The sequence below is a fragment of the Maribellus sp. YY47 genome (genome assembly GCF_023111095.1).
In the GTDB taxonomy this organism is placed as follows: Bacteria; Bacteroidota; Bacteroidia; order Bacteroidales; family Prolixibacteraceae; genus Draconibacterium.
Genome location: NZ_JALGYW010000018.1, coordinates 1 through 90613 on the forward strand (window position 1 = coordinate 1; position 90613 = coordinate 90613).

The 90613-nt window shown below is 41.7% G+C and carries 76 protein-coding genes and 2 tRNA genes; 32 read left to right on the forward strand and 46 right to left on the reverse strand.

The genetic code is table 11. From position 1 onward, the window contains the following. The first annotated feature begins 128 nt into the window (after window positions 1-128). Window positions 129-842: a hypothetical protein gene (locus MR764_RS14825; protein WP_247980221.1), complete on the forward strand. Its 714-nt coding sequence runs from the start codon at window positions 129-131 to the stop codon at window positions 840-842. 194 nt (window positions 843-1036) lie between these two features. Here MR764_RS14825 and MR764_RS14830 read toward each other — a convergent pair. Continuing rightward, window positions 1037-1111, reverse strand: a tRNA-Pro gene (locus MR764_RS14830). Between the two features lie 12 nt (window positions 1112-1123). Beyond that, window positions 1124-1210, reverse strand: a tRNA-Ser gene (locus MR764_RS14835). 424 nt (window positions 1211-1634) lie between these two features. On the opposite strand from MR764_RS14835, the gene folE reads away from it, so the two are divergent. The 5 genes from folE to MR764_RS14860 all read left to right on the forward strand — a co-directional run bounded on the left by folE (window position 1635) and on the right by MR764_RS14860 (window position 7126). Beyond that, the gene (gene folE, locus MR764_RS14840; protein ID WP_247980222.1) at window positions 1635-2357 is read left to right on the forward strand and encodes a GTP cyclohydrolase I FolE; all 723 of its coding nucleotides are present in this window, start codon (window positions 1635-1637) and stop codon (window positions 2355-2357) included. Between the two features lie 168 nt (window positions 2358-2525). Next, the gene (gene glyA / locus MR764_RS14845; RefSeq protein ID WP_247980223.1) at window positions 2526-3806 is read left to right on the forward strand and encodes a serine hydroxymethyltransferase; all 1281 of its coding nucleotides are present in this window, start codon (window positions 2526-2528) and stop codon (window positions 3804-3806) included. 125 nt (window positions 3807-3931) lie between these two features. Then, window positions 3932-4678 carry a hypothetical protein gene (locus MR764_RS14850; RefSeq protein ID WP_247980224.1) on the forward strand — a complete coding sequence of 249 codons (747 nt, stop codon included), beginning with the start codon at window positions 3932-3934 and terminating at the stop codon, window positions 4676-4678. Window positions 4679-5040: 362 nt separating this feature from the next. Beyond that, the gene (locus MR764_RS14855; protein ID WP_247980225.1) at window positions 5041-5628 is read left to right on the forward strand and encodes a sigma-70 family RNA polymerase sigma factor; all 588 of its coding nucleotides are present in this window, start codon (window positions 5041-5043) and stop codon (window positions 5626-5628) included. Then, window positions 5618-7126, forward strand: a complete 1509-nt coding sequence (locus tag MR764_RS14860) for a hypothetical protein (protein ID WP_247980226.1) — start codon at window positions 5618-5620, stop codon at window positions 7124-7126. The genes MR764_RS14855 and MR764_RS14860 overlap by 11 nt, the downstream gene beginning before the upstream one ends. A gap of 122 nt (window positions 7127-7248) precedes the next feature. On the opposite strand, the gene MR764_RS14865 is transcribed toward MR764_RS14860, so the two are convergent. After that, window positions 7249-10122 (reverse strand): CHAT domain-containing tetratricopeptide repeat protein, encoded by a 2874-nt coding sequence (locus MR764_RS14865; RefSeq protein WP_247980227.1) that lies wholly within the window; start codon window positions 10120-10122, stop codon window positions 7249-7251. A 135-nt stretch (window positions 10123-10257) separates the two neighbouring features. Between MR764_RS14865 and MR764_RS14870 the strand changes: the two genes are divergently transcribed. After that, on the forward strand, window positions 10258-10410 hold the full coding sequence (locus tag MR764_RS14870; protein ID WP_247980228.1) for a hypothetical protein: 153 nt from the start codon (window positions 10258-10260) through the stop codon (window positions 10408-10410). Between the two features lie 184 nt (window positions 10411-10594). On the opposite strand, the gene MR764_RS14875 is transcribed toward MR764_RS14870, so the two are convergent. The 6 genes from MR764_RS14875 to guaA form a co-directional block, all read right to left on the reverse strand. Further along, window positions 10595-11731, reverse strand: coding sequence for a THUMP domain-containing protein (locus MR764_RS14875; protein WP_247980229.1), 1137 nt, complete (start codon window positions 11729-11731; stop codon window positions 10595-10597). A 13-nt stretch (window positions 11732-11744) separates the two neighbouring features. Then, window positions 11745-12671: a serine O-acetyltransferase EpsC gene (gene epsC / locus MR764_RS14880; protein WP_247980230.1), complete on the reverse strand. Its 927-nt coding sequence runs from the start codon at window positions 12669-12671 to the stop codon at window positions 11745-11747. An 85-nt stretch (window positions 12672-12756) separates the two neighbouring features. Beyond that, window positions 12757-13281: an ATP-binding protein gene (locus MR764_RS14885; protein WP_247980231.1), complete on the reverse strand. Its 525-nt coding sequence runs from the start codon at window positions 13279-13281 to the stop codon at window positions 12757-12759. Continuing rightward, window positions 13265-13876, reverse strand: a complete 612-nt coding sequence (gene pnuC, locus MR764_RS14890) for a nicotinamide riboside transporter PnuC (protein WP_247980232.1) — start codon at window positions 13874-13876, stop codon at window positions 13265-13267. Before pnuC ends, MR764_RS14885 begins: the two co-directional genes overlap by 17 nt. Before the next feature lie 2 nt (window positions 13877-13878). Next, the gene (locus MR764_RS14895) at window positions 13879-15507 is read right to left on the reverse strand and encodes a S41 family peptidase (protein ID WP_247980233.1); all 1629 of its coding nucleotides are present in this window, start codon (window positions 15505-15507) and stop codon (window positions 13879-13881) included. A gap of 72 nt (window positions 15508-15579) precedes the next feature. Continuing rightward, window positions 15580-17109: a glutamine-hydrolyzing GMP synthase gene (gene guaA / locus MR764_RS14900; protein ID WP_247980234.1), complete on the reverse strand. Its 1530-nt coding sequence runs from the start codon at window positions 17107-17109 to the stop codon at window positions 15580-15582. 208 nt (window positions 17110-17317) lie between these two features. Here guaA and MR764_RS14905 point away from each other — a divergent pair, with 208 nt between their 5' ends. After that, window positions 17318-19813, forward strand: coding sequence for a LysM peptidoglycan-binding domain-containing protein (locus MR764_RS14905; RefSeq protein ID WP_247980235.1), 2496 nt, complete (start codon window positions 17318-17320; stop codon window positions 19811-19813). A 149-nt stretch (window positions 19814-19962) separates the two neighbouring features. Here MR764_RS14905 and MR764_RS14910 read toward each other — a convergent pair whose 3' ends face one another. The 6 genes from MR764_RS14910 to MR764_RS14935 all read right to left on the reverse strand — a co-directional run bounded on the left by MR764_RS14910 (window position 19963) and on the right by MR764_RS14935 (window position 25046). Then, a complete protein-coding gene (locus tag MR764_RS14910) occupies window positions 19963-20967 on the reverse strand; it encodes a YeeE/YedE thiosulfate transporter family protein (protein WP_247980236.1) in 1005 nt (334 codons plus the stop codon). 172 nt (window positions 20968-21139) lie between these two features. After that, window positions 21140-21649 (reverse strand): GNAT family N-acetyltransferase, encoded by a 510-nt coding sequence (locus MR764_RS14915; RefSeq protein WP_247980237.1) that lies wholly within the window; start codon window positions 21647-21649, stop codon window positions 21140-21142. A 53-nt stretch (window positions 21650-21702) separates the two neighbouring features. After that, a complete protein-coding gene (locus MR764_RS14920; protein ID WP_247980238.1) occupies window positions 21703-22197 on the reverse strand; it encodes a hypothetical protein in 495 nt (164 codons plus the stop codon). A 113-nt stretch (window positions 22198-22310) separates the two neighbouring features. After that, window positions 22311-22928: a hypothetical protein gene (locus tag MR764_RS14925; RefSeq protein WP_247980239.1), complete on the reverse strand. Its 618-nt coding sequence runs from the start codon at window positions 22926-22928 to the stop codon at window positions 22311-22313. Window positions 22929-23105: 177 nt separating this feature from the next. Beyond that, window positions 23106-23990 (reverse strand): carbon-nitrogen hydrolase, encoded by an 885-nt coding sequence (locus MR764_RS14930; RefSeq protein ID WP_247980240.1) that lies wholly within the window; start codon window positions 23988-23990, stop codon window positions 23106-23108. 6 nt (window positions 23991-23996) lie between these two features. Beyond that, window positions 23997-25046 carry an agmatine deiminase family protein gene (locus MR764_RS14935; protein WP_247980241.1) on the reverse strand — a complete coding sequence of 350 codons (1050 nt, stop codon included), beginning with the start codon at window positions 25044-25046 and terminating at the stop codon, window positions 23997-23999. A gap of 223 nt (window positions 25047-25269) precedes the next feature. Between MR764_RS14935 and MR764_RS14940 the strand changes: the two genes are divergently transcribed. Next, a complete protein-coding gene (locus MR764_RS14940) occupies window positions 25270-25548 on the forward strand; it encodes a hypothetical protein (RefSeq protein WP_247980242.1) in 279 nt (92 codons plus the stop codon). Window positions 25549-25585: 37 nt separating this feature from the next. On the opposite strand, the gene MR764_RS14945 is transcribed toward MR764_RS14940, so the two are convergent. The 6 genes from MR764_RS14945 to MR764_RS14970 all read right to left on the reverse strand — a co-directional run bounded on the left by MR764_RS14945 (window position 25586) and on the right by MR764_RS14970 (window position 32447). Continuing rightward, window positions 25586-26155: a GNAT family N-acetyltransferase gene (locus MR764_RS14945; RefSeq protein ID WP_247980243.1), complete on the reverse strand. Its 570-nt coding sequence runs from the start codon at window positions 26153-26155 to the stop codon at window positions 25586-25588. 57 nt (window positions 26156-26212) lie between these two features. Next, on the reverse strand, window positions 26213-27436 hold the full coding sequence (rocD, locus tag MR764_RS14950; protein WP_247980244.1) for an ornithine--oxo-acid transaminase: 1224 nt from the start codon (window positions 27434-27436) through the stop codon (window positions 26213-26215). 130 nt (window positions 27437-27566) lie between these two features. Then, window positions 27567-29627, reverse strand: coding sequence for a BatA domain-containing protein (locus tag MR764_RS14955; RefSeq protein ID WP_247980245.1), 2061 nt, complete (start codon window positions 29625-29627; stop codon window positions 27567-27569). A 52-nt stretch (window positions 29628-29679) separates the two neighbouring features. Next, window positions 29680-30660, reverse strand: a complete 981-nt coding sequence (locus MR764_RS14960) for an isoaspartyl peptidase/L-asparaginase (RefSeq protein WP_247980246.1) — start codon at window positions 30658-30660, stop codon at window positions 29680-29682. 613 nt (window positions 30661-31273) lie between these two features. Further along, window positions 31274-31804, reverse strand: coding sequence for a nuclear transport factor 2 family protein (locus tag MR764_RS14965; protein ID WP_247980247.1), 531 nt, complete (start codon window positions 31802-31804; stop codon window positions 31274-31276). A gap of 130 nt (window positions 31805-31934) precedes the next feature. After that, complete coding sequence (locus MR764_RS14970) at window positions 31935-32447, reverse strand: hypothetical protein (protein ID WP_247980248.1); 513 nt, start codon at window positions 32445-32447, stop codon at window positions 31935-31937. A gap of 132 nt (window positions 32448-32579) precedes the next feature. On the opposite strand from MR764_RS14970, the gene MR764_RS14975 reads away from it, so the two are divergent. Then, window positions 32580-33152 (forward strand): porin family protein, encoded by a 573-nt coding sequence (locus MR764_RS14975; protein WP_247980249.1) that lies wholly within the window; start codon window positions 32580-32582, stop codon window positions 33150-33152. 46 nt (window positions 33153-33198) lie between these two features. Here MR764_RS14975 and MR764_RS14980 read toward each other — a convergent pair whose 3' ends face one another. The 5 genes from MR764_RS14980 to MR764_RS15000 all read right to left on the reverse strand — a co-directional run bounded on the left by MR764_RS14980 (window position 33199) and on the right by MR764_RS15000 (window position 40029). Further along, window positions 33199-33486 (reverse strand): transporter suffix domain-containing protein, encoded by a 288-nt coding sequence (locus MR764_RS14980; RefSeq protein ID WP_247980250.1) that lies wholly within the window; start codon window positions 33484-33486, stop codon window positions 33199-33201. An 11-nt stretch (window positions 33487-33497) separates the two neighbouring features. Next, window positions 33498-34130, reverse strand: a complete 633-nt coding sequence (locus MR764_RS14985) for a WbqC family protein (RefSeq protein ID WP_247980251.1) — start codon at window positions 34128-34130, stop codon at window positions 33498-33500. A gap of 41 nt (window positions 34131-34171) precedes the next feature. Continuing rightward, window positions 34172-34771 carry a hypothetical protein gene (locus MR764_RS14990; protein ID WP_247980252.1) on the reverse strand — a complete coding sequence of 200 codons (600 nt, stop codon included), beginning with the start codon at window positions 34769-34771 and terminating at the stop codon, window positions 34172-34174. A gap of 154 nt (window positions 34772-34925) precedes the next feature. Continuing rightward, window positions 34926-36380 (reverse strand): CotH kinase family protein, encoded by a 1455-nt coding sequence (locus MR764_RS14995; RefSeq protein ID WP_247980253.1) that lies wholly within the window; start codon window positions 36378-36380, stop codon window positions 34926-34928. A 175-nt stretch (window positions 36381-36555) separates the two neighbouring features. Then, window positions 36556-40029, reverse strand: coding sequence for a discoidin domain-containing protein (locus MR764_RS15000; RefSeq protein WP_247980254.1), 3474 nt, complete (start codon window positions 40027-40029; stop codon window positions 36556-36558). Between the two features lie 548 nt (window positions 40030-40577). Here MR764_RS15000 and MR764_RS15005 point away from each other — a divergent pair. Next, window positions 40578-40772 (forward strand): hypothetical protein, encoded by a 195-nt coding sequence (locus MR764_RS15005; RefSeq protein WP_247980255.1) that lies wholly within the window; start codon window positions 40578-40580, stop codon window positions 40770-40772. On the opposite strand, the gene MR764_RS15010 is transcribed toward MR764_RS15005, so the two are convergent. From MR764_RS15010 to dapB, 9 genes are all read right to left on the reverse strand, one after another. Continuing rightward, window positions 40751-42337, reverse strand: coding sequence for a DUF4998 domain-containing protein (locus tag MR764_RS15010; protein WP_247980256.1), 1587 nt, complete (start codon window positions 42335-42337; stop codon window positions 40751-40753). The two genes, MR764_RS15005 and MR764_RS15010, sit on opposite strands and share 22 nt — an antisense overlap. A gap of 12 nt (window positions 42338-42349) precedes the next feature. After that, window positions 42350-43543, reverse strand: coding sequence for a DUF4959 domain-containing protein (locus MR764_RS15015; protein ID WP_247980257.1), 1194 nt, complete (start codon window positions 43541-43543; stop codon window positions 42350-42352). 26 nt (window positions 43544-43569) lie between these two features. Beyond that, the gene (locus MR764_RS15020) at window positions 43570-45450 is read right to left on the reverse strand and encodes a RagB/SusD family nutrient uptake outer membrane protein (protein ID WP_247980258.1); all 1881 of its coding nucleotides are present in this window, start codon (window positions 45448-45450) and stop codon (window positions 43570-43572) included. 26 nt (window positions 45451-45476) lie between these two features. Continuing rightward, complete coding sequence (locus MR764_RS15025) at window positions 45477-48953, reverse strand: TonB-dependent receptor (RefSeq protein ID WP_247980259.1); 3477 nt, start codon at window positions 48951-48953, stop codon at window positions 45477-45479. Between the two features lie 89 nt (window positions 48954-49042). Further along, window positions 49043-50200 carry a FecR family protein gene (locus tag MR764_RS15030; protein WP_247980260.1) on the reverse strand — a complete coding sequence of 386 codons (1158 nt, stop codon included), beginning with the start codon at window positions 50198-50200 and terminating at the stop codon, window positions 49043-49045. A 66-nt stretch (window positions 50201-50266) separates the two neighbouring features. Next, window positions 50267-50800, reverse strand: coding sequence for an RNA polymerase sigma-70 factor (locus MR764_RS15035; protein WP_348773085.1), 534 nt, complete (start codon window positions 50798-50800; stop codon window positions 50267-50269). A 109-nt stretch (window positions 50801-50909) separates the two neighbouring features. Beyond that, window positions 50910-51263: a LapA family protein gene (locus MR764_RS15040; protein ID WP_247980262.1), complete on the reverse strand. Its 354-nt coding sequence runs from the start codon at window positions 51261-51263 to the stop codon at window positions 50910-50912. 98 nt (window positions 51264-51361) lie between these two features. Next, window positions 51362-52702, reverse strand: coding sequence for a signal peptidase I (lepB, locus tag MR764_RS15045; protein ID WP_247980263.1), 1341 nt, complete (start codon window positions 52700-52702; stop codon window positions 51362-51364). A gap of 11 nt (window positions 52703-52713) precedes the next feature. Continuing rightward, window positions 52714-53430, reverse strand: coding sequence for a 4-hydroxy-tetrahydrodipicolinate reductase (dapB, locus tag MR764_RS15050; RefSeq protein ID WP_247980264.1), 717 nt, complete (start codon window positions 53428-53430; stop codon window positions 52714-52716). 192 nt (window positions 53431-53622) lie between these two features. Here dapB and MR764_RS15055 point away from each other — a divergent pair, with 192 nt between their 5' ends. The 3 genes from MR764_RS15055 (at window position 53623) to argS (ending at window position 59384) form a co-directional block, all read left to right on the forward strand. Next, window positions 53623-54456 carry an HAD family hydrolase gene (locus MR764_RS15055; RefSeq protein WP_247980265.1) on the forward strand — a complete coding sequence of 278 codons (834 nt, stop codon included), beginning with the start codon at window positions 53623-53625 and terminating at the stop codon, window positions 54454-54456. A 57-nt stretch (window positions 54457-54513) separates the two neighbouring features. Continuing rightward, window positions 54514-57315: an insulinase family protein gene (locus MR764_RS15060; RefSeq protein ID WP_247980266.1), complete on the forward strand. Its 2802-nt coding sequence runs from the start codon at window positions 54514-54516 to the stop codon at window positions 57313-57315. A 278-nt stretch (window positions 57316-57593) separates the two neighbouring features. Then, on the forward strand, window positions 57594-59384 hold the full coding sequence (gene argS / locus MR764_RS15065; RefSeq protein ID WP_247980267.1) for an arginine--tRNA ligase: 1791 nt from the start codon (window positions 57594-57596) through the stop codon (window positions 59382-59384). Window positions 59385-59579: 195 nt separating this feature from the next. On the opposite strand, the gene MR764_RS15070 is transcribed toward argS, so the two are convergent. Next, window positions 59580-60605 (reverse strand): LacI family DNA-binding transcriptional regulator, encoded by a 1026-nt coding sequence (locus MR764_RS15070; RefSeq protein ID WP_247980268.1) that lies wholly within the window; start codon window positions 60603-60605, stop codon window positions 59580-59582. Between the two features lie 172 nt (window positions 60606-60777). Between MR764_RS15070 and kduI the strand changes: the two genes are divergently transcribed. The 5 genes from kduI (at window position 60778) to MR764_RS15095 (ending at window position 65590) form a co-directional block, all read left to right on the forward strand. Then, entirely contained in the window at window positions 60778-61620 is an 843-nt protein-coding gene (gene kduI, locus MR764_RS15075; protein ID WP_247980269.1) for a 5-dehydro-4-deoxy-D-glucuronate isomerase, read from the forward strand. Between the two features lie 61 nt (window positions 61621-61681). Next, window positions 61682-62479, forward strand: a complete 798-nt coding sequence (locus tag MR764_RS15080; protein WP_247980270.1) for a gluconate 5-dehydrogenase — start codon at window positions 61682-61684, stop codon at window positions 62477-62479. 165 nt (window positions 62480-62644) lie between these two features. Then, on the forward strand, window positions 62645-63982 hold the full coding sequence (gene ffh, locus MR764_RS15085) for a signal recognition particle protein (RefSeq protein ID WP_247980271.1): 1338 nt from the start codon (window positions 62645-62647) through the stop codon (window positions 63980-63982). Between the two features lie 55 nt (window positions 63983-64037). Next, window positions 64038-64913: a bifunctional methylenetetrahydrofolate dehydrogenase/methenyltetrahydrofolate cyclohydrolase FolD gene (gene folD, locus MR764_RS15090; RefSeq protein WP_247980272.1), complete on the forward strand. Its 876-nt coding sequence runs from the start codon at window positions 64038-64040 to the stop codon at window positions 64911-64913. Between the two features lie 281 nt (window positions 64914-65194). Beyond that, a complete protein-coding gene (locus MR764_RS15095) occupies window positions 65195-65590 on the forward strand; it encodes a DUF3276 family protein (protein WP_247980273.1) in 396 nt (131 codons plus the stop codon). A gap of 17 nt (window positions 65591-65607) precedes the next feature. On the opposite strand, the gene MR764_RS15100 is transcribed toward MR764_RS15095, so the two are convergent. Further along, window positions 65608-67494, reverse strand: a complete 1887-nt coding sequence (locus MR764_RS15100; protein WP_247980274.1) for an ABC-F family ATP-binding cassette domain-containing protein — start codon at window positions 67492-67494, stop codon at window positions 65608-65610. Between the two features lie 8 nt (window positions 67495-67502). Then, window positions 67503-68765, reverse strand: coding sequence for a serine hydrolase domain-containing protein (locus MR764_RS15105; RefSeq protein WP_247980275.1), 1263 nt, complete (start codon window positions 68763-68765; stop codon window positions 67503-67505). A gap of 295 nt (window positions 68766-69060) precedes the next feature. Between MR764_RS15105 and nth the strand changes: the two genes are divergently transcribed. Then, window positions 69061-69708 carry an endonuclease III gene (nth, locus tag MR764_RS15110; protein ID WP_247980276.1) on the forward strand — a complete coding sequence of 216 codons (648 nt, stop codon included), beginning with the start codon at window positions 69061-69063 and terminating at the stop codon, window positions 69706-69708. A gap of 81 nt (window positions 69709-69789) precedes the next feature. Here the strand turns inward: nth and araA are convergent, their stop codons facing one another. The 4 genes from araA to MR764_RS15130 all read right to left on the reverse strand — a co-directional run bounded on the left by araA (window position 69790) and on the right by MR764_RS15130 (window position 73628). Then, window positions 69790-71295, reverse strand: coding sequence for an L-arabinose isomerase (araA, locus tag MR764_RS15115; RefSeq protein WP_247980277.1), 1506 nt, complete (start codon window positions 71293-71295; stop codon window positions 69790-69792). Window positions 71296-71408: 113 nt separating this feature from the next. Next, window positions 71409-72833, reverse strand: a complete 1425-nt coding sequence (locus MR764_RS15120; RefSeq protein WP_247980278.1) for a pyridoxal-dependent decarboxylase — start codon at window positions 72831-72833, stop codon at window positions 71409-71411. A gap of 103 nt (window positions 72834-72936) precedes the next feature. Next, window positions 72937-73209 carry an acylphosphatase gene (locus MR764_RS15125; protein ID WP_247980279.1) on the reverse strand — a complete coding sequence of 91 codons (273 nt, stop codon included), beginning with the start codon at window positions 73207-73209 and terminating at the stop codon, window positions 72937-72939. Window positions 73210-73268: 59 nt separating this feature from the next. Next, window positions 73269-73628 (reverse strand): hypothetical protein, encoded by a 360-nt coding sequence (locus MR764_RS15130; RefSeq protein ID WP_247980280.1) that lies wholly within the window; start codon window positions 73626-73628, stop codon window positions 73269-73271. 161 nt (window positions 73629-73789) lie between these two features. Between MR764_RS15130 and MR764_RS15135 the strand changes: the two genes are divergently transcribed. The 3 genes from MR764_RS15135 (at window position 73790) to MR764_RS15145 (ending at window position 75726) form a co-directional block, all read left to right on the forward strand. Beyond that, window positions 73790-74038: a hypothetical protein gene (locus tag MR764_RS15135; RefSeq protein ID WP_247980281.1), complete on the forward strand. Its 249-nt coding sequence runs from the start codon at window positions 73790-73792 to the stop codon at window positions 74036-74038. Between the two features lie 201 nt (window positions 74039-74239). Further along, a complete protein-coding gene (locus MR764_RS15140; RefSeq protein WP_247980282.1) occupies window positions 74240-74851 on the forward strand; it encodes a hypothetical protein in 612 nt (203 codons plus the stop codon). Beyond that, window positions 74848-75726: a hypothetical protein gene (locus MR764_RS15145; protein WP_247980283.1), complete on the forward strand. Its 879-nt coding sequence runs from the start codon at window positions 74848-74850 to the stop codon at window positions 75724-75726. Before MR764_RS15140 ends, MR764_RS15145 begins: the two co-directional genes overlap by 4 nt. A gap of 208 nt (window positions 75727-75934) precedes the next feature. On the opposite strand, the gene MR764_RS15150 is transcribed toward MR764_RS15145, so the two are convergent. Together MR764_RS15150 and MR764_RS15155 are read right to left on the reverse strand one after the other, a co-directional pair. Next, window positions 75935-76660: a nucleotidyltransferase family protein gene (locus MR764_RS15150; protein ID WP_247980284.1), complete on the reverse strand. Its 726-nt coding sequence runs from the start codon at window positions 76658-76660 to the stop codon at window positions 75935-75937. A gap of 11 nt (window positions 76661-76671) precedes the next feature. Continuing rightward, window positions 76672-77115 (reverse strand): DUF4293 domain-containing protein, encoded by a 444-nt coding sequence (locus tag MR764_RS15155; RefSeq protein WP_247980285.1) that lies wholly within the window; start codon window positions 77113-77115, stop codon window positions 76672-76674. Window positions 77116-77295: 180 nt separating this feature from the next. Here MR764_RS15155 and MR764_RS15160 point away from each other — a divergent pair, with 180 nt between their 5' ends. The 6 genes from MR764_RS15160 (at window position 77296) to MR764_RS15185 (ending at window position 84801) form a co-directional block, all read left to right on the forward strand. After that, window positions 77296-80028, forward strand: coding sequence for a 2-oxoglutarate dehydrogenase E1 component (locus tag MR764_RS15160; RefSeq protein ID WP_247980286.1), 2733 nt, complete (start codon window positions 77296-77298; stop codon window positions 80026-80028). Window positions 80029-80159: 131 nt separating this feature from the next. After that, a complete protein-coding gene (odhB, locus tag MR764_RS15165; protein WP_247980287.1) occupies window positions 80160-81461 on the forward strand; it encodes a 2-oxoglutarate dehydrogenase complex dihydrolipoyllysine-residue succinyltransferase in 1302 nt (433 codons plus the stop codon). Window positions 81462-81693: 232 nt separating this feature from the next. After that, window positions 81694-81945 carry a hypothetical protein gene (locus MR764_RS15170; RefSeq protein WP_247980288.1) on the forward strand — a complete coding sequence of 84 codons (252 nt, stop codon included), beginning with the start codon at window positions 81694-81696 and terminating at the stop codon, window positions 81943-81945. A 77-nt stretch (window positions 81946-82022) separates the two neighbouring features. After that, complete coding sequence (locus MR764_RS15175) at window positions 82023-82964, forward strand: hypothetical protein (RefSeq protein ID WP_247980289.1); 942 nt, start codon at window positions 82023-82025, stop codon at window positions 82962-82964. 224 nt (window positions 82965-83188) lie between these two features. Beyond that, complete coding sequence (locus MR764_RS15180; RefSeq protein ID WP_247980290.1) at window positions 83189-84412, forward strand: transaldolase family protein; 1224 nt, start codon at window positions 83189-83191, stop codon at window positions 84410-84412. 50 nt (window positions 84413-84462) lie between these two features. Further along, a complete protein-coding gene (locus MR764_RS15185) occupies window positions 84463-84801 on the forward strand; it encodes a cupin domain-containing protein (RefSeq protein ID WP_247980291.1) in 339 nt (112 codons plus the stop codon). Window positions 84802-85001: 200 nt separating this feature from the next. Here MR764_RS15185 and MR764_RS15190 read toward each other — a convergent pair whose 3' ends face one another. After that, window positions 85002-85808, reverse strand: a complete 807-nt coding sequence (locus tag MR764_RS15190; protein ID WP_247980292.1) for a phosphatase PAP2 family protein — start codon at window positions 85806-85808, stop codon at window positions 85002-85004. Window positions 85809-85929: 121 nt separating this feature from the next. Between MR764_RS15190 and MR764_RS15195 the strand changes: the two genes are divergently transcribed. The 3 genes from MR764_RS15195 to ilvC all read left to right on the forward strand — a co-directional run bounded on the left by MR764_RS15195 (window position 85930) and on the right by ilvC (window position 89298). Then, the gene (locus MR764_RS15195; protein WP_247980293.1) at window positions 85930-86601 is read left to right on the forward strand and encodes an outer membrane beta-barrel protein; all 672 of its coding nucleotides are present in this window, start codon (window positions 85930-85932) and stop codon (window positions 86599-86601) included. Between the two features lie 6 nt (window positions 86602-86607). Next, complete coding sequence (locus MR764_RS15200) at window positions 86608-87489, forward strand: AraC family transcriptional regulator (RefSeq protein WP_247980294.1); 882 nt, start codon at window positions 86608-86610, stop codon at window positions 87487-87489. Between the two features lie 333 nt (window positions 87490-87822). Then, the gene (gene ilvC / locus MR764_RS15205; RefSeq protein ID WP_247980295.1) at window positions 87823-89298 is read left to right on the forward strand and encodes a ketol-acid reductoisomerase; all 1476 of its coding nucleotides are present in this window, start codon (window positions 87823-87825) and stop codon (window positions 89296-89298) included. Between the two features lie 270 nt (window positions 89299-89568). On the opposite strand, the gene MR764_RS15210 is transcribed toward ilvC, so the two are convergent. Then, on the reverse strand, window positions 89569-90613 hold a 1045-nt coding region (locus MR764_RS15210), incomplete at its 5' end, for a T9SS type A sorting domain-containing protein (RefSeq protein WP_247980296.1).

Here is a 90613-nt window from a genome sequence, read left to right on the forward strand (position 1 = left end):
TCTCAGTGACAACTTGCAATTTAAAGGACATCGAATAGTCCTTCTGTGTACGCTTAACGTACTGTGAATGATTGATTTCTTTCATAACGCTACTTTTTGTGTAACGCTATTTCAGGACGAGACAAAATATGAATAGAAAAGTAGTAGTAATAATAATGACTTTTTTAATTGTTGCTTTAGTAGGCTGTAATAGCATAAAAGTTGTAAGGGAAAAAACAGAGTGGTGTGATTTGTGGTGGGGAAACGAAGCAGATATTACGAAGCCCCGGGTGCTGTTTATCGGAAACTCTATTTCCAGAGCTTATTTTCCTTATGCATCAGAAATATTGCATGATTTTGCTAACTGCGATCGTTATAGTTCTTCGCGAAGTATTACTGATCCTGCACTTTTGGAAGAGACCAAAATTGCGATGGCGAAATATGACCATGCTGTCATTGTTTTCAATAATGGCCTTCACGGCTGGCATCTTTCAGGTTCTGAATACGAAGACGGGTTACGTAAATATGTTAAGTTTTTAAAGTCTAGGAAAGCAAAAAATTGTAAGTTAATTTATGCACTTATAACACCTGTGTCGTCAGGAGAAGCTGGTGTTAAACTAGACCCGGGAAAGAATGGAATAGTGCTGGAGCGAAACCAGATTGCCGAAACGATTATGAAAGAAAACAACATCGATGTTATCGATTTATATGGGCTAATGGAGCCAGAGTTGGAGAAATATAGTATTGAAAAAGGAGATTTGCATTATAACAGTGATGGTTACAAACGAATTGCCAATGCCCTTTTCCTATTAATTGTTTTGCAAAGTTGCGCTGAGATAAAATATCTATCATCATGCCTTTAGATGTGATTTGATTTTCCATGATTATAAATTTTGAATTCATGGATAACTACTTGCAATGGAATACGATAGTTGCAATGGGAGGAGTATTTTTTATTTGCAAAAGAAGATCAAAAAATAATTCATTTTGTATGCAAAATATATGCAAATAAAAAAGAGTCACAAGAAATAAACCTTGTAACTCTTTGATTTTCAAGTCGGGATACCAGGATTCGAACCTGGGACCCCCTGCTCCCAAAGCAGGTGCGCTAACCGGACTGCGCTACATCCCGAATTATTTATCGCGGAGAGAGGGGGATTCGAACCCCCGGTACGGTTACCCGTACGGCAGTTTAGCAAACTGCTGGTTTCAGCCACTCACCCATCTCTCCAGAATAGGATTAACGTTGCTAAATTTCATCTCGCCTCTCAGCGAATTCATTTTAACTTTATCACAATTTCAAAAAACGCGTTGTTTTTTCGTGCGTGCAAAAGTAGAAATTGTTTTAATATTGGCAAAGCTTTTACCTAAAAAAACGAAACTTTTTTTCGTGGCAGTTTCTCCTAATTCTATAGGTAATTCATAAATGATTTTATATCAATTATTAGCACTCAAAATGCATAGAATCGTTAATCTATTTGTTTTTTATCTGTTTTATTTTCTTCTGTACGAATTCTCCGACAAAGCGGATCTTTAAAATGGTGGAGTAGTATTAGTAATAGTTTGTTTATATATCGGCAATTAAGTTTAAACAAAATACTAATAGGTGTGTTATTGTTCTTGTTGAAAACAGAAAACAAATAAATAAGTGCGCAATGAAAATTGATATTCAAAATAAAAAGCTGAATGGAGTCAACGGATCTCATTCGAACGGACATTCAAATCATCATGATAATGGTTATGATGTGATAGGAGATAATCATGTCGGGACTTCGATTGATACACCAATGAGAGCTGATGCTTTTGAGCGTTCGGATGAAGAGAAAATGGTCATAATTGAAGATCGTTTCAGAGAAATAATGGAAGTAATGGGGTTGGACCTTACGGATGATAGTTTGCGTGGCACTCCACACCGCGTGGCGAAAATGTTCGTTAAAGAAGTATTTTACGGACTCAATCCGGAAAATAAGCCCAAAATTTCGGTTTTTGAAAACAAATTCAAGTATGGTGAAATGTTGGTTGAGAAGAATATTAATATGAATTCAACTTGCGAACACCATTTTTTGCCGATTGTTGGTAAAGCCCATGTCGCCTATATATCAAATGGAGAAGTGATCGGTTTAAGCAAGATCAACCGGATTGTTGATTATTATGCTCGTCGTCCACAGGTACAGGAGCGACTTACGGTTCAGATCGCTAACGAATTGAAGAAAGTATTAAAGACCGATGATGTGGCGATTGTAATTGATGCCAAACACATGTGTGTATCTTCCCGTGGAATTCAGGATGAAAGCAGCAGCACGGTAACGGCAGAATATTCAGGTCGGTTTAAAGAACGTTCGACACGCGAAGAATTTCTGAAATACATCGGCTTATAATTCTTTTGCAACGCTGGAAAATCGAATTCAAAACGATTCTGAAAATTGTCTGTTTGGGGTATTGTAGATTAATTGTTTAAAAATTATATCCATTTTCTCAGATCAGCCAATTAACGACTGCTTTTATTTATATTACCTTTGTGCTTTAAAAATTTAAGATTCAAGGAAATGAAGAGAGACACTTTGGTATTTGACATTATAAAGAAGGAGCACGAGCGCCAGTTGAGCGGTATTGAGTTGATCGCTTCTGAAAACTTTGTAAGCGAGCAGGTTCTCGAAGCCATGGGCTCGGTAATGACCAACAAATATGCAGAAGGATATCCGGGTAAAAGGTATTATGGAGGTTGTCAGTTTGTAGACCAAACTGAACAATTGGCTATCGATCGCATCAAAGAAATTTACGGTGCAGAATGGGCCAATGTACAACCACACTCCGGAGCTCAGGCTAATGCTGCTGTTTTAAGTGTGATTTTGAATCCGGGTGATTCTTTTCTGGGGCTGGACCTTTCTCACGGAGGTCACCTTTCTCACGGATCACCGGTAAACTCGTCGGGTATACTTTATAACCCGATTGCCTACAAAGTAAAAGAGGATACCGGTTTGGTGGATTACGATGAAATGGAAGCGCTGGCTATCGAGCACAAACCCAAATTGATCATCGGAGGTGCCTCGGCATACAGTCGTGAATGGGATTACAAACGCATGCGCGAGATTGCCGATAAAGTGGGGGCTTTGTTTATGGTAGATATGGCACATCCCGCCGGGTTAATTGCTGCCGGCTTGCTCGACAATCCTTTAAAATATGCACATGTTGTTACTTCAACAACTCATAAAACATTGCGTGGTCCGCGTGGTGGAATTATATTAATTGGAAAAGATTTCGAAAATCCATGGGGTATTACCACAAAAAAAGGTGAAGTTCGTACTATGTCTTCATTGCTTGATTCTGCGGTTTTCCCCGGACAGCAAGGTGGTCCGCTGGAGCATGTAATTGCAGCCAAAGCAGTGGCTTTTGGTGAAGCTCTCCAACCGGAATATAAAGAATATCAGACTCAGGTAAAAAAGAATGCCGCTGTTATGGCGCAGGCTTTTGTAGATTTAGGCTACAAAGTTATTTCGGGAGGTACTGACAACCATTCAATGTTGATTGACTTACGGACCAAGTATCCTCAAATCACAGGAAAAATGGTAGAGAATACTATCGTTAACGCAGAAATTACTGTGAACAAAAACATGGTTCCTTTCGATAGTCGTTCACCTTTCCTGACTTCAGGTTTGCGCGTTGGTACACCTGCCATTACAACGCGTGGTGTTAAAGAGGATTTAATGCCCGTGATTGTTCAGTTAATCGATGATGCAATTGCCCACATCGAAGACGAAAAAATGATCAAGTCAATTGGTGAAAAGGTTCACCTTCTAATGAAAGATTATCCGTTGTTCGCATACTAGGATTGATTATTTGAAGTTTATAAGATATGTATATGCCCCGGGAGGTTTCCCGGGGTTTTTATTTATCAATAACTGAAGAACGCTAAACGGAGTTTTTATAAAACTTAATTTTATACTTTTGTCGGGTGCAAAAATTAGGCGAAATATATCGGAAGAATGTGTACGGAGTGATGGGAACTCTTGTTTTTCATATCCTCCTGTTTACAGCTTTTCTATTGGCCGATATCGACAAGAAGGGGAATATTAAGGAAGAAGTTATTTTGATTGAGTTTCCGGATAATATTCCTGAACCGGAAATCACGGAAGAAGAGGAACCCGAACAACAGGAACCCGAACAACAGGAAGTTTCGCCCCGGACAGTAAATAATCAGACAAACATTGCTTCCAATCGCTCTGCGCGGGAAAATATCACAACCTCAAAAGACGAATTCTTCGATAATGAATATTTGAAGGAAGTGGAAGCCGCCAAACAACTGTCATCGAGTGTGAGTAACAATCTTTCAAAAGATGTTGTTGATTTGAGCGAAATAAAGATGCCGGTTGAGACGACAGAAGGTATGGACAAAGATTCGATAAAGAATGTGATCTATGCCGGTGAAAGCAACATTACGTATTACCTGGAGAACAGATATCATGTAAGTTTACCTGTTCCTGTTTATCTGGCGCAGGGTGGAGGAACTGTTATCGTTGACATAAAAGTTAATCGCCAGGGCACTGTGGTGGATGCAGTTGCGAGAAAGAATAACTCGATTCGGGATCAACAAATATTCCTTTATGCACAGGAGGCAGCATCGCGCACTATTTTTAACGCCGATGACAGTGCTCCATCCATCCAGAAAGGGACGATTCAATACACTTTCGTTGCCCAGTAATTTTCATGTTAATAAATTAAGTCTTTAACATGATTTAACACGTTTCCTTTGTTGGAAAAGCACATCCGCTTTATCTTTGTGTCACGTTTATTTTCATAAGTTTAGGTTTAGTTAGGTTAGTTAGTTTAATGAGAAAAGGATGGGTTGTTGAACCCGTCCTTTTTGTTTTTATACCCCCTTGAACATATTTTCAGCACTTTCTCTACTTTTTTTAAGATAATTTTTATCTTTATCTTTTATTGTAATTCCTTGTTTATTAGCTTAATTGATGTTTTTGTATGGGCTGATCGATAAAGTTGTGAATAGAATAGTTATAAATAAAGGGTTACCTTTTACACAATAAACGAATAATATAATAGAACATGATAAACTATACGGATGCGCAAATCCTGAAAGGAATCTTAAGGCATGATAATTTAATTTTACAGTACATCTATAAGCAGTACTATTATAAAGTAAATTATTTCATTAAGAAGAACCAGGGTAGTGAAGATGATGCCAGTGACATTTTTCAGGAAGCCATTATCGTGATTTACAGAAAATTAAAGGAAAATGATTTAATTTTCGAAAAGAGTTCTTTTCAAGGCTATTTATTTTCGGTTTGCAGATTTCTATGGTTGAAGCAACTAGAAAAACGACGGATTGAGAAAGAGAAACTAAATGATTCGTTACCCTACCAGGAAGATATTTACGATGATAATCTGGTAGAATTGGTAGATAAAAACGAAAAGTACGGTTTATATCAGAAGCATTTTAAAACCCTTAGTTCTGATTGCCAGAAGTTGCTGCAACTATTTTTCGAAAAAGTCTCACTTAAAGAAATTGCAAGTATTATGGGATTTAAAACGGAGAAATATGCAAAAACCCGAAAGTTCAAGTGTAAAGAGCTGCTTATAAGAAGAATTAAGCAAGATACAGAATTTAAAAAAATACTTGAAGATGACACCTAAAACAGAATTAATTGGACGCATTGAAGACTATTGTTTAGACTTAATGGACGCGCAGCAAAAAATTGAATTCGAAAAAGAACTGGAATTCGCTCAAGAGCTGAAAGAAGAAGTAGAACTTCATAAAAATCTACAAGCCGCAGTGCTGGAAATGGACGTGTTAAACCTCAAAGGCAAACTCCAGGAAATTCAGGAGGAAGCAAAGTCAGAGAATCATAAAAACGGTTCATTCGCGTTACTCGAGGATTTAGAAGAAATTCATGAGCTGACAGATGAATTGACGTTTGAAGAGCTGATTGACAGCTTCGAAGCGTTACCTAAAGTTCATGTTTATCAACATGGAAAGACAAGTAACGAGAATATTCATCATTTCTACAAAGAACAGAGTGAAAACAGCGTTGAGGTCAACGGTTTCGATGAAGAATTGAACGGTTTTGACTTTGAAGATATGGAAGGGCTGGAGGAAGCTATTCTGGAGGCCGATATAATGAACTTCAGGGAAACCCTTCAGCAGGTTGCGAAATCAGTTGAACCACAATATTCTGCCGAAGAAATAGATGAATATTTAAACGGAGAAATGGGAGACGACATTCTGGCTGAGTTTGAAGCTGAAATGAAGCAAAATAAGCAATTACGTGACGAAGTAAATCTGCACATGGAATTGGAAGCTGCACTTGGAGAATTTGATGTAATGCAGCTAAGAAACGAAATGAGCAATATCATGGAAGCAGAAACTTCCTGGAATGTAAGTGAAAGCACAATTGAAGACTTTATCGACGGAATTCTGGAAGAAGACCTGTTGGAAGAGTTTGGTGCTGAATTAAAAGAAAATACTGATCTGATGGCTGAAGTTGCCCTGCGGGAGAATATCAATGCAGCCATAGGAGAGAAAGATATTATATCGTTACGAGATCGATTGACAGATGCACGCCGAGGAGCTGAAAAGCAAGAAGTAAAATCGATCGTAATGCCACGATTCGATGTTCAGTCAACCCGATTCTGGCGGAACAGTGTTGCAATGATCATTGTTTTGATCGGTCTCGCGGGGATTTTAAATACCGGAATGCAGTCGACTGAAAGAACCTACGACAAATACTTCGAGACTCCTGCATGGGCTTCTGAACGTTCTCTGAGCTCGAGTCTGGACGCCATACAAACGGCAAAGATTTATTTCCAGCAGTCGGAGTATGATAAAGTGTTGGGAATATTGGAGAATGTAAATCCACAGCAGGACGAAGCGTTTGTGGTTCAATTTTATAAAGGATTAAGTTATCAGAATTTAAATCAGTTCGACAAAGCAATTCAAGAGTATGGTAAGGTTATAAATCATGGAAATAACCTGTTTGTAGAAGAGGCGGAATGGTACAAATCGCTGTGTTACCTGAAAGAGAATAAAAAGAGTGAAGCAAGAAATGAGCTCTTGGCAGTAATTGACCGAAAAGGACATTACCAAAAAGATGCAAAAGCAATACTTCGAAAACTTAAGTACACGTTTAAATAAATTTTGATCGGTCAAAAGTAGATTGATTCAATTTTAAATACACATTCACCTTAAAGATTGAATCGAGAAACAAAATCGACATACACATTCAACGGAAATAGATTTATTCGTAAAATACACATTCACGAAGCCTGTCTTTTTAGACGGGCTTTTTTGATGCGCACTATTTGATCGATGGAGAAAACTAGAATGAGTAGAATAAGAATTCCAAAGAAATAAATGTCATAACTGGTATAGAGAGGGGAATTATCGCCGATGCATTTAAAACTCATCCAATAGTGAGGATGTGCAAGTCGCGAATTCGAATGATCAAGATATTCTATTTTCGCTAATCGTAATGCTTCGTCTTTGGTTTTTCCTTTTTTTAGATTTTTGTAAAAGGCAGTCATTATTTCAGTACCTGCCTGATCCTCGACTTCCCACAACGAAACGACTATTGAAGGACAGCCGGCATAAAGAAAACCTCGGGAAAGACTCATCAACCCTTCTCCTTTTTGCATTTTACCTACGCCTGTATTACAAGCACTTAATACGGCTAGTCTTGTGTTTCTTAAATTTAGGTTGTAAATGTCAGCTGTGTTTAGCCAACCGTCTTTGTTCAGCTCTTCATTTGTTGTTTTTGGCATCGGCGAAAACGCAAGTCTCGAAAATGCAGGAAGAGAATCGTTAATGTAGGCATGCATGGCCAGGTGTAATATGTCGTATTTCTGGCTAAGTTCTCTGAATCGCTCTTCAGTAGCCTCCTGCCCCCTGAAAACATCGGATTTTACCGTGTTGGCAATAGCATCCACTTCTTTTTGCACACCGGGTAGCGGCATCAAGGTGTAGCGGGCATTCGAAAGCTCAAAGCTCTCTGAATTGTAAACAGGAGCAAATGCCAGTGTGCGATTTTTAAGGTGTCGCTTGGTGTTACTGTTCTTAAAGTAAATATTTGCAGAATTTGCATAGTTGATGTTGTAATCCCTGATCAAATAGTTCAATTTCGAGAAATCAATGACCTGGCTGGTGTCTGGCATTGATTGGATTAAACCGTCAAATGCAATGTAGTTCAGTTGACCGTCGGGTATAACAATGAGGTCTTTATTTTGGATCACATATTGGAAAGGCTGTATCAGTAAGGTGTATATGTCATTGGCCGACTGGCAGTATAGTTTAGAATCTTGGTTGTGGGTGAACAGAAAATTAGGCGTTGTCATGAAATGAAACATGTACTGCAACGACTGCTCTTTTTCTGACGATATATTTTGGCACGTGAAAAATTTGTTGTCCTTGGTAACAACAAAAGAAAAGAGTTTCGAGGTTGAATCCGTTTGGCTAATAGAGTATTCCAGTATCGCTTCGTTCTTTTTAAGCTTCTTTTGAATATCGTTTATACCAAGCATTGACGTAGAATATTTCAGATTGTAGTAATCCGGATATTCTTCTTCCAACAGGCGATTTAGTTCGTTACGTCTTTTCGAGGCCTCAAAAATCTTACTGTTGTATTCTTCAACTAATTTTGAATCAACGCTATCCTTATTCTGTTCCTCAAATAATTTTTCATTGAAAGTAGATATTGTGCTGTTTAATTTATTTTCCAATTCTAAAAGTGTGTCTGGTATCAGACTGTTTTGCTGGGCTAAGTCGTTGGATATTTTGTCAAAAACAGCGCTGCTTTTCATCTGTTCAGCATTTTTGAACGCAAGATTGAGATACTCTTCATCCTGGTTGTGTTCGTATGCCAGATAAGCGGTCTCAATCGCTTTTGAGAATGTTGATGATTCAAGTTTAGCCAACTGCAATTTACTTTCATCACTGGAGATTTCCATTCGCGCTCGTTGAATCAAGTTACTGGTTGTTTTATAAAAATTCAGAGCATGATCCAGTGAATTCAGATATGACTCATCTTTAGTGTCAGCGTTTAATGTGGCAATTTCAGAGTAAGTATCGGCTATGGCTTTAAGGAGAACTACACAATCGGTGAACGACAAACAATTATCTGTGGTAAGATCTTCGATTTTTAATTCATCGTCTTTCTTGTAAAGTGCCTTCAAACTCTCGTTATAAGATTGTACGGCATCTTCCAAATTCCTCTTTTTTTGCTGTTTAAACGAAAGTACACTTGGAGACTTGACGGGTTTATTTCTTAAGAATTCTGCTTGATACTCATAATATCGAGATAATTCAACCCCTCTTTTTTTCTGGCTCTTTTGGATGATATCAAATGCCTTATTTAATACGATTAATCCTTCTTCGTATTCCGAAATTCTAGTCAGAAACTCTGAATAGTTAAGATAAGTAATGGCTGTTTGTAAATGGTCTTTCCCATAGTATGATTTAACCAAGTCCAAGTTCTTTTCATAATAAAGTTTGGCTAAGCTAATATTGTCTATTTTTTGGTAAATAATACCTAGTAGTTCTAAATAGTAAATCCTGTTAAAAGTGTCTGCTTCGTCCTTGTATTTATTTAATATCTCAAGTGCTTTGTTGAATTCTTTTGTTAAGCTATAAATTTCTGCGATAGCATAATTTGCATCATAGATGTCTTCATACTCAATTGTTTCTTGATTTAAGAATATCGTTAGCGCTTGATTAAAATAATGTAAGGCATTATTATAGTCAAGTTTTGCTCTGTATACGTTTCCGATGTTCCTATATAGCCTGCCAAGATTTATTAAATTGGAATCGTTGCGTAATAGGTAATTGCGTTCTGCGACTTCATAAAATTGAAGAGCTTTCTCATTTTGACCTTGAGCTTTGTAAGAGATGCCAATCGCTAAATAAACTTGGGCTAAAAAATAATTTTGTTCACCGTAAATTTTTTTTCGATAAGCTAAACTTAGTTTAAAAGAATCCAATGCATCAGAATATCTACCTTCGGCATGAAGAGTATATCCAGAACGAAGTAAGTTGTTGGCTTTCATTCGGGATGTCGTGATGCTGTCGGTCTGCCCATAGAGAAAAATTGGGAGAAGAAGCAAACAAAAGATTAGGTGAACTTTCTCTTTTTTGAGCATTTTTTGAATGTGATTTACATTGGCAAGATAAAAGAATTTTAATTTTTCTTCAAAGAGGGGGGTTACCTTTTTTGCCTTTTCAGAATATATAAGTGAATGTGTATTTAAAAAATTAACGAATTAATCTATTTTATCATGAAAAGGGTACTGGGACAAACAACTGAAAACACTTTTGCTAACTTCAATTTTGACGTTTTGACTACAGAAGAAATGAGAACCTTAAAAGGTGGTGATGAGTCAAGACCAAAATCAAGAGATAAAGACGTTTTCGATACAATTGAAGGATAATTCTTCAAATCATAAGCTGTTTTATTTTTATTGTCTTATAGGATAAAGTATCCTTGTTTAACTATGATTAATACGTTTTTTTAATTTAGGAAGAAGAGTAGCCTATATACAGAACCAATTAAGTTGTTAGTACAGGGGGTTAAGACGCAACGTTTTAAACCCCTTTTGGTTTGATTAATTCAGCTCAACTTCGTTTTCCGCTAAAAAGCTCGTATTTGTTAAAGTTACACTCCAAAGCTCCATTATACAGCTCAAGTTTTGCACTTGGTTTTAAGCCAATCGATTTCATGCTTTCTTTGGCAGAGCTGATAATCCACGCTTCATTTTCCGGATAATGGTGTTTTAACCGTTCTCCAATCATTTGATACAAACTGTCGAGGTCATTACTTTTTAGGCGTTCACCATATGGAGGATTGGTAATAATTGTACCATTCTGCATGTTCGTTTCCAGTTTTGCAAAATCGGATACAGCAAAACTAATTTTGTTAAAAACCAGTGCTCGTCTGGCATTCGTTTGTGCATTTAACAGATTTCCTGCCGATATGTCTGAAGCATATATTTTATAGCGGAATTCCCGCTTTTCCGAAGGTTCAGTAACTTGAGCCCACAATAGTTGATCATAATCGTTCCAGCTTTGGAAGGCAAATTCTTTTCTGAATTTTGCTGCCGGAATATTTTGAGCAATCATTGCAGCTTCAATAACAATGGTTCCGGAACCACACATTGGATCCATAAAGTCAGAATTGCCATACCAGCCAGCGAGCATAATCATACCTGCCGCCAATACTTCGTTCAAGGGCGCATCTCCCTGCTTTATTCGATACCCTCTTTTGTGCAACGATTCACCGGAACTATCTAGAGAAATGGTACAGGTATTCTGATAAATATGAACATTGATGATTATATCAGGGGTATTGGTGTCAACATTGGGACGTTTGCCCTGTTTTTCCCTAAAATAATCGGCAATGGCATCTTTTACTTTGAGCGATGCAAACATGGAATTACGGAAATCTCTCGAATTCACAACTACACTGTCTATAGCAAAGCTCTCTTCAATACCCAAATACTTGGACCAGTCAATGTTTTTACATTTCAGGTAAAACTGGTCGACATTTTTAAATTGGAAATGATCGATTTCCTTTAAAACTTTCAACGCCGTCCTTAAATAATAATTCGAACGGTAGATCATTTCCAGATTTCCTTCGTAATACACCGCTCTATTTCCGCGATGTACATTTTTTCCCCCCAGACGTTTCACCTCTTTGGCGAGTACATCTTCCAATCCAGCAAAAGTCTTTGCTATTAGTCTATATTCTTTCAATATGTTGATTTTATCAAATACCGGCTCCGTCGGTAAATGTTGATTCTTTTGGTCTTTTTTGAATAATACGCGAGTTGGCCGGAAGGTCGTTTGTAACCCATACGTTACCTCCGATTACCGAACCTTTCCCGATGGTTACACGGCCTAAAATAGTTGCTCCTGCGTAGATAACCACATCATCTTCCACGATTGGATGACGCGGAATACCTTTTATTGGATTCCCACTTTCGTCAAGCGGAAAACTTTTGGCGCCCAAAGTTACTCCCTGATAAATTTTTACGTTGCAGCCAATAATGCTGGTAGAACCTATTACGACTCCGGTTCCGTGATCGATGGTAAAGCTTTCACCAATTTGAGCTTTGGGATGTATGTCTATTCCTGTTTCGCTATGCGCCATTTCCGAAATTATGCGAGGCAACAGCGGAACCTCAAGTTGCAGCAGGCGATGTGCCAGGCGGTAGTTGGTGATGGCCCGGATTCCCGGATAACTAAAAATAACTTCGCCGTAGTTCTTAGCTGCCGGGTCGTTCAAAAATGTTGCTTCAACGTCGGTTACCAGCTGACGTCTCATTTCAGGTAGAAATTCAATCAGTTCGATTGTATTTTGTTCCGCTTTTGAACGGTGTTTCTCTATTTTGTTGATGGTTGTATCTTCACATTCGAAACACATACCCGCAAGAATTTCTCCATTAAGCAACTCATAAAGCTCATCGATATAAACACCCATGTAGTGCTTGGTAGTTTCCCCCCGAAGCGTTGTGTTTCCAAAATATCCGGGAAAAAGAATCTCACGAACGAGCTCGATAATCCTGAGAATATTTTTGTTGGAAGGCAGAGGTTCTCCCTTAAAATGCTCGTGGCAAACCAGCCTGTATGATTCCGGTTCACTCAGTTTATCAATGGTACTCTGTAATCGGGTCTCGAATTCCTGTGTAGTCATAATCTTTTGTCTTTTGCAAAGCTAAACACTATCGTTTAACAATTTACAGTTAAGAACGAATTATTGGAAATTTTGTTGATGAAGTTTAAAATTGCTTGTCGATGAAAGCTATTGCATTTTGAATTCGATTCTGATCAACTCCTCGCACAACTTTAAATGGGAAGCCATATTTTTTTATTTCATCAATGTACTTCGACTGGAGAAGGTTGCGATTTTCTCCTCCGTTTTCCCGAACCGGATCTGCCATCCATGGAAGATCGGTGTCGCAGACGAGAAACAGATCAATATTGCAATTTATGATCTCTTTTTCAATCCAATCAGGAACCTTGTTAAAAACGACTTCAAACCAGATTTTAGTTATGAGCAGCCAGGTATCCAGAAATATCACTTTGAAGTTTGATTGAGTGAGCTCATGGTATTGTTTGAGTTGCTGGTGGGCAATGTATTCCACATCTTCGAAGGTGTACTTCCTGTTCAGATTTTGAATATATGCGCGGGCATATTCCGGAATAAAAGGAACATTATAGTGCTCTGACAAAGATTTTGCAAGGCTGCTTTTCCCGGTTGATTCAGCACCGGTGATGGCTATTATTTTAGGATATTGCTTCAACTTTCTTTAGTAAATCTTTTCTCCATTCAACATACCCGAAAATGGCCATTACGGTGTAAATCGCAAACAGGATAACTGTCGGCCACAGTTGCTTGTATATATAAAGGCCTGCAGAAACTGCATCGACAAAAATCCAGATAAGCCAGTGTTCAATGTATTTTTTTGCCAGCATCCAGGTTGCCACAATGCTTAACGCGGTAGTCAGCGAATCCATGTAAGGAACATCTGAATCCGTGAAATTCTTCAGAATAAAGAGTATACCAACGTATAAAATGATGGAGGATGCGATTAAAAGGTAGCGAAGGTTTTTTGTTGTTATTCGAACCGGAACATGCTCGCTGTTGTCCGGTTTTTTACCTTTCATCCAGAAATACCATCCATACAAGCTAATGGCTACGTAATACACCTGCAATCCCATGTCTGCATAAAGCTTTGCATTAAAGAATACAATCACATACAGAAATGAAGATATTAGTCCGGTGGGCCAGGTAAAAATATTCTGGCGAATGGAAAAAAAGATGTACACAATGCCAAGAATGGCTCCCAATACCTCTGTTTGATGCACTGAAAGCCATTCCAAAATTATTTCGGCCATAATTATTCGTTCGTTACGAGTAGTCCCTCGTATTCTTTTTTGTCGTCAAATACCTGGAGCGCCTTGTTTATTTCAGGATCGTCCTCATTCAGGATTTTATACATGTCGTTTCGCGAATACACATCACGAGCGATAAAAGCCTTTAACTCCTGTTTTAGCTTATCGGTTATAAAAGGAAGACTTTCATCGTTTCTCTCGACATCTTCTTTTTCTCCCAGGCTTACAATTTCCTCAATAATTTCGTCATTAATCGTAAATCCACGGTTGAATTGCTCGAATTTTGGGTATTTCTTTTGCAGATCGTCACGGTTGATGTCGATAAAATCGAGAACATAGTTATAAATCACGTTCTTTCTTCTCAACTGGTTGAGGTAAACGTAGTATTGTGAAGTGTCGAGCGGCACAAAAATATCGGGCATAACACCGCCACCACCGTAAACACTTCTTCCGTTAACTAAAGTTTTGTGTTTTAACGAAGTATCAAAATGAATACTGTCGGCATTAAACATTTCTCCGTTACTCATCCGGTTGGCATAGTCTTTTCGGTATTCGCTAACTCCTTCTTCGTAAGATTTCTGAATGCATCGGCCACTTGGCGTATAATAATGAGCGGTTGTAAGCCGAACCATCGATCCATCGGTGAGGAAGAACGGTTTCTGAACTAGTCCTTTGCCAAATGAACGGCGGCCGATTATCAGTCCGCGATCCCAGTCCTGAATGGCCCCTGATACAATTTCACTTGCCGAGGCCGAACCTTCGTTGACTAAAATCACCAACTTGCCTGTTTCGAATAAACCTTTGGCTGATGCATCGTAGTCGCGTTTGGGATCGTGCAATCCACTGGTATAAACAATCAATTTATTATCATCCAAAAACTGATCGGAAATTTCAATGGCAGTTTTTAAATAGCCGCCTCCGTTATTGCGCAGGTCGAGCACAAGGTTTTCCAGACCTTTTTGCGACAATTCTTTCATCGCATCAACAAACTCGTCGTTTGTGGTGGCTGAAAACCGGCTGAGCTTTATGTAACCTGTGTTTTTATTCAGCATGTATGACGCATCGAGACTGAAAATCGGAATTTTGTCGCGAATAATGGTAAAAGCCAGTAACTCACCTTCCGTTTTACGAAGGACTTTCAGATTTACCTTGGTCCCCTTGTCTCCGCGAAGCATATCAAAAACATCGGTATTTTTAATACCTATTCCTGCAATGTTTTTACCATCCACTTCTACAATCCTGTCGCCGGCACGTAAGCCAACTTTTTCAGATGGGCCTCCGGCAATGGTAGTTGTAACCAGCAACGTATCCTTGTAAATATTAAAAGATATACCGATTCCTTCGAAGTTCCCCTTTAACGGTTCATTCATCTTTTCCACTTCTTCCTTTGAAATGTAGGTAGAATGCGGATCCAATTCACTTAGCACATGAATAACGGCATCTTCTGTCAGTTTTTCAACATTTGCTGAATCCACGTAATATCCATCGATTAAACGCATCAGCCTGCTGAATTTTGCCTGACTTTGCTGAACCTCCTCTTGTGCTGAAAGTTGTAAAGTAGGTATTGCTATAAATACAGCTAATAATATTTTCAGCCCCAGGTGTGACTTTTTTTGAAATTTCGCTTCAGTCATAATCTTTTCGTTAAAGAGCCTGTTTGCCTTCCCGCTATGGGTTCAAACAGGTGTTTTCAAAAAGCCTAACAACTATTCCCATTCAATTGTTGCCGGCGGTTTGGAACTGATGTCATAAACAACACGGTTGATTCCCCGTACTTTGTTAATGATCTCGTTCGACATTTTTGCAAGAAAATCGTATGGCAGGTGCACCCAGTCAGCAGTCATTCCATCGGTAGAAGTAACAGCACGCAGTGCAACTGTATTTTCGTAGGTTCTTTCGTCGCCCATAACACCCACCGATTGCACGGGAAGGAGCATAACTCCGGCTTGCCAAACATCGTCGTACAATCCCCATTTTTTCAATCCGTTGATAAAAATAGCATCGGCTTCCTGCAGGATTCTTACTTTATCCGGAGTAACATCACCCAAAATACGAATACCAAGTCCGGGCCCCGGGAACGGATGACGTCCCAGTAATTCCTGTTTAATATTGAGGGCCTTACCAACACGTCGAACTTCGTCTTTGAAAAGTAGTTTTAGAGGTTCAACTATTTTTAGTTTCATTTTCTCGGGTAGTCCACCTACATTGTGGTGAGACTTTATCGTTGCTGATGGTCCGTTTACAGAAACCGATTCGATAACATCAGGATAAATCGTTCCCTGGGCCAGCCATTTTACATCCTGGATTTTGTGCGCCTCTTCATCAAAAACTTCAATAAAGTTGCGGCCAATTATTTTTCTTTTTTGCTCAGGATCGGTAACTCCGGCCAAATCGTCCCAGAATTTTTTGCTGGCATCAACGCCAATCACATTCAGTCCCATGTCTTTGTAGGAATGCAAAACGTCCTCGAATTCATTTTTACGAAGAAGCCCGTTATCAACAAAAATACAGGTCAGGTTACTGCCAATAGCTTTGTTCAGCAAAACAGCGGCAACCGACGAATCCACTCCGCCAGAAAGTCCCAAAACCACTTTGTCGTTACCCAGTTGAGCCTTTAATTCTGCTACTGTTGTTTCCACAAATGAGTCGGGAGTCCAGTTTTGTTCGCATCCGCAAATATCAGATACAAAGTTTTCCAGTAATTTTTTGCCTTCGGTGGTGTGGTACACTTCGGGGTGAAACTGAATCGCCCAGGTGCGTTCGTCATCCACTTTGTAGGCAGCGTAGCTTACATCTTCGGTAGACGCAATTACCTTATAATTTTTCGGAAGTTTTACAATGGTATCACCGTGCGACATCCATACTTGTGAGTGAAGGCTGATATTTTTGAATAGCTCGCTGTCGTGATCGATATATCCCAGGTTGGCACGTCCGTATTCTCTTGAATCGGAAGGAGCAACTTCTCCGCCGTAAAAATGTGCCATGTACTGTGCACCGTAACAAATCCCAAGAACAGGCAAAGTACCCTTTATTTTGGAAAGATCGGGGCGGGGAGCATCTTCGTCTCGTACCGAATACGGACTGCCCGAAAGAACCACCCCTTTTACGCTCTCGTCAATCTCAGGATAGTGATTAAAAGGATGAATCTCGCAATAAACATTCAACTCGCGTATCTTCCTACCGATCAACTGCGTGTACTGCGACCCAAAGTCTAGAATTAGAATCTTTTCCTGCATGAAATTTATTTTACATTGATGAATGCACAAAAGTAAGAATATCGCCAGAAAACCTGTCCAATTGTTGGCTAAAAAGAACTACATGTTAACAAGCACCGGAAAATAAACCTTGCTAAACCTTCAGGTAAAATTAAATTCAAATTAAAACGTTAGAATTTTGTGTTGGGTATTATTTGTTAATTTTGGTCCAAATTTTAAGCGCTTATCAATGAGGGTTATTCTGAAAATTATAATTGTTTCCCTGCTTGTTGTTTTCGTATTGCCACTAAATGCTCAGGATTTTAAAAAAAATGAGGTGGTGGTAATCCGTGGAGAAAAGTTCATTGTTCATCAGATTGAAACGGGTGAAACGATCTTTTCGTTAACAAAGAAATTCAAAGTTAGCCGGGAAGAACTTGAAAAATACAATCCAACGATTCTGGAGGGCCCAAAGATCGGCGACGTGATTAAAATTCCCTACCGCGAAGATGCCGATGTTTCAGCCAGTTCGGGACAGGAGCGCGGAAAACCTTCCGGGTTTTTAACGCACAAAGTAAAATCGCGAAGCGAAACTGCTTATTTTATTGCACGGCAATACGAAATTTCGGTGGAAGAATTATATGCATATAATCCCGGAGTAACAACCATAAACAAAGGATTAAAGCTGCAAATTCCGTTCTGGAAGGAGGAGGTTGCAAAAGTTGAAACACCAAAAGTACCAATTGTGGAAAAGAAGACGGAGCCTCAAATTCAGCCTCAACCGATACCCGCAGGAAACGTGACCCACAAAGTGGTTTCGGGTGAAACGCTGTACTCCATTTCCAAAAAATACGGTGTTACCGAGTCCGATATTTTAGCAGTAAATCCGGCAGCCAAAAATCTGAAAGCTGGTGAAGTACTTTCAATCCCCGTGAAAAAAGAAGAAACATCAGTTGCTCCGGTTCAACAACCGGGAAAGGAGTTTTCAGAAAAATATTTTGAACACATTATCGAGTCGGGTGAAACACTTTGGGGAATTGCCCGGAAATACGATGTAAGTGAGGACGAATTAAAAGCATTTAATCCGATTTTGAATACCGGATTTCCGGCGGGTGCAATAATTCGTGTTCCGGTAAAAGAAAAGGAACTTGAACTTACCGAAGCCAAACCCTTGAATAACGATGCATTCGACAAACACTATGTCGGAAAAGGGGAGACACTTTTTGGACTTTCCCAGGAATTTAATGTCAGTCTTTACGAATTGAAAAAATACAACCCTGTATTGGAACATCGTAATCTGGTAGAAGGAGAGACCATTCTGATTCCGCACAAAACCGAAGAGGTTGCAGCAGAACAGCCGGCAACCGAAACAACGATCAATAATGAACCGCTTGCTGAATTGCCCGATGAAAAATATTATGCAGTAGATGTTACGATGGAAATTCCGGAAACATGCAAGCCAAAACCATTTGGTGGGTTCGCTTCGGAAACCTACGATGTGGCACTTTTTCTGCCTTTGTTTCTCGAAGCCAACGATACGCTGAACCGGGAAGAACTGGTTCCGGATTCGATGATTTATCTGGCCGATGTAAATGGTAATACTTCGAACAATTTGGCGATAATAGGAGACTTGTCCAACCTGGATACGACTATTGAAGTGGAGCGAAAGCCGATGTTCCGGAAATTTTATGGCAGTAGCGAAAATTATGTTCAGTTTTACGAAGGAGTGTTGCTGGCACTTGAGCATCTGAAACAAGAGGGACAAAATGTACGTTTACATGTTTTCGATACCGAGCATCGTGCCGATGCGGTTCGGAAATATATTTACAGCGACGAATTTTTACAGACCGATCTGATCATTGGGCCTATTTATCCGGAAGTACAGAAAGAAGTGGCGCAAATTGCCGCTAAAAACCGCATTCCGCTGGTGTCGCCGCTGGCTGCACAGTCGGGTTTGCTCAATTCCAATCCGTATTATTTCCAGGTAAATCCAACCCGTGATTACCTGACACAGCAAACGGCCGAGATGGTTGCCGAAGAATACCACAACAGTAATTTTATTATTCTGAAAACGCAGGAATACGCGGGAACGCCCGACGGTAAAATGGTGGATTTATTGCAGGAGAAGTTTTTTAACTCGGGCTTCATGAGTGAGAGAGACGGCGTGAATTTCACCGTTTATGATTTTGAACGCGAGGGGGCCTTTGGCTTGCGCAGAATTATGTCGGCAACCAAGGAGAACGTGGTTTATATTCCCTCTTCCAACGAAGGTGTGCTGAGTATTTCCATTTCGAACCTGAATAATCTTGCTGCCGATTATTCCATTACCCTGATCGGAACGAATCGCTATCCTGGTTTCCAAAGTATTCAGTTGGACCATTTTCATAACCTGAAGCTGAAATACCTGGCTCCTTACTGGATCGACTATAATTCACCAAGAACCATTCGCTTTATCAGTGAGTTTAAAACTGAATTTGGAACCGAACCCGATAATTTTGGAGTTCAGGGCTACGATGTTACAACCTATTTTGTAAAAGCCCTGGCTGAACTGGGCCGCGATTTTGGAGATTGTCTTCCGTATTTTCATGTTGACCTGATCCAGGGAAATTATCACTTCGATAAGTTCTCCCAATTTGGAGGATACATGAACCAGGGAGTGTCGGTGGTTTCTTATACTCGTAATTACGATGTGATACGTGAACGGGTAAAAGGGCAACCCCGCTTAGTTGCTGAAATTTCGGAATAATTTTATTCAGAGAAAGTTCTTAAGATCGGAAGGGCAAAGGAATTTATTTTAGAGAAGCAGAAGGGAATCGCAAAGAAAGCAGCATGCTGTTGTTTTCTTTGCGATTCTTTTTTTGATTCACTTTTTTAAAAGAGATCGAAAATTTCAGACTATTTCTTGTAAAAGAATTTTCCGGTAAGTAAAAGGCTTGCAAAAACTACCACGGCAAACAAAAGACTGCTGAAAGCCACCTGCATCCCTCCTGAAAGAACATGACCACTGGTACATCCTCCGGCCATTCTGGCTCCGAAGATCAATACAAATCCACCAACAAATGCCCACACCGCACGTTTGGTTTTTGACGTTCCTTTGTATTTCTCCCAGTTCTCGTAGACAAGTTGAAACCTAAACGTTTTTTTGACCAACGATCCGATCAGTCCTGCCAAAAATGCTCCTCCCAGAAAAATCAATTCCCAATTTCCTGGCTTTTGAATTTTGGTGAAATAGTCATTTTGAGTCAGTCCGGCTAAAACATCACCAACATAGGGATAAGTTGTGGAAGCTCCGATCGGCCGGTCAGAAGCGAATTTCGAAAATACGATTACATTCAGGATGGCCAGCACAATTCCGGACACCAGCCAACGGTAATTTGTCGATTTTTCTACTTTATTCAACACAAAGGCAGTACCGATAAAAACGGCACCCACCAGAAAAAGCAGAACATAAAAGATCAGGTTGCTGTCGAATGTTGTTCGAAGTGACATCGTGCCCATATTGGGTCCCAAAACACCTTGTATCGAAGGAAGGATCAGTGTGTAAATAACACCTGCCAAAATACCTCCTATAATTCCAAGAAGCGCATCAATCGATCCTTCTCCCAGTGAAATGGCCAGGGTTCCGGGACAATAACCCAAAATTGCCATGCCGGCGCCAAAAAGGATACCTCCGAAAACCAGTCCTCCCAAAATCATTGGTTTTACGTGGAAGGAAGCCAGGCCGGCTCCGATTTCAATGTTGATAAGAATGGCGCCCAAACCCACCGCAACTGCAATGGCTTTGGCAACCGTTAAATTGTCTAACGTGGCCATGCCACTAATTGTGTTAAACTTGTTCAAACTGGCATATTGGAGCGTCAGTCCAAACAGAAATCCTAAAATCAGTGTAACTAAAATCATGTTTATTAGATTTAAAATAAAGGCTTTTTACGGTCGAGTTGTTGGATTTGAAGGTTAAAGGTAATGGATGATTTTAAATTTTGGACACAATCGGTGTTAAGATATGCTATATTTTGTTGATTAAAAGCCTGCATGGGGTGTGTGACTATTCAATAGCGGTTGATCAGAATATTTATGATGGCTTATTTGTTTCATATCCAAGAAAATGAACTCCGGTATCGGTTGTTCCTTTATCAATCAGTTTCATGCCACATTTTTCTGCTAATCTGGCTGAAGCCGTATTCGCAGCAATCATACGCGCGGTGAGTTTCTCCAATTTCAGTTTTTCAAAACCATAGTTGATAAGAGCGTTACAAACTTCTGTACCGTAACCTAAGCCCCAGAATTTTTTATCCAGAATGTAGCCTAATTCCAAATGTTTTAAATCCTGAAACGAATTGAATAAGCCTGCTTCTCCGATAATGGCTTTTGTTTGTTTGTCAACAACCGTAAAAATTCCAAAACCAAGGGAATAGTTGCAGTTCGCTTTTTCATACTTTTCACGCAATTTATCCAATGACCAGTCGCAATTGGAATTGGGTATAAACTTCATATTTACGGGGGTGCCATATATTTTTAGTAAGTGCTCTAAATCGGAGGCGATCATTTCTCTGATTAGCAGCCGCTCTGTTTCAATTTGCATTTTTTTCTTGATCTTGTTTTCAATTCAAATGTAACACTAAGTTTTGCATTGGTTTATTTACTTCGTTTCCAAACGAACGAATCCCCATTTTTGCTGATATTGTATTTCAATGTTTCCCCATCTTTTAGGGATAAAGTAATCATTTTGTCCTCAACATTAATTCCGTCGTGACAGATTTGAGGCAAGGAATAGCGACCGGTAATTTGATCGGCATGGAGAACAGCCATGCTCACTTTTGCGCCAGTCTGTTCATCTTCTTTCGAGAGGATTTCTAAACGGATGTTGTAAAATAGGCAGAAATCAGAAGTGGAATATAATTCGATTTTTGCCTGGTTTTGAGTGCTTTTTGATTTGGATAAAAGAATACTGTCGTTCTCAAAAATGGATGAGTCTATTTCCGTATTCTGAATATAAAAAGTAGGATGGTCGCTTGGTTTTGTAACCGAAGTAGAATCTTCGGAAATTTGCTCAACTATTACAACATCCTGACAAAATAGTTGGGAACTTGAAAATAGTAATACAAATAGAATGAACAGTAGTTTTTTCATGTGCGTAAGTTTTAAGTTTTGGTGCATTGACATTCAGGTTTGTCGATAACAAGAATTGTGCAAGTTTTCCTGTCTGTCTTCTAAGACTTTGCGAAATCGATAATCGGGTTTGGTCAATATGTTGGCTGCGGCCTTTCCTTTCGCAGGTAGCCTCCCAGAATTCCGAAGCCCAGCCCAAAAAATGCACTGTCTTTGTTGACCAGAACGGTGGATGAAAGAGAAACTCCAAAATAGCGGGAAAATGGAAATTCAATTTTAGGATGGAAAATGAGACTTACGGTATTTGTTTCTTTTGTGTCGTAAGTGTAATTAGGACCTAAAAAACCAGAATTGACCCGTTGCCAGTTGGTGGGTTCATCAATCATGGTGTAGGCAAGTCCGCCGGAAAGATTATAACGGGTAGTCCGGCCGTTTTTTGCCCGGATGATTCTTCCATACAGCACCTGGATGTTTCCCATGCTTTCTAAATCTGACAACCCAAATGTAAAGAGAGGTAAAATTAATCCGGAGGAATAATCCGAAGGTTGTGACTTTGCTTCTCTGAAGTATCCTGAAATTCCCGCCTGAATTACATGATCGTAGTTGAAAATATAATTCAGGTTAAAATTTCCGCCAACATAATTTCCGAAGCTGAGATCTTCACTTAAATAAAAAGCATTTTTCTCCCATTCTTGCGCATTTAATTGAAAGAAAAAAATGACAGAAACAACAGTGAGTATGGCTTTTTTCAAGGTTTGATTGAATTTTTGTGTTGCTAGTCAGTAGTTTAAGATACAGAATATTATCTGAAATACAGAACTGATAACCAATGTTTCTTGTCAGGGATTATGCTGTTGTTTCTATAGTTCGCATTAGGACAGTCAAGCCAGAAACTGAAATAAAATAATTTTAAATTGTTCCAAGTGATTTTAATCCCTGTACCGTTTTAAAATATCTCCGTAAGCATCTATCCTGCGGTCGCGGAGGAAAGGCCAGATGCGGCGTACATCTTCAGATCGTCCCATATCAATTTCAATTACTTCTGATTGTTCGTATTCAGCAGAAAACTGACGAAGAATTTCACCCTGGGGACCGGCAACAAACGAATTGCCCCAAAACGTAATACCTTTACCAACACCCGAGGAATCGGGTTCAAAACCGGTGCGGTTAACGCTTACAACAGGCAATCCATTAGCCACCGCATGGCCGCGTTGTGAGATAATCCAGGCATCGAGTTGACGTGCTTTCTCTTCCTGCGTATCCGACGGATCCCAGCCAATAGCAGTGGGGTAGATCAACACTTCAGCTCCGGCCAGCGCCATCAGACGGGCTGCTTCGGGGTACCACTGATCCCAGCAAACTAAAAGTCCCAATTTTCCAACCGACGTGTGGATCGGATTAAATCCCAGGTCTCCCGGAGTGAAGTAAAATTTTTCATAAAAGGCAGGATCATCGGGAATATGCATTTTACGGTATTTTCCCGCAATTAAGCCGTCTTTTTCAAAAACAACGGCAGTGTTGTGATACAAACCCGCCGCGCGTTTTTCGAACAGAGAAGTAACCAGAACAACACCTGCTTCTTTCGCAGCCTGAGCAAAGGCTTCGGAATCAGGTCCGGGAATTGGTTCGGCCAAATCAAAAAGGTTTACATCTTCTGTCTGACAGAAATATAAACTGGCATGCAGTTCCTGCAAAACCACCAGTTCAGCTCCCATTGAAGCGCATTTTTTTATCTCTTCAATGCTTTTTTGAATATTGACTTCTTTATGTCTTGAACGTTCCTGTTGAATGATTCCAACTTTTAATTTGCTCATGGTCTCTTACTTTTTGCTATTCAGTACTACTTGTTGAGGATATTGCATGGTTACACAGTGCAACGATCCGTGCTGTTCGATCAGCACCCGACAATTTACGGGAATAATTTCTCTTTCAGGAAAGATTTTTGTGAATATATCCAGAGCTTCCTCGTCCTGCGAAACACCATAAACCGGAACCAGAACCGCATCATTTATAATCGTGAAATTGGCATAGGTTGCCGGTAGACGGTTACCCTCTTCGTCAAAACACGGATCGGCAAACGGAAGTTCAACCAAATCATACGGTTTCCCATCAGCGTTGGTAAATTGTTGCAGCTGATTTTTCATTTGCAGCAAAGCCTCGTAATGTTCATCATCGGGATTGTTGCAGCCAACATAAACGATGGTATTCTGGTTGCAAAAGCGTGCCAGTGTGTCGATGTGCGAGTCGGTATCATCACCGGCCAGGTAGCCGTGGTCGAGCCAGAGTATCTTTTTCGCTCCCAGGTTTTGTTTTAGAATGGCCTCAATTTCTGCTTTTGAAAATTGCGGATTCCGGTTTTTCTCCATCAGGCATTCTGTGGTAGTCAGAATTGTCCCATTGGCATCGCTTTCGATCGAACCTCCTTCCAATACAAAGTCGAAACTTTCCAGTGCACTGTTTTGAATCAGTTTCTGCTCAAACAATGTTTTGGTGACTAGATTATCGAGACTGGCCTCAAATTTTTTTCCCCAGCCGTTAAAAATATAATCCTGCACAATTGGTTTTTCACCTTCCAACACGGTGATTCCTCCGTGGTCGCGTGCCCAGGTATCGTTTGATGGAACCTCTGTGAAGTGGATGTTGTTCAAATTAGTGAAATAGGTTTTTACTCGTTCTACACTGTCGCAAACCACAAGAACAGGCTGAAAGCGCGCGGCCGACTGAATAATATTTACAAAGCATTCTGATGCTTCATTCAACAGATAATTCCAGTCGCTGTTGGCATGCGGAAAAGTAAGTTGCAAAAAAGACTGTGGTTCCCACTCGGCAGGCAGGCGCAATAAAGTATTTCGTTTTGTATTTGTGTTCATCAATTTCAACGGCTTTTAAGGCCTCAAAAATACAATTAATGTGAATGATTTGTATGAAGAGTGAAAAATTGAATACCAGCTTTTATCAATAATCTAACCGTGGACTTTTTATTTTGATGATTTTTCTCTGGTTGAGCTGGTATCTGCCTTAGTATCTGATAACTGAACTTTGCGTCATTTCAATCTGTTTAGCTGTTAGACTTCATTAATAAAAAAAGAAATTATGGCTAAAGTTATTGTAACAGCAAAGGTTAAGGACACTACAGCATGGGAAGCCGGATTTCGGTCGGTGAGTGCCTTTTTAAGTACGATTTATGTTAGTCCCGTTGTTTTGGGGATAAACATCGAGGACAGCAGTTTTGCCTATTCGGCAGAGGTAAGAGATCTCGATCAGTTTCTTGTCATGATAAATTCAGAGAGGATTCAAAAATTGCAAGAGGAAAACGGCGTTATTGCCGGGACGGTTAAGTTTTATGTACTTGACAGACCTGTTAAGTTTTAGTTAGCACAAACCGGGAACAAACGGTTTTACTTCAAAATTACAGTGAAATTTGCAGGTGCTCCATTTTCTTCCCTGCCAGCATTCGCTTGTCGACAGCTTTAAAACCCATTCGCAGGTACAGTTTTTTGGCTCCCGGATTTTCTTCACGGACCAAAAGTCCAAGGTTTTGTTTATTCCTGACCACAAATTCTTCAATCAGAAACTGAAGGAACGTGGTTCCATAGCCTTTACCTTGCTCTTCTGTTAGTACTCCCAAAGAGTCGATGTAAAATTCTCCGGCCTGAGTTTCATCTTCCGGATCAAATTCCGGATTAAAATGTTGCCGTACAAAATTGATAACCGGTTTGCGCAAAATTTCAAGTTGGGCGCCTTCATAAATATTGGCAGCTGCAATTACTTCTTTGCCTTTTTCAACCACCCAACAGTTTTGCCACGAATACATATTCCCTTCCTGACAAATAAAATGAAGCAGAAAATCGGCAGCATATTGTTTGTTTTCAGTTGCCAAAAACTTACAGGCAATATCTTCCATGGCCAGTAACATACAGCGAAGAATTGATTTGTTATCTTCTTTGTTGGCTTTTCGGATGGATAGATTATCAGACATACAAGTATAGAAGGTTAAAAGAAGGGCCCGATTTTCAGTCGGACCCCTCCAGTATTGTTATGATTCAAATTCTTTAAAAGTCTTTTTGATGATTTCGATCGCTTCCATCATTTGCTCTTCGGTGATCACCAGTGGCGGAGTAAACCGGATGATGTGCTCGTGAGTTGGTTTGGCGATCAATCCGTTTTCTTTCAGCGCCAGACAAACGTCCCATGCAGATTTGCCGTTGGTGGGTTTAATCGCTACTGCGTTTAGTAAGCCCTTTCCGCGAACAATTTCAATCATTTCCGATTTGATCGCTTTCATTTCAGCTCGGAATATTTTGCCCAAACGTTCCGAGTTTTCCACCAGTTTTTCTTCCTGCAATACATCAAGAGCGGCCATGGCTACTTTGGCTGCAATCGGGTTTCCTCCATAAGTACTGCCGTGTTCGCCGGGTTTAATCGTCAGCATGATCTCGTCGTCGGCCAACACACACGAAACCGGGTACATACCTCCCGAAACAGCTTTCCCAAGTACTAAAATGTCCGGACGAACACCTTCGTGATCGCAGGCCAGCATTTTTCCGGTACGAGCCAGACCTGTCTGCACTTCATCGGCTACAAAAAGAACATTGTATTTCTTGCACAGCTCCGATGCTTTCTTCAGGTAACCATCTTCCGGAACATAAACACCTGCTTCTGCCTGAATGGGTTCAACCAGGAATCCGGCAACGTTTGGATCTTTTAACTCGGTCTCTAACCGTTCAAGATCGTTGTATGGAATATTTACAAAGCCCGGTGTGTAAGGCCCGTAATGGTTGTACGCATCGGGATCAGACGACATCGAAATGATGGTGATTGTTCTGCCGTGAAAGTTTCCGTCGCAGACTACAATTTTGGCTTCATTTTTCGGAATGCCTTTCACTTTGTAGGCCCATTTCCGGATCAGTTTAAGCGCTGTTTCGTCGGCTTCGGCACCCGAGTTCATCGGCAGCATTTTATCGTATCCAAACAGTTTGGTCATGTATTCTTCCCAGTCGCCCAACACATTGTTGTAAAAGGCACGAGAGGTAAGCGCGAGTGTTTCTGCCTGTTGGGTAAGGGCTTTTACTATTTTTGGGTGACAATGTCCCTGGTTTACGGCAGAATACGCAGCTAGGAAATCGAAATACTTTTTCCCTTCCACATCCCACACAAAAACTCCTTCGCCTTTGGCTAAAACTACGGGTAGCGGATGATAATTATGTGCGCCAAATTTGTCTTCCTTGGCCATGTAATCTTTCGATGTAAGTGTTGTCATTTCAATTGTTTTAAGTTTATGCAGAAATACGATTTTTGCGCGGAATAAACAATCAAAATACCCGTGTTAAAGAGCAGTGAGAAAAATCAGGCAAATTAGAAATTTACTTTTAAGCGTATGGAAATAGTGGCTATTTCATAAATCGGATGAGCAATACTTCGGTAAGAATAAAAAACAGTACTAAGAGAATACACAGCTTCCAAAGTTGTTTTCCGTTTTGAATTTCACTCAGCACCTCCGAAAAATTGCGTTGCACTTCGCGTACCAGAGTCGCATTGTCGAGTCCATTTTCTTTCAATTGAGTTTCAATTTCGTCGGCACCAAAATAACGCAGGTCCGATTCTTTTCGGTCGAAGTTAAAAGCCATCGAAGCCACAGGTGTTCCATCGTTTTCAATAAGGTAATGTCCGTCGGGAGTAATCTGATCTCCAAAATCGATACGCATGCCTTGTCCTGATGCAGTTACGGCAGGTATAATTTTATCCTGGTTTTTCAGGTTCAAAATTTCGATGGAAGCATTCATATCCAGACTAATATTTCGCGGAAGATAATAAAAGGTGTTTTTTCCGACAGTAAAAGAAATCTGCTGCTTTGGAAGACTGTTCAACACCATGTTGTAAAGGGTCGGAACAAAAAGGATATCGCGTGCAAACGCTTCATTTTTCGCGTCAAGGGGGAAACTGAAGATCCATGCTTTCCCGTTTTCAAAACTTAACTGCGAAAGGGCTTTATCTCCGTTTTGAAAAGTTAAAAGATTTTGCTCGTCGGAACGGGTTGCTGATTCAAAACGCAGGTGACCATTTATTACAGGCAGAATTGGATTTTGTTCCCTTTTCTTGAATACATCGGCGTAGAAGTTGTTTTCAAATTCAATCCCGGATATTTCCTGAGTAGTTGAATCTGTCCCGATAATTCGGTTGGCATTAAAACGCGACAGGAAATTGTTAAGCAATACAGGATTCGATTTCAACTCCGGAAAAAGAACCACTGATGATCCGTTTTTGACTACGGTTTCGAGTTCGTTTAAGAATCCGCTGGAAAAATTCTCCAGATTAACCAGAAAGATGGTATTGAATTCATTCAAGCGGTTTACCTGCAAACTCTGTTCATTCATTTTCTCGAGAATGACATAATCGTCGTTTTCAAACAAAGCATCGAGGTAAGCCAGGCCTTCCTGCGAACTCTTCGGGTTGCTGTAAATGGCCAGCGCTTTTAGGTTGCGCTCCACTTTGTAGCTGATGTACCAGTTGTTATCGTGCGTGAAAGGATAATCGGTTATTTCGATTTTCCCAAGTTGCAGTCCGCTGGTGTTGTTGGTGTATTTCAAACTGGCGACAATGTCGTTTTGTGCTTCTACCGTAAAACTGGTGATCGATTTCAGCGAATCGTTCAGGTAAAGTTTCAACGGCAGATTCTGGTAATTCTGATTCGAACTGTTTTTTATCCGAACCATCACATTTTCCTCTTGCCCAAGTCGATGCGCCGGAACTTCCACCCAACATGAATCGATGTAAAGATTCGCTACTTCGTTGGGAACCAGCGGCAGATAATAGCTGAAAATATTTTTGTCTGAGAAATTTCCAATATCAGTAACAGAGCGTTGAAAGTCGGAAATGAAATACAGGTTTTTATCTGAACTTGTTCCATCAGCACTTTGTTCTTCGGCAAAGCGATTGTAGATCTGCGAGAAAGGTACAACATTTGGTGAAGGTTGAACTTCTGAAACCTCGCGAATAAACTGCTCGCGGTTTAATTCGTGCTGATGTTTCGGTTTTAAATCGTTGGTGAACAGCCTGAATTTTGTTCCCGCCGGGTAGGCCAGGCAAATTTCCAGCGCTTTGTTACGGGCTACTTCCAGTAATTGTCCTTGTTCCGAAAGCGCATTCATGCTAAAAGAATTGTCAATATAAATAGCCACCGTTTGTCTGATTTGCTTTTTGGCATCTTTGTTTGCCGGTATGTAGGGTTGGGCAAAGGCAAAAACCAGGAAAACGATGGTAAGGATACGCGCGGCGAGTATTAAGAGCTGTTTTAGCCTCGATTTCTTTTTTGATTCCTTTTTGATGTCTTTTAGAAAATCGACATTGCTGAAATAAACGGTCTTATGCCTTTTAAAGCTAAAAAGGTGAATGATGACCGGAATGGCGATGGCCAGCAATGCAAAAAGAAAGGATGGAAACAAAAACTTCATATAGAAAATCGATATTCAGAAGTCGGAGGGCCGAAGTCTGAGGTTTATGTATCTATTGTTCGTCGTTAAAAATAGCTATTTCTTTTTCTCCGGTCGATTTTATGTATCCCCGGAACATGCCGCTGGTGTTAAACTCCATGGCAATGTTTCCATTTTGGTCAACACCAATAACACCGCCAGTACCTCCCATGTTTGTGAGTTTATTGATTTCTTCCCGGCAGGCATCTTTCAAATTCAGTTTTTTGTATTCCATCATAGCCGAAATATCTCTTGCAAAACCGAGGCGGATGTAATATTCTCCATGCCCGGTACACGAAACCGCACAGGTACTGTTGTTGGCATAAGTTCCGGCACCGATAATGGGGGAATCTCCAATTCGCCCGTAGCGTTTGTTGGTCATTCCTCCGGTGGAAGTTCCTGCACAAAGATTACCATAGCTATCGAGAACTACGCAGCCAACTGTTCCGGTGTTGTCTTTATCGGTTCTTTCCCGCTCTTTTTTCAATAATTGCTGAAGAGATTGGTAGCGGTTTTCGGTGTAGAAATATTTATTCGGAACAATTTCAAGGCCTTGTTCTTTTGCAAACTCTGAAGCTCCTGTGCCGCTTAACATTACATGCTCGGAATGTTCCATAACTGCACGCGCCGCATTAATCGGATTTTTGATATCGCGAACTCCCGCAACAGCTCCGGCGTTTAGTGTTTTTCCGTCCATAATGGAAGCATCTAATTCATTTACTCCGTCGTGTGTAAAAACAGCTCCCGCGCCGGCATTGAACAGGGGAGAGTCTTCCAAAATATTAATGACTTGTACAACAACATCGGTAGCAGTTGATCCTTCATCGAGCAGTTTTTGGCCTCGCTCCAAAGCTTCGTTTAATTTCGCTTTATATTCCTCGCGCGCAGTTTCATCCATACGTTCTTTTGACATGACACCGGCGCCGCCATGGATAACTATTGCATATTTGTTCTGTGAAAAGCCTGTTAAGGATAGGATCAGAAAAGCAAAAAGAAAAATCGTACCGGTTCTCATTTCAATTCCATTAATGATTTACAAAAATGACATAATAATGCCGATAATAAAATAAATCATCATCGAAAATTTAATCGCTTAAGTGCTCGATTATATGGTGTTGCCTGAAATTATTTATATCTGTAGCTGTAAGAATCAGTCAATAATATGTCGGTGTTCATCCGATTCAATAATATGGGCTTTTACCAGAAAAAACAGTAAAAGCAAAACTACTGCAATGGATGTGAAAACAATTCCCTTGTATGCTGTCATATTATCAGAAGCCATCGGAAAAAATATTACTGCCAATACACAACAAAGTAAAATAATCCCTACTGTCCAACTGAGATACCTGTTACTTTTCATCCCTTTTTTCTCCCATTACTTTATCAGCTATTAAAATAGCCATTAATTAATAACCTCTGGTTGTGCCAAGATCACCAGCAATTATAATGTCATCTATTAAAATAGAAAAAACTGTCCCTTATTCCCAATATACGATAAAATCTAAATACGAAGCAATACAGTACTATACATTGTCTATCAAAATCAGGATATTTAACAAATGGCTACAACCGTTGAAGTTTGAAAATACGTCTTCCATTCTTTTCGTTGACTCAGTTGCTCAGGGTTGCTACTTAGTGTCCGGCTCTTTTGGGGTCTTCGAGAGGAAATCTATGAATTTAAAAAGATCTTTATTGTCAGGAATAATACTCCATGAGATGAAATTAACCTGCCATTCGTTTTGTTGGCGTTGAAGTTGGGTCGTAACCCGCACAGGAAGATTTTCTCCGAAGACCGGGGTATCTTCAAGTTGTTCAATCACTAAAACCGAATTTTGATCTTCTGATATTCTAATGATCCGGGTTGTTATTTTATAGGTAAAATTATCGTTTGAGTTTTCGTGCTTTTTTTGCAACATCGCCAGCATTTCACTTTTGTTCCATACTTCTTTGCTGTCTGTTCCCATAAAAAGGCTTTTTTCACTTAGCTTGTCCGCCAATGCTTCAAAGTCTCCGCTTTTATAAGTGGAGTAGAATTCGTTTAAAAAACTTGTAATTTCATTTCGGATGGTCTCCTTTTCTGCCGAGGGCGATGTTTGGGATTGACAAGCAAAAATGACCACCGATAAGCATACTATTGAAAGGTTGATATAACGTTTCATAATTTAATGTTTTTAGGGCTTAACGGTTGGTTGCTTGTGGTTTGTTTGAATCGGTTAAGGCGGAAGTTACAAAATAATTAGCTGAAAATCCATATTTGTAAAACGCCCAGTAGCGTAAAATCGTATCTGTTTAGTTTTTTTCCTTTTCCTTTTTGGGGATTGAAACCAGGCCGGGAGCCAATTTTATTCGTTTTGCGGAATTTGTGTTTATCTCGAGCATTTCGTCGTCGCATTCGGGTGTTGTTCTATAGTAGATGTTGTAGTTGGCATTGATCGGGACACTGACTTTGCAGTTTCGCTTAGGCGGAATCCGAATATCCATAAAATCACAATAGTTGTTTTCGTCCCAGTTAACATCGGTTAGCATATTGACATACATGGTGTCGGAGGTGGTATTCAGCAGGTTTATTTTTTTGAATTGTTGATCGGTTAATGGAAACACAATTCCGGTTTCGAGCGCAACGCCAATAATGGTAGTGCTGATTACCGAGCCAATATCAACAAAAACATTCGAGGTTCGGGAGCTACGTATTTGTTTCTGTATTTCGAAACTGGATGGATCGTGAAAATATTTTGGAGTTACACATGCCTGCAAAAAAAGCAGTACGATTGGAAATAGCCTATGGATGAATTGATTCTTCATTTGTTTTTTCGCTCGAACAATTTTTGTGCCTTCAAATCAGGAAGCCCCTAAAATAGCTTAACTTGCACTCTTATTATACTGAACAAAGTTAGCTTACGTTATTTATATTGTAAATCATAAAAAGAAGAAACTATGAAACGTATTATTGTTATTTTTTCGCTGGTTGTATTTTCAGTCGTTGCGAATGCACAGCCGATCTTTAATTTGGGGCTTAAGGCGGGCTTTAATAATTCAAAATTAAGCCTGAATTCAGATGATTACAATGAAGAGTCGATCACAAAAATGCACGTGGGAGCTTTTGCCCGAGTGGGAATCAGTAAAGTTTATGTTCAGCCTGAAGTGTACTTTACCCGAAAAGGTGGCGATTTTAAGTCAGTTCAAGATATGGCTGGTGAATTTGATTACAAGTCGGTGGATGTGCCGGTGTTGCTCGGAGTAAAGCTAATCGATGCAAAAGCGATGAACGTTCACGTAATGGGAGGACCGGTTTTTAGTTTTATTACCGATAGTGATTTAAAGAGTGCCAGTTTGGACGAACAATACGTTAAGGATCATTATGCTGCACTTCAATACGGTGTGGGGGTGGATGTATTGTTTATGACACTTGATTTCAGAATGGAACACGGTGGTAAAGTATACAGTTACCAGGATTTGAATGCAAAAAACCGAACATTCATGGTAACGCTTGGTTTTAAATTATTGTAGGAAATAATAATTGCAGAAAGAGGCTTCACAAATGTGAGGCCTTTTTTTACTCCGTTTTTGGAGGCTCCGGAGCTTTGTCTTTTGTTTGTTTTTTGATAAACCAGTTGCGTGGATCCAACTGCTTTTTGTAAGTCGAAAACAACTCTTTTCCAACGAATAATCCTCCTGCCCAAAATACTACTTCCATAATAACCAGACTGGTGGCTGATGCAATCACTTTTGTTTGTGACGAAAGTTCAAGAAATGGAATGACGAAGGTTGCCGCAAAAAATACCCCTGAAAAAACCATGAGAAAAATCCCCAGCTTGATTCGTTTGTTTTTTGAAAATTGCATGTGCCGTTTTCCTACAAGTTAACACTTTCCATTAATACGTCGAAAGTGTTGGGACCTTCATTAAAAAGCAGATCAAGAATGCTAAGGTTGGGTACAAAGTCAAATTTTTCGCCAAATACCTGGATGTAGGTTTTAGGCTGAAAGGCAAAATCACTGTTTTCTTTTGCCTTCGGGGAAATGGTCTGGCGAAGATTCAAGGTGTTTTCGGGAACGCTTTCAAAATCTTCGGTCAGTTTCAGTTTGTTTTCGACCTCCATAAAATCGCACAGCAATTCATGAATTCGCATATTGTGATCTAACAGGAAACGGCTTTTGTTTTGAAAAAACGAAAAAAGATCGTCCTGGTAGTATTCAAAATACGGAGAAGAATTGTAGGCTGAAACAATGGTTTGCCACTGGTTTCGTTGCCATTCTGTATCGTACGAAATTTCGAGATCTTTTATGATCGTTTTCGAGCCGCGACCTTTTACTACCGGCACTACCAGCGGAACAGGGCCGTTGCCTCCGAGAATAATACAACGGTTTCGGTAGGTTTGTTTGGTGAAATTTTCGTATTGTTCCAGGTAAACCTCTCCGTGGTGAAGGTAGCGCGCATAATAATGCACCGGTCCGAAATAGGCAGTACTAAGTAGTAATGGTTCCAATTATGTTAATTGTTGTTTCGGCGCAAAGTTATAAAAAGCCATTAATTGTTTTGCGATTGCATGGAAACAACATAGCGATGTATAATTTCTGGAAACTGATCGAATTCATATTGGTCGTTTTCGATGTCACGAACCAGGGCCCTGTTATCTTCAAACAGTTTTGCGCAGTCTTTATAATTTTCTTTTGTGAACAGATGCCACCTTAGATTCATCCGGAACAGGTAGTTTTTAACTTCCACCATTTCCGATTCAATTCCCGTATTTTCCATGCGGGTTGTAACGTAATAATACAATGGAATTACATCGTTGGATATTCGGTAATAGAAATTTCCTTTTCTCGACGGAAATGCAGAAAGGTTGATATCATTTCTACTTTCAAAAATCATTTTACCTCCTTCTGTTTCCAGAAAGAAACCGTTGATCATAGGCGGTTTAAACGATTTTTTCTTTCCACCCGCATCGATAAATTTTACCTCGTTTTGCATTTTGGTAATGTTTTCGAGTAAAATGCTCGCCTGGATGGTGTCGTTGTTGAGACTAATTATCCCTCCGGGAAAATAGCGTTTGTCTTTTTTGTCGGTATTGCCAAACACTAGCATGCACGACAAAACTAAAATAAGTGTAAAAACAGAACTTCGCATATTGCCGGTTTTTTCGGTTAAAATATGTGGACTAAACAATAAAAAACAGCATCGTTAGCTTCTGTGTTGTTGGATCGGATTTTCGACCAATGGTTTAACGATCGTTCATAAAAATATAAATAATTTCTGCACTAACACAGCATGTTAAGCATAATTAACGGATTATTATTTTTTCATTTCTGATATTTCCGTCTGTATCGGTTAATCTTAAAATATACATCCCTGCTTTATACCCCGATACGTTGATTTGAAATGTTGTTTTGTCTCCACCCGAGTGCGAGAAGATCGCCTTGCCACTGATGTCGAACAACTGAACATTGACGAGATATCGTGTTGAAAGCACGTTAATAATGTTGCTGGCAGGATTGGGATATATCTGAATATTTTTTTCTTCGGAAATGATTTCTGCATCGGTGGGTTGGCAGGTTCCCGGCATGTGGGCATCAAGCCAATTTAAGCGGGTGCGAATCCATTTTCGCAACTTGGCAACTTCTCCGTCGTAGGTTGTAGGTTGAGCATCAACTTCGGGTGCTCCAACATTAATCCCAAGTATATTCCATTTCTGAAAGTGGCGAACCTGTGCCACTTTTACTTCGTTGTACAGCGAGTCGATGGTTGCGTAAAGCTTTTCGTCGGATAAAACACCGGCACGAGCTTCCAGATAACGGCAGTTAGTTTGATTTTTAAAATTGTCATCGGAAAACAGGCGTACCATCCACCCCGGCGACTTGACCCAGGGGTTACAGTCGTTTATTTTGTACGACCAGCCCGAACCGTCGGTGGCCTTGAAGATAAAGCATTCGTTAATGTTCTTCCAGGCCCAGTCAAAATCCCACACAGGTCCCGCAACCAGTTTGCCGTTTTTATCTTTATGAAAATACCGGCTTTTCTTAAACCCGTCGTTATTTCTCGAAATTTCGCTTACGATAAAATAGTCGATAAAGCTTTCAACCTCAAGGTATGCCGCATATCCCGATGAGGGATCGGCGTAACTCGAGCTATATAAGGTCGATTCAAACGTTGAAACGTAGTTTTTGATATAGTTCTTTTGCTGGTAAACCAGCTCGTCCCAACCGGGATCGTGGTAAACAAAATGAACCTTGAATGTGGGGTGATCAAGTGGGGAGTAGGGCGATAACCAACTGTCGTAATCGTTCCAGTAATCAATTTTGAAAATATAGCCGCCAGTCAGTTCCTCCCCGTCGATATCGGTTTCTTTTAAGGTGGCAATATTTACCCTGTTGTTGTCGCGCTTAATTTTTTCGCCAAAAAGATAAATGCCCTGGTAATCGCCATTTAAAAATACTTCAACGTATTTGGCTCGGGGGGCATAGTGCCCGAGTTCTTCAAACATTTTAAAACCTAACAAATTTCGCATCAGCGATTTGTCGTTGTAATTCGACAATAACACCCAATCGTTTTCTGCGGGCAGTCCCAGTAGGCTTACATTGAGGTTGCTTCCATCCGCATTGCGGGTTTCTACCGCATAGGGTTTTTGCGGATACGATTGCGACGACGATCCTCGTAACTCAATTCCGATAATTCCGTCGTACTCGTTGGCAGCGTCGTCGAAACGGTTCTCACCGCCAGGATGATGGATCATTTTCATCCTGGCGGTTATTTTAGGTTCATCCGGTATGGCTTTACCGTCTGTTTCAATTTTTACAATAGGTAGGTTCGATACAAAATTAGAGCTTTGACCAAATGCAATATGTGCTGAAAAAACGAACAGTATCAACAAACAGATAATGAATGATAGTATCGTTTTAAAGTTCAGCATAGTTTTAGTTTTTTATGAATTTTATTCTGTATTGCCTGTTGTTCTCCCCACTGATCATCATGTAGTACATGCCGGGCATGAGATGATGAACATCGAAAGATTGAGACGACAGCCCTAAAGTTATCTTTTTTTGTTGTATCAATGCCCCGTTACTGCTATAAATCTTGCAAAGTAAGGTTTCGTTTTGAGAGGCATTTGGTAGTTTGACGTTTAAACGATCGCTACAGGGAACAGGATAAACATTAATCATGTCCTGACGGGCGATATCTTCATTTGAAGTGATGGTTTCAGCATAGCAACCCTTTAAGTCGATTTCAGCGATCGCAGTCCAGTTATTTCCGTTCTGTTCAGAAAGCGATTTGAACTTGAAATATCGTCCTGTGGTGGGAGAGAATGTAAGGGTTTTGGGACCTGACCCACTATCGAAAGTTCCGCTCATAACCGGTTGTCCCCAATTTTCTTTTCGATCTGAAATGTAGATTTCATAATCTTTGATTCTACCGTTTGCACTGTTTTGACGTGGCAGGTAGGTAAGGCTGCTGATCTGGAAGGTGTCAGCCAGATCAATTTGTATTTCATGCGGTTGTGCAGGGCTCGATTGAGACCACGAAGTGTGCCAGATGGTACCGGATTCTCCGTCGAACGCGTTAATTGCTTTCCCGTCTTCTGCTGCTGTTTCCTGGCTGTCGACATATAATAATTTCCATTTACTGGCGTCGAGGGATCCGGGGTTGCTGCAATCCTCAACCGACGGGCAGGTAGTTGTTTCAACCATGTTGGTAATTGTTCTGCTGTAGGTTTGTCCGTCAATGGTAACGTTTAGCGTTACATCATAACTTCCCGGATTTCCAAGAACAACTTTTGGATTACGTGAGTCAGGATTATCAATGAAAGCCGGTTGTGGTTCAATCTCCCAGTTCCAGGTGGCTCCCTCATGATTCAAAATCGAATGATCGTCGAAGTACAAGGTATCTTCCATGCAATCGTATGCCGCATTTTGCACCCAGGGCGTTGCCAGTGGAACAAAAGTCGTGTCGACCATATAGCTTTCCCATACTCCGGCATTTCCTGACACTCTTATTTTTCCGTCGCGATAAAAGGGAAGGGCTAAATTTACTTTAACACCTGCGGGGTATCCGCCATCGAATTCCATCCAAGATGGCTGATTCTCTTCGCGTGTATAGACTTTAGCCATTTTGTTGTTGATGGAAGAAGTAAACAGATATACGCGATCGTCTGAATTTTTTGTGGGTTGAACAACCAGGCATTTGGTGTATTCCGTCAAGCCCTCTGTCCAGTCGCTCCAGGTTTCTCCTCCATCATTTGAACGAAATACTTTGCCAATATCCGATGACCATGTTCCGTTTTGGAGGCATGCATAAATTTTGTTTTCATCGGTGGGAGAAAGGGCAAAAAACAGTTTGCCGTTCCAATTGCTATTCCCTGCTGTGCCGTTTGTGAGCGCGGGTTTTAACGTCCAGTTATTACCTCCATCGGTACTTTTGAATAAACCGTATCCAACGATATCGGCAAACATAATATCGGGATTTATATGACTGATCTGGAAGTATCTTACTCTGCCCGGAAACTGATGAAGCAAATTGTATGACACACCCATATCGGTGCTTTTCCATAAGCCATCTTCCTCGCCAAGATAAATCGTGTTATAATAAAACGGGTGTTGAATTAAATTACTGCGGCGCCCTCCATATTCATCCATGTTGGGGTATTTGCTAAAGATAAACCTGCCTTCAGCGTAGCCATCTGATGTTTTGGGTAAGATCCATCCGTTTCCAAGATCGTTGTAAGCTACGTGACGGCTTTTCCCTTTTATCACCCATCCGGTTGGCGACTCCCCGCCACCCATTCTCAAGGCTTTCCCTTCATATGATTCAGCAATAGCCGTATTTCCGTTATGGTATCTTCCGCCCACTACAATGTCTTCGTTCCAGCCCTGGTCGAATCCCCACATGTCGGAGCCCAAAATGCCGTAGGTGCGGGAACTGTAGTTTACCGGGTTGGTGAAATTATCAGATGAATAATTCATTCCACCATCTGTTGCTACCCAGATTTCGTCGTTTGCAAGCATTTTCATGTCCTGTATATCAGGATGGATTGAATAGCTTCCATTATAACCACCCACCGGAGTATAATCAACTCCTCCGTTTGTCGATTTCCACAGCGAGCAGGTTCCCCAGAAAATGATGTTTTCGTCAGTGGGAGAGGCTTCCAGTACCAGGTCGAAATAGCCTTGTCCGTTGGTAAAACCTCCCAGACCACCAACTGAATAATATTGTCCCGCCTTTCGCAGTTCCCATGTCAGTGCTCCATCGGTGTTTGTCGCCTTTAAAATATAGGGAAGGTTTTCGCTTCCCTCTTTGGCCAACAGTGTGGCATATAAAATATCGGGATTGGCCGGGGTAACAGCAAGCAATCCGCCTGATTGTTCCGGGTAATTATTTAAAAGGGGAGAAACGGAAAAACTTTCACCTCCATCGGTAGAAATCGTTATTTCAAAAATACCCGAATCGTTTTTGGTCAGTCCGTAAATGTTGGAAGTTGTTCCCGGTTTGAATTCTGCATCCCAGACCACTTTGCTCCATTTTTTTACCCACGAAATTCCTCCGTCTTTGCTTATAAACAATCCTTCGGAAGCGGCAGCTACCAATATATCCGGATTTTCAGAATTAATTTTTAAACGCGTTGTGTTAAAGGTGTTTCCAGGAGTTAATAACGGAGTCCACGATAGACCTCCGTCCTTTGATAAATGTATTTGTCTTCCGCCTGTAACATATACAATATCTTTATTTTGAGGATGGATGGCTACTGCAGTGATTCCTCCCCCAAATGGGTAGTTGAGACTGACAGGGTTCCAGGTGAGGCCTTTGTCGGTACTTTTGTTTACAAAGCCGGTTTCGGTACCGCAAAACAGAACATTCGGATCGCTGGCCGCTACATCAAAAGAATAGACATTCGCTTGCCAGGGACATTGTTTGGGGTGTCCGTTCTCATCAATATTTGCCGCATTAAGACTCGGGTCGTTAAGCCAGGTGGTTACGGTTGGGCCCAGAAAGGTCCAGTTCTGAACTGAATTTGCCGATGATTTCAAACGGTTCTGTGCGTTTCGCTGAACATCCTGAAGTTGCTGTTCCAGTGTAAAAATATCGGGTATAATAATTTCACCTGCCTCGTTGGCATAATTAACCACTATTCGCGACCAGAGTTTGTAGTACCTGACGATGGCTGATTTTGCCTTTGGATGAGCCGAGAGGTATTTTTCGTATTCAGTCTGGATCTCCAGAAAATTTACGGGATACTGATAAAGCATTTTCTCCCAGCTTTCATAATCCTCCGAGTACGAAGGTTTGACCGATTTATCCATACCCGGAAGTTCGTCGTATGGTGTAAATTGTTTCTGTGCCCAGGCTAAGTTAAGGGTCAGCATAAAGGCAAAAAGTAAAAGTAATTTTGTATGCATAATTCAGTATTAAAATGAAACCTGTCGAAACGGAATGTGTCAGTTATATTTTATTAATGTTTATTCTGATTATTAGTTGTAATAAGCACATTCAAAAGTCATTTCAGCTTTGCTGACAATAAGCAACCGCGTTTTGCGTAGTATTCTCGAATGCATTATGAACCATAGTAAATTTATTGGGACGCTTGAGAGGAGGTAAAAATTCAAGGGAATAGTTCAACAAAATCAGGCACATCTTTACTTTGGTAAAAAATAAGTTTAGCTTATCGTTCAGCACTGTTTTGTAAATTTAGGCTTGTTATACTTCTTAATTCTCTTAAAGTCGACGATAAAGTTAATAATATAATTAAAAAGTACTAAAAGGTTGGAAGAAATCTTTTTAATCTTTTAGACCTGAGAATTATGTCTGATAGTACGTTTCCTCGCCAATAAACGCTTCCTGCGTTAGTTTTTCTTTATCTGTAATTTAAGTCATACAGGAGGCATCCCGATCCGTCGACAGATGAACAGGAAGCTTGTCAGCTTATTCAGAAGATTTTGGTAAAAAAATGGAGAACAAAAATGGAGGTATTGCTTTGGGCCCTGCAATGTCAATGTCTCAGGAAACTTATTGTATTCCAGTGCTTATTTTTGTAACTGATTTTTATGCAAACAAAACAGACTTTAAAAAGAAAACCCGCCGAAACGGGTTTTCTAACTATAATCATCAAGCGATGTTAAATCATTCTAATACTTGTCCATAAACGTTCATTTCACCCAGGAAAGTATAGTTATTAGGACCTTCCAAAGCAACAAACTTAAAATACCTTGCTTCCGGTATAAATGCCAAAGAATACATTTGAAAAGCGTCACTCGTTCTGTCGAAGTCAAATGTTCCCTGGTCCACAAAATTCTCACCGTCAGAACTAGTGAGAATTTGGAACTTACTATGTCCTCCACTGTTTCCCTGTCTTCTTGCAAAATCCATGGCAAACATTCGAACAGTTTTTTTCATATCCATTGTTATGTAGTGAGGATAGTCAGGAGAAGAGGTTGACCATGCAGTATGCCAGAACGTATTTATGTCGTCGTCAAAAGCCGCCGTTACATAGCCGTTTATAGCACCTTCGCCACCTGCCTCTTCAGAAGAGTAATCAATCGCTTCCCAATCACTTTTGTCAATTTTTTCAGCAACTTGTCCATAAATGTCCAGTTCTGCCAGGAAAGCAAAGAAATTTTGACCTTTAGTTGCCACATATTTAACATAGCGCGCCATCGGTAGCGATCCAATATTATAAGTCATGCTATCAAGTGCCGGATCATACCCAAATGTTCCCTGAAGTGTATAGTTTACGCTATCAAGACTGGTGAGTATCTGGAACTCAGTTTGGCCGCGCCCATCTCCCTGACGTCTGAACGCTTTTATCTTGTTGATTTTCACCATGTCTTTCATGTCAAAGATGAAATGGTGCGGATATCCCGGGTTACCTCCATTCCATTGAGTGTGCCAGAATGTTCCCAAGTCATCATCGATTGCTGCAGAAGCTAATCCATTTGGCGCACCTTCAGCGGGTTCTTCTGTTGAGAATTCAACAATTTCCCATTTTGATTTGCTGATCTTGATGCCTTCAAATTCTATATACACCGGAAGCACCTCACTTGCCTCTGCAGAAGCAAAAGTGTCAATAGCTGTTTCTTCCGGAATGTAATAGGATTTATAGGTCAGGTCACTTTCCGATTTCCATCCTCTGATGACCACTCTGTCGATATCAGGTGTTATCGTTTCCGATACAATTTCTCCGTCTTCTCGGGTATAGCTGTATTCCACTTTGGTGTTACCCTGCGGCGGTGTTCCCCAGGTTACAACAACCGAATCCACCGTACCTCCACCTTCAATGCCGATAATTGGTCTGTTTGTCAGACCTGCTATATACTTGGTATCATATGCCGAACCTGTAACCTGTTCTTTTACTGATCGATTTCCGTTTTTGTCAATCGTGTAGATTTTAAAAAGATAGGATTTTTCTTCCAGGTTATTGATTAGGAATTCGACGGAGTCGATGGGAGTGTTTGGAGAGATCTCAACGGTTTGAGAGTTTTCTCCATTGTTCCACTCCACGATGCATTTATTAATATTAACAGCATTGATGAGGTAATATTTAACTTTTATCCTGTTTTTACCTGCAAAGGTTTGAGTCTGCAAGGGTTTGGGTGCATAAATAATATCTCCTTCCAGGTATTTCCCATGTATATCTTCCATTTTATCGCACGCGTTAAAGAGAAATACGATACTCAAAACGAAAGTTAATATGATTGTTATTTTCTTCATAAGTCTGAGTTTTTAATCTTCAACAACTTGTCCGTAAAAAGTGATCTCGCCAAAGTGTGAGAATCCTGTTAGTCCCCAGGTTTCGTTCACCACAAACCGGATGTACCGAACTTCCGGATCGTCGAGCGTAAACGAATATTCGTCACCGTTGACCAAGTGTTCCTGGTCTTCATCCGCAGTTCCTCCCTGTTCGCTGGGCTTAATTGAAACACATCCGTTTACGGGTGCAACACGCAGCGGATACCACTTGTCAAAACTTCCATCCTGATCAGGTTCTTCTTTTATACCCCAGATATCCATTAAGCGAGGATTGCCATGGGCGTATGGAAAGCCTTGCCGCTGAACTACAATAACCCTACTTAAACGGGCATTTACGCCCAAATCAACTGTAAGATATTGTGGCCAGCCATCAGAACCGGCATAGGTATGGTTAAAAGTCTCAATATTGTTGTCGAAGGCGTATGAGTATTTACCTTCCCAGGCATTCCATTCTGAAGGCGGGTCATTGTCCAAAACAATTTTATTGAACTTTGATTTATCCAGTTTTTCTTCGAATAATGGTGTAACCGTAATTTCAGCAGTATCCGAGTAATTGTCCCAACGGTCGCGGATAAGAACGCCAAATCTTCTCTCTTCGGGATCAAATCCTCTGATCGTATATGTTCCATTTGTTACTCCGGAATATACAACGTCGAGTAAACTTAACTTGCCGGTTGAGTCTTCTGCCATAAACATAAATCCCAGAGGAGCGTTGTTTTCGTTTTGCCAACGAAACTGTACGCCGCCAAAATCACCTAACATCTCAATGGTTTGTTCCACAGCATATACATCCGGTAATTCAGGATTGACTTTTACCGTTACCGGGCTTGACACGTTTTCGCTCCGGTCAACTGCATAAAGTGTTACCGTTTTTTCGTTGGTATCGCCAAAACCTTCCACCTTGATGGTATCGGTGAAACTGGAACTTTTACTTTCCATTTTTACACCGTTGGTAATGGTATATTCGGCTTTTACATAGAGCAGGTCTTCGTCTGTTGGCAAGCTATAGGTAATGATTGCAGCACCCGGAAGGTTGGTAACCTGAGGATTACTTATCGGACCGGGAGCTTCGGAATCGCCGAATAACGGATTGTGCATGTCTTCTGTACAGCCGTTAAACAGAGATGCTATTCCAAAGATTGCGAATAAATATATCAGTCTTTTCATAATGTAAGTCTTTATAAATTAATTTACTACCATCCCGGGTTTTGTACCAGATTCGGGTTTTTAATGATTTCATCTTCGCGGATTGGCCATAAGTAATCTTTGAAACTATACGATGGGGTAAAGATGGTTGTTACATTGTAGAATGCTGCACCTGCTCCGCTAATGTTCCATCCCTGGATAGGTTGGTTCATATATTTTTCTGCATCTTTCCATCTTCTTAAGTCCCAAAAACGTTGTCCTTCAAAGGCAAGTTCAATCAAACGTTCCTGTTTAATGATGGCTCTCATTCCTTCTTTGGTAGTCGGTTTCGATGGATTGGAAGAATACTGTGCCCAGCTATCTACTACACCTTCCAATCCAGCGCGTGCTCTAACCAAATCAATGTATTCATATACTTCAGCATCGGGTGCATTTTTTACTTCGTTTAGTGCCTCAGCATATAACAAATAAACGTCTGCCAGTCGAATGATCGGGAACGGATACTCGTAATAGGCCAGCATTGTATTGGAATTTATTGCACTGTTTGGGTTAATTAGTTTTTTAACAAAATAGCCGGTGGCTGAAAATTCTCCCTGGTTACGTTTTGTAGCCAATTCTCCTAATCTAGTTTGAACAGTGTAGTAAGTCGGGTCGAGAAAATAGTTACCCCTGTCGAAAGCAATACTGGCGTAAAAACGTGCTTCCCTATCGAAATGGAGTATTGCCGTTTGCTCGCCGGTACGAACGAAGTCGCCTTCTCCGGTTACTGAGGTCCTTAATTTGTAACGGTTTTCATAATCGAAACTGGTGTCTTCGTTAATGGGTACGCCATTTTTTGTGTAAAAAAGCTCTGCCATACGCAATGTCGAGCCATAAAACTGACTTACCGGGTTTGACGATGTTACCTGGATTAGCAAGGGAACACACATGCGCTGATACGTTTGGGTAAAACGAAAATCAGTTGACCCCCATAATAGTTCTGGACTATTGCGGTCGGAAAATATGGAACGGATGATACATTCTCTTTCCAGTTCCGGTGAAATATCCGTTTTTGTACGGTATTCGTCAACCAAGCTATGGTTTGCAGCCAGTGCTGTGTCGATGGCTGCTTTTGCCGCATCGGCAGCCAATTGCCATTTGTTGGCATCGTACGATTGATTGAACAGGGCTACACCCTGATTGTCAACAACTGATGAATAATCTGTATTTCCGTTGAAAAGCGGACTGGCTGCCGTAGCCAAAACACGGGCTTTCATTGCAAGTGCAATGGGGCGGGTAATTCGTCCGAGTTCGGTGGTTTCCGAAGTAACGCGCATTGGAAGATCGGGGGATGCCTCGTCAATGAGTTCGACAATGTAGTTTACAACGTCGTCCACCGGGGCGCGATATACTTTTACGTCCTTTGTATCGGTGTAAATCGGGAGATTTTCACGTATGATTGGAATTGGTCCGTATGATTTAAATAACCAAAAATGGTAATAGGCTTTCATGAATTTGACTTCAGCCACCCAACGTTTCTTTTCCAAGTCGGTAAGGTCTGATGCATTGTCAATTTCTTCTAGGAAAATATTGCAGTCTCTAATACCTACATACATGTTTTTACCACGCATTTGACCATCCCAGAAATTAAGGTGTGGATTCGTCGCATTTTGTAAGCCTCTTGCAATCAACGCAGAGTTAAAAGAACTACCTACTATTTCTTCGTTAAACCAAACCTCGTCTCCCGATCCAATACCTGCATTTACCCATGGATCTCCAAAGTTTGGAATGTAGCCATAACAGCTGGCTAAAAATTTTTCGGCAGACGCCCTGTCAACAAAAGCATCGTCGATGGTGGCCACGTTATCCGGCACTACATCCAGGTAATCGCACGAGAATGCTGTCAGCATGATCAGCAGTGCCGCTATGTTATATTTTATCTTCTTCATATTCTTAATTCTTTATTCATTATTCATTAAAATGATACCTGAATACCGATGTTAAATACGCGTTGAACAGGGTAGCCCAAACCATTGCCACCCATTTCAGGATCCCACAGTTTGAATTTACTAAACGTTAACAAGTTGGTTCCACTCAAGTATAAGCGAGCACTTTCCAACCCAATTTTACTGTAAAGTGATTTTGGTAGGGTATAACCAAATTCAGCTGATTTTAGGCGAAGGAATGCTCCGTTTTGCATAAACCATGTATTTCTTTGCGTATTATTGAGCACTTCAGAATCGGATAGGCGTGGCCAAGTGGCATAAATGTCGCGGTTGGCTTCCGACCAGTAACTATCGGCATAAGCTTGCAGCAAGGCATTGTTCTTTTGGAAACCTTCATATGGATCACTCCAGCCTGGCCATTTTGTATAATTGAAGTTGATAAATGGTGCTGTGGCATCGGCATCAATCCAGAAGGAAGAACGGGCTGATCCCTGGAAAAATACCGAGGCATCAAATCCTTTCCAACCAGCAGAAACACCAAAACCATAGTTAATCTCAGGAGATGTTGGATAACCAATTGGAACCATATCAAGTGGGGTGATTTTATCGTCTCCGTTAATGTCTCTGTATTTGATATCACCACCTCTTACTTGTTCGCCTCCAAAAGTTTGCTCCGGAGAATTTAGAACTTCCCAGTCGTCCACAAACAAACGTTCTGCTATATAACCCCAACTTTGGTTTATTGATTGTCCGACTAATGATTTCCAGGGGGTTGCACTATAATCAGGTTCTTCTACCTTTTCGTAAATTCCCCGAGCATAGGTAAAGTTTCCACGTCCCATGATCCAAATTCCATTGCCAAAAGTCTGGTTATAATCGAGCGAAATGTCGATACCTTTACTCGATGCCTCGCCAACGTTCGCTTTTGTAGTTGCCTGTAATCCAAAGGTGGAGAATGCCAACCTGTCCCATATAATATTGGTTCGGTATTCGCTAAAAATGTCGGTTTGAATTTCTACTTTGTCCCAAAGTCCCAGTTCTATACCAATATTTGTTTTTTGGGCAGTTTCCCAGGTAATCTGGTCGTTAGCGTAACGCGAAATGGAAACTCCATTTATTGTATGAGCCCCGTCCGTTCCCCAGCTATACGCGATATCGGTATTGTTTAGATTTACGTTAGACAAATAGAAAAAACGGTCGTTTGGAGAACCAATCTGGTCGTTACCTACCAAACCATAAGTTGCCTTTAGTTTTAATTTGGTAATGGTTTTACTTAAACCTTGCATAAATCCTTCTTTAGAAATAAACCAGGCGAGACCTGCTGACGGGAAGAATCCAAAACGTTCTGCTTTTGAGAAACGCTCTGTTCCGTTGTATCCAAAGTTGAACTCGGCAAAGTAGCGGGTATCATACGAATAAGTAAAACGACCGGACAATCCCAGGTTGCGACTTGGCAGTGAAGACTGAAGTGAACTTTCGTTTCCAGAAAGATACTGTCGCATAATACCAACCAACAATCCACTAACGCCATGTTTTTCATTAAAAGTTTGATCGTAAGTTATTGCGCCTTCGGAATAGAAAGAGGAAGAGACTGTTTTGTTACCTTCCTGGTAATCGAGTGTGGTTCGTCCTTCGTTGGCATTTAGTACTTCTAGTTCGTATTCGTTAGTACGCGGATTATAGTCTGATACTTCGTAGTAGAAAGGATTGTAGGATCGTACTACGTCGAAGTAGGCATTTCTGGTGGTATTTCCGAGAAAGCGGGCTCGCAGGCCATCGGTAATAAATGAAAGATCTTGTTTGAGTTCAAACTGCGCCAGCATTAATGATGTACTATATTCTTTATAGCCTCTTACCAACTGTGCATAAGGGTTAATGTAATTGCCATTTCCATAGTTACCAAACAGAATGTGATTTGTATTTATATGTGCCTGATCTGCTTCAAAAGTGGCAGGGAACAGTACCGGATTTGAGCGCAGGATGGCGCGATACATGTCTTCGCCGCCGTTTATTGGGCCGCGATAGTCGTCAAATGTTCCGTGTACACGAACCACCGCTTCAGTTGTATTGGTTACGTTAATATTAATATTTGAACGAATAAGGTAACGTTTCAGGTCAATATTACTGCTAAATGAATTTGTTTTAGGGACTTCCAATATTCCATTATCTTTGGAGACCGAACCGGCAATGTAATATCGTGCCACTTTACCTCCCCCCGACATGTTCAGGTTTAACCTTTGGTTCATGGAGTAATCTTTCAGCAATTCGTCCTGCCAGTCGGTTTGTGGAAATACATATGGATTTCGTCCTGCAATAGTATTGTCGATTTTACTTTGCGGATATAACAGAAAGCCCAGAGGATCACGTGTTCTAACTGCTTCATTGTGCAGTTTCATGTATGTGATGGGGTCTGCCAGTTCGATGTTTTTAGTTGGTCTCGACATCGAATTTTCAAATCGGATATTCACCTTGGCCTTTCCTTCGCGGCCTTCCTTGGTGGTAACCAAAATAACCCCGTTTGCGCCGCGTGCACCGTAAAGGGCTGTTGCAGTGGCATCTTTCATGATAGAAAAAGCTGCAATATCATCCGGATGAAGTCGGGATAAATCGGTTGCAGAAAGTTCAATACCATCGATTAGGATCAGCGGGTCTTTTTTGTAGCCGAAAGTAGTTACTCCGCGGATAAAGAATTGCGCGTTGTCCTGTCCCGGTTCTCCACTACGTTGGTAAGAGATCACTCCGGACATACGGCCAGCCAGTGCGGTTGTTAAGTTACTCGATGGAACGCGAAGTTCTTCCGGACGTACAGTTTCGATAGATGCAAGTACGCTTTCCTTTTTCTGTTTCGCGTAGGCAACTACTGTAACATCTTCCAGCTCTTCTGCTTTTTCCTTTAAGGTAACTTTGATTGTAGTCTGGTTACCAATGTCAATAATTTGAGATTCCATCCCAATAAACGAGAAAACCAGTTTATCGCTGGCTTGCGCATCTATGGTAAAAGTACCATCAACGTCAGTAATCACACCTCGGGTAGTTCCCACCACTGTAACGGTTGCGCCGGGAAGTGGCGATCCGGTTGCATCTACGATTGTACCTGTGATTTTTTTGTCCTGTGGTGCTGCTTTTTCAACCTCCGGATTTACTTCTTCAGGTGTATTTCTGCGGATAATTACCGTTTTGTCATCTACCTGGTAGGCATAACCTTCAGGAACGACGTACTTGTTTAGGATTTCTTCCACTGAGGAAGATTTTTCATCGACATTTATTTTGTCGAGTGTATCAAAAATATCGGAGCGATAAAGAAAGGTGAACTCGCTTTGCGCTTCAATTTCATTTAAAACGTCAGCTACTGTCACATTTTTAAGGTGCACTGTCAGCTTAGTCGCCTGGGAATATATACTGGCATTGGCCTGTAATCCCCAAATCGAGAACAGCAGCGTAATTTTTAATAATATAATACATTTCAATCCTCCATGACGGAAGACCTTCACTCTCTTTTTTTTCATAAGTTGGAAAATATAAGTTTAACAAAGTTTCAACTCCATAAAGATGAAGGTTAGGTGATTCATTCATCTTCAGGTAAGATCCGGCAGGATCAATTCAAAAAAATGGTTTTCTCATAGGCAGTGAATGTTATTTCGTTCGTTTTACTTAGTTTATTTAGTACATTTTGAATGTTATCGTAACGCTTTAAATTGCCGTTAAACCGGATGGATCGAATATCGTTGTTTTCAAATTTGAAGTCGACATCGTACCAGCGCGATAGTATTTTGGTAATTTCATCCATTCGCATATTTCTGAAATAAAACCGGCCATCTTTCCAGGATGTGAATTCCATTACATCAACGGTTTTCTTTTCTATTGAGAGAGAATTTTTCGAATAAATCGATTGCTCTCCCGGGGTCAGTTCCTGTTCCACATTGTTGTCGCACAGGCAAACTTTTACTTTCCCTTCCACCAGGGTAGTGGTAATTTGCTGTTCTTCGTCGTACGAGTTAATATTAAACGAGGTGCCGTAAACTTTCACGGCAAGGTTCGCCGAGTGAACGATAAACGGGCGCGTTGAATCGGTTTTCACTTCAAAGAAAGCTTCACCGATGAGCTGTACCTCTCTTGGACCTTTTCCAAAATTTACGGGGTACCTCAATACTGATCCTGAATTGATGGTAACCTTTGTTCCGTCTGAAAATTCGAGGTCGTATTCACCTCCCCGCGGAACCATTAAGGTGTTGTAAACGATGGTGTTTTCTTTGTCTTCTTTTTTTCTTTGGTGATTGGCTTGGTAATTCAGGCGGCTGTCGTTGTTTTTTATAGTTACTTCAGCCTGTTGAATCAATGTGTCTTTTTCTGCCTCCAGGTCAAGTTTACTTCCGTTATCCAAAACAAGCGTTGCTTTTTTAATGCCCGGCTCGAACTTAATTTCTTCGAGCGCGATTAATTCTTTTTGAGGCTGGGTTTTTTGCCAGTAAATCACAATGCCTAAAGAGCAGAGAACAAAAATAAATGCTGCCGCACGGAACAATAATCTGTATTTCATCCGAAACGGATTGTCGATAGCGATTTTCTTCCATGCTTTTGGCGCATTAACAACCGGATGTTCTTTTGGGGCATTGTAAGTCGCTTGAAGCCGACTGAAATAATCCCGGTGCTCAGATGATTCATCCAGCCAACGGTGTAATTCTTCCTTTTCTTCTTCTGAAAGCCAAGAATTGAAGTATTTCCAAATTATTTTATAATCGATGAAATCTTTCATTTGAAGCTTGCTTCTGTAATGAAAGGCACATAAGTGTTGAAAAAGGTTTATTTGACCCTTAAGAAATTATCCGGAAACGAGACCAATCATTTGACGAATGGCGGCTCTGCCTTTAAAAAGCTGAACCTTTACGGTGTTTTCGCTGATCGATAATTGATGGGCAATTTCTTTTATGGAGAAGTCGTCAACGTATTTTTTGTGAAAAATCTGATACATTTTCTCGGGCAATTGATCAATAATGCGTTTAATCTCATCGATGATCTCACTGTCGAGTTGTGCTTCCTGTTCTGATAACTTTACAACAGCTTCGATATATAGCAATTGGTGCTTATCTCTGATTTTTAGTGAGCGAAGATGATTCAGACAACTGTTTTTCACCGACTGAAACAAATAGGCCGTTTCCGATTTTAGCTGAAGACCGTTACGGTTTTCCCAGAGATAGACAAAGGCATTTTGCACAATATCTTCTGAAGCATTCTGATCCATAAGAAAGTTGTTGGCAAATCTGACAAGCATGGCGTAATTCTTATGAAAAAGTTTTTCAAAATTAAGCACATCCTGTCCTTGAGCAAATAATAAGTTTAGCTTATTGCCTGACACAACAGTTTAGTTAAATTAGTTCGAATTTAATGTCCCTTAATTCCCTTAAAGTCGACTCTAAATTTAGTGAAAAAATTAAAAAGTGCCAGTTTTTTTAAAAAAATCTGGATTAGTCTTTAAAGAAGCTGTTATCCTCATCGTCGTCATCGAGCTCGATTCCTTCCGGATCGGAGACTTCGGTGTTTGCTTCCTTTTTGCTGTGGTTTAAATCATGTTGTTGTTGAAGTTCTTCATTTAACCGAAGCATCTTTTTGTATTCGCGCCTCGCTTTCCATAAACGGGGGTAAAGGTAGAGTGCCGCAAGCAGGTAGCCCAGGAAAATACATCCGAGCAAAATCAGAACAAGGGGAGCGTTGCTGATTTCCCAGAAAAAGAGGTGAATGGTTACATCAACGGAGTTCTGCAATGTAAATATCACGAGCAGAACAGCCAAAATGAGTAAAAATACGACGAGTGCACTCATGATAAATGTTTTTATAAAAGTAAAAAAGGATAGCCTAAAGAGCTATCCTTTTAACGAATATTTTTATCGTTGATTGTGTATCAGTCGATTGAGTATTGTTATTTAACAACACTGAACATTCTTTTGAAACGGATATTGGCCGGGAAGCTTTTGTCTTTATCCAGCGAAAGCCATATAAACTTGGCTTTTCCTACTACGTGGTCTTCGGGTACGAAGCCCCAGTAGCGCGAGTCAGCTGAATTATGACGGTTGTCGCCCATCATCCAGTAATAATCCATTTTAAAGGTGTAACTGGTTGCTACTTCTCCGTTAATTTTAATTTCGTTGCCGTTTACCTCAAGGTTGTTGGCTTCGTAAACATCAATAATTCTTTGGTATAGGGGAAGATTATCGACAGTCAGATTCACCGTGGTTCCCTTTGCGGGAATGGTGATCGGGCCGAAATTATCTACGTTCCAGGGGAATTTTGAATCGGAAGGGAAGATGGCAGGCTCCCATTGTCCGGGATCTTGCAATACTTCGGTTACCGATTTTACATTGCTGAAAGTTTTAATTTCTTCTGCTGCTTTTTCGGTGAGCGGAAAGAAGTAACGCTGGCTGGAAAAAACTCCGCGGTCGGCTTCCGAAATATTCAGGCGGTCGAGCGCTTTGGGATTAATCGATGTTCCGTTGGTTTCAACAATGTAATCGAACTGCATTCCCGGGTATTTCTTTTGTGGCTCACCGTTTACATATAACTGGCCTTTAATAATCTTGATTTCGTCGCCGGCAATACCAACGCAACGTTTGATATAATTTTCGCGCTTGTCAACAGGGCGGGAAATAATTTCACCAAAAGTTCTTTTGTCACCCCAAACCCTGTCTCTGCCGTTTTCGCGAACCAGCTGATAATAGCTTGCATTGGGAATTCCCAGGGCTACAGTGTCGCCTTCCGGAAAATGGAAAACAACCACATCATTGTTTTTTATTTCACCAAAACCGGCCAGGCGTTTGTAAGGACGCTGAATCAATTCTGAATACGATTTTCCTCCAACAATCGGCATTGTGTTGTGAACAAATGGAAAGGAAAGCGGAGTGTTTGGCGTTTTGGGGCCGTATGCAGTTTTACTTACAAACAGGTAATCGCCCACCAGCATCGATTTTTCCATTGATGAGGTAGGAATCGTATACGCCTCGATAAAAAACATCCGGATAAAAGTAGCGGCAATCACCGCGAAAATAATGGCATCTACCCATTCAACCACTTTGGTTTGCTTTCCGTTGGGCGGATTTTTCTTTTTCCAGAATGCCCAATGCACTTTTTGTGTGATGTAAATATCGAAAATGATGGCAAGTACTATAAACCATAAATAACTGCCGAGCCAAATTACCCAAAGCGAGTAGAGCAATCCTACGGTTATAAACTTAAACCATTTGTTACTTAAAATTGAAGGTATCATCCGATGTTGAATTATAGATTTAGTAAGTCTTTCATGCTAAGAATGCCTTTGTGGCCCATGCAATATTCGGCGGCCAGTACCGCGCCAAATGCAAATCCCTTGCGGCTTTTGGCACTGTGCGTAATTTCTATGAAATCGATGTCAGATTCGTATTTTACGGTATGAATACCGGGAACCTGACCAACGCGTTCCGATTTGATGTTTAGCTCGTTTTGCTGTGGCGTGGCGTCGTTTACCCAGGCATTTTTCCCCGGAAGCAGATCGAGTATATCATCGGCCAGGCTGATGGCTGTTCCACTTGGGGCATCCAGTTTTTGTGTGTGATGAACTTCAGTCATCTCCACATTGTATTCATTTCTGGGGGCCATTAATTCTGCCAGTTTTTTGTTGAGTTCAAAAAACAGGTTAACGCCTACCGAGAAATTACTGCCGTAAAAGAAAGTCCCGTTTTTTTCGGCGCAGTTGCGGTAAACTTCTTCTTTTTTGTCGAGCCAGCCGGTTGTTCCGCTCACTACAGGTATTCCTGCTTCGAAACACAACGAATAATTAGCAACGGCAGATGCCGGTATGGTAAATTCAATGGCAGCATCACATTTTTGGAGGTTTTCAACCGTAAGATCTGCCTGGTTATTGATATCGATTTTTAAGCCAATTTCGTGACCACGTTCCAGGGCAATCTTTTCAATTTCCTTACCCATTCTGCCGTAGCCAATAAGAGCTATCTTCATACGTAAAACTTTGATAAAATTAAAACAAGTCACAAAGATATAATATTACTCAAATCTACCCAGTAAGCGCTGAAACTTAAAATTATTTCGACCAACAAGCTGTTGCGCAAGATAAATGAGCTGCTAAAATTAAGAAAGATGTTTTCGCGGCTCGTCTTATTTTGCCTATTTTTATCCATCATAATACAGAGCATGAAAAACATTAAACTGGTAGCAACCGATCTCGACGGCACTTTTCTCAGAAACGACCGAACGATCAGCGAATCCAACCTCGAAGCGTTAAGACGCCTTGGCGAACGACAAATCATTCGGGTAGCAGCAACGGGGCGCAATCTAAATAAAGTAAAAGAAGTTTTAACTGATGATATCCCGTTTGATTACGTGGTTTTTTCATCGGGCGCCGGAATTTATCAATGGAATAAAAAAGAACATCTTTTTGCGCAGAATCTTAGTCGAAATTCGTCGGAGAAACTTTTGCGGCATTTTGTTAGCCGAAAATTGAATTTTCATGCGTTTTACCCGGTTCCCGAAAACCACAATCATTATTTTTTCAGGGGCGAGGAAGAGTGTGAAGAGTTTGAACGTTACTTCAATTTTAACCAATATTACGCTACCGAATTAGATCCGGAACAATTGCCGCAAACCGAACTATGTCAGTTTTTGGTGATCATTAAAGAAGACGAGGACGATTTTCGAAAGCTAAAAACCGAAATTGAAGGTCTTTGTCCCGAGATCAGGGTGATTCGTTCCTCTTCACCCATCACTCCGGGTTACATCTGGATCGAAGTGTTTCACCATTTGGTTTCAAAAGGGAATGGCGTTCGCGAAGTGTGCAGGCTAAGTGGCGTGGAAGTGGATGAAACGATGGGAATTGGAAACGATTACAACGATTTTGATTTGCTTGAATTTACGCGGCACTCGTTTCTTACCTATAATTCACCCAAAGCCATTCAGCATAAATATCCATTGATGCCGAGTAACGAAGAAGATGCGTTTGCCGTATCGGTGCAACCTTTGCTCGTTTAACCAACTGTAATTCTTTAACCCGAATGAGTACACATGTAATAAATTAAATAATAAAAAATGAAGTTATTCTGGATTCCCTTTCTGGTACTGGGAACATTATTTGCAACCGCCCAGACCAATGTTGATTTAACAAGTCCGCTACCGGAAGATCCTGCAGTTAGCAAGGGTACGCTGGATAATGGAATGACCTATTATGTGCGGGCCAACAGTGAGCCCGAAAACCGTGCAGAGCTGATGCTGGTATTAAAAGCCGGTTCGGTTGATGAAGACGACGATCAGCAGGGACTGGCCCATTTTTGTGAGCATATGGCATTTAACGGAACCAAAAACTTCCCGAAGCATGAACTGATCAATTACTTTGAATCGATCGGGATGGAATTTGGCCCGGAAATCAATGCCTACACCAGTTTTGATGAAACCGTTTATATGTTGAAAGTTCCGCTTGATCAGCCTGAATACATGGAAAAAGGACTGCAGGTGTTGTACGACTGGGCCTGTCAGATCGATGATTCGGATGAGGAGGTCAATGCTGAGAGAGGGATTATTCTCGAAGAGGAACGAATGGGGCGTGGAGCCAGCGACCGTATGATGAAAGAATGGTTGCCCGTATTTTTAAAAGACTCGAAATATGCCGACCGTTTACCAATAGGAAAGGTCGATATTATCGAAAACTGTGCTCCCGAAACTTTGCGTCGCTTTCGTCACGACTGGTACCGCCCCGATTTGCAGGCAGTAATTGTTGTAGGCGATTTCGATCAGAACGAAATGGTGGCCAAAGTGAAGGAGAAATTCTCTGCCATTCCGGCAAGCACGAATCCAAGAGATAAGAAGTATTTTGGGATTCCGGGTCACAAGGAAACGCTGGTGAGTATTAGTACCGATAAGGAGGCACGTTATCCGATTGCCTACGTATATTACAAACACGACCTGGAAAAATCAAAAACACTGGGCGACTATCGTCATTCAATGTTGGTAAGTCTTTATACCAGTATGATCAATAACCGCCTGGCTGAAAAAACGCAACAGGCCGATCCTCCATTTTTAATGGGGCAATCGGCTTATTCGCATCAGTTCGGGCCTTTAAATACCTACATGTCAGTTGCCGTAACACAGGGCGATAAAATTGAAACCGGTTTAAAAGAAGTGTTGCTGGAGAATGAACGGGTAAAAAAATTTGGTTTTACCGAAACTGAGCTGGAACGCCAGAAAACAGCGGTTCTCAATAATATGGAAAAAGCCTACAACGAGCGCAATAACACAAAATCGATCAATTATGCCAACGAGTATATGCGAAACTTTCTGATTACGGAAGAACCATTTCCGGGAATGGAAAACGAATATGCGTATTACAAGGAATTGATCCCCGGTATTTCGGTTGAAGAAGTAAATGAACTGGCAAAAGAATGGATTACCAAAGATAACCGCGTTGTGATAGTCACTGCTCCCGAGAACGAAAAGACCATTGTTCCTACTGAAGAGCAGGTAAAATCGTTGCTCGACGAGGTTGAAAGTATTGAGGTGGAACCCTATGTCGACGCAGTGGCCAATGTTCCGTTAATTGCCGACGAACCGATCGGAAGTAAAGTAACCGGAGAGCAGGCGCTTGAAAAAGTGGATGCCGTTGAATGGAAACTGGCAAACGGTGCAACAGTTGTAGTTAAGAAAACTGATTTTAAAGACGACGAAATTTTGTTTAACGCCTGGAGTTTGGGAGGAACATCGGTTTATCCGAAAGAAGATGATGTTTCGGCCAATCTCGCCACCGATGTAATGACTGAAAGTGGGATTGCTCGTTTCGACGAAATTACGCTCAATAAAATGCTCTCCGACAAAGTATTCGGATTGAATCCCTATATCAGCGACTTGCGCGAAGGTTTTAACGGAAGCTCTTCGGTAAAAGATGTGGAAACCTTGTTGCAGATGCTTTACCTGTATTTTACCGAGCCTCGTTTTGACGATGTAAGCTACCAGTCGTTAATGAAACAGTATGCCACTGTCCTCGAAAATAAATCGGCTTCACCCGAGGCTAATTTCAGAGATACCTTAAATGTGGTCTTGTCGAATTATAACGAGCGCTCAAAACCGATGTCGGTTGAACGTCTGAAAGAAGCTTCGCTGCCACAAATTGAGATGATCGGGAAAGATCGATTTAAAGATGCGGCCGATTTCAAATTTTTCTTTGTTGGAAATATCGACTTTGCTACTTTAAAACCGTTGGTAGAGAAATATATTGGTGGAATACCAACACTTAACCGGAATGAAAAATGGGTTGATCTGGGGATTCGTAAACCGGAAGGAGTAGTGGAGAAAGTAGTACACAAAGGACAGGAAGAAAAAGGTATGCAGTACATTGTTTTCCACGGCGACTTCGAGTACAACGGGCAAAATCAGGCCCAGTTGGATGCCGTTGGTAAAATTCTAAGCACCCGTTTACTCGAGGTAATTCGCGAAGACAAAAGCGGTGTTTATTCCATCGGTGCTTACCCGTCTTCATCAAAATTCCCCGAGCCGGAATATACTATGGCGATTTCATACGGAATGTCACCCGATAAGAAGCAAGAGTTGGAAACGGCCGTGTTTGATATTATTAAGGAGTATACCGAAAATGGCCCTACGGAAGAGGAATTGAATAAGGCGAAAGAAAAAATGTTGCGCGAACGTGAAATTCAATTACGCGAAAACCGTTTTTGGATGAATATTTTGAGCAATACTTACTACCTGAAAAATGGCGATTTTTCAGAATACGGTACGTTTGAACAGTTGGTGCAGAATCTGACAGTTGATTCAACAAAAAAAGCATTTGCCGACTATTTCAACTTTAAAAACTATGTGAGTGTAGCGCTCGCGCCAGCAGAATAAACTGTTAATAATGATACTTAAGCCGGAGTTTCTTGGAGCTCCGGCTTTTTTATGCAACAATTTACAGAACGGAATTGATGTGTTAACAGGCTGTACTGTATTTGGTTGAAGTTGTATTGTTGGTTCCGGTGTAATAAATTGTGTTGGGCATGTTGTCCCGAGGTCATTCATATTTCCTGATGTTTCCGGTTCATCGGGGTAAGTACGTTTTTATAAAAGAAAGCCCTCCCTTCTTTGTGCTTAAAGTGTTATATTTGCGCACTCAAAAATTCACCATCATGAGTATTGAAAAGATCATTCAGAATGCTACTGTAGAAGCGTTAAAATCACTTTATAATGCAGAAATTGACATTAACCAGGTGCAGGTTCAAAATACCCGAAAAGAGTTTGAGGGGGATGTAACCATCGTGGTTTTTCCTTTCTTGAGGGCATCAAAGAAATCGCCGGAGTTAACAGCAAATGATCTTGGAAGTTATTTGAGCGAGCACATCGATATCGTTGACTCGTTTAATGTGATCAAGGGATTTTTAAACCTAGTGATCAACAACGATTACTGGCTGGAAGTACTTCGCGACATTTATCAGAACCAGGATTTCGGAACCAAAGCGGTTACGGAAGATTCAGAGCTGGTGATGGTGGAATATTCATCTCCCAATACCAATAAACCACTTCACCTCGGGCATATTCGGAATAACCTCTTGGGGTATTCAATCTCGGAAATCGCTAAAGCCAACGGTAAAAAGGTGGTGAAGACCAACATCGTAAACGACCGTGGAATTCATATCTGCAAGTCGATGTATGCCTGGAAAATGTGGGGCAACGGGAAAACTCCCGAAAACTCGGGCATGAAAGGCGATCATTTGGTAGGGGAGTTTTATGTTGAATTCGATAAGCATTACAAGGCGGAGATTGCTGAGCTGGTAGCAGGCGGTCTGTCGAAAGAAGAAGCCGAAAATCAGGCTCCATCGATTATTGCCGCCCGGGAAATGCTGCGCAAGTGGGAAGCCAAAGATGAGGAGACGGTTGAACTTTGGAAAACCATGAACGAATGGGTGTATGAAGGATTTGATGTCACCTATAAAAACCTGGGAGTCGATTTCGACAAAATATACTATGAATCAGAAACCTATTTGGTAGGTAAGGAAGAAGTTTTACGTGGTTTAAAAGAAGGGTTTTTTTCGCAGAAAGATGACCAGTCGGTTTGGGCCGATTTAACAGCAGATGGTTTGGATCAGAAACTGCTTCTTCGCAGCGATGGTACTTCGGTGTACATGACCCAGGATATTGGAACGGCCAAAATGCGTTTCAACGATTATTCAATTGATAAAATGGTTTACGTGGTGGGTAATGAGCAAAATTATCATTTCCAGGTACTGGCTATTTTACTCGATAAGCTGGGTTTCGAATGGGGAAAAGATCTTTACCATTTTTCATACGGAATGGTTGAATTGCCTTCGGGTAAAATGAAATCGCGCGAAGGTACGGTGGTGGATGCCGACGACCTGATGGACGGAATGACCGAAGTGGCCCGCAATATGTCGAAAGAACTCGGGAAACTCGAATCGCTTTCGGGCGACGAGGCTGAAAAGACGTTCCGGATGATCGCGTTGGCCGCGTTAAAATATTTTATACTGAAAGTTGATCCGCGTAAGAACATGATGTTCAATCCGGAAGAATCGATCGATTTTAACGGAAACACCGGGCCGTTTATTCAATATACTTATGCACGTATTCAGTCGGTGCTCAGGAAAGCCAAAGAAAAAGGACTGGTGATGGACGCCAATCTTCCGGTTGCTTCGCTGTCGGCGAAAGAGAAGGATTTGCTGAAGCGTTTGTCGTTGTTCCCTTCAGTGGTTCAGGAAGCCGGAGACAATTACAGCCCGGCAGTAATCGCCAATTATTGTTACGAGCTCGTTAAAGAATTTAATCAGTTCTACCACGACCACTCCATTCTGGGAGAAGATGATCAGGCAATCATGAATTTCAGGATAGTACTGGCCTCTGCAGTTAGTCAGGTGGTTCAGAAAGGAATGGGATTGCTCGGAATTGAAATGCCGGAAAGAATGTAAAAAAAGGGAGGCGAACCTCCCTGAATTTTCTTTTTGTCTTTGTCGCTGAGATTGATTTAATGGTAATACGGGGTTTGCGACGTCCTTCCTTACACTATAAAGTACGGGAAATCGCGAAAAGGTAACCCTTCAAACTCCCGTCAATTGCTAATTTTTATTCAATTTAAATCCCGATATATTCCCGGGATTCCGTAATTATATGACTCTTGAGGAGTTACGGATTATGAGTTCCGTAGGCATGGTTATCGTTTCAAAATTTTCAGGAGCTTCTTTTTGGTTAATCTGCCGGATCAGCAATACGGCCGCTTTCTTACCCATTTCAAATCCGGGCTGTTTCACGGTGCTGATTGAAGGAGTTACAACTTCGGAGAAGGGTTCGTTACTAAACCCGACAATCGCGATATCTTGAGGAACATTTATACCTTTCTCCTGCAGATAAATAATCGCGCTTAATGCGGTTGTATCGTTCGCGCAAAAAACAGCGTCGGGAATATTAGCTGCATCCATTAATTTACGGATGGCTTGTGTTCCATCTTCACGGGTCAGGCTGTTGTGCAGAATTAACGATTCATCGGCTTGAAGTCCTGCTTCTTCGAGCGCCTTTAAATATCCAGCCTGTCGGTATTGATAAATCTTTAAATTCTGAGGTCCACCGATCATGGCAATTCGTTTTCTTCCCTGCTCAATTAAGTGGCGGGTAGCCTTGTAACCACCACCAAAATCATCCGCAACAATTTTGTGGGCATCAATTTCGTCCACAACACGGTCAAAGAAAACAAGAGGAATCTGTCGTTTGGAAAATAGTTTTAAATGATCGTAGGATTGCGTTCCCATGGCAATCGAAAGTATCAACCCATCTACGCGGTTCGAAAAAAGCGTATGAGCAATCTTACTTTCTTTTTCAAAAGTATCTTTCGACTGCGAGATGGTGACCGCAAATCCTGCTTCATAGGCAATTTCCTCTATCCCGCTAATTACCGACGAGAAAAAATGCCGGTTGATCAGGGGAACAATTACTCCGATAGTGTTGGTTCTTTTGGTTCTGAAATTGGCCGCAACAACATTAGGGCGGTAGCCCATCTCTTCTGCTGCTTTTTTTATTTTATTGCGCGTGGCCTGACTGATTATGGGATTGTCGTTTAGTGCTCTCGATACAGTAGAGGCAGAAATCTTAAGTGCCCTGGCAATGTCGTGTATCGTTGTTTCCGGTTGGTTGCTCATTCGTTTTTATTTGACGATAAAATTAATATTATTTTCGATGCATGCAATCGATTGCACGCTTCGGAATAATAATTATATTTGTTGGCGATCTTTTTTGCGAAAATCCGGTGTTCCGAATACTTCGTATTATTAATCGTTGCAAATAAAGAAGTTAATATCTAAAAATAAAAATATGGCTACAATTTATGAAGCACGTTACGCTTATCATCCCGAAGATTTTAAGTCGTACGACACCAATAGAATTCGAAAAGAATTTTTAGTGGAAAAACTAATGGAGCCAGGAAATATTCGCCTGGTGTATTCTTCTATCGAACGGTACATTGTTGGCGGGGCCGTGCCGGTGAAGGAACCGCTGTTGTTGGAAACCATCGACCTGTTAAAGGCAGAATATTTCTGCGAACGCAGAGAAGTTGGAGTAATTAATGTTGCAGGACCCGGAGTGATTGTAGTTGATGGCGCGGAGTATAAAATGGATTTTAAAGATGCCATTTACATAGGAAAGGGAAGTAAAGAAGTGATCTTTAAATCTGATTCTCCTGAAAATCCTGCACATTATTATATCAATTCGGCTCCGGCTCACAAAGAGTTTCCTACAAAACAGGTGACTTTGGGTGAAGCAAACGTACTGCATCTGGGGGCTTTGGAAACCTCAAACGAAAGAAACATCAACCAATTACTGATTAACGGAGTGGTTGAAACCTGCCAGTTGCAGATGGGAATGACGGAACTAAAAACCGGAAGCGTTTGGAACACCATGCCCCCACATCGACACAGCCGCAGAAACGAGGTTTATTTCTATTTCAATGTACCTGAAGGGCAGGCAATCTGCCATTTTATGGGACAACCGAATGAAACACGCCACATCTGGATGCAAAACGAGCAGGCAGTGATTTCGCCTGAATGGTCGATTCACTCCGCAGCCGGAACCAGTAATTACATTTTTATTTGGGGAATGGCAGGAGAGAACCTCGATTACGGCGATATGGATGTAATTGCTCCAACCGAGTTGCGATAATATTTAACGGAGATCAATGCAATGATCTCTGAACTTTAAACTAAAAACTTTAAACTGAATTATGATACAGGAATTATTTGACTTAAGCGGAAAAGTTGCGCTGATTACCGGGGGGACACACGGCATTGGAATGGCCATCGGCAAAGTGCTCGGACAAGCCGGTGCCAAAGTGTGTGTAAACGATATTTCGGAAGAAAAACTGGAAAGTTGCAAAGCCGAATATGCCGAAGTAGGAGTAGAGGTGTATACCTTGAAATTTGATGTTACCAGCGAAGAAGAGGTAGATAAAGGTATTTCTCAAATTGAAGCCGACCTTGGATCTGTTGATATTCTGGTAAACAACGCCGGAATTATCAAACGTATCCCGATTCTGGATATGCCGGTTTCCGACTATAAACTGGTGCTCGACATTGATTTGGTTGCCCCGTTGATTGTTTCAAAAAGGGTAGCTCCAAAGATGATCGAGAAACGCTCGGGTAAGATTATCAATATGTGTTCGATGATGAGTGTTTACGGTCGTAATTCAGTATCGGCCTATGCCTCTGCAAAAGGTGGGCTGAAGCTTTTAACGGCAAACATGACGTGCGAATGGGCCAAATACAACATTCAGATCAATGGAATTGGGCCCGGCTATATCGCCACTTCTCAAACGGCTCCAATCCGCGAAGGAGGTCATCCGTTTAACGACCTGGTAATGATGCGTACACCCGCCGGTCGTTGGGGCGAACCAGAGGATGTAGGCAACGCTGCATTGTTCCTGGCATCAAAAGCCAGCGATTTTGTCAACGGCCATGTACTTTATGTGGATGGCGGAATTCTTGCCAACTTCGGCTATGTAAAAGGCGAAAACGATTTGTAATAGTCTGGGTACAAGTATATTGTTAAAAGCCGTTTCTTCATTTTTTGATAATTTGGAGGAACGGCTTTTTATATTGGTTGTTCCTTCTCTTTTATCTGCTCCGAATCCTTCCCTTTTTTCATTTTTTTCCTATTTTTGCACCTCATTTTCAAAAGAATTAAAAGCATGTTTGAGAATTTAAGTGACAGGCTGGAACGGTCCTTTAAAATGTTAAAGGGTGAGGGGAAGATCACCGAAATCAATGTGGCAGAAACATTGAAAGATATTCGTCGTGCCTTGCTGGATGCCGACGTCAACTTTAAAATTGCCAAAAAATTTACCGACGACGTAAAGGAAAAAGCGCTCGGACAAGAGGTTTTAACAGCGGTTAAACCCGGGCAGTTAATGGTGAAGATCGTTAAAGACGAGCTGGCATCGTTAATGGGCGGAACTTTTACCGATATTCAGTTAAAAGGAAAACCGGCTGTTATTTTAATGTCTGGTCTTCAGGGATCGGGTAAAACAACGTTCTCGGGGAAACTGGCTAACATGCTCAAAAAGAAAAAAGGCCGTCATCCGATGTTGGTTGCAGGCGACGTTTACCGTCCGGCTGCGATCGAACAGTTGAAGGTGCTGGGCGAGCAGATCGGTGTTCCGGTGTATACCGAAGAAGGTAACATGGATCCGGTGAAAATCGCCAAAGCTGCGATCCAGGAAGCGAAAGCCAAAGGATACGATGTGGTGATTGTGGATACTGCAGGTCGTTTGGCGGTTGACGAGCAGATGATGAACGAGATCGCTGCCATCAAATCAGCCATTAATCCCGATGAAATCCTTTTTGTAGTGGATTCAATGACCGGTCAGGATGCGGTAAACACAGCCAAAGAATTTAACGACCGACTCGATTTCGACGGTGTTGTTCTTACCAAACTCGATGGTGATACCCGCGGTGGTGCTGCGCTTTCGATTCGCGCAGTGGTTGAAAAGCCGATCAAGTTTGTGGGAACCGGCGAGAAACTCGAAGCGCTCGATGTGTTCCACCCCGAACGTATGGCCGATCGTATTTTGGGAATGGGTGACATTGTTTCGCTGGTTGAAAAAGCACAGGAACAGTTTGATGAAGAAGAGGCTAAACGTCTTCAGAAAAAACTGGCCAAAAATACCTTCAATTTCAACGACTTTCTGAAACAGATTTCCCAGATCAAGAAAATGGGTAATTTGAAAGATGTGGTTGGAATGATTCCGGGAATGGGGAAAGCCATCAAGAATATGGATATCGACGACGATGCATTCAAACACATCGAGGCGATTATTTACTCCATGACAGCCGAGGAACGCGAGAATCCTGCCATTATCAACGGCGGAAGAAGAAAACGTATTGCCAACGGTTCGGGAACCGATATTCAGGAGGTAAATCGCCTGCTGAAGCAGTTTGACGAAACCCGGAAAATGATGCGGATGGTTTCGCAGGGTAAAAACGTACAACGAATGATGGCCGGAATGCAACAGCGGGGCCGCCGATAGAAAGTTTAGATTATAACGTAACCGAAAGAAAGGCTTTCGAATAAAATCAGAAATAATGGAATTGATCGACGGAAACAAAATTGCAGCAGAAATTAAGACAGAGATTGCCGAAGAAGTAAAAACCATTATTGCCAATGGTGGAAAACAACCGCATTTGGCAGCGATCCTTGTGGGACACGACGGTGGTAGTGAGACCTATGTCGCCTACAAAATTAAAGACTGTGAAGCGGTTGGTTTCAAGTCGACATTGATTCGTTACGAAGACGACGTTACTGAAGAAGAACTGCTGGCGAAGGTGGATGAATTAAATCGCGATGAAGATCTCGACGGTTTTATCGTGCAATTGCCTTTGCCCAAACACATTTCTGAGCAAAAAATAATTGAGGCTATCGATCCGAAAAAAGATGTGGACGGCTTTCATCCGATCAATGTTGGCCGGATGGTGATTGGTCTGCCATCGTTTGTTTCGGCTACTCCATATGGAATTGTTGAGCTTCTGAAACGCTATAAAATTGAAACCAACGGTAAAAACTGCGTGGTTTTGGGGCGAAGTAACATTGTTGGCCGCCCAATGAGTGTATTAATGTCGCAAAAGGCAATGAATGCCACTGTAACTGTTGCCCACAGCCGAACTGAAAATCTGAAAGAGGTGTGTAAAAGTGCCGACATTCTGATTGTTGCCATGGGCGTTCCTGAATTTGTAAAAGGAGACATGGTAAAAGAGGGAGCAGTAGTAATCGACGTGGGAACTACCCGCGTTAAATCAGATCAGACCCAATCGGGCTGGAAACTAAAAGGCGATGTATTATTTGAAGAAGTAGCTCCGAAATGTTCATACATAACACCTGTGCCGGGTGGGGTTGGTCCGATGACACGTACTTCGTTGCTGTTAAATACCTTACTGTCAGCTAAGAAAGAGATTTACAAATAGAATTCGAATATCGCATTTTGAATGAGAATTCCGGAGACAAGCATAAGACTTGTTTTCGGAATTTTTTTATGTCTGCAAGGGTGTTTCTAATTTGAACATAAAATCATTATTGCAACAGCGAAATCAAATCCTATTCGCTGAAAAGCTTTATTTTATCTGGATTCCTTATAAATTGATAAATTTGATTTTTCCTGCGTGAGGTTTCTGCTTTGTTGTTAAATTATCTAAAATATTTTTCTATTTTTGAAACTAACTAAGTCAAAAATCAAAAACTAAAAAGAATGGAAAGTGCTGGTAATAAGGAGGGAGCAAATAAGTCAGAAAGTAAATTCAAACAGGAAATTCATTCAAAAGTTATCCGCGCCGGGAAAAGAACCTATTTTTTTGACGTAAAAAGTACCCGCAACGACGAGTTTTATCTCACCATCACTGAAAGTAAAAAACGCTTTGGCGAGAATGGAAAATTCAACTACGAGAAGCATAAAATCTTTTTGTACAAAGAAGATTTCGAGAAATTTATGGAAAGCTTGCAGGAAGTAGTGGATTACATCTATGACAAACAACCCGAAGACGAACAGGAAAGCCGCCCGAAAGTGGATGAAATTGAAGAGGCTGAACTGGAAGAAGAAACAGCTGACGTAAAAAGTTACACAAACGTAGAGTTTGAGGATATTTAGTAGTTGTTTGTTCTGCCTTATCCCAGTTCACTTAATTCAAGCCATCGAAACTCTTTCTCGTCGAGGAGAGTTTTTATTTTGTCCAGTTCGAGTGACATGCTGTACAGCTTGTCGTGTGGAAGATCTCCCGAATTGATCAATGTTTCAAGTTCGGAAACCTGTTCCGTCAAAGCCGGAATCTCCAGTTCCAGCTGTTCAAATTCACGTTTTTCGTTGTACGTAAGTTTGCGTTTCCCTGATCCTTTATCTTCGGTTTTTACCTTCGCCTTTGCTTGTTCCTGTGCCTGATTCTGAGCCTTCGTTTTCGCTTGTTCCTTTTCCTGGTCTTCTTCTACCTTGTTGCGGTAGATCGTGTAATTGCCGGGGAAATCGCTAACCTTGCCCTCGCCTTCAAAAACAAAAAGGTGGTCTACAATTTTATCCATAAAGAAGCGGTCGTGCGAAACCACTACCACGCAACCTGCAAACGCTTTCAGGTAGTCTTCCAGTACATTCAGGGTGATAATGTCCAAATCGTTGGTAGGCTCATCGAGGATCAGGAAGTTTGGGTTTTGCATTAAAACGGTGCATAAATACAACCGCCGCTGTTCGCCACCACTAAGCTTTTCAATGTAATTGTATTGCGTGTCAGGCGGAAACAGGAAGCGGGTGAGCATTTGAGTCGCACTCATTTTTGTGCCGTCTTCAAAATGAATAAACTCTGCAATTTTCTGCACAGCTTCGATCACTTTCTCCTTCGGATCAAAGTTAATTCCTTCCTGGCGGTAATAGCCAAACTTAATGGTAGGGCCAATTTCAATATTTCCGGAATCAGGAGTAAGCGTTTGAGTCAGCAAATTCAGGAAAGTTGATTTGCCGGTACCGTTGTTGCCAATGATACCCACTTTTTCAAAACGCTGAAATTTATATGTGAAATCTTCAATCAGATTAACTCCCGGAAAAGATTTGGAGACGTGCTCCATCTCCACAATTTTTTTTCCGAGTCTTGCCGATTGAACACTCATTTCCACCTTGTCGTCGCGGTAACTTTGCGATGCTTTTTCCTTTAAATCGTAAAAGGCATTGATGCGGTATTTGGCCTTATGGCTGCGCGCTTGGGGCATTCGTCGCATCCATTCAATCTCGGTGCGCAACAGGTTCTTGGCTTTGGCTACTGTGGCCTGCTGCATTTGCACGCGTTCATCCCTTTTTTCCAGGAAATAGGAATAGTTTCCCTGATAACGGTAGATTTGGTTGTCCTCCATCTCGATGATTTCGTTACACACACGATCGAGGAAATAGCGGTCGTGTGTTACCATCAGAAGGGTTGATTTTGTTTTTTCAAGATAGGCTTCCAGCCACTCAATCATTTCGAGGTCAAGGTGGTTGGTTGGCTCATCCAGAATAAGCAGATCGGGTTGGTTGATCAGTACCTTGGCCAGTGCCAGACGTTTTTTCTGCCCGCCCGATAATTCGTCTACTTTCTGATCCAGAAAATTTACTTTTAACTGGGAAAGTATCTGCTTGATTTCTACTTCAATCGACCAGGCGTCGAGTTCATCCAGTTTCGAGGAAACGGCTGCAATTTCTTCCTGGTTGTTCTTTGCCAGTGCCAGCTCGAAAGCTTTTATGGCATTGATTTTTTCGTTATCAGTTTCAAAAATCTCTTCGATAACCGTGTGCTGAGGATTGAGATCCGGAATTTGTTCAAAATAACCGATTCGCACATCGTTGGTAAGCGTGATGGTTCCTGCATCCGGGGACTCTTTGCCCGCAAGCAAATCCAGCAAGGTTGATTTTCCGGTACCGTTTTTGGCAATTAGCGCTACTTTCTGGCCTTCAAATACGGTAAATGATATATTTTCGAAAAGCAAAAGTTCACCCCAGCGTTTCGATAGGTTTTCTGCCTGTAAGTATGGTTTCATGAAATGATTTACGATTTATCGTCGTTGTTTTTTGCGGCCGAATTTTCCAGGGCAATTCTTTCTTTTTCAGCAAAGATCATGTTAAGGAAATCGGGAATATTCTGCGCACTTTCACTGGTGGGCGAATTGGTAAGCAATGCAATTCCGATTTCTTCTTCTTCACAATATGCCATTTCTGCTTTATAGCCTGAAACAAATCCTCCGTGATAAGCTATTTTTCTTCCTTTGTAATCCACAATTCTCCATCCAATGGAATATTGTTTGGATTGTACTCCTTTCCCCCAGCTGTGGAAATAACCGCGGGTTAAAGGGGAGACTACCTGAGGGGCAAATATGGTCTCGCGTATTTTTTTTGAAATTACTTTTGATTCAGGATCGGTAAGATTAGCCAGTAACTGACCAAGATCGGAAATGCTTGCATTTACTCCGGCAGCAGGTGCAGTTGAGTAATACCGGTCGTTCAGTTTCATGGCTTTGAAATTGTGATTTCCGGTATTTTGATGCGGGTAGGCTTTGTTTTCGTTTTCTTCAAATGCTTCGAATCCGGTTGAGGCATCTTTCATTTGAAACGGAACAAAAACCTTTTCGCGGATCAGGTGGTCAAAACTCTGTTTGGTTTTTGCCGATGCAACCGGATCGTACAGGCTGTACATCACGTTCTGGTATCCATACATTTTACCAGGAGAAGCTGTCATCGGCACTTCGGGCAGTCTCTCAATAATTTTATCGAGCGGGACATGGTCTTCTACCATCAGATCAAAAGCATGCGGAATGAGTCCTGAAGTGTGGCTTAATAAGTGACGCACCGTAAGTTCCTTGGTGCATACCGGATCTTTTAGCGAAAGGGCAGGTACATAATCGGCAACTTTATCGTCAAGCTTAACGATATTCTCATCGTCAAGAATGCCGGCCAAAACACCGGTAATGGATTTGGAAACCGACGCTAACCGGAAGACCGTATTTTCATTTACCGGATCTTTTGTGCCGACTTTACGAACACCATAACATCTTAATAAAGCGATTCGGCCTTTGTAGGTAATTACTGCAGCAGCTCCAACCGTGCCCGATTGTTTCAGGTTTTCGGATAAAATACTGTCGAATTGATTGAGGGTAGATTGTATTTCTACCACCGGATTATAAACAGGAACAACGGGTTCTTCTGCTTTTTCATCTTTGGCATCAACGGGCTTTCTTACAAACGAATGTACTGTTAATGCAAGAATCAGAAGTACTGAAACTATCCCTGCGAAATAAATCTTTTTTCTAATCATCCAACACCTTTTCTACCGAGTTTGAAACAAAAATAGAACTTCTGCGACGGAATAAAAGTAATCTGCCACAATTAGAAGTAAATTTTATTCACTGATAAAGTTTGATAAACTTAAATGACACAAAAAAAGCCGGTCTTAACCGGCTTTTATACGTCTGTTTAATTATTACTTAAAACCATTTCTATATAGGGGAGAAACGATACTTAAGAAATACGTTTCATAAGACTGCCCAAGGTGGAAATTGTTACAACGCAAAAGAAAAAAAATAAATTATTTTTGAAGAAACATTTTATGGATGCGAAAAAAGGAATTATTTGAACGGGTAATCGAATACTTTGAAACATCGATGCCGATCGCAGAAACGGAGCTGGATTATGAAAATCCGTTTGAATTAATAGTGGCAGTTATATTGTCGGCACAATGCACGGATAAACGGGTGAACCAAATCACCCCCGATCTGCTCAAGCGTTTTCCAACCCCTTACAAAATGGCGGAAGCTGAACCTGCGGAAGTTTTTGATTACATCAGAAGTTGTTCATACCCGAATAATAAGTCGAAGCATTTGGTCGGGATGGCGCAGAAGCTCATTGAATTGTATAACGGAGAAGTGCCAAGCGATGTGGATGAATTGCAGAAACTGCCGGGAGTAGGCCGTAAAACAGCCAATGTAATTGCTTCGGTGGTGTACAATAAACCTGCTTTGGCGGTTGATACGCATGTTTTCCGGGTCGCCGCGCGGATCGGATTAAGTACCAATGCAAAAACCCCTTTAGCTACCGAAATGCAGTTGATGAAGTACATTCCCGAAGAGTTGGTTCCCAAAGCGCATCACTGGCTTATTTTGCACGGAAGGTACACCTGTGTGGCCCGCAAACCCAAGTGCGACAAGTGCGGCTTAACCGAAATCTGTAAATTTTATCAAAAGGAAATAGCGGCGAAGTAATTCATTTCGACTGGCTGGCAAAAAAATACCCGATGAAAACGACTTTCACCGGGCATAACTACTCTATATATGGATACTAAACTATAGTCCTTTCGCGAGCATATAGTACACTTCGTTCCATCTCAACTCTTTTTTGAACTCGGGAACTTTTGTGTCTTTATCGATGATTACATATTCCACATCGGCATATTCGGCAAATGTTTCAATAAAATCAGGAGTCAGAGCCAGGGTAAATACAGAGTGGTGTGTTCCACCTGCGTAAATCCAGGCTGCTGCGCCGTCGGCCAAATTTGGAGCCGGTTTCCAGAATGCAGAAGCGACGGGTAATTTTGGCATTTTTTCAAGAGGTTCGATTACATCGAGTGTATTTACGATCAACCTGAAACGGTTCCCCATATCAATCAGGGTTACGTTCATGGCATCACCGGTTGCACTTTCAAAAATCAGTCGAGCAGGGGCATCTTTTCCGCCAATTCCCAGTGGCTGTACCTCCAAACGTGGTTTTTGAGCTGCAATAGTAGGACAGATTTCAAGCATGTGAGCGCCAAGAACAGCTTCGTTTGCCGGATCCATGTGGTAAGTATAGTCTTCCATAAAAGAACTTCCGCCTTTCATCCCCGCCGACATTGTTTTTACAATGCGAAGCAAAGCAGCTTGCTTCCAGTCGCCTTCAGCCCCAAATCCGTAACCGGCCTCCATTAAACGCTGAGAAGCAAGACCGGGCAACTGGCTCAGTCCTGTTAAGTTTTCGAAGTTGGTGGTAAAGGCTTTGAAATTACCCTCTTCCATAAAACGTTTCAGCGCAACTTCGTAGCGTGCCTGAACTCTTACGTTCTCGTGGAACTCTCCCCCCGGTTTGCAATTATCTGCTACTTCATAAAGAGCTTCATATTCTTTGTAAAGTTCGTCTACTTCAGCATCGGTAACGTTATCGATGTACTTAACCAGGTCGCCTACGCCAAAAGCGCTGATTTGCCATCCGAATTTGATTTGAGCTTCCACTTTATCGCCTTCAGTAACCGCTACTTCACGCATGTTATCGCCAAAGCGTGCAACTTTCAGTCCCTGCGAATCGGCCCAGCCAATAGCAGTGCGGCACCATGCAGCCACCTGGTCCTGAACTTTTTCATCGGCCCAGTGACCAACCACTACTTTGCGGTTTTTGCGCATGCGGGCATTGATAAAGCCGTATTCGCGGCCTCCATGTGCACTCTGGTGCAGGTTCATATAATCCATGTCGATTTCGCCCCATGGCAGATCGCGGTTAAATTGCGTATGAAGATGCATGTAGGGTTTACTAAGTGCCTTCAACCCGCCAATCCACATTTTGGCCGGAGAAAAAGTATGCATCCAGGTAATAATACCGATACAGTTTTTGTCGGCGCTGGCTTGTACGCATATATCAAGAATTTCATCCGGCGTTTTAACAACGGGTTTAAAAACTACAGGAACAGGTAGTTTTCCTGACGCATTTAAGCCGTCTACAATTTTTGAAGAGTCTTCGTCAACCTGTTGTAAGGTTTTGGTGCCGTATAGGTGCTGACTTCCAGTTATGAACCAAATTTCCATTTGTTTAAAATCTGCCATGTTTTATCGATTTAATTTTGATTACGAATGTAACAATTATTTATATAAATGTATGAATTACACTTAAAGAAAATGCAAAAACAATTCTAATGGCAGTTTTGTCGTTTTTAAAACTATACTAAATCGCGGGCTGTATCAGTAATTATTTTCCAGGCTTCTTCGATGTGTTGAATTTCAGTGTGCGTCTGCGCAATGCTCATTCGGAGAACTATCTGGCCGTTCAGTTTGGTGTGAGTGAAGAAGATTTTTCCTTTTTCGTTGATGGTATTCATCAATTTCATGTTGAAATCGTCACCGTTTTTGTGTCGAAAGCAAACGAGGTTGAGTGGCGGTTCAACAAACAGCTCAAAGTCTGATGATTCTTTTACCCATTGGGTGAATTTGGTCGCAAGCTCCACATGTTTGCGAATATGAAATCTCAGTCCATCGATACCATAATGACGAATTACAAACCAGAGTTTCAATGAGCGGAAACGGCGTCCCAGCTGCACATGCCAGTCACGATAGTCGAACACAGCACCCGATTCGGTGGCTTTGTTTTTCAAATATTCGGGTAAAATGGAAAAGGTGTTGATCAGTTCGTTGCGGTTGCCCACCCAAAATACATCGCAATCAAAATTAGTGAACATCCATTTGTGCGGATTAAAAACAAAACTGTCGGCGAGTTCCACTCCGTCCATAAAATGCCTGAATTCGGGGCAAAGCATGGCCGTTCCCGACATGGCGCCGTCGATATGAAACCAGCAGTTTTCTTTTTGCGCGATTTCGCCTATTTTTCTCAAAGGATCCATTCCATTGGATGATGTTGTTCCGAGCGCACCACAGATAAAGAAGGGCAGGAGCCCGGCTTCTTTATCTTTTTGAATTTGTGCTTCGAGTATTTCCGGACGTATGGCAAATTGCTCATCCACATCGATTAAACGAAGATTGGCCTTGCCGATGCCCGCCATTTTTATCGCTTTTTCGAGCGATGAATGGGTTTGTGTAGAAATATAAGCTACCAGTTTCTGACGCACTCCCGTTTCATTCGACTCAAATTTTGTGGCTCTTTCGCGTGCAGCAATCACGGCTGTCAACGCTGATGTTGATGCAGTATCCTGGATAACACCGCCACCCGTTGAGGTTGACCGGAATTTTTCGGGCATTCCCATGGCTTCTGCCAACCAGTCGAGTACTCTGGTTTCGAGCTCAGTGGCAGCCGGGCTGGTGGCCCAGATCATTCCCTGCACGCCTAAGCCCGATGAAACAAGATCTCCTAAAATCGAAGGGAAAGAGGTGTTCGAGGGGAAATAAGCATAAAAATGAGGCGATTGCCAATGGGTAATTCCCGGCATCAGCTTTTCATCCAAATCCTTCATCATCGCACTCATCGGCTCGCCCTGAAGTGGCGGATTATCGGGAAGCGACGATAGGATCTCTCCGGGTTTTACCTGCGAAAGAACAGGATATTGTTCAATGTTTTCGTAATAATCAGCAATCCAGTCGATGATTTTTTTGCCTTCTTCCCGAAATTGTTCGGGAGTCATGTGGTAGCTCATAGCTTTAACGATTTCTTCTTTTTATTGAGTCTTGTAAAGATATCAATTAATGGCAAAAACCTTTTTTGAGGGTTTGGATAATTTAAAAGGGAATGAACGAAGACTAATATCGGATTGAAAACTCCCGGGAAAGATTTCCTGCCTGGATTTTTACTTTTTGCAGACTGGTAACTTGTGAACGTGCCGGACCAATCCGAAGATAGTCGGTAAAGGTATCGACGTCTGTTTCATTACCCTGTACGGTTACCAGCACTGAACCATCGGGCAAATTCTTCACCCAGCCGTTTAGTCCAAGAAGATCAGCCTGCTTTTTGGTATAATACCGGAATCCCACGCCCTGGACTCTTCCAATTACTTTAATTTCGTATTGAACCATAGATGAAAGAACACTTAAAAGCAGGTAGATGTTTTACTTCAATTTTTTATTGGGTTTATTCACGAATTTTTAAATAATTCAATCGTCTCAGGTTGTGAGAGCACCCATATCGAATAAACGCCGATTGCCGTTCCGATGGGGAAACTTACCAAATCGAAAACCGAGATAATCAGCGTCAGAATTCGGGCCCATTCTTTTTTTCGAAACAGTCCGATGGCGGCAATAATTCCCGGCAAACTTAGCACGGTAACCACAATAATCAACACATTTGCAATAATCGACAGAATCATTTGCGGTTCATGTTCACCCGTTAAATCACCGATAAAATGAAGTAAAACGAAGAATATTCCGGCTATTACCAGGCCCAGAAGGCGAAACCCTAATTGCAATGCTGCCAGTAGATTTACATGTTTTTCCATGATTCCATTATTTTAGTTTCCTTAAAGTTAAAACGTACTTAAAAAACATTTGTTAAGTTTTAGACGAACAAAAACATTTCATCGTTAAATTAGTTATTCTGAGGGGGATTATTTTCATTTAATCAGTAATTTTGCAGTCTAAAATTTAGAAAGGAAGGGAAATGGAAATTTTAAAAGTTGTTTTGATGGCAGTTGCTTTATTGGCAATCGGGATGCTCGGGATGGCGATCACCATGTTGGTAAAGAAGGGAGGAAAATTTCCGAATACGCATGTGAGTGGCAACAAGTACCTGAAAGAACAAGGTGTTTCCTGTGCTCAAACGCAGGACCGGCTTGCGCAACGCGAAGCCTGGAAGAAGGTTAGTTTTAAGGATGCATCTTTTACACCCAATATGAAAGCCGGAAAATAACCGGCTTTTTTTGTTGTTTCCCCTGATCGATTGGTTAATAAAAGAATCTCTTCTTAAAGATTGAATTACACCGTTGACGACTTATCATTTCTCCTAACCAGTGTTCGCACACTATAATTCACTTTTCTCCTTTAGGATTAGCCGGATCAGCAATGTTATTGTGCATCAAAAATTATAATTTAGGTGCTCCAAATCGAATTTATGAAAATCTATTCACCACTGTTTGTCGCGCTTCGAATTGTTTTATACGGATCGCTTTTGTTTGGAATGGCCCAGGGCATTTTCTTCGACGCTGCTCATCCCATGGAAGAAGGGTATTTCGGAGAACTTACTTTTACCGAGATCGGGCAGGAGGTCATTTTGTTTATTTTATTTGTTTTTTACCTTTTCCTTGGTTCAAAATGGAAAGAGATCAGGCTGATGAGTACCTTGGTTTCGTTGTTTTTTCTGATGGCTTTTATCCGTGAGTTCAACTTTCTGATCGATCACTGGATTTACCCGGTGCTGGTTGTACTGGCAATTATGATCTATTTGCTGTTGCGAAATTTCAAAAAAATAAAACAGTCCTGCATTCAGTTTTTTAGTATTCCTGCATCGCAATGGTTTATCGCCGGATTGTTGGTAACGCTCGTGTTCAGCCGCCTGATGGGACGTTCGAAATTCTGGCGCCTGCTTTATTCCGACGAAAGTTACAGGCTGGCAAAAGCGGCCACCGAAGAAGGTCTCGAGTTGCTGGGCGACACATTGATGTTAATATCTGCCTTCGAGTTTTTATTTTATTATTTGATGGTAAGGAAAAAGGCAGAACAATGAAAGTTTGCGGATTTACTTTTATACGAAATGCCGAAAAGTTTGATTTCCCGATTGTGGAAGCCGTTACTTCCGTCTTGCCCATTTGCGATCATTTTGTAGTGGCAGTTGGAAAATCGGAAGACCAAACCCGAAAAGTGATCGAAAACATTGCCCCGGGCAAAATCTCGATTGTGGATACAGTGTGGGATGAAACTTTAAAAGAAGGCGGTCGGGTGTATGCTTCGGAAACCAACAAGGCGCTGGATGCGATTCCTGACGAGTTCGATTGGTGTCTCTACATTCAGGGTGATGAGGCATTGCACGAAAAATATTTGCCTGTCGTTAAAAATGCCATGCAGCAAAACCTGGATAATAAAGAGGTGGAAGGTTTGCTTTTTGACTATCGGCATTTTTATGGCTCGTACGATTATGTGGGCGATTGCCGGCATTGGTATCGCAAAGAGATCCGCGTGATCCGGAACGATAAAAGCATTCGCTCCTATAAAGACGCACAAGGCTTTCGGAAAGACGGGCAAAAGTTGAACGTTGTTCCGGTAAAAGCAGAGATCTTTCATTATGGCTGGGTGCGGCATCCCAAGAATATGAAGCAAAAAGTAGAGGCTGTTAAAGCTTTTTACGATGGGATTTCAGAAGAAGAGGCGCTGAGAAAAGCAAGTGATCAGGAATTTAATTACGCTGAAGAATTTGATGCACTGGCCCGTTTCGAAGGTACTCATCCTAAAGTAATGCGTGAGCGGATTAAGCGTTTGAACTGGGATTTTCAACCCGATCTCAGCAAAATCAACATGAAGTGGAAATACCGGCTTTTATACCGGATTGAGAAAATGTTTGGTGTGCGTTTGTTCGAGTACCGAAATTATAAGTTGAAGGACTGAAGGATTGAGTGACTGAGTGACAGAGGGATTGAATGCGGGAATGCGTTACTGCTTCAATGCGAAAATTAGCCGTGAGCTACAAGTGAGTCATTGGAAATTCAATCCTTCAATCCATCAATCCTTCAGTCCCTGAATACTGCGACTGATCACTGTTTACTCAATCCTTCCTTTCTGAAAACTGTGACTGATCACTGCGACTGAATACTGATCACTGACCACTAAACAATCTTCTTGCTGCTTCCAGTTCTGCAGGTTTGCCAACGTCCATCCAAAGTTCAGATGTGTCGAAATATCCTTTGATTTTTTGTGTTTTGGCCAGTTCGAGGTAAACGTTAATGATCGAAAACCGGTCTTCTTCGGGCATGTATTTCAATATCTCAGGCTGAACGATATGAATGCCGCTAAAAGCCAGTTCTTTTGCATCGTCAAAAACAGCGGGGCGCGATATTTTTGTTTCGCCGCTTTTTTTGTTGATCCAACCTGCGAGTTGCATTTCTGCATCAAACCTAAAGTAACGCTGCGATTCCCGCGTCCGAACCACGAGTGTAGCCAGGTTGCCCGAAGCGAGATGTTCGAATTCCAGTTGTTTTAGATCGATGTTGCTGATGATGTCAACATTATAAATTAAGATCGGTTCTTTTCGCGAGAACAATGGTCCTGCTTTTTTCAGTCCGCCACCGGTTTCCAGTAACTGATCCGATTCATCCGAAATTAAAACGGGTACATCCCAGTTCCGGCTTTCAATAAAATCGATTACCTGTGGGGCAAAGTGATGAACATTAACAACAATTTTGGAAACTCCGGAAGCCGAAAGTTTTTCGATGGCTCTTTGCAGCAAGGGTTTTCCGCCAACATCAACCAGCGCTTTGGGTTTGTCGGCCGTTTCTCCCAAAAGCCGGGTACCAAGTCCTGCGGCAAAAAGCATTGCTTCCATTACTGCAACTTTTAGCGCAAGCGGTTGAGGCTTCTGATGAGTGCTTCGTCTTTACCAATAGCACGAATCGCCAGCCAGTCGAGAATCACTGCTACTATGGGGAACGCAACCGGAACTTTAAAAGCCACTTTTGCGCCTTCGAAACCGGCGTAGGCAAAGTAAAAGAACATGCCAAAGAGACCCAAAAGCAGAATAATGGTGAAAACCAGCAAGCGGATCTGAAGCATTCTTTTCTTGTACATAAACAGGATGATGACATGCAATACGGTAATAATACCGATAAAAATCAGAATGGGTAAACCGTTAAAAACAACTTCTTCACCCTTCAAAATTCCTTTGGCAAAGAATTCGAGCAGTTCGCCGTTAGCCGAAAGATCGGCCAGTTTTATTCCCAGAAGTGTGGCAATCAGTACTTCGGCTATCAATATATATATGCTTTGAATACGTTGAATCATCTCCTTAATTTTTTCAGCAAAAATAGCCAATCAAAAGGTTTCTCAAAATCAAAATGAAGCGGATTAGAAAAAAACGGAAGAAACACTAACTTTATATTACAAAAAGTGAGAAGTCGGTAAACAATAGATTTCAAGCTTTGTTTTTTTGAATATTAATCAAAAGTTAAGATAAAATCAATAATGGATAAGTTTTCATCTGTGGGAAATCAAGAATTAGAGGCAGTTGAGGACCTCTACAAATCGTACCTTGAAGACCCTGAGTCGATTGATAAGAGCTGGCAACATTTTTTTGCGGGATTTGAACTGGCCCGCAAGAATTATCCGGAAAAACCTGCGACCGTTCAACTGGAGAACATCGACAAAGAATTTGCTATATTAAACCTGATACACGGTTACCGTCAGCGTGGGCACTTGTTCACCAAGACAAACCCGGTACGTGCGCGTCGGAAATATTCGCCAACACTGGCTATCGAAAACTTTGGGCTGGATCAGAAAGATCTGGAAACGGTTTTTCAGGCGGGTAACGAAATTGGAATCGGCCCGGCAAAACTGAAAGACATTGTACAGCACCTCGAAGACACCTACTGTCGTTCGGTAGGTGTGGAATACATGTACATGCGTCATCCCGAAGTAGTTCAATGGCTTCGCCAACGCATGGAAGGATCCCGAAATTCGGAGAATTTCTCCAGCGAAAAGCGTTTGCATTTCTTTTACCACCTGAAGTTGGCTGTTGGGTTCGAGAATTTCATTCACAAAAAATTTGTGGGGCAAAAGCGTTTTTCGCTTGAAGGGGCCGAAGCTTTGATTCCGGCGCTGGATGCGGTAATTGAAAAAGGCTCTGAACTCGGGCTCGAAGAATTCATCATCGGGATGGCTCACCGTGGCCGTTTGAATGTTCTGGCTAATATTTTGGAAAAACCTTATCAGAATATTTTCAAGGAATTTTACGGAAAAGAATACGAAGACGATATTTCGCAGGGCGATGTGAAGTATCACCTGGGTTACGAAAATGAAGTTAAAACGGACTTCGACAAGAAAGTAAAACTAAAATTGTTGCCGAACCCGTCGCACCTTGAAACCGTTGGGCCGATAGCCGAAGGAATGGTTCGTTCGCAGATCGATTCGGTTTATGGTGGCGATTACAACAAGGCAGCAGCGATCATTATTCATGGCGATGCGGCCATTGCAGCGCAGGGCGTGGTTTACGAAACCATCCAGATGTCGCAGCTGCCGGGTTACAAAACGGGGGGAACCATTCACCTGGTGATCAACAATCAGGTTGGGTTTACCACGCCGTATCTCGAAGCCCGTTCAAGCACTTATTCAACCGACGTTGCCAAGGTAACGCGTTCACCCGTTTTCCATGTGAACGGAGACGATGTGGAGGCCTTGATTTACACGATACGACTGGCTATGGAATTCCGACAGAAATTTCACGCTGATGTATTCATCGATATTTTGTGTTACCGTAAATACGGCCACAACGAAGGCGATGAGCCACGTTTTACACAGCCTTTATTGTACAAAGCCATCGCAAAGCATAAAAATCCGCGTGATATTTATGCCGACAAGCTCAACGAGTTGGGGGTAATGACACTGGACGAATCGAGGCTGAAGGTGAAGGAGTTTGATCAGTTTTTGGAAGGAAAGTACAAGGAATCGGAAAAGATACAAAAACTGAAGATCCGTCAGTTTATGGTGAAAGAGTACGAACCTTACGAATTGCCATCGAAAGCGATCTTTAATGAAACGATTGAAACCGGGGTGGAGAAGAGCGTGCTTTTGGCGGTTGCCGAAAAAATCAACGAACTGCCACAGGATCTGCCGTTCTTCAAAAAAGTGGACCGTATTCTTTCTGACCGGAAAATGATGATCCACGATGATCGCCTTGATTGGGCGATGGGAGAGCTGCTGGCTTATGGAACGTTGGTAACCGACGGTCACCCGGTGCGTTTAAGCGGCCAGGACAGCGAACGTGGAACGTTTGCACACCGTCATGCCGCCTTTGTGATTGAGGGAACCGAAGATAAATATTACCCGCTGAAACATGTTTCTGAAAAACAGGCGCCGTTTAATGTGTTTAACTCGCTGCTTTCGGAATATGCGGTTCTCGGTTTTGAATACGGTTATTCGCTGGCACAACCCAACGGGCTTACGATTTGGGAAGCTCAGTTTGGCGATTTTCATAATGTGGCGCAGGTAATCATCGACCAGTACATTACTTCAGCGATCGAAAAATGGGGCTTGATGAACGGCCTTACACTTTTGCTCCCTCACGGTTACGAAGGACAAGGTCCGGAGCATTCCAGTGCACGTATCGAGCGCTTTTTGCAACAGGCTGCCGGAAACAATATACAAGTTACTGTGCCGAGTACCCCGGCTAATATATTCCATTTGTTACGTCGTCAGGTAAAGATGAACATGCGTTTGCCGCTGGTGGTATTTACGCCCAAAAGTTTGTTGCGGCACCCAATGGTAACCTCCAAGCTGGAAGAATTTACCGGAGGCGGTTTCCAGGAGGTTATTGACGATCCAACAGCAGAACCCGATTTGGTCGAAAAAGTAGTGCTGACAACCGGAAGATTGTACTACGATTTGGCCAAATATAAGATGGAACACGGTATTACGGATGTGGCGCTGGTGAGAATGGAGCAGATTTATCCGATACCCAACAAGGCGATCAACGATATTCTTAAAAAATATCCAAAGTCGGAAGAACTGATTTGGGCACAGGATGAACCTGAGAACATGGGGGCATGGCCGTTCCTGGGGCGTAAACTCGATTGTCTGGGAATTAAAGTGGTCGCACGTCCCGAAAGTGCCAGCCCGGCAGTGGGTTTAATGGAAAAACATCGTCAGGGACTGGAAAAACTGATCAGTTCGGTTTTTTCAAAAAAAGAAGTAACCGTTTAGAAGATTCTTCCTGTTTCACAATGAAATGAATCATCGAAAAGTTCTATGTAGGTTTTGGCATTGTTTCTTGTGAATGTGACGAATTATGAAAAGCTTTGAGTAAAATTTAGAGATAAACAAAAAACCATGAAATGAGTCCCGGATTTTCGGGACGAATTCCATACGATACCTTTAAAAACAATAATTTAAATCGTATGATAATCGAAGTAAAAGTTCCCAGTCCGGGAGAATCGATAACCGAAGTGGAAATAGGTAGCTGGCTTGTTGAAGATGGCGCAGTAGTTTCCAAAAACCAGGAAATTGCCGAGGTTGAATCGGATAAAGCAACCCTGACCATTGTGGCTGTCGAAGGTGGGAAAATTGAAATAAAAGCTGCTGAAGGCGAAACGATAGAAGTAGGCGCAGTTGTTTGCACCATCGATACCAGTGTGGCACCGCAACCAAAGAGGGCTGAGGCTAAGGCCGAGGTGAAGGAAGAACCTAAGGTGGAGGAAAAGAAAGAAGCCGCACCTGCCAAAGAAGTGAAAGTATCGGATACTTACGATAAGGTAAAAGTGACTTCAGTTGCCAAGGAAATGATGAAAGACAACGATCTGTCGGTCGACGATGTCATAAACGGGCTGAAGCGTTTGGGCAAAAAAGAAGTGGAAGCCGTTTTGGGCGCTCCGGCTGCCGAAGCGATTGTTCCGAAACGTAAGGCAAGTCGTGCAGAGGAACGGGAACGGATGTCGAGTTTGCGCCGGAAATTAAGCGCGCGTTTGGTGGCCGTGAAAAATGAAACCGCCATGCTGACCACATTCAACGAGATTGATATGAGCTTTGTGATGGACATGCGCCAGAAATACCAGCAAAAGTTCATCGACAAACACGGATTCAAACTCGGCTTTATGTCGTTCTTTACGAAGGCAGTGGCTGTCGCGGCTGAATTTCACCCAATGGTAAATGCACAGATCGACGGTGACGAAATTGTGATGCCTCAGTTTGTAGACGTGGGAATTGCCGTTTCAACACCCAAAGGTTTGATGGTGCCAATCGTTCGTAACGCCGAAAGTAAATCGGTTCCGGAGATCGAACTCGAAATTAAGGAACTGGCTGAAAAAGCCAGGACCAAGAAAATATCGGTAGAAGAACTGACCGGCGGTACCTTTACGATTACCAACGGTGGTGTGTTTGGTTCGCTGCTTTCAACCCCGATTATTAACCCGCCGCAGTCGGCTATTCTGGGAATGCACAACATTGTGGAACGTCCGGTGGCAGTAAACGGACAGGTGGTGATCCGCCCGATGATGTACGTGGCGTTGTCGTACGATCACCGTATTATCGACGGTAAAGACTCGGTGGGCTTCCTGGTAAAAGTGAAGGAGATGATTGAAAATCCGGAACGCATGTTTACCAACGGAAAAGACGCCGGCGAGTTATTGCTGGGAATTTAATAAGGTATTTACAAAATATGGGAGAACCGTTCCTTCTTTTGAGGGAGCGGTTCTTTTTATTAGGATGGGTAGCAGACCTTCAAGGTTTTTAAAACCTTGAAGGTCTAACCAAAAACAGGTCTTCAAAACTCTCAAAAATTCTCAGTTCAGTAAAAAACTACCTTCCCGCAACTGCGGAACATTCGAAAAGGGAAAGAATCAACCTTTCCGGGCTTGCGGAAAGTCAGAACCGGTGCAAAAACAACGTTTCCGCAACCGGGGAAAGTATAAATCCGATTTCAAACAAGGCTTCCGCACGTGCGGAAAGCTTGAACCAAACTCAAAGGAAGGTTTCCGCAGGCAGGGAAAGTCTGAAATAAATTCAGGACAAGCTTTCCGCAACGGCGGAAATCAAGAATCCGAAAGTATTCACATTTTCCAAAGTTTTAAACTTTGGGAAAAATCTCCAGGCACGGAAAATGCCATGTTACTCAATGCTATTTAACATTTTTCTGCAACGCAACCTTTTGATCAATTATGTATCTTTAGTTAAACAAACTTAAAACGCAATTAGCCAAAATTATGAGACAGAAACTCTGCATTTTGATAGTTTCCTTTTTTATGACTTCTTGTGCAACTATTTTGAACCAACCTTACACGAACCTGACGGTTTACACAACTGCACCAGGTGTAATCGTTCATAACGGGGATACAGTCAAAACCATAGAAAATAAAGCTAATTTTCAGGTTGACAGGAAAAAGGAGCCCATTTGTTTTGTTTCTATCGCCGACAGCCTGACAAAAACATACCAGGTTGAGCCGAGAAATTCATTTATGTATTGGAGCAATGTTTTTTGTAATTATGGTTTAGGTCTAATCGTTGATGCGAAAAACCCTAAACGCTATTCTTATCCGCCACGGATTTACATAAATTCAGCAAATACTATTGGTGGGGTTTCAAAATACGGAGACGCAAACAATAAAGGTGAATGGCTTCTGCACTTATCTTTGCCCCATATCAATTCATTTTGTTTAACTCCGGAAGATGAAGGGACAAAATTAAATACAGGATTTTGGGGGTTAACAATAGGATTAGATTATTATCATTCAAAAAATCAGTTTATAAATTTAGGATTCTCAGGGGTTTCAGATTTTTTTATACCGTTTCCGGCAGCAGTGGATATTAGTGGGGAATACGAATTGATGAGTTCAAGATATGTTAGTCTTTCAAATAATCATAAACTCAAGCGTTTTTCAGTCGGTTATGGGTTCTCGTATGCCAGAAATGCCTGGGATTTCAGGTATTATGACAGGTTTGACCCACTGCCACCAACAAGAGAACCTGTTAAAAAAAGCGGCAATGCCTTGGGATTAATTTTTCCTAATTATTTTCAATTTTGGGAGTATTTTAATATCGGAGTTATTTATCGGCCAACTTTTTACAGGCCCGATATGACAGATAAATTCAAATATGAACATTTAATTAGCATTGACTTTGCCTGGAAAATAAGATTAAAGGACTAAATGTATTTCTCTGTTTCCTTTTCTATTACCTCCGTTTCTACTCTTCTGCGCGAATCCTTTCGCGTGGTTGGTGAAATGGCTTTTTGACTTTAAGGACTCGGGACAGTCGTGCGGCAGCGGCATCCTTCAGCAAACGAATTTCATGCCCCGAATAAAATTTAAAATCTTCTTGGACACCGTTGGGCTTTATTGTAAATTCAAAAGCAAATTCAAATCACTTCACCATGAACGAGACATTGGAAAAGCAAATCAAAGAGTTTGTGTTGGCTGATATTAACGAAGAACGCATCAGTGCAAAAGCCGATCCGTTCTGGCAGTCGCTGCGTGATGCCGGAACCCAGTTGTGGCTCGACACCGGCGATATGGAAGAAGCCGAAAAAAACTGGTCGGCTGAAATGACCGCGCTTACCACCAACAATACGCTGGTAAACAAGGAAATTCAAAAAGGAATTTACGACAGTTTTATTGCACAGGCACGCGAAATTGTGAAAGATCTTCCGGTGGAGGAGCAGATTGTTGAAATTGCCTTTATTCTGAATGCACGGCACGGCATGCGGCTGGCGAAGAGGTTTGGCGGCTTTGTGAGTGTGGAGCTTCATACCAACACCGCACATCATTTTGAGGCCATTGTCGATTACGGTTTGCGGTATTTCGATATTAATCCCGAACAGTTTATTGTGAAAGTTCCCTACACAGCGGTGGGTTTGCTGGGAGCACGGCGGTTGCGCGAGCTGGGCGTGAAGATCAACTTTACACTAGAATTTTCGGCACGGCAAAATCTGATGGTGGCTGCCATTACCAAACCCAATTACTGCAACGTGTTTTTGGGGCGAATTGGCGCTTATATAAAAGACAACCGACTGGGCAGTGGTGAAGGAGCAGGGGAGCGGACCGTGCTCGCGACGCAAAAAGTTGTGAAAGAAATAAGCGGAAAAAATCAGGTTCTAACGCAGTTGATTGCCGCCAGCTTACGCGGATATTCTCAGCTGGATGCACTTGCCGGAACCGATGTTTTTACCATGCCAACCAAAGTTGCTGCTGACGGGAAAATTCATCTCACCGGAAAATTTTCATCAAAAGTGAAAGAGATTTATCCGGTGGATCTGACCGAAGACGCAGCAAAATATTCGCCCGAAAAGCTTTGGAACGTTACCCAACAGGAACTGGCGCTGGCAAAAGACCTGAATTTGAATTGTCCGGAAACCGGCAGCGAGTTGATCGACCGTGTTCATCGTGCCGGTTGCGGCGATATGTTTCCGTATTTAAGTGAAAAGGATCTGGGATATATTGCTTCCGACGGGAAAATACCAAAACACGAACGCTGGGCGCCGCGTATCGAAAGTGGCGAACTGGCTATTGATACATTGCTGAACCTGGCCGGATTGGCTTCGTTTACAGCCGATCAGGCGGAGTTGGATGACCGTATCCGAAGAATTATTTCAGCATAAACAAAAAATTGCGTTTAATTTGTGCGCTACAATTAAAAAGACTAATCTGAATGGCGGTATTAAAATTTGACGAAACAGCTTACGAGATCATAAACGAAAGAGTAAAACGCAAAATCATTCACACCGAAAACCTGATGACTGTGATGGTCGATTTTTCCGGAGGACCATGGCCCGAAGCTGATCCGTTGCACAATCACCCCCACGAACAAACCACGTTTATTGCCGAAGGAGAGGTTGTTTTTTATTTGGAAGGCGAGCCGGAACAAAGGCTAAAAGCAGGCGATATGGTTGCAGTTCCGCCGCATGTAAAGCACGCGATTAAACTGGTAAGCCCAACTGCCCGGCTAATTGACAGCTTTAATCCGGTACGCGAAGATTTTTTGAAGTAGAAGAGAGGCTGAGGCAAAGGCGAAGGAAGAAGAGTTCAAAGTTCAAAGTCTTGGGGTGTAGAATTACACTAGGTCAGGTTTAAAGGATGCAAGAAATCGTGGTAACTTGAACGTCGTTTTTCTAACTCACGTGTCTGTCTGCAATCGTTAATCGATGTTCATCCATAAACTGCTCGCGGCTTGAAGCTCATGGCTCACTGCTAAAAACTATACACCAGTGTCAATCCTTTTTGTGGCCCAACTGAGAAGGGAAAGATGTCTAACCGTTTCATATGAGCCCAATCCCATTTATACTGGTGGGTAAGATAGACGAGTTCGGTGCTGAGCATTCCTATTCCTGCTCCTGCCAAAACATCCGACGCCCAGTGGGCGCCTTTGGCAATTCGCAGAGCTCCGACGGTAGCCGCGCACGAATAAGCTCCTACACTGTACCAGATACTGTTTTCGCCATATTCGTGGTGAATAACCTGCGCCGTGGCAAATACCAGAGACGTGTGCCCTGAAGGGAAGGAGTCGGGATCTCCGGCAGGGCGTTTCTCGTTGAAAGCTTTTTTCAGAGATTTGGTAATAATCGTGTTCAGCAAAACACTTTTAAACAGCAGGGCCGATTGGTTGCCGATGTTGTTTTTCGCTTTTACACCCAGGGCATTCAGCGAGTAAAGTCCGGCCACAGGAGCAAAACGCAGATAATCGTCTGCTGCCCCCTGGTAACTATGATGTTTCGAGACCCACTCCTGGATGTCGTATTTCACGTCCGAATAATTCAGTATAGTTCCTCCCGCAATTAACACGGCCGGAGCGATGAAGGGTTTTAGTCCTCGCTTCCTGTCGGAATACCTGAAATCGAGCCGGTGTATTGAATCGGTATGGAATTCGCCGAACCGAATGCTGTTTAGTGACGTTTTGGAAGAGACAAATTTACCAGGAACAGTTGCAAAAGCATAAGGGGAAAAACAAAGTGCCAGCACTGTCAACTGTATGCCGAGAAAGTATTGTAGCATCTTCATGGTATAAAAATAAGAAAAAGCGGTGCAACATCTTCATTAAGGGAGGCCTGTCTGTTTTGTTTGGTTAAATTTGTTTTAAAATAATAAGTATATTGTCGCAACAACTATAAAACATAAGCACATGCAAAGCCAGACAAAGATTTTATTTACAGTTGTTTTTTGTTTTATTGCTTTTGTCGCCGGAAGTCAAAACCTGGTGGTAAGTGCCGGTGGTAATTATTCTGCCATACAGTATAAAAGGGCTTCTGACGGGAGTTTCCTAAATGAAAATTATACCGGACCGGGCGGGCATATCGGTGCTTTTGTCGAAAGTACTTTTTTTAAGAAAAGACAAAAAGAGCTGATTGCATCCATTGGACTTTTGGGAGATTATAAAATGCTCACTCAAAGTTTAAGTTATTCGGGTGTTGAAAATAAGATGAATCTGATCTACGTTAATGTGCCAGCATATGTGTTTTACCGGTACAGGCTTCGGTCTCGGGCAAAGTTGTACGCAGGAGCAGGCCCTTACGTTAGTTATGGGGTTAGGGGTACCGTAGAAATATCGGGTGCCGGTGATATTGCCGCTGGAAAGTATAAAATTGAATGGGGAAATAAAGAGAACGAAGATTATATGAAGCCCTTGGATTATGGTGTAACGGCAAAAGCAGGATACCGCGCCTATCGTGGTTTTGATGTTGCTGTCTCGTATGATTACGGCATCCCGAATGTGTTTGTGCTGTATGATAAACAGAGCATGAAACTTCGTACTTTACGGCTTACCCTTGGTTACACTCTTCCTTTAGTCGATTAAACACGCATGAGTTCAGCGGATAGGATACCGGTTTACAGTCTTCGCAGTTTTAGCAAACAGGAACGCGAAAGCCAGCAGTTTCAGGTGGAGGTGTTTGATGCCCACCGGCATTTCTCGGTAAAATATCCGCACCGGCACGATTTTTTTGAGGTGCTCTACCTCGCCAAAGGAACCGGGTTTCATGTAATCGACGGCAACAAGTACGAAATAAAACCTCCCTGTGTGTTCTTTATGTCGCCGGGGCAGGCCCATAAAATCGAGTTTTCGCACGATATCGAGGGATTCATATTTATTTTTACTCCGGAATTTTACCTGATCGATTACAATAATCCCAACCGACTGATCGAATTTCCGTTTTTCTTTACCATCCGGCAGGATAATCCGCCTTTGTTGCTTCAAAACAATGCCGATGTACTTTTTATTGAAAGCCTTTTTAAAAAGGGAATCGCTGAACTCGAACGAAGTGAAGGCTTTTCGATAGAATTATTGCGTTCGCTGCTCGATCTTATCCTGCATTTTTGTGCGGCTTCGTATGCGACCGACGAAAGTATTCTTTCGGGGAAAGGACACGTAATCGTTAAAAAATTCTACCAGCTGGTGGAGGAAAATTATGCAAAGAACCTGAGCGTGGCGCAGTACGCCGATTTAATGGCGCTTACCCCCAATCATCTGACTCAAACCGTAACCCGGCTTACCGGGAAAACTTCCTCCGAAATCATTAAAGCAAAGCAAATTCTCGAAATTAAACGCCTGCTGGTACATACCGGCCTTAGTGTGTCTGAAATTGCCGTTCAGTTAAATTTTGCCGATCAAAGCTATTTTGCCAAATTCTTTAAACGCGAAACGGGCTTGTCGCCCATGCAATACCGGGCGAAATCGTTAAAATAGTTTGCCAGAAATGTTTTGAATTTTCAGTTTGTGGAAATCAAAGAAAATCATCACATGGATCGATTGCTCAAATTATTGATAATAGCCGAAAAGAATCTTTTACTGGTAAATGTTCCAATTTGGTTCGTTTGTAAGTGTTTGTAAATTAATGTCGATTATGGTATTGGTCAAAAAGTGATTTATTTTAATACCATGAAAATTACCTAAAAATCCCGTAAATTTACAGCTCTTATAGGCGATTATTTTATTGCTTTGTAAAGTATAGCCGGCGAAACTTATTGTTAAGGTTTCCGGTAGTCATAAGAACAGATTAATCATTAAAAAATAAAACAGATGGCAAATTATTTTAATTCACTCCCGTTGCGTCTTCAGTTGGATCAGTTGGGAAAATGCGATTTCATGGAAGAAAGTGAATTTGCAAACGGAGTAGAAAAATTAAAAGGAAAACAAATCGTTGTGTTGGGATGTGGTGCCCAGGGCTTACACCAGGGCTTAAACCTTCGCGACAGCGGATTGAATGTGGCCTATGCATTGCGTCAGGAAGCGATCGATCAGAAACGTGCATCGTATGTAAATGCAACCGAGAATGGTTTCGAAGTAGGTACTTTCGAGGAACTGGTTCCGAAAGCTGACCTGGTGCTGAATCTTACTCCCGACAAACAACATACTCCGGTAGTGAACAAAGTAGTTCCGTTGATGAAAAAAGGCGCTTGCCTGGCTTATTCGCACGGTTTTAACATTGTGGAAGAAGGCATGCAGGTGCGCGACGATATTACCGTAATTATGGTGGCTCCAAAATCTCCGGGTTCTGAAGTGCGCGCTGAATATGTTCGCGGATTTGGTGTTCCTACTTTGATTGCGGTTCACCGCGAAAACGATCCGAATGGCGATGGACTGGAAATTGCAAAAGCTTATGCTGCCGGAACCGGTGGTCACAAGGCTGGCGTACTTTTGTCGTCGTTTGTTGCTGAGGTGAAATCGGATTTAATGGGTGAACAAACCATCCTTTGCGGATTGCTGCAAACCGGTTCTATCCTGAGTTTCGACAAAATGGTGGAGAAAGGTATTGATCCGGGTTATGCATCAAAACTGGTTCAGTACGGATGGGAAACCATTACCGAAGCATTGAAACTGGGTGGTATCACACATATGATGGATCGTTTGTCGAATCCGGCAAAAGTGGAAGCCTTTAAACTGGCGCAGGAACTGAAAGAAATCATGCGTCCGCTGTTCGAAAAACACATGGATGACATTATGAGTGGTGCGTTCTCGTCAACCATGATGGAAGACTGGGCCAACGATGATGTTAAATTGCTGACCTGGCGTGCTGCTACCGGTGAAACTGCTTTTGAAAAAACACCGGCCGGTGATGTGGAAATCAGCGAACAGGAATATTTTGATAACGGAACGCTGATGGTTGCTTTTGTTAAAGCAGGTGTTGAACTGGCTTTCGAAGTAATGACTGAAACAGGTATCAAAGAAGAATCAGCATATTACGAATCGTTGCACGAAACGCCGCTGATCGCCAATACTATTGCGCGTAAAAAACTGTTTGAAATGAACCGCACCATTTCTGACACTGCAGAATACGGTTGTTATTTGTTTGATCATGCCTGCAAGCCTTTGCTGGCCGATTTCATGAAGAAAATTGATACCAACGTTATCGGTAAAAACTTTAACGAAGGCAAAGATGCGCATGTGGATAACAAAGAACTGATCGATATCAACGAAGAAATCCGTTACCACGATGTAGAGATTATTGGTGCTGAATTGCGTGAAGCAATGGGCGCGATGAAATCAATCATCTAAGCAGATAAGATGTTATTTGTCAGTTCATTTTTTCACCGAACGGCGAAAAATATAGAAAAAGAGATCAGCGATGATCTCTTTTTTTGTATCAATTCTTGAAAAATTTATTGCACTAAAAAGTGCCGGTTTAGAATGCGTAATTTGATTAGCGTTAACTTTTGTTTTCTTCGAAATCCGTTTTGCAGAGAATATAACGGGTGCAGCATAAAATTACGTTGAATGTTCGGTAACGCTTTTCTACTCGTACCGGGATAGATACTTTAGTTGACATTATAATTTCAGAAGACACATTTGGGTGATTCGCAGGTTTGTTTTGATTGTAAGGAAATAGACTCCGGATGCAAGGAATGATATATCAAAATATGAATTCGTTGGAGCGATACATTTTAGTAAATATTCTCCGGTGGTTCCAAACAGGTACAATTCATCCAGTCGTTCATTTTCATTTAATTTCACTGTAAATCCATTTTGGGTGGGATTGGGATAAATCAGGATTTTTGAAAGACTCTTTTTGTCAATAATAGTGTTCAAATTATCAATTGTTAACATCAAAGTATCCGACGAAAAACATGAAGCGTCATTGGATACGGTTACCCAAATTGGATGGTCACCCACACCCAGTGTACTTGCTTTAATCGTGTAACTCGCTTTGGTTGTTCCATCAAACCAGAGAACAGAACAGTTTAAATCAGTGATGCTAAGTGTTATTGAATCTTCAATTCCTATAGTCCGATCAGGTCCAAGGTCAACCTCTATACTCTTATAAACGAATATCTCTTTTTCCGCCATCTCAGTTTTGCATCCGTTATCGCCTGAAAAAGTATAAGTTAAAGTATGAGTTCCTGCTCCTGCAACGGCTGGGTAGAAATAAGTTCCTGAAACACCGGTTCCGGAAAGTACTCCGCCCTCGGGAATTGCTTCGATGAGAACCGGATCGCTGTCTTCGCAAAAAGAAAGCTCAGTATTGAGGATTTCGGGTTGAGGAATGGAATTTACCACAATACTGGCCGTGGTTTCTCCGGTGCAGCCGTTGGCATCGGTTAGGGTATAAGTTAAAAGATGAGTTCCTACTCCGGCGACAGCTGGGTAGAAGTAAGTTCCTGAAACACCTGTTCCCGAAAGAACTCCGCCATCCGGAATTGCTTCGATGAGAACCGGATCGCTGTCTTCGCAAAAAGAAAGTTCAGTATTCAGAATTTCGGGTTGAGGAATGGAATTTAGCACAATACTGGCCGTGGTTTCTCCGGTGCAGCCGTTGGCATCGGTTAGGGTATAAGTTAAAAGATGAGTTCCTACTCCGGCGACAGCTGGGTAG

Coding starts and splice junctions, on each gene's coding strand:
- MR764_RS14825 (WP_247980221.1), top strand. CDS start 129: ATGAATAGAAAAGTAGTAGTAATAATAATGACTTTTTTAATTGTTGCT.
- folE (WP_247980222.1), top strand. CDS start 1,635: ATGAAAATTGATATTCAAAATAAAAAGCTGAATGGAGTCAACGGATCT.
- glyA (WP_247980223.1), top strand. CDS start 2,526: ATGAAGAGAGACACTTTGGTATTTGACATTATAAAGAAGGAGCACGAG.
- MR764_RS14855 (WP_247980225.1), top strand. CDS start 5,041: ATGATAAACTATACGGATGCGCAAATCCTGAAAGGAATCTTAAGGCAT.
- MR764_RS14860 (WP_247980226.1), top strand. CDS start 5,618: ATGACACCTAAAACAGAATTAATTGGACGCATTGAAGACTATTGTTTA.
- MR764_RS14865 (WP_247980227.1), bottom strand. CDS start 10,122: ATGCTCAAAAAAGAGAAAGTTCACCTAATCTTTTGTTTGCTTCTTCTC.
- MR764_RS14870 (WP_247980228.1), top strand. CDS start 10,258: ATGAAAAGGGTACTGGGACAAACAACTGAAAACACTTTTGCTAACTTC.
- epsC (WP_247980230.1), bottom strand. CDS start 12,671: ATGACTACACAGGAATTCGAGACCCGATTACAGAGTACCATTGATAAA.
- pnuC (WP_247980232.1), bottom strand. CDS start 13,876: ATGGCCGAAATAATTTTGGAATGGCTTTCAGTGCATCAAACAGAGGTA.
- MR764_RS14895 (WP_247980233.1), bottom strand. CDS start 15,507: ATGACTGAAGCGAAATTTCAAAAAAAGTCACACCTGGGGCTGAAAATA.
- guaA (WP_247980234.1), bottom strand. CDS start 17,109: ATGCAGGAAAAGATTCTAATTCTAGACTTTGGGTCGCAGTACACGCAG.
- MR764_RS14905 (WP_247980235.1), top strand. CDS start 17,318: ATGAGGGTTATTCTGAAAATTATAATTGTTTCCCTGCTTGTTGTTTTC.
- MR764_RS14910 (WP_247980236.1), bottom strand. CDS start 20,967: ATGATTTTAGTTACACTGATTTTAGGATTTCTGTTTGGACTGACGCTC.
- MR764_RS14915 (WP_247980237.1), bottom strand. CDS start 21,649: ATGCAAATTGAAACAGAGCGGCTGCTAATCAGAGAAATGATCGCCTCC.
- MR764_RS14920 (WP_247980238.1), bottom strand. CDS start 22,197: ATGAAAAAACTACTGTTCATTCTATTTGTATTACTATTTTCAAGTTCC.
- MR764_RS14930 (WP_247980240.1), bottom strand. CDS start 23,990: ATGAGCAAATTAAAAGTTGGAATCATTCAACAGGAACGTTCAAGACAT.
- MR764_RS14935 (WP_247980241.1), bottom strand. CDS start 25,046: ATGAACACAAATACAAAACGAAATACTTTATTGCGCCTGCCTGCCGAG.
- MR764_RS14940 (WP_247980242.1), top strand. CDS start 25,270: ATGGCTAAAGTTATTGTAACAGCAAAGGTTAAGGACACTACAGCATGG.
- MR764_RS14945 (WP_247980243.1), bottom strand. CDS start 26,155: ATGTCTGATAATCTATCCATCCGAAAAGCCAACAAAGAAGATAACAAA.
- rocD (WP_247980244.1), bottom strand. CDS start 27,436: ATGACAACACTTACATCGAAAGATTACATGGCCAAGGAAGACAAATTT.
- MR764_RS14955 (WP_247980245.1), bottom strand. CDS start 29,627: ATGAAGTTTTTGTTTCCATCCTTTCTTTTTGCATTGCTGGCCATCGCC.
- MR764_RS14960 (WP_247980246.1), bottom strand. CDS start 30,660: ATGAGAACCGGTACGATTTTTCTTTTTGCTTTTCTGATCCTATCCTTA.
- MR764_RS14965 (WP_247980247.1), bottom strand. CDS start 31,804: ATGAAACGTTATATCAACCTTTCAATAGTATGCTTATCGGTGGTCATT.
- MR764_RS14970 (WP_247980248.1), bottom strand. CDS start 32,447: ATGAAGAATCAATTCATCCATAGGCTATTTCCAATCGTACTGCTTTTT.
- MR764_RS14975 (WP_247980249.1), top strand. CDS start 32,580: ATGAAACGTATTATTGTTATTTTTTCGCTGGTTGTATTTTCAGTCGTT.
- MR764_RS14980 (WP_247980250.1), bottom strand. CDS start 33,486: ATGCAATTTTCAAAAAACAAACGAATCAAGCTGGGGATTTTTCTCATG.
- MR764_RS14990 (WP_247980252.1), bottom strand. CDS start 34,771: ATGCGAAGTTCTGTTTTTACACTTATTTTAGTTTTGTCGTGCATGCTA.
- MR764_RS14995 (WP_247980253.1), bottom strand. CDS start 36,380: ATGAAAATGATCCATCATCCTGGCGGTGAGAACCGTTTCGACGACGCT.
- MR764_RS15000 (WP_247980254.1), bottom strand. CDS start 40,029: ATGCATACAAAATTACTTTTACTTTTTGCCTTTATGCTGACCCTTAAC.
- MR764_RS15005 (WP_247980255.1), top strand. CDS start 40,578: ATGGAGAACAAAAATGGAGGTATTGCTTTGGGCCCTGCAATGTCAATG.
- MR764_RS15010 (WP_247980256.1), bottom strand. CDS start 42,337: ATGAAGAAAATAACAATCATATTAACTTTCGTTTTGAGTATCGTATTT.
- MR764_RS15015 (WP_247980257.1), bottom strand. CDS start 43,543: ATGAAAAGACTGATATATTTATTCGCAATCTTTGGAATAGCATCTCTG.
- MR764_RS15020 (WP_247980258.1), bottom strand. CDS start 45,450: ATGAAGAAGATAAAATATAACATAGCGGCACTGCTGATCATGCTGACA.
- MR764_RS15025 (WP_247980259.1), bottom strand. CDS start 48,953: ATGAAAAAAAAGAGAGTGAAGGTCTTCCGTCATGGAGGATTGAAATGT.
- MR764_RS15030 (WP_247980260.1), bottom strand. CDS start 50,200: ATGAAAGATTTCATCGATTATAAAATAATTTGGAAATACTTCAATTCT.
- MR764_RS15040 (WP_247980262.1), bottom strand. CDS start 51,263: ATGAGTGCACTCGTCGTATTTTTACTCATTTTGGCTGTTCTGCTCGTG.
- lepB (WP_247980263.1), bottom strand. CDS start 52,702: ATGATACCTTCAATTTTAAGTAACAAATGGTTTAAGTTTATAACCGTA.
- dapB (WP_247980264.1), bottom strand. CDS start 53,430: ATGAAGATAGCTCTTATTGGCTACGGCAGAATGGGTAAGGAAATTGAA.
- MR764_RS15055 (WP_247980265.1), top strand. CDS start 53,623: ATGAAAAACATTAAACTGGTAGCAACCGATCTCGACGGCACTTTTCTC.
- MR764_RS15060 (WP_247980266.1), top strand. CDS start 54,514: ATGAAGTTATTCTGGATTCCCTTTCTGGTACTGGGAACATTATTTGCA.
- argS (WP_247980267.1), top strand. CDS start 57,594: ATGAGTATTGAAAAGATCATTCAGAATGCTACTGTAGAAGCGTTAAAA.
- MR764_RS15070 (WP_247980268.1), bottom strand. CDS start 60,605: ATGAGCAACCAACCGGAAACAACGATACACGACATTGCCAGGGCACTT.
- kduI (WP_247980269.1), top strand. CDS start 60,778: ATGGCTACAATTTATGAAGCACGTTACGCTTATCATCCCGAAGATTTT.
- MR764_RS15080 (WP_247980270.1), top strand. CDS start 61,682: ATGATACAGGAATTATTTGACTTAAGCGGAAAAGTTGCGCTGATTACC.
- ffh (WP_247980271.1), top strand. CDS start 62,645: ATGTTTGAGAATTTAAGTGACAGGCTGGAACGGTCCTTTAAAATGTTA.
- folD (WP_247980272.1), top strand. CDS start 64,038: ATGGAATTGATCGACGGAAACAAAATTGCAGCAGAAATTAAGACAGAG.
- MR764_RS15095 (WP_247980273.1), top strand. CDS start 65,195: ATGGAAAGTGCTGGTAATAAGGAGGGAGCAAATAAGTCAGAAAGTAAA.
- MR764_RS15100 (WP_247980274.1), bottom strand. CDS start 67,494: ATGAAACCATACTTACAGGCAGAAAACCTATCGAAACGCTGGGGTGAA.
- MR764_RS15105 (WP_247980275.1), bottom strand. CDS start 68,765: ATGATTAGAAAAAAGATTTATTTCGCAGGGATAGTTTCAGTACTTCTG.
- nth (WP_247980276.1), top strand. CDS start 69,061: ATGCGAAAAAAGGAATTATTTGAACGGGTAATCGAATACTTTGAAACA.
- araA (WP_247980277.1), bottom strand. CDS start 71,295: ATGGCAGATTTTAAACAAATGGAAATTTGGTTCATAACTGGAAGTCAG.
- MR764_RS15120 (WP_247980278.1), bottom strand. CDS start 72,833: ATGAGCTACCACATGACTCCCGAACAATTTCGGGAAGAAGGCAAAAAA.
- MR764_RS15125 (WP_247980279.1), bottom strand. CDS start 73,209: ATGGTTCAATACGAAATTAAAGTAATTGGAAGAGTCCAGGGCGTGGGA.
- MR764_RS15130 (WP_247980280.1), bottom strand. CDS start 73,628: ATGGAAAAACATGTAAATCTACTGGCAGCATTGCAATTAGGGTTTCGC.
- MR764_RS15135 (WP_247980281.1), top strand. CDS start 73,790: ATGGAAATTTTAAAAGTTGTTTTGATGGCAGTTGCTTTATTGGCAATC.
- MR764_RS15140 (WP_247980282.1), top strand. CDS start 74,240: ATGAAAATCTATTCACCACTGTTTGTCGCGCTTCGAATTGTTTTATAC.
- MR764_RS15145 (WP_247980283.1), top strand. CDS start 74,848: ATGAAAGTTTGCGGATTTACTTTTATACGAAATGCCGAAAAGTTTGAT.
- MR764_RS15150 (WP_247980284.1), bottom strand. CDS start 76,660: ATGGAAGCAATGCTTTTTGCCGCAGGACTTGGTACCCGGCTTTTGGGA.
- MR764_RS15155 (WP_247980285.1), bottom strand. CDS start 77,115: ATGATTCAACGTATTCAAAGCATATATATATTGATAGCCGAAGTACTG.
- MR764_RS15160 (WP_247980286.1), top strand. CDS start 77,296: ATGGATAAGTTTTCATCTGTGGGAAATCAAGAATTAGAGGCAGTTGAG.
- odhB (WP_247980287.1), top strand. CDS start 80,160: ATGAGTCCCGGATTTTCGGGACGAATTCCATACGATACCTTTAAAAAC.
- MR764_RS15175 (WP_247980289.1), top strand. CDS start 82,023: ATGAGACAGAAACTCTGCATTTTGATAGTTTCCTTTTTTATGACTTCT.
- MR764_RS15180 (WP_247980290.1), top strand. CDS start 83,189: ATGAACGAGACATTGGAAAAGCAAATCAAAGAGTTTGTGTTGGCTGAT.
- MR764_RS15185 (WP_247980291.1), top strand. CDS start 84,463: ATGGCGGTATTAAAATTTGACGAAACAGCTTACGAGATCATAAACGAA.
- MR764_RS15190 (WP_247980292.1), bottom strand. CDS start 85,808: ATGAAGATGCTACAATACTTTCTCGGCATACAGTTGACAGTGCTGGCA.
- MR764_RS15195 (WP_247980293.1), top strand. CDS start 85,930: ATGCAAAGCCAGACAAAGATTTTATTTACAGTTGTTTTTTGTTTTATT.
- MR764_RS15200 (WP_247980294.1), top strand. CDS start 86,608: ATGAGTTCAGCGGATAGGATACCGGTTTACAGTCTTCGCAGTTTTAGC.
- ilvC (WP_247980295.1), top strand. CDS start 87,823: ATGGCAAATTATTTTAATTCACTCCCGTTGCGTCTTCAGTTGGATCAG.